Genomic DNA, 94307 nt, shown 5'->3' with positions numbered 1-94307 from the left:
CAGGTCGCTGACGGCCAGGTTGACGAAGAGCATGGTGGGCATCGGTGCGCCGTTCCTCTCGGGGTGCCGGCGGCGCGCCGCCGCCGATCGTCCCTGAATGATGATGAGGCGCCCGAGACGGTGTCAAGGGACGGAGACGAGTAGTGCGGCCCCGGAACTCGAGGCCACGACGCCTATCGCGCCACGACGTCCTTCCCTACTGTGAGACCGACCACGGGCCCGCGACGGTGCAGGCCGGGAGGTGCGCACGGCGCGCGCGTCGTGGCGACGGTGAGGAGCTGGCTGATGAGACGGTCGATCGAGGCGCTGGTCGTGGCGTGCATCGCGGTGATCGCGATGGTGTCGGCACCCCTCGCGGCGAACGCGGCTCCCGCGGATCCGATCGAGTTCACGACGACTCCTCCGGAGTCCTACCACTACTGGCACTTCGGCAGCTCCGACGAGCGTCTGTCCGTCGACAGTGGAGTGCGCACCTTCGTCGCCGATCTCGGTCTGCCCATCGACGAGACGGTCCGCTGCTGGTCCTCGACCTCGCAGCAGGAGTACGTCGAGCAGACCAGGACCGAGGCGGAGTGGGCGGCGTCGCCGACCATCACTCTCCCCGACGACTTCACCGTCGATCCCGGCGACCTCGTCGAGGTGACCTGCACGACGGGCCAGGAGGAGTACTACTCGGGCTTCTACATCCGCTGGAGTCTCACGGCGGTCGCCGGCGGGAGCGCGACGAAGACGCTGCCGAACGATCCGTCGACGGCCTGGTCGCGCCACTCGTACGACTACGTCAGCCCGGAGCAGCCGACCGTGGTGCCGGCCCGTCTCGGGGACGCGGTCCGCGTGACGGGGCCGGTGGGCACGTTCCTCCCGGATCAGACCCTGAAGGGCGCGTTCGGGCTCGGCGACCCGCGGATCGGATTCGACTACCTCTACTTCTCGGAGGATGCGGTGGTCTCGGCCGACGGATCCACGCTGACCTTCACCCTGCCCACCGAGGTGTACCCCCTCTTCAACGACGAGATCCTCTACGCGCGCTTCGCGACCGGACCGACGACGGACGAGTTCCCGGACGGGGAGACGAGCGACCGGACGGTGTGGTGGGGAGGCTTCGACGTCAGCGACGACGCGCCCCTCGCGGACTCCTCGACGCGGATCGGGCTGGCGCTGAGCACCGCCCTCTCGGTGCAGCGGGTCCGCGCGACCGCTGTCGTCACCGTGCCGGACGCGTCCTCCCCGGCAGGGCCGGTGACCTTCCTCGTCGACGGGGAAGTGGTCGCGACGGCGGCGGTCGGGACCGATACGCGGAGTCGCGCCTCGGTGCTGCTGCCGCGGCTGCCGCGAGGGAGGCACCTCGTCACGGTCGAGTACGGCGGGAGCAGTTCCGTCTCGCCCTCGGTGAGCGCTCCCGCACGGCTGCGCATCCTGTTCTGAGCCGGGCCGACCGGTCTCAGGCGAGGTCGGGATAGGTGAGGAAGTCCAGGTCCGGCAGGTCGGTCATCTCCTCGTTCCAGGAGGGCCGTGACGGCTGCATCCGTCGGGTCTCCTGCTCGATGTGGGCGATGGCCTCCGCGTCGACCGGCTCCTCACCGTGGCTGTTCTCGACCGGCGTCGACCACAGCTGGCTCGCCGGTCCGATGGGCAGGTGCGCCGTGGCGCTGCTCCCGCCCTCGGTGATCACCGGGACGGAGATCACGTCGGACTTGCCGACGTCGGCCAGGGCGCGGGCGTAGCGGAGGACCGCCTTGCAGGTGACATCGGCGACGAGCATGGTCCCGCTGGAGTAGTGCAGCTTCCTCATGACGACCACGGTGCCTAAGCCGCGCGCGGATCGGGAGGGGATTGCGAGCCGCCGCCCCCTCCTCTACCGCGTCCTCAGAACTGGCGCGCGGCGACGTCCGCCCGGTGCGAGGAGGCGATGATCTCGCGGAGCCGGGCCGCGGTCACGGGCGCACCCGGGTCGGAGAGGTAGTCCTTCGCGAGGCCCTCGAGGTCGGCGGCGTAGACGGGCGTGTACGCGCCGGATTCGGGCTCGGTGCGCCACGACTCGGCGAGCGTGCCCGCGTCGACCGGCTCGAAGCCGAGGTCATCGACCAGCGCCGAGACGGCGGCCTTGGCCTGCTCGTCGTCGCCGGAGACCGCGAGCGCGGTGCGCGGGGTCGAGTGGGCGAGGTTCGGGATGTGGTGCCACAGGATGTTGTTGAAGGCCTTCACGATCGCGGCGCCGGGCAGGAGCTCCTGCTCGAGCTCGGCGGTCGTCAGCTCGAGGGCGTCGAGTCGGGCGATCCGTCCGTCGCGGTGGGGGTAGTAGTTGCCGGTCGAGAGCACGGTGCGGCCGTCGAGGGCGCCCTCGGGCAGGCCCGGGTAGGCGCCCAGCGGCACAGCGAGGACCGTGATGTCGCCGAACTCCGCGGCCTCGAGCGCGTCGCCGGCCCGCGCCTGCGGACCGAGTTCCTCGATCAGGTCGCGGAGCGACTCCGGACCGCGCGAGTTCGCGAGGAGCACCTCGTGGCCTGCGGCGATCGCCAGGCGGGCGATGCCGCTCCCGATGTCTCCGCTGCCGATGATCCCGATGCGCGTCATGTCTGTCTCCTTCGTGAGGGGGTGGTCGTTGGGGTGGTCGTGGTGGGGGTCAGCCCCGGCCGGGGCCGGGGGACGTCTCCCAGCCGCTGCGGGTGAGCGCGGCGAGAGCCGTGCCGGACGTGGGGTCCGCCAGGGCGGCGCCGCGCACCCAGCTCTGCGCGAGCGCGGCGAGGAACAGGTCGCGCGCCCGGACGTCGCTCCGTGCTCGGCCGTCGCGCTGCGCGGCCTCGAGGAACTCGGCCGTGGTGGTGACGAACCCCTCGCAGGTGGTCGCGAGCGGGGACGAGTCGGCGTTCGTCGCGGCGCGGAGCGGATCGGGGAGGCCCTCGTAGGCCCCCGCCCAGTCGACGACCGCCCGGAGCCAGCCGTCGAGCGCCTCCGCCGGGTCGACCGAGCCGTCGCGGAGCGACTCGCGCCGAGCGACGAGCGCGTCGTCGCGGTCGGCCAGCAGTGCCGCCAGGAGCGCCTCGCGGGTCGGGAAGTGCCGGTAGAGGGTTCCGGCACCGATGCCGGCCCTCTTCGCGATCGCGTCGAGCGAGCCGCGGACGCCGTGCTCGGCGAAGTGCTGCTCGGCGGTGTCGAGGATCAGGTCCCGGTTGCGCTGGGCGTCCGCCCGGGGCGCCCGGCTGCGCGTCGTCTCGGTGGGAGGCACGGCCGCTCCTCTCGTTCTTATCGGAGACTGTCTCCGTATCACCACGAGCATACGCCCGCCGACCCCGATCCGGGGAGGGTCGATCCTCGGACGACCGGTCTCTGCCTCGCTGCGTCGGACAGGCCTAGCGTCGCTCGAGCCGCCCGACCAGGGGCGGAACGACGAAGGAGCTCCACCGCATGAACCTCACCGGGAACACGATCCTCATCACCGGCGGCACCTCGGGCATCGGCCTCGCGCTCGCCCTCCGCCTGCACGACGCCGGGAACACGGTCGTCGTCGCGGGGCGGCGCCGGTCGCTCCTGGACGCCATCACGACCGAGCACCCCGGACTCCACGCGATCGAGCTCGACATCGCCGATCCGGAATCGATCGCCCGGGCCCGCGCGAGCCTCGAGGTCACCCACCCGGACCTGAACGTCCTCGTGAACAACGCCGGGATCATGCTCATGGAGGACCTGCTCGACCCGTCCGACGTCGGCATCGCCGAGCAGCACGTGCAGACCAACCTCCTCGGCACGATCCGGATGGTCTACGCGTTCGCTCCGATCCTCTCCGGCCGGGACGGGGCTGCGATCCTGACCGTCTCCTCCGCGCTCGCCTTCGTTCCGTGGGCGGCGACCCCGACGTACGGCGCGACGAAGGCCGCGCTCCACTCGTTCACCGAGAGCGCCCGCATCTCGCTCGCCGGAGCGGGTGTGCAGGTCGTCGAGATCGTGCCGCCCGCGGTCCGGACGGCTCTGCTCGGTCAGGAGGACAGCGAGCAGGCCATGCCGCTCGACGAGTACGTGTCCGAGGTGCTGGCGCTGCTGCGCGAGAACCCGGACGCCCGCGAGCTGGTCGTCGAGAACGCCCGCTGGGCGCGCGACGCCGCGGCGAACGGCACCTACGCCGGCCTCGTGAGCTCGCTCAGCAGCCTCTGACGGGGCCTGAGCCGGGGAGCGGGGGATCGCCGATCCCTGGCTCCGCTCCGGCTCCGGGCCCATCATGAGCGGATGGACAGAAGATTGCTCGCCGAATTCCTCCGCTCGCGCCGCGAACTGCTGCGCCCGCGCGACGTCGGGCTGTCGGAGGGGCCGCGGCGGCGCGCCCCGGGACTGCGCCGCGAGGAGGTCGCGCAGCTCGCGGGCATGTCCACCGACTACTACGCCCGTCTCGAGCAGCAGCGCGCCCCCGTCCCGTCGACGCAGATCGCCGCGGCGCTCGCCCGGGCGCTGCGCCTGACACTCGACGAGCGCGACCACCTGTTCGCCCTCATCGGGCACAACGCGCCGGGCAGGTCGGTCCACTCCGACCACGTGAGCCCGGCACTGATGAGCGTGCTCGACGGGCTGACCGACGTGCCCTGCCTCGTGCAGAACGACCTCCACGACACCCTCGCGATGAATCCGCTCGCCATCGCGCTGATCGGCGACGAGACGAGGTTCACCGGCGCGGACCGCAGCGGCTTCCACCGCTGGTTCACGGATCCCGACGAGCGCCGCCTCTACCCCGCCGACGCGCAGGAGGAGCACGGCAGGTTCCTCGTCGCCCGCCTGCGGATGGCCACGACGTCGGGCAGCGACACCGCCCGGGCCGTGAAGCTCGCGGCCGAGCTCTCGAAGCGCAGTGCCGAGTTCGCCCGCCTCTGGCAGCTGCACGAGGTCGCGCGCAGCTACGACGACTGCAGGATCCTCCTGCACCCCGAGCTGGGAACGATCGAGATCGACGCGCAGATGCTCTTCACCGAGGACCGCTCGCAGACGCTCCTCCTGCTCAACCCGGGCGGCAGCGGTGAGAGCCGCAGCAAGCTCGACCTGCTGAAGGTCATCGGCCGCCAGAGCCTCGGTCCCCGCGTCGCGGCGGACTGACACCCCCACCCCACGAGAAGGACGAGACCATGCACATCCCCGCCAGCAGCGCCCGAGAGATCACGACCCCCGAGGGGACCATCCGGAAGTACCAGGTCCTGCCCGAGGCGGGCCTCGCCCACCAGACCATCACGACGAGCAGCCCGGCCTCCGGGAGCCACCTCAACAAGGAGGTCCACGAGATCTACTTCGTCATCGCGGGGACCGCCGTCTTCACGGTGGGCGAGGACCGGTTCGAGGTGGGCGAGAAGGACGTCGTCGTCGTGGAGCCGATGGTTCCCCACTCCATCCAGACCGAGGGGCTCACCTACATCACCGTCACCCGGCCGGACTGGTTCTTCGAGCAGTACGAGCACGTCCAGGGCTGAGCCCCGAGCCGCTCGCGGCCGGACTCCTCATCCGGCCGCGAGGTCGTGCAGATCGACCGCCAGCGCCGGAGCGATCCCGAGATCCGCTGCGACGCTGCCCGGACCCGTGGGCAGCGTCCGCGGATCGATCCCGGTCAGGGTGGCGACCAGGACGGCGGCGGCGAGGTAGCTGCCCACGGCGCTCGCGTGCCGCTCGTCCTGGGCGCTCCAGAGCCGGGCGGTGCCCGGTGCGATGCCGTCGCCGGGCACGCCGTCGGCGATGCCCTCCGTCACCGCCCGGAGGAACGCGTCGCCCACAGGAGCCGACTCCGAGAAGCCCAGTGCCGAGGCGGCGGAGGAGAACTCCGCGTCCAGATCGGCCTGCATGGCGCTCAGCCCCGCGACTCCGCTCGGGTATCCCTGCGACACGATCGCCGAGGGCGAGGCCCAGGTCTCGTAGAGCACCGACTCCGCCTGGGCGTTGCCCGAGGCGACAAGAGCCAGCACGTCCTCGGCGGCCTCCCGGAACACGGCGGGCTGCCCGCCGTGCGCGGTCGGAAGGGGCAGCGTGCTCTGCTCCTGCAGGACGACCGTGTCCCAGCGCTCGCCGAGGACGACCCCGCGCGTGTCCCGGTGCCAGGCGAGCGTCTGCCCGCTCGCGGCCTCGACCTCGACGTCCAGCTGCAGGCCGGCCCGCGTCGTCATCGCGTCGAAGATCCCGGGGACTCCGCCGACACCGCCGCCGTTGCGGTCGTCGATCGCCGCGCTGTTGTAGGACAGGGCGGGGTCCTCGAAGCCGTGGGTGAAGCTGTTCCCCACGAAGAGCACTCGCCCGCCGCCCCCGCCGGGAGCATCCGCGACGCCGCGGAGCGCGTCGATCCAGAGCGACCCGGAGGAGGCGCCGTCGAGCGCGCCCCACCGGTCCACCACGATGCTCAGCCGGGTGAGCGGTCCGTGCCACACCCCGTCGGCCGCGCCGTTCCACGACGAGTACCCGGTGCCGGAGTCAAAGGAGTCGATGCGGACGTGCTGCCAGCCGGGTGCGGAGGGGTCCAGCGCGATCCGCTGCTGGTGCACCTGACCCGTGCCGTCGAACGCGCGGACGGCGATCGTGTCGATGTCGGTGCTCCGGACGTCGAACTCGATCGCGACCGACGGGGTGTCGACCAGGTCGGACACGAGTTCGGCCGTTCCCGCGCCGGGCGCCGAGACGTCGAACCGGCCGGAGGAGCCTCCGCTCGTCGAACGCGTCGTGTCGACCGAGAACGCGGCGGTCGCTCCGCCACGGCCGATCGCCTGCCAGGCGGCGGGGTCGGAGAACTCGCTGAGCGCGAGGCCCGGCGCCGGGACCGTCGTCGCGTCGGCGGGGGACACGGTGCCGAACGCGAGGGCCGCCGTCACCGCGACGGCGGCGCAGAGGCGGGCGGGATGCGGGGAACGGGCTCGGACAGTCATGCGGTCTCCTCGTCGAGTCGGCAGGTGCACAAGCGCTTTCGCAGATGCGGTGCCACTGTGGCCGATCGTCCGCGACTCGTCAAGAACTGCAGCTTTTAAGGACGGGTGCTCTTGACCGGGACGCGGCCCTCGGTGATGCTGTCCGCAAGTGCGAAACCGCTTGAACACGATTCTCGATGAGGAGAACCCCATGCACCTTCTTCCCCCGGGCCGGAGACTCCGTCTCCTGGCCGGACTCGCCGCGGCCGTCGTCGCCGTCCCCCTGCTCCAGGCGGTGAGCGCCGCACCGGCGTCCGCTCTGGAGTACGCGCCCACCCCCGTCGTCCTCAGCGACTTCAAGGACCCCGCCCAGTGGCGCACGGCCGTCTCGGGCGGCGCCTCCGCCACCTTCACCATCGATCCGTCCGTGGCCGTCACCGGCGACAGCTCCGGACGTCTGGACGCGTCGATCCCGACGGGCACCGTCGAGGTCTACACCGACGTGACTCCGGTCGACGCCGCGGCCTTCGAGGTCTCGATGCGCTCGAGCGACGTCGACACCGTCGCGGTGCGCCTGACCGATTCCACGGGCCAGGTGCACCAGCAGCTGGCCGAGCTGGACACCGCCGCGCCCGGGTGGCAGACGGTCCGCCTCGAGGACTTCGACTCCGGACCCGGATACGTGTCGTGGGGAGGAGCCGACGACGACGTCTGGCACGGCCCGATCACCCGGGTCGGCTTCGTGATCGACCCGTACGGCCTGCTCGACGGGGCGACGACCGGCACCATCCGGTTCGACGCCGCGCACGCGCTGCTCCCGATCCCGGCGCTCGGGATCGTGCCGAGCACCGTCGGGAACGCCTTCGACGCGGGGGAGCCGGTCGCACTCGGCTTCGTGACCACGGCGCAGTCGCTCTCCTGGACGGTCCGGGACGCGGACGGGACCGAGGTCGAGTCCGGATCCGGATCGGCGGCCTCGCTCGACGGCTCGATCCCGCTCGGCACGACGACCCCGGGCTGGTACCAGGTCGACATCACCGCGATCGACGCCGACGGCACCGAGCACACCGGCGGCACCGACTTCTCGATCACCGAGCCCTTCGACTTCACGGGCTCCGACGAGAACCGTCTCGCCGCCTCCTCCCACTTCGGCGGAGCGTGGCCTCTGGACTCCGCGCCGCTGCTCGCCCGGGCCGGGTTCTCCGCCTCGCGCGACGAGGCGCAGTGGGCCGCCACCGAGACCGTGCCCGGGCAGTTCGTCTGGCAGGAGCAGGTGAACGCGTACCAGGCGGAGCTCGAATCGCTCGAGGTCGACCAGGTGCAGATCCTCGACTACGGCAACCAGCTCTACTTCCCGGACGAGGCGCCGAGCACCCCCGCCGACCGGCAGGCCTTCGCGCGCTACGCCCTGGCCTCGGTCGACAAGTTCGGCACCGATGACACTGTCTACGAGGTCTGGAACGAGTGGAACTGGCGCGACCTCGACGGCGCCGCCGGCGGCTCCGCGAGCCAGTACGTCGAGCTGCTCAAGGTGGTGGACGAGGTCGTCCGCGCCGAGCACCCCGACGTCACTCTGATCGGCCCGGCCCTCGCTCCCATGAACGACTGGGTCGGCTGGTTCCGCGAGTTCGCCGAGCTCGGCGGACTGGAGTACGTCGACGCCGTGTCGACGCACCCCTACACGTTCCCGACGGCTCCGGAGGGATCCGACCGCTTCGAGGGCCACATCGACACCCTGCAGGGGATCATGGCGGAGTTCGGCCAGGTGAGGCCGCTGTACCTCACCGAGTCCGGCTGGCCGACCGGGCAGAACCCGCAGTCGGTCAGTGAGTCCGCGCAGGCGCGGTACCTCACCCGCGCGCAGCTCCTCGCCCTCGCCGACGGAGTCGAGCAGTTCACGATCTACGACTTCGTGAACGACGGACTCGACCCGCTCGAGATCGAGCAGAACTTCGGCATCGTGCGCAACTGGGCCGACCCCCGCGGCGCCTACGCCCCCAAGCCCGCCTACGTCAGCAACGCGGTCCTCGCCCGGCAGATCCACGACCGTCCGGTGGAGCGCACGGAGGACCTCGGCGCAGGGCTGCACGACGTCGTGCTCGACGCCGGCTCCGGCGACGAGGTGCACGCCGTGTGGTCCTCGGCTGCGGCGAGCGTGCTCGCTTTCGACACCGCGGGCCCGGTGACGGTGACCGATCTCTACGGAGCGCGGACCACCCTCTCGCCCGACACGGCCGGTCGCGTCTACACGTCCGTCGGTCAGGATCCGGTCTACGTCGAGGGCCCGATCGCGGGCGTCGCGACGAGCAGTGCGTTCCAGCTCGCGGTGGACGCGGAGATCGCGGGCGACCCCGCGACCGGATCCGTCTCCGTCGACCCGTCGGCGGGCGCTCCCGCCGCCGACTTCGAGGTCGAGGCGGGAGGCGCGACGACGACCGGATCCGCCGAGGACGGCACGGGCAGCGCTCCCGTCGCCTACCCCGCCCAGGGCTCGGTGGGCGATCGCCGGTACTCGGCGACGGTCTCGATCGGCGGCAGCGCCGTGGCACTCCTCTCGACGAGCGGAGTCGCCACCTCGCCGCTGACCCTCACGGGCGGTCATGCGCTCGCCGCCGACGGATCGGAGGCGCTGCGCCTGCGCGTGACGAACTCCTCGACGCGTGCAGTCACCGTGGACGGCATCGACTGGGCCGCCGGCGAGGCGTCCGGCACGGTGCTGGCCGGCGCGGTCGTCCCGGTCGGCGGCACCGCGTCCGCCGACGTCCCTGTCGCGGTCGTGGAGCCCCTGGACTGGACAGCGACTCTGCGCCGGGGAGAGGCTCTGCCCCAGCGGTCGTCGGGGGAGCTCCTGCCCCTCGTCGATCCCACCGCGGCGACCGCCCATCCGGTCGTCCTGGACGGCGTGGTCGACTCCGCCCTCGAGAGCCTCGCCGCCGAGGACTTCCTCGCCGAGGGATCCCCGCCGCCCACCGGCTGGAGCGGCCCGGCGGACCTCTCGGGATCGGCCTGGATCACGCACGACGCCGAGAACGTCTACCTCACCGCCCGCATCACCGACGACGTGCACGCTCAGCCCGCGACGGGCGGCGACACCTGGCAGGGCGACGGCGTGCAGTGGGGGATCACCGCCGGCGCCACCGGGGAGAGCACACGGGTCACCGAGCTCGGTGCCGCACTGACGGCGGGCGGGACGGTGGACGTCCACCGCTGGTCGCCCACGGACGTCTCCTCTGTCCCCGAGGGGATGGTCGCCGAGGTGCGGAGGGACGAGGCCGCGAAGACCACGACGTACGAGATCGCGGTGCCGTGGACGACCCTCCGCGTCGATCCGGGCACCCGCCTGCTCGCCACGACGATCGCCGTGAACGAGAACGACGGCGCCGGTCGCGCCGGCTGGCTCAGCTGGGGCCTCGGAGTCGCGGAGTCGAAGAACGCCGCGCTCTTCCGCACGGTGACCCTCGAGCCCGCCGCGCCGGAGCCCGCTCCGACCGTGGACGTGGCCGTCACGACCCGCACCTTCTGCCTCGGGAAGAAGCCCCGGCTCGCCGTGACCGCGACCAACCACGAGGCCGCAGCGGTGTCCCTCCGCTATTCCACGCCGATCGGCGACCGGAGCACGACGTCGCTGCGTCCCGGCAAGGCGACCGCGGTGGTCCTCACGGCGCCGAAGAAGCCCCTCGCCGCCGGCGTCGTCGCCGTCACCGCCCGCACGACCCGGGACGGAGTCGCCGTGACCCAGCGGATCGACGTCCCCTACCGAGCGGTCACCTGCCGCTGAACCGCTGACGAGGAGCCCCGTCCCGGGAGGGGCGGGGCTCCTCGTCGCCCTTCCCTCCACCCCCACCACGACAGGAGCCGCATGCCCCCCGAGATGATGACCACCACCGCCCCCGGCGCCGCGACCGCGACCGCCCCCGATGAGCCGGTCCGACTGGAGTGGGGCACCGGCGCCTTCACCCTCGTCCTGGTCGCCGACGGAGGCCCCGTCCGGATCGCCGCCTTCGACGCCGGGACCGCCCCCGCCGAGCTGCCCGCCTCCGCCGCCCTCGTCGAGGTCTTCCACGCCGGGGACGCGCACGGGCGGACCAACCTCGCCTGGCAGACGTCCGCCGTCGGCGAGCGGATGCGCCTGGTCGCGCACACGATCTCGCCCGACCGCCTGACCGTCACGGTCCGCGATCCCGACTCCGGCCTCGAGGCCGAGTGGACGGCGACGACCTGGCCCGGCGTCCCCGGATTCCGGGCGGTGACGACGGTCCGCAACGGGGGTGACGCCGCAGTCCGCCTCGAGGCGGTGACCTCGCTGTCGGCCTCGCTCGTCAGCGCCTCCGACCGCGCGTCGCTCGACCTGCACTGGGCCCGCAACGAATGGCTCGCCGAGTACCGCTGGACCAGCGAGCCGGTGGCGGAGCGGCTCCTCATGGACATCGACCGGGATCTGCACGGGCAGGATCCGCGGGGCCGGCTCGCGATCACGGGGCGCGGCAGCTGGTCGACGGGAGAGTTCCTGCCGCAGGGCGTGCTGCACGACCGCGAGGGAGGCAGGGCCGTCGCCTGGCAGGTCGAGAGCTCCGGCGCCTGGTCGTGGGAGGTGACCGAGCGCTTCGGAGCGATCGGCGTGGCGCTCACCGGTCCGACCGACCACGAGTCGTCCTGGAGCGTCGTCCTGCGGCCGGGAGAGGAGTTCACCTCCGTCCCGGCGGCCCTGGTGGTCAGTGCGGACGGAGTGGACGGCGCGTTCGCCGCGCTCACCCGCTACCGCCGCGCGCTGCGCCGCCCGCATCCCTCCTCCGCGACCCTGCCCGTCGTCTACAACACGTGGATGAACACGGTCGGCCCGCACGTGTCGGAGGAGGTGCTGCTCCCGCTCATCGACGCCGCGGCGGAGGCGGGCGTCGAGGTGTTCTGCATCGACGCCGGCTGGTACGACAACCGCGGCGACGAGCACGACAACCTCGGCGAGTGGCGGGAGTCGCGCGACCGGTTCGAGCACGGACTGGCCGCGGTGATCGACCGGATCCACGAGCGCGGGATGATCTCGGGACTCTGGCTCGAGCCCGAGGTCGTCGGAATCGGCACCGCACCCGCGCGGGAGCTGCCCGACTCCGCGTTCTTCTCCCGCGGCGGCGTGCGCCTGAAGGACTGGGGCCGCTACCACCTCGATCTGCGGCACCCCGCGGCCCGCTCGGCCCTCGACGCCGACCTCGACGCCCTGATCCGGCGCTACGGGATCGGCTACACCAAGCTCGACTACAACGCCGACATCGGCAGCGGCACCGACGTCGGCGGCGTCTCCGCGGGAGCGGGAGCACTCGAGCACCAGCGCGCGCTGCACGACTGGCTCGAGGGGGTGCTCGAGCGCCATCCCGACTTCGTCATCGAGAGCTGCAGCTCGGGCGCGATGCGCACCGACTACGGCCTGCTGCAGCACTCGCAGCTGCAGTCCACGTCCGATCAGCAGAGCGAGCTGCACTCCGTCCCGATCGCCGCGGCGAGCCCGAGCGCGATCGTGCCCGAGCAGGCGGCGAACTGGGCGTACCCGCAGCCGGAGATGTCCGAGGAGCGCTCGATCCTCGCGCTCAGCAACGGCCTCCTGACCCGGCTGTACCTGTCCGGCTGGCTGGACCGGATGAGCCCGCAGCAGAGACGGACCGTGGCGGAGGCGGTCGCGGCGCACCGGGCGATCCGGCACGAGATCGCCGGTTCGCTCCCGCACTGGCCGCTCGGCCTCCCGGCGTGGACCGACGAGTGGATCGCGCTCGCCGTCGGCGACCTGGTGACGGTCTGGCACCGGGGCGGGAACGGCGGTTCCGTCGCGCTCCCGTGGCCGGCCGCGAGCACCGTCGAGGAGGTCTTCCCCGTGGGACGTCCGGGGTGGAGCGCGCAGTGGTCGGACGGCGCGCTGCACCTCGAGTCGCGCGTCGGGGAGCCGAGCGCGCGGACCTACCGGCTCTCGGCCACGAGGTAGCTCGGACTGGCGACCGGGGTCGGGCGCCCGAGGGGACTCGGGCGCCCGTCGACCCCGAGCCGGAACGAGGCGACACCGCTCGAGCGGAGGTTCGCCACGTGGAGGAGGGGGCCGTCGACGACGAGGTGACGCGGTCCCGACCCGTTCGACGGCACCCAGCCCACCGCGCGCGGCGCACCCCCGGCCGGGAGCTCGACGACGGCGATCCGGTCGCTGCCCCGCAGTGCCGTGTAGAGGAACCGCCCTCCCGCACCCAGCGCCAGCCCGGCGGCGTGGTCGCCCGGCTCCGCCCCCGGCAGCGGGACGACGGCCGTCACCACGCCGTCCTCGAGCACGAGGAGCTCGCAGGACAGCTCTCCGAGGACGAGCAGGGCTCCGCCGGGGTGCCGGAGGAGGTCGCGCGGACCGGTGCCGGCGGGCAGGCGCACGGAGCCGGTCCGGCTCACGTCGATCCCGGACCGCTCGTGGACGTGCACCCGGTCGGCGCCGAGGTCGAGGGAGAGCATGGTCGCCGCGTCGAGCGGGAGCACGGCGTGCGCGTGCGGTCCGTCCTGCCCTGGGCCGGGCCCCGAGCCCTCGCCGGGGAGCACCTGCCGAAGCCGGCCGTCCGCCACGATCCCGAGCGCGCCGTCGCCGTAGTCCGCCACGGCGAGCACCGGACCCCAGCGGGCGAGAGCGCACGGGGCGGTTCCGCCCGAGGACGCGCTCCAGAGCGGACGCAGTCCACCGCGCGGACCGCGGGAGAAGGCGTCGACCGTCCCCCGACCCTCCGCCACCGCGACCACGGCCTCGCCGTCGACGAGCAGGAAGGAGGGGGAGGGCGTCTCCACGAGGAGCGCCTCCACCGCCAGGGTGCCGTCCGGCTCCGTGCGCAGCCGCACGATGCCGCGGGAGTCCCCGCCGCCGTCGGGTCCGTAGCCGCCGACGAGCCAGGAGCGGCTCGGGGTCGTCATCGCCCTCACTCCGCCATCAGGCGCGCGAGCGCGTCGACCTCCGCAGGGTCCTCGAGGGCGGAGCCGAGCGCGACTCCGGCGGCGCCCGCCGCCAGGAAGCCGGGCGCCGACCGGGCCGAGAGGCCGCCCGACGCGAACAGCCGGACGCCGGGGAAAGGACCTCGCATCGCGCCGAACCAGTCCGTGCCGAGCGCCGACGCGGGGAACACCTTCACCCATGTGCAGCCGAGGCCCACGGCCCGCTGGATCTCGCTCGCGGTCGCCACTCCGGCCAGGTGGGGGATCCCGAGCTCGACGCTCCGGCGCACCACCGCCGCGTCCAGCCCGGGGGCGACCGTGTAGGCCACGCCGAGGCCGGCGCACAGGTCGACCTGCTCGACGGTGGTGATCGTGCCGGCGCCGACCCCGACGCCCCGCTCCGCGGCCGTGCGCAGTGCGGCCTCGAGCGAGGGGATCGCGTCCGGCGTCTGGAGGGGCACCTCGATCAGGGACACCCCGAGGTCGAGCGCGACGCCGGTCAGGGCGACGGTGTCGGCCACCGTCCGGTTGCGCAGCACCGCCATGACGCGACGGCCGCCGAAGAAGGCGTCACCGCCGGACGGGTCGACGGGAGGGAGGGCGGGTGCGGTCATCGGGTCTCCAGAGGGATGCGGTCGGAGGGGCCGCCGCCTCGAGCGAGGTCGGCGACGAGGTCGGGGTCGAGCCGGCGCGGGAGGTCGCCGACCGTGCGGAGGGCGGATCCGGCCATGCGGTGCCCGGCGGTCAGGGCGCGTCTTGCGCCGGCGCCGGCGAGCAGCGCCGCCAGGAATCCCGCCGCGAAGGCGTCGCCCGCCCCGGTCGCCTCGACGACCTCCACGCGCGGCGCGGGGACGGAGACGACCGTGTCGACTCCCGCCGTGCGGACGAAGGCGGTCGCCTCGACGTCGGCGTCCTTGACGACGAGGAGGCGCGGTCGGGCGAGGAGCGCTCGGATCGCCGCCGCATCCGCCGTCCCCCAGAGCTCCTCGGCCTCGTCGCGGCCGACCAGCACGAGATCCGCGGCGTCGGCGAGGTGACGGAGCCGGTCCGCGGCGGTCGCACGGTCCGGCCAGAGGGCCGGGCGGTGGTTCACGTCGAAGGCGACCAGGCGGCCGGGTCGGGGCGGCAGGTCGACGAGCAGTCCGACGAGCGCGTCGGCGGAGGGGGAGATCGCCGCGGTGATCCCGCTGAGGTGGATCACCCGGCGCTCGTCCACGCGCAGCCGGCCCTGATCATCCGGCGCCATCGCCGAGGCCGCCGATCCGCGCCGGTAGTAGTGCACGCGCGTGCCGCCTCCGCTCGGGTCCTTCAGGTACAGGCCGGTCGGGGCGTCCTGATCGGTCACGACCGCCGAGCAGTCGATGCCGCGGCCGACGAGCTCTGCGAGGACGCGCGCGCCGAGGGGATCGGCGCCGACCCGCGACCACCACTCGACCTCGACTCCGAGCGCGGCGAGCCCCGCCGCGACATTCGCCTCCGCTCCTGCGACGTGCAGCGAGACGGAGGCGGTTCCGGCGAGGCCGGCGCCGTCCGTCGGCACCCCGAGCACCATCGCCTCGCCGACGCAGAGCACCTCGGCCGCGGCGCCGGTGGTCATCGCCGCCCCCGTCGTCGGCTCGGAGATCGTCGTGTCGCGGTCCGGGAGTTCAAGCGCTTTCGCATGGTGCCACAGTCTGGAGGTGGGGGTGGGAGCTGTCAACGGCGGGCCCGGGCGAGCCGCGGCTATGCTCGGGACATGAGCAAGAACGCGACAGTGCGCCTCAGTGACGTCGCGTCCGTCGCGGGGGTCTCCCTGTCGACCGCGTCGAAAGCGCTGAACGGGAGCACCCGCATCTCGGCCGAGACGCGTCGCCGGGTCAAGGAGGCGGCCGATCGGCTCGACTTCCGCCCCAACGCCCTGGCCCTCTCCTTCGTCTCGGGCCGCAGCCGGACCATCGGACTGCTGACGCACCGGGCGGCCAACACCTTCACCCGCCCGGTCGTCATCGGCGCGGTGCTGGCTCTGGGCGAGCAGCAGCAGGCGGTCCTGATGCTCGACGGCGACGTCGGCGCGCACCGCGCGATGGGGGAGAGCATCCGGCAGCTCCGCGACCGGCGCATCGACGGGGTCCTGGTGATCGGCGACGGTCACGAGCACATCTCGCCGTCGCTCACCCACCACTTCGACGTCCCCGTCGCCTACGCGTTCACCGCCTCGGACAGCGCCGAGGACGTCGTGTACCTGCCCGACAACCTCGGGGCGGGGCGGCTCGCGGCGCAGCACCTCCTCGACACGGGCCGTCGCCGGATCGCGCACATCACCGCCGAGCCGGGCAGCCTGGCCGTGCAGCTGCGCGAGAAGGGCTTCCGCGAGGTCCTCTCCGCGGCGGGCCTCGAGCCCGCCGGCCCCGTGCGCTACGGCGCCTGGTCGAGGGAGTGGGGTGCGTCGGCGATGGCGGCGCTCCTCGAGTCGGACGAGCGCCCGGACGCCGTGTTCTGCGGCAACGACCACATCGCGCTCGGGGCGCTCGACGTGTGCACCGCGCGCGGCATCGGCGTCCCCGGCGACCTCGCGTTGATCGGAGTCGACAACTGGGAGGGCGTCGTCGTCGATCAGGACGTGCGGCGGGTCACGACGATCGACCTCGAGCTGATGACGCTGGGTCGCGAGGCCGCTGCCAGCCTTCTCGGCCCGGCCGGGGAGCCCGGCGAGCACACCGTCCCGGCGACCCTGGTCCTCGGCCCCTCCACCTGACGTCCCGAGCGGACGGGAGCACTCGAAGCTCCCTTCCGACGGCACTCGCCGCTCCCGTCGGGCGGCACTCGCCGCTCGCCCCCGACGGCATCCGCCGGCACGCTCCTGTTGACACCCGAGCGCCCGTGTGCTTCTCTACGTGTGAAAACAGTTTCGCACGGACGGCAAGGGAGCCCACGTGGATCACAGCACCCCCCGCTCAGGGATCGCGCCCGGCAGCCGCGTGCTCGTCACCGGCGCCGACGGCCGCATCGGCCGCGCCCTGACCGAGCAGCTGCTGCAGTCGGGCTTCGCGGTCACGGCGCTCTCCCGGATCTGGTCGGCCCCGAGCCCGGCCGACCGCGTCCTCGCCGGCGACGCGGGGGACGAGTCGCTCGTCGCCGACGCGCTCTCGGGGGTCGCGGCGGTGGCGCACCTCGCGGCGATCCCCCACCCGAGCATCGACACCCCGCGGGCCGTCTTCGTCGGCAACACCGCCGCCACGTTCACCGTGCTCGACCAGGCGGGGGAGGCGGGGCTCGAGCGAGCCGTGATCGCGAGCTCGATCAACGCGTTCGGCGTGCCGATGAACCACCACGACGTCGCTCCCGCCTACTACCCGCTCGACGAGCAGTCGCCGGTCGCCCACGACGACGCCTACTCCCTCTCGAAGTGGGTCGACGAGCAGTCGGCGCGCTGGGCGCACAGCCGCTACGGCATCGACGTCGTCGCCCTCCGGCTGCCCCTGGTCCGCGATCTCGACACCGTCCGCGTCTTCGCGGCGGAGGCGGAGCGCGACCCGTCCGAGTTCGCCCGGCTCTCCCGAGAAGGATGGGCCTACCTCGACCTCGCCGACGCCGTCGACGCCTTCCTCCGCGCCCTCACCGCTCCGCTCTCGGGCGCGCACACGCTCCTGGTCGCGGCGTCCGACACGCTCTCGCGCGAGGGCACGGAGGACCTCCTCGACCGCTACGCGCCGTCCGTCCCCCGCCTCCGCCGCTTCGAGGGCGGCGAGGGACTCGTCGACACGTCGAACGCCCGCCGGGTCCTCGGCTGGTCGCCCGCGGGATCGATCCACGAGCCCGCAGCGGTCTCCGCAGGAGAGACGGCATGACCGCGACGGCGGAGATCCTCGCCGCCTCCGCAGGAGAGACGGCATGACCGCGACGGCGGAGATCCTCGCCGCCTCCGACCCGACCCGCCACGCCTTCGCCCCGCCGTGGGAGGCTCCCGACGACGTGCGGATCACCGGCGTCCGCGCCGTCGTCACCGCACCCGAGGGGATCCCGCTCGTCGTGGTCAAGGTGACGACGTCGGACGACGGCCTGCACGGCCTCGGCTGCGCGACCTACACCCAGCGCTGGCGATCGGTGGTCGTCTACATCCAGGAGCACCTCGCGCGCCTGGTCGTCGGGCGCTACCCGGGCGACATCGAGGACCTCGGGCGGCTCGCCCGCTTCGCTCCGTACTGGCGCGAGGGGCCGATCGGCAACAACGCCCTCTCAGGACTCGACGAGGCCCTGTGGGACATCGCGGGCAAGCGCGCAGGACGTCCCGTCCACGAGCTGCTCGGCGGCAGGGTCCGCGCGGCGGCCGACACCTATCTCCACGCGGGCGGCCGCACCGTCGAGGAGACGCTCGATCAGGCCGAGGAGCTGCGCGACGCCGGGCTCCGCCACATCCGGCTCCAGGTCGGGCAGTCGGGGCGCGGGCACTACGGCACCCCGCCGACGAGCACCGTCACCGACCCCACCGCGCCCTACCCCGAGGGCTGGCGCGTCGGCGAGTACCTGCGGCGCACTCCTGAGCTCTTCGCCGCCGCCCGCGACCGGCTCGGCGACGACATCGAGCTGCTCCACGACGCCCACTCCCGGCTCACCCCCAAGCAGGCGGTGGTGCTGGCCCGGGCGCTCGAGCCCCACCGGCTCTTCTTCCTCGAGGACGTCCTCGCTCCCGAGCACTGGGACCGCCTCCCCGAGGTGCGCGCCGCGTCGCCCGTCCCCCTGGCCGTCGGCGAGCTGGCCACGTCCTTCACCGACGCGGCCCGACTGGTCCTGGGCGGGGGAGTGGACTACATCCGCTCGCACGTCTCGGACATCGGAGGCGTCACCGCCGCCCGCAAGATCGCCGTCGCGGCCGAGCTGACCGGCGTGCGGACCGCCTGGCACGGGCCGGGCGACACCTCGCCGATCGGCGCCGCGGCGAACGTCGCCCTCGACGTGTCGAGCGCGGCGTTCGGGATCCAGGAGGGCCACGTGTACCCGGAGTCGGTGCACGAGGTGTTCCCGGGCACGCTCCGCATCCGCGACGGCTGGCTGCGGCCCAACGAAGCGCCCGGGTGGGGGATCGAGCTCGACGAGGTCGCCGCCGCCCGGTACCCGGCCGGCCTCTCGTCCCACGACGCGTGGGCCGCCGGAGTCCGAGGGCTCGACGGCGCGCTGCTCGCCCCGTGACTCCGCCTCCGCTCACCACCCCGACCACCACCCGAATCCTGTCCAGCACGAAGAAGTACTGAGGAGACCCCACCATGAAGACCTTCCGTCGACTCGCCCCAGCGGCTCTCGCCGTCGCGGGCCTGATGCTCATCACCGGCTGCAGCACCGGCTCGGACGAGTCCGCCGACGGCTCCGTCACGATCGTCGTGAACGGCAAGCCCACCGGCGAGCGGCCCGAGGAGCTGGCCGCGTTCGAGCGCAACGTCGCCGCCTTCGAGAAGGCCCACCCGACCGTCACCGTCGAGGGCGACGAGTCGCAGTTCGATCCGTCCACGTTCCAGGCCCTGCTCGCCGGCGGTCAGCTGCCGACCCTCTACTACGTGCCCTTCACCGAGATGCAGGGGCTGATCGAGCGCCAGCAGGTCGCCGACATCAGCGACGCCCTCGCCGAGAACGACGTGCTCTCGTCGATCAACCCGGCGATCATGGAGGTCGTGCAGGACGACTCCGGGGCGGCCTTCGGCGTTCCGACGATCGCCTACAGCATGGGTCTGCTCTACAACCGCGGCCTCTTCGAGCAGGCCGGTCTCGATCCGGACGCGCCCCCGCAGGACTGGGACGAGGTCCGCGAGGCCGCCGCCGCGATCTCGGAGGCGACCGATGCCCAGGGCTTCGCCACCATGACGGCCGAGAACACCGGCGGCTGGATCCTGACGACCACGTCGTACGGCATGGGCGGGACCCTCGTCTCGGAGGACGGGGCGACGGCCACGATCGACAACGACGCGACCCGCGAGGTCCTCGAGCGCTACCGGGAGATGCGGTGGGAGGACGACTCGATGGGCTCCAACTTCCTGCTCGGCTACGGTGACGCGATGAACGCGTTCGCCGCGGGCTCGATCGGCATGTTCGTGCAGGGCGCCGACGCCTACAACCCCGTCGTCATCAACAGCGGCATGCCCTCGGAGGACTTCGGCCTCGCTCCGCTCCCGCAGGGCCCGGGCGGCATCGGGACGCTGGGAGGAGGGACCGCGGCGATCATCGATCCCGCCGCCACCCCCGCCGAGACGCAGGCGGCGCTCGACTGGATCGAGTTCGTCACCTACGACCGGTTCACGAGCGAGGAGGCGGCTCTCAGTGCCGCCGACGCCGCGGTCGCGGACGGGCTGGCCGTCGGAGCACCGGCGCTCCCGCTGCTGGACGCGGAGGCGGACGCCCGCTACCTCGAGTGGATCGCCGACGAGATCAACGTGCCCCGCGAGAACTACACGGGCTACTTCGAGACCGCCGAGACCCTGCCGCTCGTCCCCGAGCCGGCGACGAAGGCCCAGGAGATCTACGCGCTGCTCGACTCGGTGGTCCAGGCGGCGCTCACCCGCGAGGACGCCGACATCGACAGCCTCCTCGAGGAGGCCGACGCCTCCGCTCAGGCGATCCTCGACGCGGCCTGACGCCGCCCCACCTCGTCCGCCGCGTCCTCACCCCCTGGGGCGCGGCGGGCCCCTCCCGACTCGAAGGCGAGTGACCATGACCAGCGTGATGACGCAGACAGAGCCGGCGGCGCGGATCCCGTCCGCGCGGGACGGCGACCCGGGGCGGCGACGACCGGCGCCCAGGCGCAGGATCGGGCCCGTCGCCTGGGTCAGGGGCGGGGGGCTCTCGGTTCTCGTCTTCTTCCTCCCGATGCTCCTGTGCTTCGGGTTCTTCTCCTGGTGGCCGATCCTCCGCTCGCTCCCGCTGAGTCTGCAGAAGACCAACTTCCTGTCGGCGGAGTGGGTGGGCCTGGACAACTTCGCGCGGGTGCTGCAGGACCCCCTGCTCGCGACCGCGACGGCGAACACCGTCCTGTTCACGGTCCTCGGGCTCGCGATCGGATTCCCGGTGCCGATCCTGCTGGCCGTGTTCATCGCGGAGCTGCGCCGGGCGAGGTCGATCGCCTCGGTGCTCGTCTACCTGCCGGTGATCTTCCCTCCGGTGGCTGGCGCCCTGCTCTTCAAGACCTTCTACGACCCGTCCGAGAACGGTCTGCTCAACCGGATCCTCGGTGCCGTCGGCATCGCTCCGCTGAGCTGGCTCAACGACGGCGACCTCGCGATCCCCGCGATCGTCGTGCAGATGACCTGGGCGTCGTTCGGGACGGCGACGATCATCTACCTCGCCACCCTCATGAGCATCCAGACCGACCTCTACGAGGCGGCCGAGTCGGACGGGGCCGGGATCCTCCGCCGCTTCTGGCACATCACGCTGCCGCAGATGCGCGGGGTGATCCTCGTGCTGCTGCTCCTGCAGGTCATCGCGACCTTTCAGGTCTTCACCGAGCCGTACATCATGACCGGGGGCGGACCCGAGAACCGCTCGGTGACGATCCTGATGATGATCTACCGCTACGCGTTCGTGTCCGGGGACTACGGGCGAGCGACGGCGCTGAGCCTCCTGCTCGCCGTGGCGCTCGGACTCCTCTCCGCCCTCTACCTCTGGCTCACCCGCCGTTGGAGCACCTCGTGACCGCCGCCCCGCCCCTCCTGTCCGCACTCCGCCGCCGTCGCAGCGAGCCCGAGACCGAGCGGAGCATCATCTCGCCGCTCGACCGCCGGAAGCGCTCCGTGCGGATCGCCGTCTCGCTCGTCGGCGCCCTGCTGCTCGTCGTGCTGGCGATCGCGAGCGCCGGTCCGATCCTGTGGCTCTTCAAGGCGGCGACGTCCACCTCGACCGAGACGCTCTCGGACTCCCTCGCGCTGTGGCCCTCGGGTCTGCACGGCGAGAACTTCGCCTCGGTCTGGACCCAGGTGGAGTTCGGGACCTACTTCCTCAACACCCTGTGGGTGATGGGCGGGTCGCTGTTCTTCGGGATCCTCGTGGCGACCACCGGCGGCTACGGACTCGCGGTGCTCAAGCCGCGGTACGCGAAGGCGGTCTCGGCGGCGGTCCTCGCGACGCTCTTCATCCCGGGCGTGATCTCGTTGGTGTCGTTGTACCTGACCGTCGTCGATCTGCCGATCTTCGGGGTCAACCTCCTCAACACCTTCTGGGCCGTCTGGCTGCCGTCGGCGGCGAGCGCCGTGAACGTGCTCCTGATGCAGCGGTTCTTCGCGGCGATCCCGCCCGAGATGTTCGAGGCGGCCCGGATCGACGGGGCCGGCCCGTTCCGCGTCTTCACCGCCATCGTCCTGCCGATGTCGCGCCCGATCCTCGGAGTCGTCAGCCTGCTCACCCTCGTCGCCGCCTACAAGGAGTTCCTCTGGCCGATGCTGGTGCTGCCGAGGCCGCAGGACCAGCCGATCTCGGTGGTCCTGCCGCGGCTGGAGGGGCAGATCGAGTACTCGCAGTTCCTCGCGGCCCTGTTCATCTCGGTGGTGCTGCCCGTCGTGCTGTTCCTCCTGTTCCAGAAGCAGTTCCTCAAGGCGGCGGGCAACGCGGGGGCGCTGAAGGGGTGACGGCACGCGGGGAGTCACCCCCGGCGCGAGCGGACGCCGTCGCTCAGAAGAGGGCGCGACCGAGTCGGACGAGGTACTCGCCGTCGACGGCGTCCCCGGCGGCGCGACGCTCGTCGAGGACGGCGATCATCAGGTCCCGCCGGCGCGGCGCCGAGTCGGCATCGGCGGCGGCGAGGGCGCGCGACAGCTCGGCGGGGTCCAGGTCGGTGCAGTAGGCGGGGGAGCCGGGCTGCTGGCGCCACGATTCCCGCAGCGGGCCGGCGTCGAGCCCCGTGAACCCGGTCTCCTCGACGAGGCGCCGCCCGATCGCGCCCTCCGTCGGGTCGTCCGCGGCGACGGGGATCGCGAGGCGCTGCGGATCGCCTGCTCCGGTGGCCCGGTCGCGGAACGACTGCGAGGTGATGGCGTTCCACGCCTTCACGACGCGGCGATCCAGGATCTCGCAGACGCGGACGCTCTCCGGCACCTCGCCGTCCAGTCCGGCGATGACTCCGTCGCGGTGCGGGAAGTAGTTCGACGTGTCGATGAGCACGGCGGAGTCCGCCGCGGTCCGCACGACCGGTGCCACGTCGGGGAGTCGGCCGAAGGGGACCGAGACGATCAGCACCTCCGCACCCTCCGGAGCGGCTGCGACGTCGACGGCTCGCGCTCCGGTGCTCAGGGCCTCGGGATCGACGGTCCGCGGGCCGCGCGAGTTGGCGATGGCCACCTCGTGTCCGGCGGCCGCCAGTCGTCGTCCGAGCGTCGCGCCGATCGTGCCGGCGCCGATGATCCCGATCCTCATCGAGGGTCCTCTCCGGTCGGTGGTGCGTGAGCGACTCCGTCCGCGCAGAGCCTCGCCGGGCGGCCGGTGCTGCCGGCCGCCCGATCGCGTCGTGCCCTAGTGGACCGCGTACCCTCCGTCGATCACGAGCTCCTCGCCCGTGACGAAGCGCGACTCCTCGGAGGCCAGGTAGAGGATCCCGTAGGCGATGTCGGAGGCCTCGCCGATGTGCGGCGGCAGGATCGAGTTGACCGGGTCGGCCGCCTGCTCCTTCGTGATGCCGTAGTTCTTGATGAGGTTCGTGTAGATCGGCCCGGGGTGGACCGAGTTCACGCGGATGCCGTCGGCGGCGAAGTAGTTGGCGGCGTGCTTGGTGAGGGACCGCACGGCGCCCTTCGAGGCGGAGTAGGCGGCGCCGCCGCCGTCCGCCGGGCCCGAGATGATGGCCGCGAGGGACGAGACGTTCACGATCGAGCCTCCGCCGGCCGACTGCAGGACGGGGATCACCGTCTTCATCCCGAGCCAGGTGCCCGTCGCGTTGATCGCGAGGACCCTGTTCCACTCGTCGAGCCCAGTCTCGAGGATGCCCCGGGGGAGCGCGATCCCCGCGTTGTTCACCAGGACGTCGATCGTGCCGAAGGCGGCGACGGCGTCGTCGACCACCCGCGTCCAGTCCTCGGGCGAGCTCACGTCGAGCGGGCGGGCGATCGCCTCGACCCCCTCGCCGGAGATCGACTCGAGGGCCTCGGCGAGTGCGGGCTCCGAGACGTCGGTGAGGACGACCCGCGCCCCTTCCGCCGCGAAGAGCTGCGCGGTGCCGAGTCCGATTCCGCTGGCGGCTCCGGTGATGAGGGCGACCTTGCCTGTGAGACGTGCCATGTCGTGAGTCCTTCCTGAACGAGGGGCGATGGCCGCGGGTCCGGCGGGCCCTCGGTCCGGTGCGTCGAGTCTCTTGACAGAGCGGAGACGCTCTCCGTATCGTCCTTGCAAGAGGAGACTATCTCCACTTAGCGCCGAGGTCCACCGCCCGGACCGCGGCGGAGAGAGGACATCGGCATGGACAGACGGATGCTCATCGGACTGCATCTCGGCAACGGCTACGGCAACCTGCCGGGCGCCTGGCGCGACCCCGCCACCGACCCTCGGAGCTACACGAGCTTCGACGCGAAGGTGCGCCACGCTCAGGCGGCGGAGCGCGGCAAGCTGCAGTTCCTCTTCCTGCCCGACGGGCCGACCCACGTCGGCGACATCGCGAACGAGCCGCCGAACTTCAACCTCGACGTCATGGTGACCCTGGCGGCGGTGGCGCGGGAGACGAGCAGGATCGGCCTGGTCGCGACCGGCTCGACCACCTTCACCGAGCCGTTCAACCTCGCCCGGCAGTTCAAGGCGCTCGACGTCCTGAGTCACGGACGCACCGGCTGGAACGCCGTCACCTCCAGCGGCGAGGACGTGGCGGCGAACTACGGCGCCCGGATCCCCTCCGGCCCCGAGCGCTACGGACGGGCGCACGAGACCGTGCAGCTGATCCAGGCGCTCTGGGGGAGCTGGGGCGTGGACGCCTGGGTGCACGACCAGGAGACCGGGCAGTACGCCCGCCCCGAGCAGATCGCCCCGATCAACCTGGGCGGCGAGTACGTCGCCTCCCGCGGGCCTCTGTACATCCCGCCGTCCGAGCAGGGCCAGCCCGTCGTCTTCCACGCGGGAGGCAGCGCCAATGCGCACGAGTTCGCCGGTCGCTGGGCGAGCGCGGTGATCGGAGTCGCCTTCACCATCGACGACGCACGCGCGCAGCGCGCGGCCTTCCGCGAGGCGGCGGAGCGCGCCGGGAGGGATCCGGACGACATCCGGTTCTTCGCCGGCCTGATGACGTCCCTCGCGAGCGACGAGCGCGAAGGGCTGGACCGCCGGATCGCCCTGAGTGGCCGGACCTTCCCTCAGCGCGCGTCCTACCTCGGCCGCATGCTCGGTCTGCACCTCGACGCGTCGCAGCTGGACCAGCCGCTCACGCGCGACCAGCTCCTGCAGGCGCGGCCCTCGCCCGGCGACCCGCGCTCGACCCGTGCGCTCGAGGTCGCCCGCGAGGGCTGGACGCTGCGCGACATCCTCGCCCACGGTGTCATCGACTACCACCCGGTCGTCGTCGGACCGCCCGTCGCCGCCGCCGACCACATGCAGGAGTGGTTCGAGGCCGAGGCCGTCGACGGCTTCTGGGTCTCTCCGGACGTCTACGAAGGCGGAGTCGACGCGTTCGTCGACGGGGTCGTGCCGATCCTCCAGGAGCGCGGGCTCTTCCACCGCGACTACGAGGGGTCCACGCTGCGCGAGCACCTGGGCGCCCGACCGCAGTACGGGGTCGATCCGCGGGTCGCGAGATAATCGGAACAGCCGATCGGGACCGGCACCGAGGCGCTGGTCCCGATCGGCGGCGTCGACCGCCGGGCTCATTCGCCCGCGAGCCGGCCTCCGTCGACCGGGAGGGCGATGCCCGAGACCGTCCTCGACTCCTCCGAGCAGAGCCGGACGCCTGCCGCCGCCTGATCGCGGGGGTCGACGAGCGCGCGCATCGGGATCGACTGCAGGATGCTCTCCTTGAACTCCGGCGTGTTCTGCTCGAACGCGTTCATCATCATCGGAGTCGCCGTCGATCCGGGCGCGAGTGCGTCGACGCGGATCCCGTGCCGCCCGCAGTCCATGGCGGCGTTCCGGGTCGGGCCCACCACTCCGAACTTCGACGCGTTGTCAGGGGCGTTGTCGACGACGCCGACCAGGCCGGAGGCACGCAGGGTGCGAGCCTCGCGGGCGTGCTCGGCGTCCCCCACGTCACGACCGGGGAGCTCCTGCGCGAGGAGGTCGCCCGGGGCGCGGCGCTCGGACTCGAGGTCGCCGACGTCCTCGCCTCGGGCGGCTACGTCGACGACGCGCTGATGACGGAGCTCCTGCGCGACCGTCTCGGCGCAGCAGGGGGGTCCGAGGGGTTCGTGCTCGACGGCTACCCGAGGACGACGGCGCAGGTCGGTCCTTCCGACGGGATGCTCGGGGCGCGCGGCGCCGCGATCGACGCCGTCGTCCTGCTCGAGGTGGACGAGGCCGTCCTGCTGGCCCGGCTCGCAGGGCGTCGGAGGGGCCGGGACGACGACCGGCCCCAGGTCGTCCGCGAGCGCCTCCGGCGGTACGCGGCGGCGGAGCGTTCCCCGTCGGCCTCGTGGCGGAGGCGGTCGCCGAGGCGGCCCGGGCGCATCGGCACTCCGTTGCGACGCACGTCGTACTGCTGCGCTGAGGACGCTCGCCGGGCGTCCGACCGCCGGTCGGTCGGTCGTGGCTGTCGGCGGTCGCCGACTCGTATCCGCGTGCCGTCTTCCCGACGTCAGGAGACCGCCGTCACGCCGGCGGGTCGGCCGAGAACCTCCACCAGGAGGTCGGTGAAGCGCTCGGCGTCGGCGTCGAGTGCGAGGAACGTGCCGCTGCCGAGGGCCGAGGGGCCGGCGGCGGTCACGAGCGTCTGTCCGAAGGAGCGGTAGCCGGACGTCTCCACCTGGATGGAGCACGGCTGGAGGGTGAGCACGTCGGGGTCGAGGAGGTAGGCGACGCAGAGCGCGTCGTGCACCGGCGCCGCGTCGGGCACGGGGAGGTGCTGCGTGGCCGCGTAGCCCTGGATCCGGTGGTCGAGGAGCTGCGCGACGCTGCGGGCGTGGGGCTGCCGAGTGGCCTCCAGGCGAGCGACGTCGGCGCGGCTGACGAGGGCGCGGTGAGTGGCGTCCAGGCCGACCATCACCAGTCGGCGGAATCCGGCGTGGAAGACCACGTCGGCGGCGTAGGGGTCGTGCCAGATGTTCGCCTCCGCGACAGGGGTGACGTTCCCCGACGCCCGAGCACCGCCCATCATGACCACTTCGTCGATGCTGTCGACGATGCGGGGATCGATGGTGATCGCGGCGGCGATGTTGGTCAGCGGCGCCAGAGGGACGAGTGTGACGGGGTCGGTGACCGCGCGCAGAGTCTCGACCAGCCACTCGACGGCATGGGCGCCCGTCTCGGGGCGATCGGTGGAGGGGACGGGGAACTCGGCCGGGTGGACCGCCTTGCGAGTGTCCTCGAGGTGCTCGGCGAAGAGGAACGGGACGGGTACGAACGGCGAGGCGGAACCGCGGTGCACGGGAACGTCGGCACGCTGCACGTGGTCAAGCACCCTCAGTGTGTTGCTCGTCGTCGTCACGACGTCGTGATTGCCCCAGACGGTCGTGCACCCCAGCAGGGACAAGGACGGCGCGAGCGCGGCCATCATGACGGCGATGGCGTCGTCGCTCCCGGTGTCGACGTCGAGGATCACGGTACGTGGCGGCATGAGGTTCTCCTTCTTCAGCGGGGGTTCAGTCGACCGGCGCTGCGTGCTCGCGCAGCAGGTCGGCCCAGGTGGGGTACGACGGCTGCGCTCCGCTGATGGTCGCCGCTCGGGCCGCGACCATCGCGGCGATCCGAGCGCTGGCGACGAGCGTCCAGCCCGACGACAGGCCCGCCAGCAGAGCGCCGAGGAACGCGTCCCCGCACCCGGTGGTGTCGACGGCGTCGACCTCGACCGACGGCACGCGGGTGGTCGTGATGCCGCCCGAGGAGGTGCGCTGCACCACGTCCGCGCCGTCGGGCCCGCGGGTGACGACGAGGGCCTCGAGCCCGGCGAGCTCATCGGTCCGCAGGGCGCGTGCCGCGTCGGTGCTGTCGCCGACGACCGCCTGCAACTCGTGCTGATTGACGACGAGCACGCTCACGCAGTCGGCGAGCTCAGCGGTGAGCGGTCGCACCGGTGAGGGGTTCAGCACGACGATCGCCCCGGCGTCGCGAGCGATGCGTGCCGCAGTGGTCAAGGGTGCGTCGGCGACCTCGAAGGATAGGCCGACGGCTTGAGCGGAGCGCAGGGACTCAGCGTGTGCCGAGACGTGGGTGCTGTCCAGGGCGCGATTGGCGCCTCCGACGACCAGGATCCGATTCTCTCCGCCGGGCTCGACGAGGATGACCGCGACGCCGCTGTCCACTCCCTGGAGCGTCGTGACGCCCGAGACGTCGACACCGGCGGCGAGAGCGGCGTCCATCAGGGCGCGGCCGTTCTCGTCCGAACCCACCGCGCCGATCAGGCTCACCGTCGCGCCGAGGCGCGCCGCGGCGACGGCCTGATTGGCGGATTTACCTCCGGGAGCCCGATGGAGCGCGGTGGCGTACACGGTCCGTCCCGCCTGCGGCACCTCGTCCGTGGTGAGGAGGAGATCGGCGTTGAGAGAGCCGACCGCGACGACCCGACCGTGAGGACGAGGCCGGTCGACGGGGACCGTCCCGGTCTGCAAGCCCGTGGACTCTCGATCGGCACTGGTCATCAGGTCGGCTCCCTCGTGGTGGTCGTGCTGGTCCGCGGCGCCGATCGACTTCCACGGCCTCGGCGGTGATCAAGGTGTGCGCAATCGATTGCGCACAGTGAGGACGACACTACGCACGAGGAGCACGGAGGTCAATCGCCGCGTCGCGCGCCACTGCCGACACTCGACGGACCCGCTCTGGGACGCGACGCCCGCGCGCTCAGCGGTGGGTGGGAGTCGTGGACTCTCTGATCACGAGCCGAGGCGGGAGGAGCACGGCTTCCGGCTCGGCGCCCACGCCGTGGATCCGCGCGGTGAGCATGTCGACCGCCGTCCGGGCCAGGAGCTCCAGGGGCTGTGCGATCGAGGTCACCGACGGGTGCATCAGCTCGGCGAACCGGGTGTCGTCGAACCCGGTGACGAGGACGTCGTCGGGCACCGCGGCACCGCGTCTTCGCAGCTCCTTCAGGGCGCCGAGCGCGATCAGGTCGTCGCCGCAGATGATCGCCTCGGGAAGCTCCGTCGGCACCGCCCGCACGCCCTCCGCCCCGGTGTCCGACTCGAAGCTGTGGCGGTGGACCGACTCGATGCGCACACCGAGCTCGTCCGCGGCGGTGATCGCCGCGGCATGGCGTTCGCGCCCGGTCATCGTGGCGTCGTCGGAGCCGATGTAGGCCGCACTCCTCACGCCTCGGGAGTGCAGGTGCTCGAGCACGAGTCGCATCGCGGCCGTGTTGTCGACTCCGACGGAATCCGCGATGTCGGCGCTGACCCGGCGGTCCACCTGGACGGTCGGCACTGCGGACTCCGCCTCGATCAGGGCCTGCTCGGATCCTTCCGCGAACGCCGGCACGAGGAGCAGGCCGTCGACGCGGCGCGCGAGCAGCATCCGCAGGCGAGCGAGCTCGGTGCCGGTGTCGGCGTGGGAGTCGGAGATGAGGAGCTGGTACCCGTCCTCCTGCAGGGCGGCTTCGACAGCGTGGACGAGGGTGGCGTAGAAGGGATTGTGGAGGCCGGGGAGGATCATGCCGATGGACGCGGAGCTGCCTCGACGCAGGGCCTGGCCGAGGAGATTCGGCTGGTAGCCGAGTCGGAGCGCTGCACCCCTCACACGATCCACCGTGGCGGGCGCCACTCGGCCTGTTCCGGTCATCGCTCGAGAGGCGGTTCCGAGCGACACGCCCGCCGCGACTGCCACGTCCTGCAGTGTCACGGCCCTCGTCATGCTGCTCCTGATCGTGGTTCGCCGCGCGCTCATCGGAGAGCTCGAGGCGGCGACCAGTCTGACGCATCCGACGACCGGCGGTCAGATCCCTCCCGGAGGAGCGGCGGGCGAGTCGTGGCGCCACCGGCGCCGTCGCGCGGCGAGGACGCCCCACAGGATCACCAGCGCGATCGTCAGGAGGACGCCGAGAGAGCCGATGTCGATGCCGGTGATCGGTCGCAGGAGCGGACCCGACGAGGGGTACCACTCCAACAGCAGGTCCGCCAGTTGCGCGCCGGCGATCACGAAGGCGACGATCGCCGAGCCGATGGTGATGACGATCCGGTATCCGCGAGCGCGGCGCTGCACCTGCTCCGCACCGCTGTAGGCGCGGGCGGCGACGGCTCCCTGCAGCGTGTCGAAGAGCGACATCCCGGAGGCGAAGACGATCGGCAGCGAGAGCGTGACCCACCAGGGGGTGCTGGTGGTCGCGGCGGAGGATCCGGCGAGAGCGAGCAGTCCGATCTCCGTGGCCGTGTCGAAACCGAGCCCGAACAGCAACCCCACGGTGTACATCCGACCGGGGCGGTCGACCGTCACGTGGAGCCGGCGCAGGAGGAGCATGACCGGTCCGCCGGACGCGGGGCGCCTCTCCCGGAGAGATCGCAGGTTGACGACCGCTATCAGGACCAGGAACACGCTGGAGACCACGGGCCCCGCGACTCCGGTGACGGTCTGCAGTGCGGAGCCCTCATCGGCGAGATCGGCGCCGAGTCCGTCGATGCCCAGGACGAGGAGGAGGCAGAGGAAGGCGACGACGGTGGAGTGCCCCAGGGAGAACCAGAGCCCCACCCGATGGGCGGGGCGTCCCGTCGAGGTGAACCGGCGCGTGGTGTTGTCGATGGCCGCGATGTGATCGGGATCGAACGCGTGCCGCACCCCCAGGAGATAGGCGATCAGGGCGGTGCCGACGGTGATGCCGTGCGGCGCTGCGTCACCGGACAGACCGAGAGTCGCCGCGATCGTCCCCCAGCCGACGAGATGCAGGCCGGCGATGGTGGCCCAGGAAACGGGATCGGATCGTCGCGTCATGCGCTCCTCCGTTCCTGCGCGGACAGCTCGCCGGACGCGGTGGTGTCCCAGACGTCCGCGAGGTCCGCATCGTGCGTGCTCGCGCCGAAGGCGCGGAAGACGGCACCGCCGGTGTCGAGGGTCGTCCGCGTCGCGTTCTCCGGCCGTGCCTCCGGCCACTCCGGGGCGGGCCGGCCGAGCAGCGTCACCGTGTCCAGCACCCGGTGCCGGCCCAGCACTCCCGGCTCCGGCGAGCGACCGTCCACCGCGAGGGTCTCGTGCAGGACGGGCCCCGCCGGGTCCTCGATGATCGTCGTCGTCCGCATCCGGCCGCCGCGCTCGCCGCTGCGCCCGAGCACGAGGGTGTCGCGGAGACTCAGGCCGGCTCCCGCCTCCATGCGGGCGTGACAGCGCCGGACGACGTCGGCACCGTCGGCGACGACGAACGGAAGGGTGTGCCACCGGAGCCGCCCGCCGACGCCGATCGCGAGATCGACGTTCCACGTCGAGGTGGCACCGCGTCCGTCGTAGGTGACCGTGCCGCCGATGTCGGAGAGCTCCAGAGCGCATCCGGGACCGACGTCCACGACGATGTCGACCCGATCCCCGCCGAGGAGCAGCGCGCCGTTCGCGACGAGAGCCACGTGCGCTCCCGTCGCCGTCCGACTCACGATCCGCGGAGAGAGGAGACCCTGCTCGGCGACGACGTGCACGGAGCCGCGGGTCTTCCGGAGGGCGATGCGCGTGATCGTCACGGCGTGTGCGGATGCGGCTCGTCGTGGACGTGCTGGAAGCCGCCGGTCTCGTCGGCGTGGAAGTGGGGAGCCATCGGGCCGGGATCCTGCGGCCGGTGCGAGCCGTTCCGGTGAGCCTCCAGGACCGACAGGATCCACTCCTTGAGCAGCGCGATCGACTCGTCGTCGGTGCGGGAGAGTGCGAGCACCGCCCGACCGTCGCGGGCGACCGCTGCATCGGCGAGCATCTGCGGCACGTCGACGCCGACGTAGGGCGCGAGGTCGGTCTTGTTGACCACGAGCAGGTCCGCCCGTCCGATACCGGGCCCTCCCTTCCGGGCGACGTCCCCGCCGCCGGCGACATCCAGTACGAAGATCTGGGCGTCGGCCAGAGCCGGGGAGAAAGTGGCAGTGAGGTTGTCGCCCCCGGACTCGATGATCACCACGTCCAGCGGTGCGAAGTCCTGCTCGAGGTCCTCGACCGCGAGCAGGTTGGCGGTCACGTCGTCACGGATCGCCGTGTGCGGGCACGCTCCCGTCTCCACGGCACGGATGCGGTCGGGGTCGAGGACGCCCGCTGATCGCAGCATCCGCGCGTCCTCGTCGGTGTAGATGTCGTTCGTGATCACCCCGAGCCGGATGTCGTCGGCGAGGGCGCGGCACGCGGTGGCGATCAGGGAGGACTTCCCGACCCCGACGGGGCCGGCGACGCCGAGTCGGAGTGCTCGGATGGTGGTGTCAGGCATGGAACAACCTCTGCGATCGGGAGGCGTGCGCTTCGGCCCACGCCTCGTTCAGCGGTCCGCCGAGGGCGGGGATGCCCTCGGGGTCGGTCAGGTCGGCGACGTCCGCGACCAGTGGAAGCACCGCGGTGACGGCGGCGAGGACCCAGCGCACAGCGTCGACCGGGTCCGTGGGATGCAGCTTCACCATCGCCGTCGCCGCCGATTGCGCTTCGTCGTAGACGATCACGCGGGCCAGATCCTCGGCCGCCATCCCGGTGGCGGCGGCGACCGCTCCCAGGACGACGCAGCGCGGCGGTGAGCTCAGCCGGCGGCAGGTCAGGACCGCCGCGTGCTCGCCCCAGATGCTCAGAGCGAGCCGTTGAACGCCGCGGCCGAGGGTGCGGGAGGCCGCGCGCTGGGCCGCGCTCGGTGTGCGGGCCGCCCAGGCGCCGACGACCCGCTGGAGCGCGGCGGCGTCGGCGCCCAGGAGGCTGAGGTGCCGGCTGACGACCGCGGCTCCGGCGTCGGTCAGCGCCGTCGTCCGCAGTCGCACCGCGATCCACTCGGGGACGTCCTCTGGCGCCAGTCCGCCCAGGAGTGCGGGTTCGAGACCGGCCGACTGCGTGTGGCCGCCCGTGGGGAGACGGGAATCGGCGAACAGCATCGCCATCACGGCGGAGGACGACCTCTGCGCATCGCTCACGATCGTCATCAGAAGAGGGTGTACAGCTGCGCGAGCGGGAGACGCTCGGCGGGCGCGGGCACGACCGGCTCACCGTCGATCGTGATGGCGAAGGTCTCCGGGTCGATGTCGATCTGCGGCAGGGCGTCGTTGTTGCGGAGGTCGCGCTTGGTCACGCCCCTGGTGTCTCGGACAGGTGCGAGGCGGCGCCGGAGTCCCAGCTCCTCGGCGAGCCCGCCGGCGAGCGCGGCAGGGGCGACGAAGGAGACCGAGAGATCGGCCGCGGTCGCGTGGCGGAACGCGGGGCGCATCAGGACGGGCTGTGGCGTCGGGATCGAGGCGTTGGGGTCGCCGAGCGCCGCCCAGACCACGGCGCCGCCCTTGATGACGGCATCCGGCCGGACGCCGAAGAACCGCGGATCCCAGAGGACCAGGTCGGCGAGCTTGCCCGGTTCGACGGAGCCGACCTCGTGGTCGATGCCGTGGCCGATGGCCGGATTGATCGTGTACTTCGCGACGTAGCGCCGAGCCCGCTCGTTGTCGGCGGGCAGCGTCTCGGAGAGGCGCCCGCGCCGGTGCTTCATCACGTGCGCCACCTGCCAGGTGCGAGTGATGACCTCGCCGATGCGGCCCATCGCCTGCGCGTCCGAGGAGGTGATCGACAGCGCACCGAGGTCGTGGAGGATGTCCTCGGCAGCGATCGTCGTCGCGCGGATGCGGGATTCGGCGAAGGCGAGATCCTCCGGCACGGAGGGGTTCAGATGGTGGCAGACCATCAGCATGTCCAGATGCTCCGCGACGGTGTTCACGGTGTGGGGGAGCGTCGGGTTCGTGGAGCCGGGGATGACGTTCGGCAGTCCGGCGATCGAGAGGATGTCGGGAGCGTGCCCGCCTCCGGCTCCTTCGACGTGGAACGCGTGGATCCCGCGACCGCCGATCGCGTCGATGGTCGACTGCACGTACCCGGTCTCGTTCAGCGAGTCGGAGTGCAGCGCCACCTGGAGTCCCCACTCCCCGGCGGCGGTGAGGGCGGCGTCGATGGCCGCGGGGGTCGCTCCCCAGTCCTCGTGGATCTTGTACCCCGCGGCGCCCGCGAGGGCCTGCTCCGCGAGGGCTTCGGACGAGACGGTGTTGCCTTTGCCGAGCAGCAGCACGTTCACGGGCGAGGAGTCCAGCGCGCGGTGCATGCCCGCGAGGTGCCAGGCGCCCGGCGTCACGGTGGTCGCCTTCGAGCCCTCGGAGGGCCCTGTGCCGCCGCCGACGACGGTGGTGATGCCCGTGGCGGCCGCTTCGTCGATCTGCGAGGGGGAGAGCAGGTGCACGTGGGAGTCGATGCCGCCCGCGGTGAGGATGCGTCCCTCACCGGAGACGACGTCGGTGGAGGGTCCGATCACGAGCCCGGGGTGGACGCCGTCGGCGATGTCCGGGTTGCCGGAGCGGCCGAGTGCGACGATCCGGCCGTCCCGGATGCCCACGTCGGCTCGGACGACGCCCCACCAGTCGAGGACGACGGCGTTGGTGATGACCGTGTCGAGGGCACCCTCGCGCCGGGTCCGAGTGGACTGCGCCATCGACTCGCGGATCGACTTGCCGCCGCCGAAGACCGCCTCCTCTCCGCCGACGGTGCGGTCCTCCTCGATCTCGATCCAGAGGTCGGTGTCTCCAAGCCGGATCTGATCGCCGGCGGTGGGTCCGAAGAGCGCCGCATAGCGGGTGCGGTCGATGCGCATCAGACCGCTCCGTCGTCGAGGCCGGGGTGAGCCAGGTTGCGGCGCTGCAGGCCGGGGACCTGCCTCGCGCCTCGGAGTGCGACGATGTCGAGCAACCGTGACGCACCGGGCTCGAAGCGCTGGGAGGTTCCGGAGGGGATGTCGAGGCGGAAGCCGTGAGCGCGGAGGCGGTCGAACTCCAGGCTCTCGTTGGCATCCGGCAGGTGGAGGTGCGAGCCGATCTGGACGGGTCGGTCGCCGACGTTGAGGAACACCATGCGCGCGCGCTCCTCACTCGATCTGCCGGCATTCAGCTCGATGTCCCCGGGTCTGATGCGGAAGGCACCGGGCCCGTTCGTGCGCAGTTCGGTCATGGTGTCGCCTCCTGGACGGGGTGGTGCACGGTGACGAGCTTGCGCCCGTCGGGGAAGGTCGCCTCGACCTGGACCTCGGTGAGCATCGCGACGACGTCGGGGAGGACCTGGTCGCTCGTGAGGACCCGCCTGCCCTCGCGCATCAGCGTGGCGACATCGGCTCCGTCGCGCGCCTGCTCGACGACCCAGGTGGAGAGGTAGGCGACGGTCTCGGGGTAGTTGAGGCGCACCCCTCGTCCGAGCCGGTCGCGCGCGATCATCCCTGCCACGGCGAGCAGGAGCTTCTCCGTCTCGGAGGGCGTCAGGTGCACAGGAGACTCCTCGCGGGCTCTCGTCGTTCATCGGTCGGTGTCATGGGGAAGCGTCCTCTCTCGACGTCGGCCTCGGGATCGGCGACGACGGGTCAGTCGATGGGCATGCGGACGGTCAGTCCGCCGTCGACGGTGACGTGCTGGCCGGTGACGTACGACGCCTCCGGCGAGGTGAGGAAGCGCAGCACGTTCGCGACCTCGCGGGGCTGTCCGACTCGGCCGGCGGGGATCCTCTGTCCGGCTCGGGCGAGCCCGTCAGGGCCGAAGGAGTTCGCCGCGTCCTCGGTCTGCGGGCTCTGGATCACTCCGGGGATCACCGCGTTGACGCGGATGCCGCGCCCCGCGAGCTCGACGGCGAGGCCTCGCACCAGCCCGAGCACGCCGGCCTTGGCCGCGGAGTAGTGCGCGTGGTCCGCCCAGCCGTACACGCCGCCGGAGATGGACGACACGGCGGCCAGAGCACCACCGTCGGGCATCCGGCCAGCGGCGCTGCGGAACAGCCGGACGACACCGGTGAGATCCACCGACAGGAGATCGTTCCAGGCCTTGTCCGTGAGGTCCTCGAGGCGGTGCAGGCGCACGATGCCCGCGTTGGCCACGGCGATGTCGAGGCGGCCCCACTCGTCGACGGCGCGCTGGGCGAGTCCGTCGACACTCTCGGCGTCCCGGACGTCCACCTCGTGGACGACGGCCTCTCCGCCGGCGGCTTCGACCAGACGCAGGGTCTCGTGCGGATCGTGGGGATCTCCGGGAAACGTGCCGATGACGCTGCGGACGCCGTGCTCGGCGTAGGCGACGGCGAGCTGCCGGCCGATCCCGCTGGCGGCTCCGGTGATGACGGCGACGCGATCAGGCGACATGGGGTGTCCTCTCGGGGGGTGACGGGGGTGAGACCGATGGGGTGGTGTGCAGCAGGGCCGGCACGTCGACGAGTGCCCGCGCGCCCTCCTCGGTGACGAGGGCGGTGCTCGCGGCGGCGACGGTGATCCCTCCGGGCAGCTGTGCGGACGGGTGGACGCAGAGCAGGTCTCCCACGGCGAAGGCGGCCTCGGAGTCGGGTCGGAGCGCCTCGGCCACCTCGTCGATGCCGCTGAGGTGACCGATGCCGATGCTCGGCGGGCCGAGGTGCGTCGTGGCCTCTGCCAGTCGTCGTGCGGTGTCCGCCAGCCGGCCTCCTGCCCTGACCTCGGGTGGTCGCGCTGCGGCGTCGGTGATCTCGGACATCGCTCGACGCAGCTCGACGGGTACTGCTCCGATCGCCAACGGACCTCCGGCCTCGATCCACCAGCCGTCGATGCCGGCGGCCTCCACGAAGACGGTGACGACGTCCCCCTCGGCGAGGACGGTGCCGGTCGGATGCCGAGCGTGGAAGCCGTTGGCCTCCACCTGCACGATGACGGTCACGGCTCCTGCGGCGACGAGCGCCGCGTGCGCGGCTGCCGCGACCCCCCGCTCCGTCGCGCCGGGCCGTGCGGCGTCGCGAGCTGCGAGGAGCCCGTCGCGGACCCGGGCGGCGGCCTCGTCCAGGGCGAGCTCGTCCGGCGGACCGAGCACTCGTCGCAGCGACCGCAGGTCCGGGCCGTCGACGACACTCAGGTCGGGCGGGAGCGCGGCGGTCACCTCGGAGACCAGGCGGTGCGCCGCCCGGTCTCCGAGCACGGCGACACGACCCACGGGAACGGAGAGGAGCTCGGAGACCACGATCGTCGGCAGCGGGTCCACGCCGGCGGAGACGATCCTGTAGCCGCCTGCACGGTCCGCGGCCCGCAGGACGCGCGCGTCCTGCTCCGAGGTCGTGACGACGACCGGCCGGCCGGTCCGTCGGACGACCGACAGGGCGCCTTTGCCCGGCGGGAGCAGCCCGGTGGCGACGAGGAAATCGCCGTAGCCGCCGAGCGGCTCCGCGCCGAAGACCAGGAGCGCGTCGAGGTCGTGGGCGGTCATCAGGTCCCTGAGCCGGGACCGTCGGGCGTCCGCGGCCGGCTGTGAGGCGACGGCGCTCACGGCGCACCGAAGTCGTTCAGCCGCGGGAACGACTCGTGGTGCTCCGTCCACCAGTCGGCGATGTCGCCTCGGCGGGCGAACCAGACCCCGCCACGCTGCTGGGCGTGGTCGAGGAAGCGTCGCAGCGCGTTCGTGCGCGCGGCCTGGCCTGCGAGGCGGGGATGCAGCCCGATCGACATCATCTTCGGCGCCCCCGCGGCGCCCTCCTCCCAGAGCTCGTCGAAGGCGCGAGTGATGTAGTCGAAGAACTCGGCGGGGTTCTTCGACCCCTGCGAGTCGTTGTAGGTCTGCGAGTACGGGATCACGAGGTGCTGCGTGCCGCCGACCTCGGTGAAGTAGGGGAGATCGTCGTTGTACGCGTCGCAGTCGAACGCGAAGCCGCCCTCCTCCACGACGAGCTCGCGGGTGTGGACGCTCGGTCCGTAGCGGCAGTACCAGCCGCGCGGCCGCTCGCCCCACGTTCGCTCGAACGACTCGACGGCGAGGCGGATGTGCTCCCGCTCCTCGTCGCGGCTCAGACGCCAGTGCTCCTCCCACCGCCAGCCGTGCGAGACGAGATCGTGGCCCTCGGCCCGCGCGACCCGGGCGACCTCGGGGTTCTGCTCGAAGGCGACCGCGCAGCCGAAGAACGTCACGGGGACGTCCCTGTCGCGGAACAGCCGCAGGAGGCGCCAGACCCCGACGCGACTGCCGTACTCGTACATCGACTCCTGGGCGAGATCGCGGATGCCGGCGGGGAACCGGTACCCGGAGTCGCCGAGTACGTCGTTCTCCGCGTCTCCGAGGGCCCAGCTGTACTCCGAGCCCTCCTCGTAGTTGACGACGATGTTCACCGCGACGTTGGCCCCGCCGGGCCAGGTCACCTGAGGCGAGGAGGCGCCGTACCCGACGAGGTCCCGCGCGGGCCGCAGGGCCGGATTCCCGATCATCACGAGGCCATCCATCCGCCGTCGACGAGGAGGTTGTGACCGCTGATGAAGGTGCAGTCGTCGGAGGACAGGAAGAGGGCGGCACCCGCGATGTCCTCCGGCCGTCCCAGCCGGTAGAAGGGCGTGCGGGAGCGGGAGTACTCCAGCACCGGATCGCTCATGTCGATCTCGCCCGGATGCGTGCCGGTGATGATGCGGCCGGGTGCGATGCCGTTGACGAGGATGCCGTGCTTCCCGTAGTCGACAGCGAGCTGGCGGGTCATCTGGACCATGCCGCCCTTGCTCACCGCGTACGCGAAGTAGTCGGGCGGCCCCATGAAGCCCTGCTGCGACGTGATGTTGACGATGCGGCCCCGAATCTCCGCCACAGGGTCCTGCGCCATCATCGCGCCGACGGCGGCTCGGCAGCACAGGAACTGACCCCGGAGGTTCACCGCCATCAGCCGGTCCCAGTCCTCCTCGGTCGTGTCGAGCACCGAGTCGGAGAACACCAGCCCGGCGTTGTTCACCATCACGTCCAGCCGGCCGAACTCGTCGATGGCGCGGCGCACGAGAGCGTCGACGTCCTCCGCGCGGGAGACGTCTGCCCGCTGGTACACCGCGGTCCCTCCGGCCTCCGTGATCACAGCGGCCGTCGGAGCGGCCTCCGCTCCGTTCCAGATCGGCTCCTCGCGGATGTCGCTGACCACGACCCGGGCGCCCTCGGCGGCGAGTCTGACCGCGATCGCCCGTCCGATCCCCGAGGCCGCGCCGGTGACGACGGCGACCCGTCCTTCGATCCTCATCGTGCTGTCCCTTCCGACGGGGTGAGGGTTCCTGTGCTGCCGACGCTCATCGCTCGTCGGCGCTGAGGCGTTCGATCGCGTCGACGACGAGGTCCCAGAAGCCGTCGAAGTCGAGCTTCGTGGCGGCGAGGTTGGTCTTCGGCTTCCCGAGTGCGCCGAGGAAGTCGGTCACCGTCTCGCCGTAGGTCCACTGACCCTTGGTCTCGACGGTGATGAACGCCTCTTCAGCGTGCACGATGTCGTGCGAGATCACGCGGGCGACGGCGCAGGGGTCGTGCACCGGCGCGTGCGGCATCTTCCACACCGAGTCGTAGTTGCCGCCGAAGAAGGCGAGCCAGTCGACGACGACCTGGGACAGGGGAGTGCCGATGCTGCGGATCCGCTCGACGACCTCGGGGGTCGCCAGCGCCTGGTGGGTCAGGTCGAGACCGACCATCGTCACCGTCCACGCCGCGTCGAAGACCGCAGCGGCGGCCTCCGCGTCCGCGATGATGTTGAACTCAGCGGACGGCGTGACGTTGCCCACGCTGTAGCCGCCGCCCATGAGGACGACCTCGGCGACACGGTCGATGATCTTCGGCTCGAGCCTCATCGCCAGGGCGATGTTGGTCAGCGGACCGGTGGGGACGAGGGTGATCTCCTTCGGCCCGTGCTGCATCACGAGGTCCACGATCAGCTGCGCCGCATGCCGCGGATCGAGGGCCATGGCCGGCTCCGGCAGGGCCGGACCGTCGAGGCCGCTCGTCCCGTGGACGGATCCGGCGATGGTGTCGGCGTCGGTGATCTGCTCGCGCACCAGGGGGAATTCGGCACCGGCGGCGATCGGGATACCGGTGGCCCCGACGAGGGTCGCCACGCGCTGCGTGTTGTAGACGACCTTCTCGAGCACCTGGTTGCCGGCGACGGCGGTGATGGCGATGAGGTCGATCTCGGGATTGCCCTGCGCGAGCAGGATGGCGATCGCGTCGTCGTGGCCGGGGTCGACGTCGAGGATGATCTTGCTGGGCATGGTGTGCCTGCCTTTCATGGTGGGGATCTGCTATTTCATGCCCGTGCGTGCGAGGCCCGGGATGAAGAGTCGCTGGAGGACGAGGAAGAGGATGATCAGGGGGATCGTCGCGATGGAGGCCCCGGCGAAGGAGAGGCCCCAGTTGGGCAGGTCTCCGGGGGAGACGGACTGCGCGATGACGACCTGCACGAGCTGCTTGTCCGTGCTCTGGATCGCGACGAGCGGCCACAGGAACCCGTTCCAGGAGAACAGGAAGATCATCAGCACGAACGTGACGAGGTCGGCTCGCACGACGGGGAGGATCACCGAGAAGAAGGTCCGGAAGTGCCCGGCGCCGTCCAGGCGGGCGGCCTCGTCCAGCTCGAACGGCACGCCTTCGAACGCCTGCCTAAGCAGGAACAGACCGAACGCGCTCGCGACCCAGGGGATCGCGACTCCGAGGAGGGTGTCCTGCATGCCGAGGCCGGAGATCAGCTGGAACAGCGGCACCACGAGGGCCTCGCTCGGCAGCATGAAGGTCGCGAGGATGATCGCGAAGACGACGCCGCGGCCGCGGAACGGGATCCGGGTCAGCGCATAGGCCGCGAGCGTGCAGACGATGAGGGACCCGACGACCTGGATCGACGCCACGATGAACGAGTTCACGAGCGCCTGACCGACTCCGCGGACCACGAACAGGTCGCGGACGTTCGCCCAGGTGGGCTCCACCGGAACGAAAGTGCGCCAGCTGATCGGGGCGACATCGCTGAAGATGCTGTTCTGCGTCTTCAGACCCGAGACCACCATCCAGAGGAACGGCCCGAGGAACACCGCGACGATGACGAGGATGACCAGCGCCGACCCGAGGACGCGCGGCCAGTGAGCGCTGGAGCGGCGCTTCTCGACGGTGCGCAGCGCCGGTGGCCGAGCGGGAGTGCGGAGGTGCTGCGTCGTGGTCACGTCAGTAGTCCCATCGGGTCTTGAGGAGCCGGTTCTGCACGAGCGCGATCGTGATCGCGATGAGCAGGAGGATCAGCGAGACCGCCGAGGCGAAACCGGGCTGCTGGAGGTTGAAGGCCATCTTGTAGATCTGGTAGACGAGGGTGTTCGTGGTCCCCTCCGGCGCGCCCTGGGTCATGATGTACGCCGGTGCGAAGGACTGCAGCGCGAAGACCGTGACGACCACGACCACGAGCACCGTCGTGCGGGACATCAGCGGGACCGTGATGTAGAGAAGGCGCTGGAATCCGGTCGCCCCGTCGATCCCCGCCGCCTCCATCACCTCGCCGGGAAGGGACTGCAGACCCCCGAGGTAGAGGACCGCGGCGAGACCCACCTGCTGCCACACCGTCATGACGATCAGGGCAGGCAGTGCCTGCTGGCCGCTCGTCAGGAAGGGCTGCGACTCGATCCCGACCACGTGCAGCGCGGAGTTGACCAGCCCGTTCTGATTGAGCAGGAACGTCCACAGAGTGGCGACCACGACCGACGACGTGACGACCGGGAGGAAGATCATCGTGCGGATCAGGGGCCGCGCCGGCAGTCGAGTGTTGAGGTAGAGCCCGAGCAGGAAAGCCAGCGGTACGGTGAGCACGCCGACGCCGAGGGCGAAGAGCAGTGTCACCCCCAGCGACTGCAGTGTCGAGGGATCGGTGAAGACGGAGACGAAGTTGTCGAGACCGACGAACTCCTTCACCCCGGGCGAGATCAGCGTGTAGCTGAAGAAGCTGTCGCGGAGCATGATCCCCAGCGGCACGTACTGGAAGACGATGAGCAGGATCAGGAACGGGGCCAGGAAGGCCGAGGCGGCGAGGAGGTTGCGCCGCGACGGGTTCGGCCTGCTCCGCCCTCGTGTGCGGAGGGATGCGGTGGACACCGGGTGTCCTATCGGGCGAGGATCGGGTCGAGTTGGTCGACGGCCTGATCCAGCTGGGTCCGGGCATCGGAGCCGTAGGCGATGTTCTTGAGCGCGGTGGCGACGATGGTGTTGTACTGACCGAAGGCAGGCGTGAGGGGACGCGGCTCTCCCCACTGCTGCAGCTCCTCGAAGAGCATGTCGTAGGGCGCCTCCTGGTACTGGGCGTTGTCGGCGGCGACGTCGGTGAGAGCGGGGAGTCGGCCGTTGGCGGTGGTGTACTCGGTGGCCATGGAGCTCTCGCTGAGCGCGGCGACGACCTTCCCGGCGATCTCCGGGGTCGTCGTCGCGGCGGTGGCGCCGATCGTGACGGCTCCGGTGTGGATGATGGGGGTCGTGATGTAGGGCATGGGCGAGTTCCCCCACTCGAAGTCCGCGTCCGTGAGGGCCGCGGTCTGCGCGCTGGGGAAGAGGTCGAAGCACGCCTTGCCGTCGATGAACGCGTTCGGCCGACCCGTCTTGCTCGACACGGCCTCGTCGCCGTTGAACAGCGACTGGAAGAAGGTGGCAGCCTCGATCGCTTCCGGGCTGTTGAGGTAGCCGTCGACGCTCGTGCCGTCCGGGGACAGTGCGGCGTAGGTCTTGTAGGCCGAGGACGACTCGTCTGCGGTCGGGTCCCCCGCGCTGCGGAGGATCAGGAGATCCGCGTAGACGTTCCCTGGTGTGCCGTCGCCGAGCTGGGTCGGTGCGAGTCCGTAGATCGACGGGTCGCCCGGGGTGCCCTGCTGGCAGGCCAGCATCGCCTCCCGGGCCTCCTCCCACGTCCACGCCTCGCCGAGCGTCGTGGGGACGGTGATCCCGGCGGCGTCGGTGAGGTCCTTGTTGAAGTAGAGGCTCAGGGCGTCCTGCTGGACGTCGGCCGCGTAGAGCTTGCCGTCGTAGGTGTCGGCCTTGAGCGTCGCGGGAAGGGCGTTCTCCTTCCACTCGGCCGAGACGTATTCGTCCAGGGGCAGCAGGAGGCCCTTCGAGGCGTAGTCGGTCATGCTCGGCGAGTCGAAGCCGATGATGTCGGGAACGTTGCTCGAGGAGGCGAGGACGTTGATCTTCGCGTCCAGTTGACCGAACGGGACTTCGTTGACGGCGAACTCCACGCAGCCGTCGACGGAGTCCGAGTACGCCGAGAGCTGCTCGTCGGTGGGGACCTGGGTCGCGGCGCGGAGGACGTCGAGCGTGGTGACGCCGTCCGGGCACTGCTCCGTCGCCGCGCTCGTGTTCGAGTCCGAGCCCGAGCAGCCGGTGAGGGCGAGCGCGGTGGCGGCAGCGAGGGTGAGGATGCCGGCAGAGGTGGTCCTGCGGCGAGGGGTCGTGATGCGCATTCGAGTCTCCTGAGAGGGGGGCCTGGGGCCATCGAGGTGGAAGGGGGATTCCGCTGCCCGGGAACGAGGGATGGTCGTTCGCGGACGCGGGTGGTGCGGTGCGGTGCGGTCGGCCGGCGGAGTGGTCACGGGAGGGCGCCGACCGGGCGGGCGTCGACGGCCTCGGCGAGCGAGAGGCGGCGCGTTCCCTCGAGGCGAGCCCGGGCGGGGATCCGGCGCCCGACGGCGCCCGGATCGTGGAACCCGGTCTCGTCGACGACGATCCGGCCCCCGGCCACGACAGCGAGGATCCGTCCTTCGGCGACGCGACCCTCGAAGGGCGTGTAGTCGGAGGCCGTGTGCTGCGAGGCGGCGGTGATCGTCGTCCGCCCTCCGGGATCGAGGACGACGAGATCGGCATCGGCTCCTGGAGCGATCCGTCCCTTGCCCTGCAGACCGTTGAGCTCCGCCGGAGCGGTCGACGTCATGCTCACCAGGTCCTCGACTCTCATGCCGTTCCGGACGACGAGGTGGTCGTAGGCCACGACGAGGCGGTGCTCGACGCCGGGGAATCCGTTCGGCATCCTGGTCGCGTCGTCCGCGTACCGGCGCTTCTGCTCGGTCGAGTAGCAGTTGTGGTCGGAGCCGATGGTGTCGATGTCACCGGCCTGCGCCCGCCGGGTGAGGGCCGCCGTCTGCTCCGAGGAGCGCAGCGGGGGACAGCAGACGTAGAGCTCGGGGTGCGGCCCGTCGTAGAGCGAGTCGTCCAGGGTGAGGTAGTGCGGACAGGTCTCGGAGTACGCGCGGATCCCGCGTGCGCGGGCATCGGCGACGAGGGCGACCGCGGAGTCGGTGGTCTGGTGGACGAAGTAGACGGAGCATCCGGCAGCCTCTGCCAGCTCGAGCGCCTGCATGACGGCTGCGAGCTCGGCCTCCTCGGGTCGTGTCTCGGCATGGAACCGCGCGTGTGAGCGTCCGGAGGCGGAGGCGTGATCGAGAGACGCCTCCACGAGGTGGTTCGCCTCAGCGTGGATGAGAGCCATGCCCCCGAGGCGGCCCAGCTCCGCCATCACCTTCGCGATGGTGCTCGGGTCGGCCATCACGCCGTCCCGGTAGGTGGTGAACATCTTCACCGTCAGCACGCCGAGCTCGGACATCGCCTGCAGCTGTGTCGCGGTCGTGGAGTCCCAGGCGAGGACGGCGCCGTGAAGGGCGACATCGCACCGCGCGGAGTCGACGAGCCGCAGCTTGCCGTGCAGCGCCTCGAGGGGTGGCTGCCGGGGTTCGGGGATCGCGAAGTCGATGATCGTCGTCGTGCCGCCCCAGAGCGCGGCGATCGTCGCCTGCTCGTACCCGTCGAGCATCGAGAACTCGCCCAGCACCTGACCGACGTGGCAGTGCGGGTCGACGCCGCCGGGCAGGAGCAGCTGCCCTGTCGCGTCGAGGACCCGGCTCGCTGCCGGGACCTCGGCCGAGGGATCGAGCACCGCCGCGATGAGGCCCTCGCGGATCACCACCGTCGCCGCCCGTCGCCCCGCTGCGTTGACGACCGTTCCCCCGACGAGGACGAGGTCCGCGGTGCTCATGCGGAGGTTCCCGGGCGCTGGTGGCTCGGATCGAAGATGGACGTGTTCAGCTCGTCGAGGTGCTGGTGCATCGCGGCTCGGGCGCGATCGGCGTCCCGCGCCCGGATCGCGTCGAGGACGGCTCGGTGCTGCCGGACCTGCTCCTCCCGAGACTCCACGGTGGGAAGCCCCCGCTGGTTGACCAGCTCCCAGAGCGGGTGACGGCCGACGCTGACCAGCTGGTCGATGATGTCGCCGAAGAGCCGGTTGCCGCAGGCCGGCGCGAGGTCGGTGTGGAACTGCAGTCCGAGGGAGACGAAGCGCGCCACCTGGTCGCGCTCGGCGACGAGCTCGGCCTGCTCGTCGACGTTCCGGGTGAGCAGAGCCAACCGGTCGTCGTCGATGCGGTGCGCCGCGAGGCCGGCTGCGATCGGCTCGAGGTGGAGCCGTGTCTCGATCAGCTCCCGCGGCGGGCTGTCCAGGGGTGATCCGTGGGCGCCGCCGACCGATGCCGCCGGGAGGCTGACGAACGTGCCGTCGCCGTGCCGGACGTCGATGGCGCCGATGAGCTCCAGTGCCAGGAAAGCCTCTCGTGCGGTGGCGCGGGAGACGCCTGCTTCTGCGGCGATCTCGGTGTGCGCCGGCAGCCGCTCGCCCGGGCGGTAGTCGCCGCGGTTGATGGCGGCGAGCAGCCGTTGCGCGAGGGCGAGGTAGCGGCGGTTGCCGACTCCTTCAGAGGTCGATGACATGCTCACACGGTACACATCTGACTTCTCGAGTACAAGAGATCTGATGAGTCGACCGGTCGATCCGCGAGCGTGCCGAAGCGCCGGTGATCCTTCGTGGCGCGCAAGAGCTCGAGTGGCCGTGGATCGACCCTGGGCAGTCGGGGGTCGTCGGCTGACCGAGCCGTCACCGGCAGCGATGGAGGCGTCTCGGCTGGCGACACCGACGCGAGACGGGGTGCTCAGCCTCGACGCAGGGACATCCGCGGAGGCCGGTCGGTGATGGGGGCGGGTCTGTCGGTGATCGGGTGGGTCTGTCGGAGTGTCAGCTCATCGACGCGGGCGCGGTCCGCGTGGCGGCCTCCGCCTCGAGCATGAGGTCCATCAGGCCCGGGAAGCGCCGGTCGAGCTCCTGCTCCTCGGGCATGGGTGGAATCGGACCCGGACCGGCTGATCCTCGTGATTCGGCCCCGTGCGGCGGCCCTCCGAGTGGAATCGAGGACGGCGGCGACCGCGCGCAGCGGTCAGCCCGGCAGGAGTCCGGTCCTCGAGACTGCCCCGATGCCCCCTCCTCGCCGTCTCACGCAGATGAACCCTCCCGCGTCGTCGGATGGACCTGAGCGGAGACGGTGCGGACGCTCAGAGGCCGCTGAACATCGTCAGGAACTGCGAGTAGGCGCCGGTGGCGACCGCGTCGCGGATCGGCTTCGCGTTCTCGACGACGAGCTCCTGCGCGTCGGGGTTCTCGCGCAGCAGGGTGACCAGCTCGTCGAGGAAGGCGTCCACGGGCATGGCCATCGGGTTGTCCTGGTTGCCCAGGAGTGTGGTGGCGACGGCCGGCGGGACGATCTCGACGACCTGCACTCCGGAGTCGGCGAGCTGCACGCGCAGGCCCTCGAGGAACGAGTGCACGGCGGCCTTGGTCGCGCTGTACGTGGGCGTCGCCGGGAACGGCACGAAGGCGAGCGCCGAGCTCGTGCTGAGGATCGCGGCGTCCTGCTGCGTCACCAGCTGGGGGAGGAACGCGTAGATCGTCCGGATCGTGCCGAGCAGGTTCGTGGCCACCTGCTCCTCGGCGATGCGGACGTCCTCGGGGTGGAGGACGTTCTCGAGCAGCTGGATGCCGGCGTTGGCGACCAGGACGTTGAGGTCCGGGTGGCTGACTGCCAGGCTCGCCGCAGCCCGGGCGATCGAGTCGGGGTCGGCGACGTCGAGCTCGACCGAGGCGAGGTCGGGGTGCTCGGCCGTGATCGAGTCCAGGAGCACCCTGCGGCGTCCGGCGATGATGACGGTGTTGCCGGCTTCCTGGAGGCGGAGGGCCAGGCCCAGGCCGATACCCGAGGTGCTGCCGGTGAGGAGGATCGTGTTGCCGGAGATCTTCATGGGGTCGTGCTCCTTCGTCGATCGCGGTCCCGGTGCGGGCCGCTGCTGCGACGGTAGGCGCCTGCCGGAGCGCCAGGCAGAGTCCTCCTGTCCCTGGATCGGTGGTCCCGGGATCACGGGGACCGGGTCGTGGACGAGGCCCGGGGGGCGCGAGGACCGTCGGCGCCGACGGGGCGGGACGGGGGCGGCGCGTCGCCGCTCCCCGTCCCTCCGCCCGTCAGCTGCCGGGACCGGCCAGCTCGGGGTCCATCCCCTCCGACTCGAGGATCTCCCCGATGGTGCCGTCGGCGGTGAGGGTCTCGAGGTCGGCGTTGATCGCCTCGACGAGACCGGTGTTGTCCCGGGTGACGCCGATCACGACGTTCGAGAGCTCCTGCGACGTCGGGATCTCGGGCGAGGAGGCGAACGCCTCGGCCGTGAGACCGCTGTCGCTCGACACGCGGAAGGCGGCTTCGGCCGAGGTCAGGACGACCGCGTCGATCCGTCCGGCGTCCAGGTCGCTCATCATGCTCGACGAGTCCTGGTACTGGGTCACGGAGTCGGTTCCGAGGGCGCTCGCGAGCGCGTCGTTCCAGAGGTACCCCTGGATCACTCCGACGCCCTTGCCCGAGAGGTCCTCGAGCGAGGAATACCCGTCGTTCGACACGATCGACATGCCGTCGCGGTACATCGGGTCGCTCAGGCCGATGGCCTCCGCTCGCTCCGCCGTGTAGTAGAGGCCCGAGATGAGCGCGTCGGCCCGATTCGACTGGACGCTGGACACGGCGGCCGCCGAGGCCACGTTCGTGGGAGCGATGGCGAGGCACTCCATGTCGGCGATCGCCTGGATGATCTTCCCGTCGACTCCGCCGAGCTCGCCGTCCGTGGACAGCGTCGTGTAGGGCTCGGTCGTGTAGACGGACAGCGAGAGCGTTCCGGGGGTCAGGGTGGTGATGCCGTCGTGGACGGGGTCGCAGTCGGAGGAGGCCGAGACGGCGGCGGGCGTCGCCGCGCATCCGGAGAGCGCGAGGAGTGCCGCGCTGAGCGTGGTGGCGAGGAGAAGGCGGTTCCGGTTCATGCGAGTATCCGTTTCCTGGGGTTCGGGTCAGCTCACGAGGCGCAAGTTGGTCTGGTAGGAGGGGTCGACGAGTGCGGGGCGGGAGGCGCGGAAGAAGTCGATGTCGTGCGCGGAGGTCCCGGTCATCGAGACGTCGGCCATGATCTCCCCGATGAGACCGGCGAACTTCGCCGCGTGGCCGGCACCGATCCCGAGGGAGACCCGGGGGTGGGAGGGCACGCGGTCGAGGATGAAGTTGCGGTCGGGGGTCATGTCGTACACGCAGGTCTTGCTGAGGATCTCCGGCCCGACCGAGCCGGGCAGGTGCTCCTCGAGGAACGAGCGGATCAGCGCCGTCTCCTCGGCCAGCGGCTCGTGGCTGCGGGTCGCCTGGGTGATGTAGCGCTCGCTGTTGTCGCGCGCCGCCTTCGTGCCGACTTCGCCGTAGACCGGGAATCCGTAGAACAGCGGGTAGTCGTGCCAGATCCAGATGGGGAACTCGTCGACCGAGAAGTCCTTGAGGTTCGGAGTGCCGAAGTAGGTGACCTGCTCCTGCGTCAGCGTCCACGGGAAGTCGAGCCCGAGCGTGGGGAGGAGCTCCTCGGTCCAGGACGCCGTGCAGATCACGATCTTGTCCGCGGTGATCTCCCCGTTCGAGGTGCGGACGACCACGCCGTCCGCGTTCGGCAGGATCTCGAGGACCCGGGTGTTCTCCTCGAAGTGGACGCCGCGTCCACGGGCCAGCGCGACGTGGGTGGCGTTGGCGTGCCGGATGTCGAGGATGCCGCCGTCCTCCTGGTACACGGCGACGACGGAGTCGTCGATGTTCCACTGCGGGTAGTGCGCGCGGATCTCGGCGGCGTTCCAGTACTCGTACTCGTGCCCGGTCGCCTCGAGGGTCGAGCGGAAGTTCCTGATCTCCTCCATACCGGCGGTGCCCTCGACGCCGAGGTCGAGCCCGCCGGTCTTGACGACGAGACGCTGCCCGCTCGCGTCCTCGAGTCGGGCCCAGTTGTCGTAGGCCGGCTGGGTGAGGTCGCCGTAGGCGGTGTTGTGGTACGAGTGCCGGATGATGCGCGAGTGGTCCTCGGAGGCGCCGAAGGTGTGTCCCAGTGTGAACTGCTCGAGCACGAGGACGTCGGTCTCGCCCTTCTCGGCGAGCCAGTACGCCGTGGCGGTGCCGATGGCGCCCGCTCCGATGACGATCGTCTGATGCTGATTCCTGCCCATGACACTCCTCCGTCTGCGTTGCGGCTCAGTCAAGGGCACGCGCGGGAGCGCCTCCACCGTCAGCGCACGCAATATCGCGGTGAGGATTGCTACGATCTTCGAAATCAGGGCGCTGCCCGAGTGTCCTGTCTTCGACAGAGAAGGTCGATCAGATGGACTCCATCCAGGAGATCGTGGACGACCTGGCGCGGACGATCTCGCGGTCGGTCGCCGTCGACGACCAGGACCTGAACCTGCTCGCGGCCAGCAGTCACTACGACGACGCGGACCCGGCGCGGATCGAAGCGCTCATCGGACGCGTGGTCAGCCCCGAGCGAGCGAGGTGGGCACGGGAGCAGGGCGTCTTCCGGGCGATCGAGCCGATGCGCCTGCTCGGCAGCCCCGAGCTCGGCATCAAGCCCCGGCTGGTCGTCCCGGTCCGGGTCGACCGCGAGCTCGTCGCGCTCCTGTGGATCATCGACGACGGGCGGATCACGGCGGACGAGCTCGCGGCGGTGACGGCCGCGGCCGGCCGGATCCGCCTCGTCCTCGACCGACGCGCCCGAGCGCGGGAGGAGGAGTGGGCGGAGGTCCGCGCTCTCGCGCTGGAGCTGCTCTCGGACCGCCCGCTCGAGGGCGACGAGATCGCGGCGGAGCTCGCCGCAGCCGGGTACTTCACGGGCTCGGTCCACTTCCGCGTGCTGCTCGTCTCGCCGACGGCGCGGGAGAGACTCGACACGGGGGAGCACGCCGCGGTCGAGCGCGCCCTCCGGAGTGCGCTGCACTTCCTGAGCCGGCACTCCTGGCTGACGACGCAGGTCGACGGACTGGTCGTCGGCATCGTCGGCTCGCTCGCGCCGCTGACGGCGGATCGGCAGACGGCGATCGCCGAGACGGTCGCACGGGAGTCGTCGGCGACCCTGGAGGTGGCCTTCGGCGGGTCCGTCGCCGACCTCGGTCTCGTGCACCGCTCGTACGAGCAGTCGCTGATCGTGCGGACCGTGCGGCGGCGTCGCCCGGATCGATCACCCCTCTGGGACGACGGATCAGCCGAGGATCTCCTGGTGGGGATCGCGGCGGCCCCGATCCCGCGCCACCTCTTCCCGGGAGCGCTCGATGACGTGCTGTCGAAGGAGTCGCCGAAGTCGCTCGACGTCCTCCGGTCGTTCCTCGACCACGGCGGCAACGTCTCGCAGGTCCATCTCGAGCTGGGAGTGCACCGCACGACGATCTACTACCGGCTCGACCGGTTCCGGGACCGGACCGGGCTGGACCTCGACGACGGGAGGACCCGTCTGCTCGTCCAGCTCTGGCTGCTGGCCGCGGATCTCGGGCTGATCGGGTCGGCGGAGTCCTAGCCGCAGGCCCGCTCCCGCGTGCCTGCGGCCGTTCGACCGTCCGGGCTACTCCCGAGTCACATCCAGGACGCGATCGAGAAGCTGCCGCCCGCGGGCCGGTCGGCCGTGCGGGTCAGCTCCCTCACACGGTCCACGGACGTCGGGACTCCGGGGGCCCGGTAGATCCAGTCCATCGCCTTGTCCGCGCTCACGTCCGCGGGCACCACTCCGAAGTACGGCTTGCAGTAGACGGGCGTGCCCGGTTCGCTCCGCCAGCTGTCGGCGAGCGTGCCGATGTCGACCGCGTCGTAGCCGAGGAGGTCGAGCAGCTCCACGACCTCCGCCTTGGCGGCCTCGTCGTCGCCGGCGATCGGCATGGCGCTGCGGTCGGCCGCGCCCGAGGGGCGCACCAGGGCGGCGAGCTGGGTCGCGACGATGTTGCTGGCCGCCTTGACCACGCGCGCACCGGTCAGGTGGCGCTGCAGCAGCTCGCTGGACGTCAGCTCGTTCGCATCCAGCTCGGCGATGTGCCCGTCGCGCGCCGTGTAGTAGTTGAGGGTGTCGATCACGATCTTGCCCACCAGGGGCTCCACCGGGAGCGACTGGTAGGCGTTCATCGGGACGGACACCACCACCAGGTCGCCGGCCTCGGCCGCCTCGACCGGCGTGGCCGCCCGGGCGCGGGGCCCGAGCTCGGCGACCAGACCGGCCAGCGACTCGGGTCCGCGGGAGTTGCTCAGGACGACGTCCAGGCCGGCGGCGACCGCCTGGCGGGCCAGGATGCTGCCGATGGCGCCGCTGCCGATGATGCCGAGTGTCTTGTTCATGGGGCTCTGTTCTCCGAAGGGATGAGGGGGACATGGCCGAGACGGAGGCGCCTGCTAGGCGGACCGACTGGTCATGTTAGGAACCCTACACCTAAGGTGACCCGCCGGTCAGGTTAAGCGCACTCCGATCGCGGATTCGGGAGCAGATGCTCCTCACCCGCGCAGCCGATGCCGACGGAGCGGAGCAGTGCGGTGCGACGCGGCTCAGGCGCGGACCCGCCTCCCGACGAGGAGGGCGGGGGAGAGCCGGCGGACCGGGCGGTCGCGGCGCGCCGAGCCGATCCGGAGCAGCACGAGCACGGTGAGGGAGATGCTCGCGTACATCACGCCGGCCAGGACCAGCGACGAGGCGAACTGGTAGCTGAGCGAGGCGGCCGTGTAGGCGCGGCTGAGCAGCTCCGGGACGCTGACGGCGTAGGCCAGCGACGTGCCCTGGTAGAGCAGGATGGCGTAGCCGATCAGCGGAGGGACCACGCGGCGGACCGCCTGCGGCAGGACGATGAGGCGCATCCGCTGAGCGTGGGTGAGGGAGAGCGCCTCGCCCGCCTCCACCTGGCCCCGGTCGACCGACCTGATCCCGGCCCGCAGGATCTCGCTCATGTAGGCCGCGCTCGTGTAGCCGAACGCGACGACGCAGGCCGCGAACGCCGGCAGGGTCACGTTCAGCTGGGGCAGGCCGAAGTAGACGATGTAGAGCGTGATCAGGCCGGGGACTCCGCGGCCGATCTCGATCACCGCGATCGCGGTCCACCGCGCACTCCGGCGCGGCGACGAGGCCCAGACGGCGAAGACGACGGCGAGGGCGAGCCCGACGACGAGGGAGAGGACGGTGAGCTCGATCGTGACGAGCAGGCCGGGGAGGAACTGGGGGAAGTAGTCCGGCCACGGGGCGAAGAAGTCGGTCATGCGAGGAGTCTCCGTTCGAGCCAGGACCCGCCGGCCCGCGCGGCGACCGCGATCGGGAGACTGAGGACCAGGTAGAGGGCGGCCGCGAGCAGGAAGATGACGAGTCCGTCGTTCGAGACCCGGGACTGCTGGTAGGCGAAGAAGGTGATGTCGGTGGCGCCGATGATCGACGCCAGGGCGCTGTCCTTCAACAGTCCGATGGCGTAGGTGGCGGCAGGAGGGACGGTCAGTGTCAGCGCCTGAGGCGCCAGCACTCTCACGAGGGTCGTCGTGCGGCGCAGCCCGAGGGCGTCGGCCCCCTCCGTCTGACCCGGCGGCACCGCTGCCAGGGCCGCTCGGTAGATCTCGGCGAGGTAGGCGGCGGAGACGACGCCGAGCCCGACGATCGCGGCCGAGAGCGTGTCGAATCGGATCATCCCGATGCTGACGCCGTAGTAGGTGAGGAACAGCCAGACCACGGGGGGCACCGAGCGGACGACCTCGATGACGGCCGCGCCGATCAGACGGAGCGGCCGGTGCTCGGAGCGGCGGAGGAGGGCGAGCGGGACCCCGAGCACGGCGCCGAGGGCGAACGCTCCGACGGTGATCTGGAGGGTCGTCAGCACGCCGCCCAGCAGGGCGGTCAGGATGCCGGTCATCGGCCGATGACCGCGTGCAGGAACTGCCGGGTCCGAGGAGCGCGCGGGTCGCGGATGACCTGCTGCGCGGGGCCCTCCTCGACGATGCGCCCGTCGGCCATGAAGACGACGCGATCGGCGACGGTCTCGGCGAAGTGCATCTCGTGCGTCACCACGAGCATGGTCATGCCCTCCTCGGCGAGCCGCCGCATCGTCGCGAGCACCTCCATGCCGCGCTCCGGATCCAGGGCCGAGGTGGGCTCGTCGAACAGCATCACCTTGGGGTCCATGGCCAGCGCCCGGGCGATCGCCACCCGCTGCTGCTGGCCTCCGCTGAGCTTGGCCGGCTTGCGGTCCGCGAACTCGGCGAGTCCCACGTGGGCGAGCTCCTCGAGCGCGCGGGCACGCGCCTGGGCGATCGGGCGCTTGAGCGCGTGGGTCTGAGCGAGGACGACGTTCTCGGCGGCGCTGAGATGGGGGAACAGGTTGAAGTTCTGGAAGACCATGCCCACGTCGCGGCGGAGCTCCACGAGCGCCTCCGCCGAGACGGCGATCGCCGCATCGACCTCGTGGTCGGCGACGCGGATGGTGCCGGCCGACGGGCGCTCGAGGTAGTTGACGGCCCGGATGAGACTGCTCTTGCCTGCTCCCGAGGGTCCGATGAGAGCGACGACCTGCCCCTCCTGGACGGTCAGGTCGATGTCGTGCACGACCCGATGGGCGTTGTAGTCGATGCAGACTCCGTGGAGTTCGATCAGTGCGGGAGCATCACTCATGCCTGTCATCCAAGCTGTCCCTCCCTCTCGGGGGATAGAGGAATCGAGCGAGGAGCGCGCGCCCGCTTTTCGACGATCGTCGGAAGAGACCGGATCCCGTTACGGTCACGTTTCGCGTCCGTTGCTGGTCCGCGTCGCGGAGGGAGACCCGTCGGCGGCGGTTAGGGTGACACGACAGCACCGCCGGGAGACCGTGTCGAGAAGGAGCGTGATCATGCCGCCCGAAGGCCGGGAGTTCTCGCCCGAACCCCTCCAGAGCATCGTCGAGCGCCTCGCCGAGGTGATCGGCCGCTCCGTCGCCGTCGACGACGCCGAGCTCCGTCTCCTCGCGCACAGCACGCACTTCGGCGACGCGGATCCGGCGCGCGTGGAGTCCCTGGTCGGACGCTCCGTCACCCCGGAGCGCACGGAGTGGGCGCGACAGGCCGGAGTGCTGCGCGCCACCTCCGCCTTCTTCACCGATGCGGCTCCGGAGCTGGGACTGCGGCGGCGCTACGTCGCCCCGGTGCGGGTGGACCGGGAGCTGGCCGCGCTGATCTGGATCATCGACGACGAGACGCTGACCCCCGCCGACCTCGACGCGGTGGCGCGGGCGGCGGAGGACATGCGCACGGTCCTCGTCCGACGGGCGATGACCTTCGACGACGGCCTCCGCCAGGTGGAGGCGCAGGTCCTCGCCCTGCTCTCGGATCGTGCCGACGACCGCCTCGACGCCGCCGAGGAGATCGCCGCTGCCGGGATCCTGCGCGGATGCGCCGTCTTCCAGGCGCTCAGCCTGGCGCTCCCCAAGGGCGACGGCGACCGCACCGTCGACGCTCCCGTCCGGATCATCGCGAGGGCGCTCGCTCAGCACAGCACCGGCTCGGCCGTCGCGCGGACCGACCAGGGGGTCGTGGTGCTGGTCGGCTACGCCGTGGCGCCCGCGGACGATCGGGTCGACGCGCTCGTGCAGTCGCTGCACCGGGCGCTGGACGCGGCGGGGATCGCAGCGACGGTGGGCGTCGGATCCGTCGTCGGGGACCTGGGCGAGGTGCTGGTCTCGCACGAGCAGGCCGACTGCGCCGCACGGGTCGCCGGTGCCGGGCGGGCGGAGGCGGTCCGCTGGGACCGGTCCGGGCTCGACGGGATGCTGGCCGCCCTGCTGCCCGACGCCCTCCCCGTGCACCTCATCCCGCGGGAACTGGAGCGCGCGATGCAGGAGCAGTCCGAGGACAACATCCTCGCGGTCAGGACCTACCTCGCCAACGCGGGCAACGTGGTGCAGACCGGAGCGGATCTGCATCTGCACCGCACCACCGTCTACTACCGGCTCGGCCGGTTCTCGGAGACCACCGGGCTCGACCTGGCCGACGGCGACACGAGGCTGATGCTGCAGCTCTGGTTCCGCATGGCTGCGTACGTCCGGATCGACGGGAGCTGACCCTCCGACAGCCGTCGAGTGCGGAGCGCCCACCCTTCGACACAGGGGCCTGCCCGCGCGAGCGGAGGTCTGCCTACCATCGGGCATGCCTACGAATCCTGGACCCGTCTGCGTCGTCGGCGCGGGCATCATCGGCGCCTCCGCGGCCCTGCACCTCGTCGAGCTCGGCGCTCGCGACGTCACCGTCGTCGACGCCGGAGCGCCGCTCAGCGGCACCACGCCCGCCGGCGCGGGGTTCGTCGCCCGCTACGGCGCCGACAGCAACCGCCGCATCGGCGAGCACGCGATCCCGCTCGAGGAGTACGGACTGTCGTTCTACCGGGGCCTGCACGAGGACGGCGTCGAGATCGAGTACGCGCACAACGGCAACCTCGCCCTCGCGCGCACCGAGCGCACCCTCTCGATGCTGGTCGACGGCATCGTCCGGCACCCCCTCGCCTCCCCGGGGACCCGCGCTCTCGACGCGGACGAGGTGGCCGACCTGACCTACGGGGCCGTCGATCCGGCGAGCATCGTCGGCGGCGCGATGCTGCCCGAGGGGATCCAGGTCACGACCGGCCTCGCCCTGCAAGAGGTCCTCCGGCGCTGCGAGGCGCTGGGCGTGCGGTTCTCGTGGAGCACCGAGGCGACCGGGATCCGGCTCGACGGCGACCGGGTCACCGGAGTGGAGACGACGGAGGGCGTCGTGGACGCCGCGACGGTGGTGCTCGCCGCCGGCTACTGGACTCCCGCCCTTCTGCGCACCGTCGGCCGCTCATTGCCTCTCATCCCGACCGTCGCCACCCGCTTCGTCTCGGAGCAGGCCGGTCTCTCGCCGCTCATGCCCACGATCCAGGCCCTCGACCTCGGCCTGTGGCTGCGCGAGCTCCGCGGCGCCTTCTCGTGGGGCGGCGGCTTCGGCTACCGCCGCGTCTCGCTGCTCGAGCGCGAGGAGGGACTGACGCGGGCGTTCGGTCGTCCCGTCTCGCCGCAGCTCATCCGGGTCCAGGAGGAGTTCCAGGCGGAGGTGGCGGAGGTCTTCCCCGCTCTCGCCGGCCTGGGCACCGCCGAGATCATCCAGGGTGTGCCGGTGTACACGGTCGACGGCGGTCTCTACGCCGGATCGGTCCCCGGACTCGACGGCCTCTGGGCGCTCGCGGGGGACAACGAGTCCGGCGTGACGCACGGCCCGGGCATGGGGCGTCTGGTCGCCGAGATGATCACGGAGACGGTGCCGTTCGCCGACCCGGAGCGCTTCCGCCTCGACCGCGTCGACCCCGCCCTCTACCCCGACGAGGACTCGATGGTCGCCGCGATGGCCGGAGACAGGGTGGCCGCGGCCCTGCGCTGATCCGCGCGGGCGCCGTCCGCGGAGTCGACCCCGGTCGGACCCGGGCCTCGCCGTGCGTCAGTCCCGGGCCACGGCGAGGGCGTCGAGGATCGCGGTCTCGGCCGCGACGGCGCGGTCGAGCTCGCGCAGGTCGACGTTCTCGTCCGGCCCGTGGACGCGCGAGTCGGCGTCCGCGATCGCGGTGATGCAGACGACCGAGTCCGGGAACGCCGCAGCGAGGGCGCTGACGACGGGGATGCCGCCTCCGCCACCGAGCAGGTCGGGCACCCGGCCCCACGCGTCCCGCAGAGCCGAGACCACGATGCCGGAGATCCTCGCGTCGCTCCACGGCTCGCTCCGGCTCACCTCCTCGACCCTGACGTGCGCGCCGAACGGCCGCCGGGCGAGCAGATGAGCCCGCAGGGCGCTCGCCGCGTCGTCCGCGGCGAGGCCGGGCGGGATCCGCAGCGACAGGCGCGCGCGCACGCGGGGGAGCAGCACGTTCGCCGACTCCGCGATGCCCGGGGCGTCGATCCCGAGCACGGAGAGGGCCGGAGACGACCACAGGGCGGTCGCGAGGTCGTCGGCGACGTGCACACCCTCGAGCAGGCCGAGCCGTGCTCGGAACGCATCCGCGTCCACGCGAGTGCTCGACGGTCCGCCGACGTGCAGTCCCGGGACGGCCACCTCGCCGCGCTCGTCGTGCAGGGACGCGGCCAGGTGGCTGAACGCCGTGAGGGCGTCGATCGCGCCGCCGCCGTTGATCCCGCTGTGAGCCGGCTCGAGCATCACCGCGACCTCGACGTCGACGTCGAGCAGCCCCCGGAGCGACCGCGTCAGCGACGGGGTGCCCCTCGCCGCGTTGACGCCGTCGTTCACGAGGACGAGCGCGGGTGCCTCCTCGAGGGCGAGGCTCGCCAGCATCGCCGGGACACTCGGCGACCCGACCTCCTCCCCGCCGTCCAGGAGCACGACGAGACCGAGGTCCGCGTCCGGCGCGAGCGCGTCGATCGCCGCGAGGTGCGCGACGGCGCCCGCCTTGTTGTCGGCGCTGCCCCGCCCGATCACGAGGTCATCGCGGAGCAACGGGACGAAGGGGTCCGACGTCCAGCCCGCGCCCGCCGGCTGCACGTCGTGGTGCGCGTAGAGCAGGGCGGAGGGGATCCCCGGGCGCAGTCCTCTGGTCGCGACGACGGACGGGCGGCCGTCGTCGTCCTCGACGAGCCGGGCGGCGAAGCCCCGGTCGCGCAGCTCGTCGGCGAGCAGCCCGGCGCTGCGGTGCAGGTCGCCGAGCCGCGACGGATCGGCGGAGACGGTCGGGAGCTCGACGAGTCGGCAGAGCAGGCGCGCCCGCTCCCGGCGGTCCACTAGGCCACCGCTCGGACGAGGGCGCCCCGCGCGGCGTCCTCCGCAGCGACCTCGGCGAGGGCCGCGGAGAGAGCGTCGACCGCGGTGCGCGGGACCCCGGCCAGGTTGATCCGACCCGAGGGGAGCCCGTAGACGCCGAACTCGCGCTGGAGCCGGTGCATGGCCGTCGGCGACAGCGGGAGGGAGAGGAACAGGCCCCGCTGATCGCGGAGGGCGGCGAACTCCGCCGGAGCACCGGCCGAGAGCGCGCCGGTGACGAGGCGGTCCCGGAGCAGGGTGACCCGGTTCCGCATCCGATCGAGCTCGCCCCGCCACGCGTGCTCGAGCTCCTCGTCCTGGAGGATCGTCGCGACGATCGCCGCTCCGTGGTGCGGGGGCTGCGAGTAGGCGGTCCGTGCGATGCCCTCGAGGGTGTGCATCGCGCCGGCGGCGCCGGAGGGGTCGAGGAGGAGGAGGGCGCAGCCCACCCGCTCGCTGTACAGGCTGAACGCCTTGGAGCAGCTGACCGAGATCACGGCCTCGGGCACCCGCGCGAGCAGGCGGCGCATACCGGTGAGATCCTCCTCGAGGCCGTCGCCGAGCCCGTAGTACGCCTGGTCGAGGAACGGGACGACGCCGGCGCGGACGATCTCGTCCGTCAGCCTGTCCCACATCGCGCTCGTCAGCGAGGCTCCGGTCGGGTTGTGGCAGTTGCCCTGCAGGAGCACCGCGTCACCCGGGCGGGCGGAGCGCAGCGCGTCGATCGTGGGCTCCAGCCACGGCAGTCCGGCCTCGTCCACGAAGGGCACCGAGTGGATCTCCAGACCCGCGGCGCGGAGCACGGGAGCGTGGTTGACGTAGGAGGGCGCGCCCAGGATCACCCGGCGCCCCGGCTCGAAGTGCGCCAGGAACTCGGCCAGCAGCCGCAGCGCACCGGTCCCGGCGACGGTCTGCACGCCGATGGCCCGCTCGGCCAGCTCCTCGCCGAGCAGGAGGGTGCTCATCCGCGCGGTGAAGCCGGGGTGGCCTCTCGGGCCCCGGTACTGCTTCGACTCGCGCCGGTCGAGCAGGATCTGCTCGGCGGCGTGGACGGCGTCCATGACCGGAGCCCGCAGGTCGTCGTCGCGGTAGACGCCGAGAGTGAGGTCCAGGCGCGAGGGGCGCGGGTCGGCGGCGTAGCGGCGGGTGAGCTCCCAGACCGGGTCGGGGGCGAGGCTGTTCGCAGTGACGATCATCGGTGACTCCTGGTCGGTGAAGGGCGGAGGGGACGGGCGGGGAGGAGGTCGGCGACGGTCCGGGGCGGGCCGGTGCGCGGCGGAGCGTTCGCGACGACCACGCCGAGGACGACGAGGGCGAGTCCGACGATCTCGCTCGGCGGCAGGGCCTCGCCGAACAGCGGGAGCGCGATGAGAGCCGTGACGACGGGGCTCAGCGAGCCGAAGGCCGCCGCGCGACCCGAGCCGAGGTGCCGGACCGCCACCGTGTAGGCGAGCGCGGCGACGACCCCGACTCCGATCCCCTGGACGAGAGCGAAGGAGGCGACCGCGCCGGGATCGGCGGATCCCGTGAACAGGGTGGTGGGCAGTGCGCCGGTGACCGTCGCGAGGAGGCTGAGGAGGAACGACGGGGCGCAGACCGCGACGACCACTGCGACGGGGGTCAGGCGCGTCCGCCGCAGCCCGAGCGTGTAGACGGCCCAGAGGACACCGGCGGCGAGCAGGATCGCGATCCCGAGGGCGATGGAGGTCGCGGCCGTGAAGGCCACGATGACGCCGACGCCGACGACGACGGCAGCGAGTCCCACCAGGCGGGCACCGCTCGGGCGCTCCCGCATCAGCACCAGCGACAGCAGCGCCACGAAGACCGGGACGGAGCCGGGGATCACCAGACCCACGAGGGCCGCGCTGGTGAGGCTCCCGCCTGCGGCCGCGGTGGCGAAGTAGGGCAGTCCCGCCCCGAGCGCGAGGCAGGCGAGGGTCAGGGGCGACTCCCGGCGGATCGACCGCAGAGCCCGCGGGATCGCCGGTGCCAGCACCAGGAGCGGGAGGCCGAAGCGCAGCAGCGCGACGTCCGTCGTGGTGAGTCCCGACCCGCCGATCCCGCGGATGCTCAGGGCGAACCCGGCCCAGGTGGCGACCGTCGCGATCATCGCGATCGTCCCGGTGAGCGGGGATCTGGTCATGGTGGTCCTCTCGGGGCCGTCCGATGCGGCTCCTCCGAGGCTAGGTCGGAGGCCGAGGCGCACGATTGCCGGTTCCTGCGCGATGGTCGCCTTTTCTGGCAGGATCTGCCACAGTCTGTCGAATGGACGACATCGATGCGCGCATTCTCGAGGAGCTCCAGCGGGACGGCCGGCTCAGCAACCAGGACCTCGCCGACCGGGTGGGACTGTCCCCCTCGCCCTGTCTCCGCCGCGTGCGCCGGCTCGAGGAAGACGGCGTCCTCACCGGGTACCGCGCGGTCGTCGATCCCCGTGCCGTGGGCCTGGCGATCACCGCTTTCGTGCGCCTGCGTCTCGAGAGCCACAGCCCGGAGATCGTCGCGCGGGTCGAGACGGCCATCCGCGAGATCCCGCACGTCACCGAGGCGTACCTCATGGCCGGCGACAGCGACTTCCTGCTCAAGGTCGCGGTGGAGGACCTCGAGAGCTACGAGACGCTGGTGCGCACGAGGATCCGGATGATCCCCGCGCTCGCCTCGATCGAGACCTCCTTCGCCTACGGAGTGACCAAGCCGCAGTCGCCCCTCCCCGCGCACGGCTGAGCGGGACGGCCGGCTTTCAGACAGGTGTCGGAACGACCGTCCCGAGAACGCGAATCCTGACGGTGAGGACCGCGGGGACCGCTGCCTAGCGTGGGACGAGCCGGATCCGCCGGCGCTTCCGGAAGGAGCACCGTGTCCGTCTCCCCGCCCCTCGTCGCCCCCGGGCGTCGCGGCGTGACGAGCGCCTCGAATCCGCTCCTGCGCTATCTCGTGCTCCGGTTCCTGCTCATCGTCCCGACGGTGCTCATCCTCGTCACGATGGTCTTCTTCCTCATGCGCCTGACCGGGGATCCGATCACCGCCGCGCTCGGCGGACGCCTGTCGGGCGCCGATCTCGCCGCCCGGGTGGCCGCCGCCGGCTACGACCGTCCCGTCGTGGTGCAGTACGTCGAGTACCTCGGCGGCGTGCTGCGCGGCGACTTCGGGACGACCCTCAGCGACAACCGCCCGGTGACCGAGGTCCTCGCGGTCTACGGGTCCGCCACCTTCGAACTCGCCGCCTACGCGCTCTTCGTCGCCCTGATCGTCGGAGTGCCGCTCGGCGCCGTCGCCGCCCGCACGCGCGACCGGACGCCCGACATCGTCCTCCGCGTCCTCGCGATCCTGAGCTACGCGACCCCCGTCTTCTTCGCCGGGCTGCTGCTCAAGCTGGTCTTCGGCGTCGTCCTCGAGGTCGTGCCCACGGCGGGCCGGTCGAGCACGGGCACCGAGCTCTTCCTCTCGACGATGCAGCAGCCGACCGGGCTGCTCCTGGTCGACGCGCTGCGCACCGGCGACGGGTCGGCGGTGGCCGACGTTCTCGCCCACGCCGTCCTCCCGGGACTCACGCTGGGCCTGCTCACCGCCGGTACGTTCCTCCGTCTGGTGCGGACCAACATGATCGGCACCCTGCAGGCCGGCTACGTCGAGGCGGGCCGCTCCCGGGGCGTGTCCGAGGGGAGGCTCGTGTCGCGGCACGCGTTCCGACCCGCCCTGATCCCGATCATCACGGTCATCGGCATGCAGATCGCGATGCTCCTCGGCGGAGCGGTCCTGACCGAGACGACCTTCGAGTGGCGCGGGCTGGGCTTCATGCTCGGGCAGTACCTCGCCGCGCGCGATTTCGTGGCGGTGCAGGGCATCGTCGCCGTGCTGGCGATCATCGTCGCGGTCACGAACTTCCTCGTCGACGTCCTCGCCGCCCTGATCGACCCCCGAGTGAGGTACTGACATGACCACCGCCGTCGCCCCTCAGCGCCTCTGGCGCGATCGTCTCCCCGTCGTGTCCCACGTGCGCAGCAGTGCGGGCTCCCAGCGCGCGATGCTGCTGATCGGACTCTCCCTCGTCGCCGTCCTCGTGATCGTCGCCGCCTGCGCGCCGCTGCTCGCACCGTTCGGGTACGACCAGCTCGCCGCTGACGGACGCAACTTCGGCGCGCAGCTGGCCCCGGGCGGTCAGCACCTCCTGGGCACCACGGTCGGCGGCTACGACGTGCTCTCGCGCACCCTCTGGGGAGCGCGCACCGCCGTGCAGGTGATCCTGCTGTCGCTGCTGACCTCGGTCGTGGCGGGGGTGCTGCTCGGCGCGGTGTCGGGCTACGTCGGCGGCCGGCTCGACAAGATCCTCGTGGTCCTCGCCGACGCCGTCTACGCCTTCCCGAGCCTCCTGCTCGCCATCGTGCTGTCGATCGTGATCTCGGGCGGGCAGTCGAGCCTGTGGGGAGGAGTGGTCGCCGCCGCGATGTCGATCACCGTCGTGTTCGTGCCTCAGTACTTCCGAGTGGTCCGGGCCGAGGTGCTCCGCGTCGTCTCGGAGTCGTTCGTGGAGTCGGCGCGCGTCATGGGCGCGCGGGACCGCCGCATCCTGATGCGCCACGTGCTGCGGAACTCCACCCGGACGCTCCCGGTCATCATCACGCTGAACGCCTCCGAGGCGATCATGACGCTCGCGGGGCTCGGGTTCCTCGGCTTCGGCATCGAGCCCACGTCGGCCGCCGAGTGGGGCTACGACCTCAACCGCTCCGTGCAGGACGTTACGAGCGGGATCTGGTGGACGTGCGTCGCTCCGGGCGTCGCCATCATGCTCGTCGTGCTCGGCATCACCCTCGTCGGCGAGAGTCTGAACGATCTCTCCGACCCCCGCCTGCGCGTCCGCCGCCGCAGCCAGAGAAAGGCCGGCCGATGAGCTCCGTTCTGACCATCCGCGACCTGCGCGTCGTCTTCGACACCGATCACGGCCCCGTCCGGGCGCTCGAGGGCGTGAACCTCGACGTCGGGCCGGGCGAGATCGTCGCCCTCGTCGGCGAGTCGGGCTCGGGCAAGACCGTGACCGGCAAGGCGGTCCTCGGGCTGCTGCCCGAGTCGGCCGTCGTCTCGGGCAGCATCCGGGTCCGTCACGGCGACGAGGACGTCGAGATCGTGGGAGCTCCCGAGAAGACGCTGCGGCGCCTGCGCGGCAAGGCGGTGGCGATGGTGTTCCAGGAGCCGTCGACGGCGCTGAACCCGGTCTTCACGGTCGGCTGGCAGATCGTCGAGGGTCTGCGCGCGCACACCTCGCTCGGCCGCAGGGCTGCGCGGGCCGAGGCCGTCCGCATCCTCCGCACCGTCGGGATCCCCGACCCCGGACGGCGGATCGACGACTACCCGCACCAGTTCTCCGGGGGTCAGAAGCAGCGCATCGTCATCGCGATGGCACTGATCCAGGGCGCGCCGCTCATCGTCGCCGACGAGCCGACGACCGCGCTCGACGTGACCGTGCAGGCCGAGATCCTCCAGCTGCTGCGCACGCTCCGGCACGATCTCGGCGGGTCCCTGCTGCTGATCACGCACAACATGGGCGTGGTCGCCGATCTGGCCGATCGGGTGATCGTCATGAACGGCGGCCGGATCGTCGAGAGCGCCGACGTGCAGTCGCTGTTCTCCGCTCCGGAGCACGAGTACACGCGCTCGCTGCTCGCGGCGGTCCCGCGCATCGGCGCGGCGGGCCCCGCGCTGCCGGAGCCGACGAGCGGCCACGAGCCGCTCGTCGTGGCCCACCGGCTCGAGATCTGCTACCCGGGGCGACTGGGGCGCCCGTCGTTCACGGCGATCGAGGACCTGTCGGTGACGCTCGCCCCCGGCGAGGTGCTGGGCCTGGTCGGCGAGTCCGGCTCGGGCAAGACGACCCTCGCGCGCGCCATCGCCGGGCTGGTCCCGGCCACCGGCGGCTCGCTGAGCGTCCTCGGCGCGGAGCTCGTCGGCCGCCGCGCCCGTCTCGGTGCCGCGGCGCGCGAGGACCTCGGCTTCGTCTTCCAGGACCCGGCGACCAGCTTCAATCCGTTCCTCACGATCGGCGAGTGCCTCGCCGAGCCCTTCGTCATCCACGGTCGGGCCGACTCGGCGTCCGGCGTGCGCGCCGAGGTGCTCGAGCTGCTCGACGCCGTGCGCCTGCCGCGCTCCTTCGCCGATCGCTTCCCCCACGAGCTGTCCGGCGGCCAGCGCCAGCGCGCCTCCCTCGCCCGGGCGATCGCCCTGCGCCCGCGCCTGCTGATCGCCGACGAGCCCACCAGCGCGCTCGACGTCTCGGTGCAGGCGACGGTGCTCGACCTGTTCGCCGAGCTGCAGAGCGCCCTGGGCTTCGGCTGCCTCTTCGTCAGTCACGACCTCGCCGTCGTCGACCGGGTGGCCGGGAGGGTCGTGGTGCTGCGGCAGGGCGCGATCGTGGAGCAGGGGCTCACGCGCGACGTGCTCCGCTCTCCCCGTGAGGCGTACACGCAGAAGCTCCTCGCGTCGCTCCCCGTGCCGGATCCGGTGCTGCAGCGCGCGGCCAGGGAGGCGCTCGCGTCTGCCGCCGGCTGACGCCGGCGCGGTCGCGCCCAGCGACTAGCGGACGGTCCCCGTCTGCAGCGCGGCCGAGGCCGCGGCGAAGCGGCGCGGGGCCGGAACGCCCTCCACCAGATCCGCCAGGACGCGGCCGATCGCCGGAGTGAACTTGAACCCGTGCCCCGAGAAGCCCGCGCCCACCACGATCGGGCCCGTGCGGTCGAGGATGAAGTCCTCGTTCCCGGTCATCGTGTACGTGCAGCTGATGACGTCGCAGACCTCGGCGTCGGCGCCGGGGATCCACTCGGCGACGTACCGGCGGAGGGCGGCGAGATGCTCCGGGATCGGGAGCCGCGGGCGGCGGTCCGGGTCGACGCTCGCCCCTACGCCGTGCCAGCCGACCTTCAGACCCTCGCCCGGAGTGAGCATGCCGTAGACGGGGCTCAGGAAGTAGGAGTCGGCGGAGCGGTCGGGGTCGGGAGCGTGGTTGAAGCTCGGCCAGACGCTCTCGGAGCTGCGGACGCGGAAGTGCGCGGGATGCTCCTCCGAGACCCGCATCGGCCGCAGCGGCACGAGCCCGGAGAGCAGGGGCTGCGTCCAGGCGCCGACGGTGACGACGACCCGGCGGGCGCGGTACTCGACGTCGTCGGTCGTGATGACGACCGCATCGGTGCCGACGACCTCGATGCCGCGCACGGGAGTGTCGTAGCGGAACCGGGCTCCGCGCCGTTCGGCACCCGAGCGCAGCGCGGTCAGGGCGTCGGCCGCGCGGACGCGACCGCTGCTGGGGATGTGCAGCACCTCGCTCTCGAAGCGGAGGGCGGGCCAGCGGTCGCGGGCCTCCGCGGCCGGGAGGAACTCGCTCACGATGCCGCGGGCGCGGTGCGAGCGGTGCACGGCGCGCAGCGGCTCCACCGGTCCGTGGTTGACCAGGCCGACCCGGTCCAGGAGCGTCACGCCCTCCTCGGTGCCGAGCCGCTGCCAGAGGTCGGAGGCCTCGAGGAGGAGGTCGAGGTAGTCGTCGGTGCCGTACGCCTCGTTGAAGTTGCGGGTGCGGCCGTGGGAGGCGCCGTTCGCGTGCGCGGCGCCGAACTGCTCGAGCAGGACGACGTCCGTGCCGCGCCGCGCGAGCTGCCAGGCGGCAGCCGAGCCCATGGCTCCTCCTCCGATGACGACCGTGTCGACGTTCTCGCGCACCGCGACCTCTCTCTCCTGGACCGACGTGCGCGGAACGAGGAGGCTTCCACTCTCTCCTCCGGTGCTGCCGTCGACCATGGACAGGTGGCGAGCGGTGGAGCCGGTGCCCTCAGCAGACGTCGAACAGGCGCGACCGCGGTCGGGAGCGGGCGTGGAGTGCCGTGCGACAGATGCAGGAAGGACGCCCGCGGAACCTCGACGGCTACTCGACGCCGGGTGCACGCGGCGTCGTCAGCATGGATCCAGCGCCCTCGGCGTCACATCCTCATCCCGCCGCTCCGGCCGACCCCGCAAGGAGTTCTCCATGAAACGTCGCCTACTGGCACCCCTCGTCGCTGGTGCGGCCGTGGCCGTGGCCCTCTCGGCCTGCTCACCCGGAGGGGGAGGAGCGGAAGCGCCGTCCGGGATCCTGCTCGGCACCACCGACAAGGTCACCGCTCTGGACCCGGTCGGCTCCTGGGACCTCGGATCGGCGACGCTGCAGAACCAGGTCTTCTCCTGGCTGCTGACGTCCGCTCCCGGATCCACCGAGCCGGTGCCGGACCTGGCCGCCTCCGCCGCGTTCACCGACCCGACCCACTACCGGGTCGTGCTGCGCGAGGACGCGACCTTCGCCAACGGGAACCCGCTCACAGCGTCCGACGTCGTCTTCTCGTTCGAGCGCCAGGTCGCCATCGCCGACGTCGACGGGCCGTACACGCTCCTCTCGGACATGGTCTCGGTCGAGGCGGAGGACGACTCCACCGTTGTCTTCACCCTGGCCACGCCGGACAACGCCCTCTGGCCGCAGATCCTCACGAGCCCCGCCGCCGCGATCGTCGACGAGGAGGTCTTCTCGGCCGACGCCGTCACCACGGACGACGAGATCGTCGCGGGCGACGCGTTCAGCGGCCAGTACTCCATCACGAGCTACGAGCTCAACTCGCTCGTGCAGCTCACGCGCAACGACCTCTACGGCGGGCTCCTCGGCGAGGCCGCCAACGAGTCGGTCGTCGTCCGCTACTACGCGGACGAGAGCAACCTCAAGCTCGACATCCAGCGCGGTGAGATCGCGGTCGCGTACCGCACTCTGAACGCGACCGACATCGAGGACCTCCGCGGCGACGAGGACCTCACCGTGCACTCCGGCCCCGGTTCCGAGATGCGCTACCTGGCGTTCAACCCCGAGACGATGCCCTTCGGATCGGCGACTCCGGAGGCGGATCCCGCTCGCGCCCTCGCCGTCCGGACCGCGGTCGCCCACCTGATCGACCGCGACGAGCTGTCGGAGCAGGTCTACCGGGGCACCTACGCCCCGGTCTACTCCGTGATGCCGAGCGCGCTCGTCGGGTACACCCCCGCCTACGAGGAGCTCTTCGGGGACGGGACCGGCGCCCCGAGCGCCGAGGAGGCGGCGGCGGTCCTCCAGGCGGCCGGCATCACCGAGCCCGTCGACCTCAAGCTGCAGTACAACACCGATCACTACGGGTCGAGCACGTCGGACGAGTACGCGCTCATCAAGAACCAGCTCGAGCGCAGCGGTCTGTTCACGGTCGACCTGCAGTCGACCGAGTGGACGCAGTACGTCAAGGAGAAGACGACGTCCTACCCCGTCTACCAGCAGGGCTGGTTCGCCGACTACCCGGATTCGGACAACTACCTCAACCTGTTCTACGGCACCGACGACGCGCCCTCGAACCTCGGCGCCGCGGTGAAGGACGACGCCTTCAACGACGTCGTCGTGCGCGAGCGGAGCCTGCAGCCCGGCGACGAGCGCACCGCGGCCATCGAGGAGGCGCAGCGCCTGGCGGCCGAGAAGGTGTTCACGGTCCCGCTCCTGGAGGGGACCGAGACCGTCATCGCCTCGTCGACCATCGGCGGGATCGAGGACACCCTCGACGGCTCGGGGCGGTTCCGCTTCGGGCTCCTGCGGAGCGAGTGACCGTTCCCCGCGACGAGCCGGACGCTCCTGCTCCGTCCGCGTGCGAAGCTCGGACCCACGAGAAGGCAGGACCGATGGACACCGACGCACCAGGCCTCGCCGACCGGCTCGCTCCCGCCCTCCGGCCGCGCCGCCCGTGACGGCGGCGGCGGCCGGGGGCGGCGCCGGGGCTCCGGAGGCGCGCCGCATCTCGATCGGGATGTTCGCGGCGGGGTTCGCCGTGTTCGCCCAGATCTTCGGGATGCAGGCCATGCTGCCCGCCGTCAGCCGGGACTTCGGCATCGGGGCGTCGACGGCGGCGCTGACGGTCTCCGCCGCGACCCTGGGCGTCGCCGTCTCCGTGCTCCCGTGGGCGTGGGTGGCCGACAGGATCGGCCGTGTCGAGGTGATGAGGATCAGCCTCGTCGCGGCGACCGTCGTCGCGTTCGCCTCCCCGGCGATGCCGACCTTCGAGACGGTGGTCGCGGCGCGAGCCGCGCTCGGACTGGCACTGGGGGCCGTCCCCGCGGTCAGCGTCGCGTTCCTCGCCGACGAGCTGGCCGCGAACCGGGTCGCGGTGGCCGCGGGCGTCCTCGTCGCCGGCAACACCTTCGGGGGCATCTGCGGCCGGATGCTCGGGGGGCCTCTGGCCGAGATCGCGGGCTGGCGCTGGGCCCTGATCGTCGTGGCCGGAACGGCGGCGGCGGCGACCGTCGCCTTCCTCCTGATCGTGCCGCCCGCCCGGGGCTTCCACCCCGGGGCGACCAGCGGGTACCCGCTGCGCACTCGGATCGCCCTCCAGCTGCGCGACCCCGTGATGCTGGGGCTCTACGCGCAGGGGCTCCTGCTGATGGGCGCCTTCGGAGCCGTCTACAACCTCCTCGGCTTCCACCTCCTCGCGCCCCCGTTCTCGGTGCCGGCGCCGCTCGTCGGACTCCTCTTCGCCGCGTACGTCTTCGGGACGCTCGCGAGCCGCGTGTCCGGCGTGCTGGCGACGCGGTGGGGCGTCCTGCCCACGGTGCTCGCCGGGATCGCCCTCATGATCCTCGGGCTCGGCCTGCTGCTGATCCCCGCTCTCGTCGGCGTCGTCGGCGGTCTCGTCGTCTTCACGATCGGCTGCTTCACCGCGCATCCCGTCGCGAGCGGGCAGTCCGGGATCCGCGCTCGCCTCGGCCGCGCGCAGGCCACCGCGCTCTACCAGCTCTCGTGGCTCAGCGGGACCGCTCTCTTCGGCTGGGCGGGCGCCGCGGTGCTCGATGCCGCCGGCTGGACGGCGACCGTCGGCTTCCTCGCGGTGCTCTGCGCGCTCGCGGCGGTGCTGGCCGTGCTCGGCCTGCGAGTGCTCGGCGATCGCCGGCCGGCACTCCCTCCGCCGCGGGAGTGAGGATCAGGTCCAGGCGTCGATCGAGAGGCTCCCGCCCGCGCGGCCGCGGACGGCTGCCACGGTCAACTCCCTCACCCGGTCGGCGGGCACCGGGGAGCCGGGGGTCGAGAAGATCCATCCCATCGTCTCGTCGTCGCTCAGGCCCGCGGGCACCTCTCCGTAGTAGGCCTTGCCGTAGACGGGGGTGCCCGGTTCGCTGCGCCAGCTGTCGGCGAGCGTGCCGATGTCCACGGCGTCGTAGCCGAGGTCGTCGAGCAGTGCGGCGACCTCGGCCTTGGCGGAGGCGTCGTCGCCCGCGATCGGCATGCCGCTGCGGTCCGGCGCTCCCGACGGGCGGGCCAGGGCGGCGAGCTGGCTCGAGACGATGTTGCCGGCCGCCTTCACGACCCTCGAGCCGGCCAGGTGGCGCTGCAGCAGCTCGCTGGAGGTCAGCTCGTTGCCGTCGAGCTCGGCGATGCGCCCGTCACGCTCGGGGTAGTAGTTCAGCGTGTCGATCACGGTCCTGCCGGCCAGCTGCGCCGTCGGGAGCGTCTCGTACGCGCCGAACGGGATGCTCACCACCACGAGGTCCCCGGCCTCGGCGGCCTCTGCGGGAGTGGCTGCTCGGGCGCGGGGCCCGAGTTCCGCGACGAGGTCGGCGAGCGATCCGGGGCCGCGGGAATTGCTCAGGACGACGTCGATGCCTGCTGCGACGGCGTGGCGGGCCAGGATCCCGCCGATGGTGCCGCTGCCGATGAAGCCGAGTGTCGTGATCATGGGGTCTCCTCGTGTCTGTGGGGAAGCGGGCCGATCGCGACGAGACATCACAACCGGACCGCTGGGTCAGGTTAGCAACCGTAGCAGCAAGATGACCGGTCGGTCATGTTGCGTAGACTGGTCCCATGAGCAGTGGACCCTCCGCGACCGCGCCACCCCGTCCGATGCGAGCCGATGCCGTGCGGACCCGCGCGGCTCTGCTGAAGGCCGCCTCGGACGTGTTCGCCGATCGCGGCGCGGACGGCTCCATCGCCGAGATCGCGGCGCGGGCGGGCATCGGGAAGGGCACCGTCTTCCGCCACTTCCCGACGAAGGAGGACCTGCTCGCCGCGATCATCGGCGAGGAGATGGAGGAGCTCGCGGAGGTCGGTCGTCGACAGGCGGAGAACGCCGATCCCGACGCCGCCCTGCTGCAGTTCATGAGCGCCGGCGTGGACCTCTACGCGACCAGGTCGCGAGCCTTCGTGCAGGCTCTGGGCACGATGCCCGATCGTCAGCACCCGGAGACGCGACCCCGGTGGGAGCGGCTGATCGGGGCGGCGGAGGCGCTCGTGCGTCGAGCTCAGCGGGAGGGGTCGCTCCGCCCCGACCTGAACGGCGAGGACGTCATGCTGCTGATCTGCGGCGTGTACTACACCGCGGCGCCCCTGCTCGACTCCGATCCGTCGGCCTGGCGGCGGTACCTGCAGCTCGCCTTCGACGGGATGTGCGCCCGGGAGGCCGGGCCGTTGCGCCCCGTGGGCAGCGAGGGAGAGGACCTCTCATGACCACCCTCCCCACCCTCGCCGTGACGGGCGTCACCGGCGTCCTCGGCGGCTCCGTCGCGCGCGCGCACGCCGCCGACGGCGTCGCCCAGCGGCTGCTCGCCCGCACCCCCGCGAAGGCCCCGCGGCTGTCCGGCAGCACCGTGCATCCCTTCAGCTACAGCGACCGGCCCGCCTCGATCGAGGCCCTCACCGGCGTCGAGACCCTCTTCATGGTGTCCGCGTCCGAGAGCGCCGACCGCCTCGACCAGCACCGCACCTTCGTCGACGCCGCGGCCGCCGCCGGTGTCCGGCACATCGTCTACACGTCGTTCATCGCCGCCGCCCCCGACGCGGTCTTCACCCTCGCGCGCGATCACGGGGCGACGGAGGAGCACATCCGGGCGTCCGGCATGGCGTGGACGTTCCTGCGCGACAGTTTCTACATCGACTTCATGGAGGCGCTGGTGGGCGAGGACGGAGTGATCCGCGGCCCAGGAGGCGGCGGCCGCGTCGCGATCGTGACCCGCGCCGACGTGGCCCGCACCGCGGTCGCCGTGCTGCGCGACCCCTCCGCGCACGCCGGACGGACCTACGACCTCACCGGTCCGGAGGCCCTGAGCTTCGCCGAGATCGCGGCGACGATCGCCCGGGTCCGCGGCCGCGAGGTCTCGTTCCACGACGAGAGCCTCGAGGAGGCCTACGCCTCGCGCGCCGTCTACGGCGCCCCCGACTGGCAGGTCGACGCCTGGGTGAGCACCTACACCGCCGTCGCGAGCGGCGGCATGGCCGCCGTCAGCGACGCCGTCGAGACCGTGACCGGAGCCGCCCCGCAGTCGCTCGAGGCATTCCTGGCGTCGACGGCGCGCTGATCCGATCGGTTCGCGTCACCGCACGTCCCTCCCACCGTCCGGGTCACCCCGCGGGAAGCACTCCGGCGAATCGGACGAGGAACGCGCGGATCGTGTCCAGACTGTCGTCGTCGTAGTCGTCGAGCGCCTCCTCGAGCCTGCTCGCGGAGCTCGCCAGGAACGGTTCGAGGCGACGGTGGGCGTCGTCCGTCGCCCGGACCGTCACGAGTCGGCGATCGCTGCTCTCGCGGGTGCGGGCGACGAGCCCGCGACCCTCCAGCCGGGTCAGGAGGGCGTTGGCGGCTCCGGTCGTCAGGCCGATGCGCTCCGACAGCCGGGTCGGGGAGAGGGGCGCCCCCGCGCTCTCGGCCCAGACGATCTCGCCCAGCGCGGTCCCGTCGATGGTGGGCAGCTCCATCCAGCCGGCGAGTCGGTGGGCCGACTCCTGGTAGCGGACGGCGTACAGGTGCAGGGCCTCGAGCACCTCGGTCCTCGGTGACGGCACGGGAGATCCTCTCAGCGGAGCAGGAAGCGGGCGGGCGTCGATCGTCACGCGCGCAGCGTGGGGTAGTCGGCGAGACGCGGGACGTTCTTCTCGCTCGTCAGCAGGTTCGACGAGAAGAACCGGCGCACGGGACCGGAGGCGGCCAGGCGGTGCGCGGCGCGCACGGCGCGGACCCCTGTCGTCGACGTCGGGTGCAGCAGTCGTGCGCCGCCGCGGGGGAGGCCCTGCGCACTGTCCGCGTAGCGCCGCAGGAGCCGCTCGTAGCGGCCGAACGCCTGGGCGTGGTCTCGCGGATGCGCGGCCAGCTCGCCGGCCAGGACGTGCGCGCCGACGAGGGAGAGCGTGGTCCCCATCCCCGTCGGCCCCGATCCCCACGCCGCGTCGCCGACCAGGGCGATCCGGCCTCTGCTCCAGGTCGACATCACGACCTGCTCCATCCGCTGCGTGTAGAACTCGTCGGGTCGCGCCGCGAATCCGGCGAGGATCCGCTGGGTCCGCCAGCCGGCTCCGCGGAACCGCTCCCGGAGGATCGACAGCTGGACGTCGGTGGGCAGGCTCTCGAACCCGAACGGCTCGGATTCGAAGGACATGCTCGCGCGGATGGTCCCTTCGTTGTCGGGCCGGACGGACGCCACGCGACCTCGGTCCGCCGTGTACCAGTCCCACGTGTCGACGTCGTCCGAGTGACGGTCGAGGGTTCCGTAGGTGATGCTCACGCCGAAATCGCGCAGTCGCGTCTCGTCGGCGAAGAGGAGCCGCCGAGTGCGGGAGCTGCGGCCCTCGGCCACGAGCATCAGGTCGAACCGCTCGCGTGCTCCGCTCTCGAAGGCGACGTCCACTCCCTCGGCGTCCTGATCGGCGCCCGTGACGAAGTCGCCGTAGCGGAGCTCCACCTCCGCCGGCACGGCGTCGACGAGGATCGCGGCGAACCGGCCGCGGAGGATCTCGACCTCCGCGGTCGGACCGTCCCGACCTTCCTCCTTCGGGAAGACCGCGTAGGCGCGGCCCGACTCGTCGACGAACCGGGTGCCCTCTTCACCGGTGGTGCTCCGCAGGACGACGTCCTCGAGCTCCATCCGGCGCAGGACGTCCCGGCCCAGCCCGCGCACGTCGATGTTCTGCCCCGTCTCGCGGGGCTCGCTCGAGCGCTCGAGGAGCACGACGTCGAAGCCGGATCGGGCGAGCCCCCAGGCGAGCGTCGGGCCGGCGATGCTGGCGCCGGTGACGAGGACGCGAGGAGGGCGGTGAGCAGGAGCGGGCATGGTGGGCCTTCCGGAGCGGGAGCGGAGCGGGCGGGCCTCCTCGTCCGACACTAGCTTCACCCTGATACGACTTCACTGTGAAGTGACCGCGAGCCGACGCAGGTCGTCGCTCGTCAGGGAGTCAGGCCATCACCCCTGCTCCTGAGCGTGCTCACCAGTCGGCGCAGCTCCGCGTCGTGCGTCCGCTTCCACTCCGAGACCTCAGGAGCCGCGAGCGGGTCGCCGTGTGCGCCCGCCGAGACGTACTGCAGCAGGGCGATGTCGACGAGGGTCGCGAACACGTCGTCATCCGCCTCCGTGGAGCGGCCGACGACTCCGATCGTCGCGGAGCAGTCGATGTCCGGACCGGACAGGGTGAGGGACCACAGCTGGATCGGCCCCGCGGCCGTCCGTCTCGCGTGATCGGTCGTCCTGTGAGTGACGGTGATGACGACCCCGCCGACTGTCCGCTGCATGTGCCGCTCCTCTCTTCTCCGGGCTCACACGGAGTGAGGTGTCCACGCTCTCTGTGCCGGAACGGCTCGTTCTCGAGAGCGGAGGGGCGGGAGCCCGAGCCGAACCTAGGGTGGACGGCATGGACACGACCCCGCCGCCCTCCGACGAGGCGCGCGCCCAGGCGGAGCGCGCGCTGCGCGCCATCCGGAACGTGGACGACGGAGCCGACCCGGGAGCCGAGGCCTTCGCCCTCTCGAACGACTTCACCGATCGGCAGCTGGAGCGGCTGCGCGCACTCTGGCGCCGCCGGGGTCGTCGCGGGACGAGCTGAGCGAGCACGCGGGCCGGGCGCCCGCCTCGCGTCACTCCTCCGGATCGACCACGAGTCCCGTGCCGCCACCGCGACGCTCCGGTTCGGCGACCGCGGTCATGCGGCCGGAGGAGTCGACCTCGATCGCGGCCACGGCTCCGATCTCGGCGGCCGAGGTGAACGAGTCGCCCGAGGGGGTCAACTGCTGGCCGAAGGGTGCGAGGTCGTCGGCGTAGGCCTCGATGAAGCCGGGCTCGGCCGTGGTCGCCGCCGCGTTGCGCTGCGAGGCCCGGGGAGCGGCCACCGCCTCCGGGAGCGTCATGCCGAGGTCGATGCGGTTGACCAGCGTCTGGAGCACGGTCGTGATGATCGTCGATCCGCCCGGCGAGCCGACGACGAACTTCACCCTGCCGTCGTCGAGCACGATGGTCGGCGACATCGACGAGCGCGGGCGCTTGCCCGGCTCGATCCGGTTCGGGTCGCCGTCGACGAAGACGGGGGAGAAGTCGGTGAGCTCGTTGTTGAGGAGGAAGCCGCGTCCGGGGACCGTCATGGCCGAGCCGCCGGTCTGCTCGATCGTCAGCGTGTAGGAGGCGGCGTTGCCCCACTTGTCGACGACGGAGAGGTGGGTGGTCGAGATGTTCTCGGTGTCGGCCTGCTCCTCGGAGACGGCGGTCGCGCATCCGGACCCGTCGAGCGCGCCGGGAGCGACCGGGCGGACGGAGGCCGTCGTCGGGTCGATCGTGCAGTCGCGGGCGTCCGCGAACTCCTGGCTGAGCAGCGTGTCGGTCGGCACGTCGGTGAAGGCGGGGTCGCCGACGTAGGCGCCGCGATCGGCGAACGCGCGGGCCGACGCCTCGAGGTAGAGGTGCAGGGCGCCGCCGGTGCTCTCGGCGCCGAGGTCGTGGTTCTCGAGGATGTTCAGCGCCTCGCCGACCGCGATGCCGCCGGAGGAGGAGGGCGCCATGCCGTAGACGTCGAGTCCGCGGTAGGAGACGCGGGTGGGCGCCTGCTCGAGGACGGAGTAGGCGGCGAGGTCGGCCGCGGTGAGCGAACCGGCCGGAGCGGGCAGGGCGGAGTCCGGGGCGACGCGGGGGTTCTGGACCGTGTCGGCGATCTCCGCGGCCAGCGGTCCCTCGTAGAACGCGCTCGGACCCTGCGCCGCGATGCGCGTCAACGTCTTCGCGAGGTCGAGGTTGCGGAAGGTGCTGCCGACCTTCGGGGCGTCGCCGCCGGGGAGGAACAGCTCCGCCGTGTCGGGGAACGCCTGGAACCGCTCGAGGTTGTCGAGCGTCTGGTTGCGGAAGGTCTCGTCGACCGGGAAGCCCTTGGCGGCCAGCGCGATGGACGGCGCGAGCACGACCGGGAGCGGCAGGGTGCCGAACCGGTCGACCGCGGTGTCCCACGTCGCGACCGTTCCCGGGACTCCGACCGCGACGCCCGACGAGACGAGGTCGGGCGTGAACGTGTAGGGCGCACCCGTCGCCGGGTCGAGGAAGGCATCGGGCGTGATGCCCGCCGGCGCGGTCTCGCGCCCGTCGATCGTGCTCACCTCGCCGGAGGCGGCGTCGAAGTAGACGAAGTAGCCGCCGCCGCCGATGCCGGCGCTGTAGGGCTCGGTCACGCCGAGGGCGGAGGCGGTCGCGACCGCGGCGTCGGCGGCGTTCCCGCCGCGCTTGAGCACCTCGAGTCCCGCGCGGCTCGCGCGGGCGTCGACGGACGAGACGGCGCCGCCGTACCCGACCGAGGTCGAGGGCGAGACGACCGGCCCGCCGAGGGCGTCGCGGACGTCCCCGAGCGATGGCAGTCCGTCCCGCGGGAAGACCGGCCTGTCCAGAGCGGACGCCGGAGCGGCACCCGCCGCTGTGAGCGAGACGACCGCGACCAGCGCGAGCGCGATCCGGCGGAGACGGGGTGTCGTGTCCATGGCGTTCCTCCGGTGGAACTCGGTGGTGCGTGGCGGGTTCCCCCAACCTAGGGGGGTACGGGCGCACGGGCTAGGGGCTGTCGGGTCCTCGACGCGGTGGCTCGCAGGTTCCCGCCGGAATCGACGCGTCCAGCCTCACGTCTGCAGGCCGGACCGTTCGCAACCGAGGCGGAGACGGGCCGAGCGCGCCTTCTCGGCGTCCGCGCCGCCTCCCGACCTCGGTTGCAGACGCCCCCAGCGCATCGATCGCGGTCCTCGACGCGGAACGGCACGGGAGGCCCCGAGGAGGGGCGCATCCCGTGCCGTTCCGCAGTGATCAGCGGTTGCGGATCCTCGTGATCAGCGGTCGCGGATCCTGTCGAGCAGATCGCCGGCGATGCCCTCGGCCCGGTCCCTGATCGACGTGTCGCTCTGCGAGGGTGCGGTCACGGTGAACGGGAGGGTGACGGCCTTGCCGGTCTGGTCGCCGGTGACGGTCACCGAGTAGTCGCCGGGGGTGCTCGGTGCCTTCCCGGTGTAGGTCAGGCCGCCGTCGATCAGCTCGCGCGTCTTCGTCCGATCGGTGAACAGCGGAGCCGATCCGATCAGCTGGGTGTCGCCCCGGAAGCCTTCCGCGGTCAGGACGATCTCGGCTCCGGGTGCGAACGAGCTGCCCGACAGCTCGGCGGTGGCGCCGAAGCTCATCGAGCGGATGTCGCGGTCCAGGCCCAGTGCGTTCGAGATCGTGAAGAACGTGTCGGTCTGATCGGTGAGACCGGCCACGTTCGCCGCGCCCGGTCCGTACGCCGCGATGCGCAGCTGCGAGCCGGTGTGCTGCTGGGAGCCGCCCTCGGCCGCGGTGCCGTAGGACACCTTCATGGTGCTGCCGTCGGCGGTCGTCAGCGCGGTGCTGAGCGAGGTCGGAGGGGTGGAGTCGACGATCTGGCTCGAGTGGGCGTGATCGGCGGTCACGATGACGAGCGTGTTCCCGTCGGCCTTCGCGAACGCGAGCGCGGCCTGGACGGCCTCGTCGAGGTCGACGGTCTCGCCGATCTGGCCGCACGCGTTGGCGGCGTGGTCCTGCTTGTCGATGCTCGCGCCCTCGACCTGGAGGAAGAAGCCGGCGTCCGACGTGTCGAGCAGGTCGATCGCCTTCTCGGTCATCGCGCGGAGCGTGGGCTGCTCGGCGGGGCGGTCCGGATTGACCGCGCACGTCTGCGGGGCGGCGTCGGCGCCTCCGACGGTCGCGGGGGTCGGCGCGTACCGCACGGGCAGGTTGCCGGAGTTGAACAGGCCCAGCACGGGCGCGTCCTGATCGGCGACCGTGAGCGCGTCGAGCTGACCGGCGGTGCCGGCGGTCGTGGCGTCGCCCAGCACCTGGTAGCCGCGGTCGGCCGCCTGCTCGAAGAGGGTCTCGCCGGCCCAGTCGCCCGCCTTCGCGGACTGCGCGAAGCTCGCGGACCCTCCGCCGAGGGTCAGGTCGGCGCGGGTGTCGAGGATCTGCTCGCTGATCGAGCCGAGCCCGCCGTTCTCGAGCGCGTCGTTCCCGCAGCTGACGCTGTCGGGTCCGTAGCAGCTGCGGGCGTCGACGTGCGCCGCCTGGACGGCGGGGGTGGCGTCCTGGATCTCGGCAGTGGTGACGTTGCCGGTCTTCAGGCCGTTCGCCTTGGCGACCTCGAGGAGGGTGTCCTTGCGGTTCTGGTCGATGTCGACCGAGATCGCGTTGTCGTACGTCTTGGTCCCGGTGGCCCAGGCGCTGCCGGTGGCGGCCGAGTCGGGGACGTAGTCCGGCGCGCCCTTGACGGCTCCGGTCGCGGGGTCGTCCGCGCGGTAGAGCGAGTACGTCGTGTACTGGCCCGTGATCGGCAGAGCGTCGATGCCGGGGAAGCGGCCCGCAGCGCCGTACTGGTAGTTGCGGGCGACGGTGATCTCGGAGTCGCCCATGCCGTCGCCGATGAGGAGGATGACGTTCTTCGCGTCCTGAGCCTCCACCTCCGCGCGGAGGGTGTCCGAGAGGTCGGCGTCGACCGGCGAGATCCGTGCGGCGCCGCCCGTGGCGCTGAGATCGGGGGTGCCCGCCGCGGTGGCGATGCTCGGAGCGGCGAGTGCCGCTCCGCAGATCAGTGCGGCGGCCGAGAGGGCCAGCGCGGAGCGTCCGCGGGTCGCGGAGCGGAGCAGTCGTGTCACGTCGTGGTCTCCTTGAAGGGTGAGGGGGCCCCAAGAAGGGGCACGCCCTCAGCAGACTCCTGTCGGAGGTCCGAGTGGGTGAACGACGATGCAGGGCCGGGTGAACTCTTCGGTCCGCTCGCAACGCTCGCCGATCCCGACCCGTTGCCGTCGGCGCCGCCCTCCGTCACCCTGGACGCATGCAGCCGAGCGACCCGGTCCAGCCGTTCCGCCTCTCGATCCCCGACGCCGAGATCGCCGATCTCCGCGCCCGCCTGACCTCCCGTCGGCCCCCGTCGCCGCTCCCCGGCGACGACTGGGCGACAGGCGTGCCCGAGTCCGTGCTCGCCTCGATGCTCGAGCACTGGCGCCGGTTCGACTGGCGCGCCTACGAGGCGGACCTGAACGCGCTGCCGCAGTTCACGACCGTGATCGACGGGCAGACCCTCCACTTCATCCACGTCGTCTCCCCGGTCGAGGGCGCCCTGCCGGTGCTCCTGCTGCACGGATGGCCGGGCTCGTTCCTGGAGTTCCGCGCGCTGATCGAGCCGCTCACCGACCCGGAGCGGCACGGCGGGGACCGCGACGACGCGGTGAGCGTCGTCGTCCCGAGCCTGCCCGGCTTCGGGTTCTCGACACCGCTGGTCGGCTCGGACTGGGGCGCGACGAGGATCGCCGAGGTCCTCGCCGAGCTGATGGACCGCCTGGGCTACGACCGGTTCGCGGTGCAGGGCGGCGACGTGGGCGCGGGAGTCGCTCCGGAGCTCGGCCGCGTCGCGCCGGACCGCGTGGTGGGTGTGCACGTCAACGGCGCCGTCGACTTCGCCACGGGGCTCGACGAGGACGCCGTCGCAGCCCTCTCTCCGCTCGAGCGCGACCGCGTGGCGCGCATCGAGCGGTTCCTGCGGGACGAGGCGGGATACATCGCGATCCAGTCCACCCGGCCGGGCCTGATCGGTGCGGCGCTCGCCGACTCGCCCGCAGGGCTGATGGCGTGGATCCTCGACAAGCTCACGGCCTGGTCGGTGCCGCAGGAGGCCTCGGCCGCGGACGTCCTCGGTCTCGACTTCGTCCTGGCCGACGTCTCCCTCTACTGGTACACCCGCTCGGCAGGCTCCTCCGCCTTCGTCGGCTACGCGCAGGGCGGGGGCTGGGGAGTGACGCCCGAGAACTCCGGTGTGCCGACCGCGTCGCTCCAGTTCCAGCACGACATCGGGATCCGCAGCGTCGACGAGCGGTCGAACACGATCGTCCGCTGGACGGATGTCGAGGATCGCGGGGGCCACTTCGCGGCGCTCGAGGAACCGGAGCTCCTCATCGAGGACCTCCGGGCGTTCCTGCGCACGGTGCGCGGGACGGTCGCGCGGCCCTGATCCGCCCGCGCTCTCAAGGGCGAGGGGACAGGGGGAAGGGAGGGCGCGTTCACCGCGCGCCCTCCCTTCCACGTCGTCCCGGAAAGCCGATCGAGCCGGATGTCCGACCGATTCATCGGCATCGATCCAGAAGCCCGACTATCTCGTGCAGTCGGAATTGCTCACCGGGTCCTTGCCGGAATTCGAGCACGAGGCTGTATTGCCCCAGGTCGACCAGTCCGAAGGATTGTGCAGATAGACCGGATAGGCGGGGGAATTCGCGACGTGATTCGCCGTGACGAGGTTCTTGTTGCCCGATCCGTCTTCACGCGTGATCACCTGAATTCCGTACATCCGCGGGTTGGACAGGGTGTTCCCGGCGGCCGTCCATCCGTTGCCGGAGACCATCGTCAGCGACAGCACGTCGGTCGAGATCCGCGAGCCGCGGGCGACGACGTTGCCGATGATGTGACCGTCCCACGTCCCCTCCTTCGCCTCGATGGGCTCGGCGCCCGTGTCGCGGATGACGTTGTCGATCACCAGGTTGCGGTTCGACTTGTCCGGGGCGCAGCCGTTGTACTCGCACCAGTTGCGGTCGGAGGTGCCGACGTAGACGCCCTCGCCGTACTTCGCGGTGACGAGTCCCGTGCGGCTGATCGTCGAGCCCACGATGAGCGAGTCCACGGTCTGGTTGCGGAAGTGCACACCCTCGTAGCCGATCTCGGAGACCGTCAGATCCGCGATCCGGACCTCCGAGCTCGCGAGCACGTGGACGCCCTGGAACGCGTTGCGCACCGAGAAGCCGACGAGGTGCACGTTGTGAACGTCCTTGAGGGTCAGGGCGATGCCGGAGCCCGTGCTGCCGGTGGAGAGCACCGCGTTCGGGGAGCCGCACAGCCAGACCCCCGCGGCGCTGTCGGGGATCGAGCGCAGGTTGAAGGCGCCGGTGTACAGACCGTCCGCCATGCGGATGACCTGCCCGGGGCGGGCGCCGACGAGGGCGCTGTTCAGCTCCGAGGCGGTGCGCACGGTCTTCGTCGGAGTCGGGCAGTCCGAGGCGGCCTGCAGCGCGGCCCGCGTGCTCATCTGCTCACCGGTGACAGTGGTCGGCGCGGTGACCGTGGACCTGCGGCCGTCGCTGTCGCGGGCGGTGATCCAGTAGGAGTGGGCCACGCCGAGGGCCGCGTCCTCGTCGCGGTACTGACGGACCGGATCGGCGACCGTCGCGATCGTCTCGTCGCCGGAGCCGGAGGAGCGGTGCACGTCGTAGGAGACGACGTCGGAGGAGAACGGCGCGTTCCAGCCGAGGACGTAGCCGTCCACGAGGGGGAACGCCTGCACTCCACCGACGGCCAGGCCGTCGCCGGCCAGCTCGAACGCGTCGATGATCAGGTTCTTGTCGCTGGACGCCCAGTTCTTCCGCCCGGTGTAGGCGATCTTGACCGTGTGGACCGTGTCGGCCAGGTCCGAGCGCTCGAACACCGGCACCTGGTACTTCGTGGTGGAGCTGTAGCGGTCGACGGAGGCGACGACCTTGCCGTCGATGGACACGTCCGCGATCCCGGAGGTGGGGGTGGTGCGGCTGAGCCAGCGGAACGAGGTCCCGGCGAAGGTGAACTGCACATTGCCGGCGCCGTTCAGGTACTCGATCGTCCCTCCGCTGTCACCGCCGGTCATGGTGCGCCAGTCTCCGGAGTAGTCGAGCTTCCAGTGGCTGCCCTCGACTCGCAGCGGGTCGGTGCCGCTGGGCGCGAAGTCGGCCGTGGGGGTCGGAGTGGGCGGCGCCGTCGGAGTCGAGGTCGGGCGCGGAGTGGCGGTCGGAGTCGCCGTCGGCGTGGCCGTCGCGGTCGGCGTGGGGGAGGGGCTCGGCTCCGTGGACGAGGCCTCCCGGCCGAGCTCGAACGCGTCGATGATCAGATTCGCATCGGTCGCCGCAGGGTTCTTCTCGCCGGTGTAGGCGATCTTCACGGTGTGCACCTGGTCCGGGAGCCCGATCCTGGTGAGGACCGGCACCTGGTACTGCGTCGACGACGAGTAGCGGTCGACCTCGGTCAGGAGCTTGCCGTCGAGGTAGACGTTCGCGATCCCCGAGGTCACTCCGGTGCGGCTGATCCAGCGGAACGCGGTGCCGGTGAATTTGAACTGCACCCAGCCCTCGCTGTTGAGATAGGCGATACCGCCGCCGCTGTCACCGCCCGACATATCGCGCCAGGAACCCGAATAGGTGAGATCGGCACTGCTTTCCTGCACCCTTATCGGGGTGGTCGGAGTGGGTTGGAGAATTGCTGCGGAAGCCGGTTGCGCCATCCCGCCGACGGCCAGAAGAGAGACCAGTGCGACGGCGAGAGCGCCGAATCGGAATCGGTGTGAGGAGGACGCGGCAGTGGGGGCTGCGCGCGCAGAGAACGAGAAAGGCAAGAGAACTCCGCAGGATCTCGAGGAAAGGGGATTGCCTCGAATCTACGTAGCCTTTATCGTCCTCTTTCCGATCGGAGCATTAATCGGGTTGGGCCTCCCCCAGACGGGCCGCACCATCGGCGGAGGCTCCCACCGCTCAGGAAGCACGCGTCCCCCTCCCGGGGCGCACGGCTATCGTGCGGGGATGCCCACGAGCGACGAGACCTGGACCCTGGCCGACCACGACGTCCCGCTGTACCGCAGCGGGGAGGGCGAGCGGGCCCTCATCCTGATCCACGAGGTGTGGGGAGTGGACGGGCACATCCGCTCGGTCGCCGACCGCTACGCGGCCGAGGGGTTCCGCGTCGTCGCCCCCGAGCTGCTCGCCGACAGCGGGCTGCTCGAGCAGCTCGACACCGAGCAGCGGGCCGACTACGACCACCCCGTGCGGCGGCTGCCGCGGCAGGTCGAGCTGCGCACCTTCTTCGCGCCGGTGTTCACTCCCGAGCACGCGGCACGGAGCGTCGCGATCCTCCGCGCGCTCGTCACCCGCCTGCTGAGCGAGGACGGAGTGACGAGCGTCTCGGTCACCGGCTTCTGCTACGGCGGCACGTTCAGCTGGGCGCTGGCGCTCGCCGAGCGGCGACTCGCGGCGGCCGTCCCCTTCTACGGGCACGTCACGGCGTCCGACGAGGAGCTCGCGGCCCTCGAGGTGGGCGTGCTGGCCTTCGTCGGCGATCAGGATGCGCCGCTCGTCGCCCAGGTGCCCCGGATCCGCGAGGCGACGGCCGGGGAGGACGTCGAGGTGATCGTCTACCCGGGGGCGGGCCACGCCTTCTTCAACGACTCGAACGAGGGCACCTACGTCCCGGAGGCGGCGGCCGACTCGTGGACGCGGGCACTCGCGTTCCTCCGGGCCCGCGCGATCTGACACGCGCCTCCGCCGAACGGAGCATCGGCTGAGAACGGCCCTCGGCGACCATCGTGTCCGACGACCGCTCTCAGCCGACGTTCCGTTCACGCCGCCTCGGTCACCCGGCCCCCCTTCAGGTGCAGCCGACGCTGAGCGCGGCGGGCCACGGCGGAGTCGTGCGTCACGATCACGAGCGTCAGCCCGCGCTCGGTCCAGAGCGTCTCGAGCAGGGTCATGATGTCGTCGCGGGTGTCCTCGTCGAGGGCGCCGGTCGGCTCGTCGGCGAGCAGCACCCGGGGCCTCTTGACCAGGGCGCGGGCGATCGCGACCCGCTGCTGCTGCCCGCCCGACAGCTGGGCCGGGAGGTGCTCGCCGCGGTCGGCGAGTCCGACGGAGGCGAGGGCCTCGCGGGAGCGCTCCGTCCGCTCGGCGGCGGGCATCCGCTGCGGTGCGAGGGCCGTCTCGACGTTCTCGAGGGCGGTGAGCGTCGGGATCAGGTTGAAGCTCTGGAACACGATCCCCACCTCGGTCGCCCGCACCGCGGCGAGCCGGCGATCGCGGACGGAGGAGATCTCGTGCTCGCCGAGGACGACCGTGCCCGAGGTGGGCCGGTCGAGCGCGCCGAGCATCTGGAGCAGCGTCGACTTGCCGCCGCCCGTCGGCCCCTGGATCGCGACCATCTGGCCGTCCGGGATGGTGAGGGTGACGTCCTTCAGCGCGGTGACCGCGGTCTTCGCGCCGGAGTAGCTCTTGGTGACGTTCGTGAGGGTGTACATGTCGTCCTTCTGGTGGGAGAGATCGGAGGGGATGCTCGGTCAGCCGACCGAGCGGAGCGCCGCGGCGGGGCGCAGGCGCGCGGCCCGCCAGCCGCCGATCGTGCCGGCGAGCAGTCCGCCGAGGACCGCGAGGCCGACGGCGAGGAGGATCACCGGGATCGTGACCGGGAGCGAGAGCGCGACCTCCGTGGCCGCCACCGGTGCTCCCGGGCCGAACCCTCCTCCGGGGCCGCCCGCGGACGTCGAGGCGGAGGTGCCCGACAGGGTGGGCGCGACGGCGTTCACGATCGTGATGCCGAGGAGGCCGATCGCGATGCCGGCGGCGCCTCCGATCAGGCCCTGCACGACCGATTCGCCCGCGACCTGGCGCACGACGCGGCCGTTCGACCAGCCGATCGCCTTCAGGGTGCCGAACTCGCGGGTGCGGCGGGTGACGCCCGAGATCGTGAAGAGCGTCGCGATCAGGAACGCGGCGGCCAGGACCAGCAGCGAGAGCCAGGTGCCGAGGTCCGCGACGAGGTCGCCGGCCGTCGACAGCGAGCCCGAGACGGAGGAGGCGAGGTCGGCCTGCGTTGAGACGGTGCTGTCGGGCAGCGCGGCCTCGAGATCGGCCTTAATCCCCGCGATGTCCTCGGAGGACGCGGCCTGGACGTAGACCGAGGAGATCATCCCGGTCTCGCCCGAGAGCGTCTGCGCGACGTCGAGCGGGACGTAGGTGTCGTAGGCGGTGCTCGCGTCGGGGGAGTCGGTCGTGACGACGCCGATCACGGTGAACGCGGTGCCGCCGATCTCGAGGGTCGAGCCGACCGACAGGGCCGCCGCGGTGGCGTAGGAGGAGTCGAGCACGACGACGTCCTGCCCCGCGTCCGCGGCGGTGAAGGTGCGCCCATCGGTGAGGACGACGTCGGCGAGCGGGCCGATCGCACTGCCCGTGGGGTCGAGGCCGAGCACCGAGAACGAGTCGACGCCGAAGGAGGAGCCGCCTGCGCCCCCGGTCGGAGCCTCGCCGGGCGCCGCGGTCTGCGACCGGTCCGGCATCTCGCCGCTGAACGTGGTGCTCGTGAGCGAGAGCACGCCGATCGCCGTCTGCACGCCGTCGACCCCGAGGGCCGTGTCGAGGGCCGAGGCGTCGAACGCGGTGGTCCCGCGGTCGACCTCCAGGCGCGACCGGCTGACCGAGGTGGTGCCGCCGTCGGTGGTGCCGTCGTCCCCGCCGAAGTCGAAGCGCTGGCCGCCGGCCCCGCCCTCGGCCGGCGCGGTCGCGGCCTGCGTGACGGTGATGTCGGTGCCGACCCCGTAGACGGAGCCGAGGACGGACGCCTGCGCGGTCCGCACCCCCGCGGCGAACGAGGTGACGAGGATCACGAGGGCGATGGCGAGCGCGAGACCCGCGGCGACGACGACCGTCTGCCGTCGCCGGTTCGTGAACTCCCTGCGGAGGTAGGTGGTGAACATCGTGTCCTTCTGGTCGAGGTGGAATGCCCCGGGACGGGGCGCGCAGCGGAGTCGTCCGCTCGATGCCCGACCGTAGGGACGGCGGTTCTGCGCGGCGTCTCGACCGGCTGTGCCACGGCTATGAGCCGGTGATCGCCCCGGAGGGTCGTGCGCGAAGCGGGATTCCGCGCCACTTCTCGACGCACGCGGCCCGTCGATCGAGGGAGCGAGCGGGGAGTGAGTCGGGTCGCACACGACGTCCCGCGCCGCTGCACCGGCTCCTCCGTGCGTGTGGGCGCCGCAGGATAGCCCCACCGAGGCTCCCTCACGATCTGGCGCGGGACGTCGCCTGCGTCTCCGCCGCTCCTACTTTTCCGGGAGACGCGTCGTCGACGCCGCCACCCCGTCCCGCCCCCGTCGAAAGGCAGCCCGTGCCCGAGAACACCCTGTCCCGCCGCTTCCTCGCCACCTCCGCTCTCTGGAGCGTCCCGGTCGTCGCCGTGGCCGTCGCCACTCCGGCGGCCGCCGCGTCGGCACCCCCGTTCGACCTCGTCGTGACCGTGACCTGCCTCTCCGGCAAGGTCCCGCGGTTCACGATCACAGAGGCGAACGGCGGAGTGATCCTCGCCGGCACCGTCCTGACGATCACCGGCAGCGCCCTCCCCCTCGTCACGCTGAGCACCACGGGCGCCGTCATCGGCCGCCTCGGCCCCGGTCGCGCGTCCCGTCCGCTGACGGTCTCAGCCGACACCCCCGTCCTGACGATCGATCTCTGGAAGGTGTCGGGGATCTTCGCGGAGTCGGACTTCACCGTGGCCGTGACGAGCCTGCCCGCCGGATACACCGACTCCGCTGCCGCGAACGACTCCGCCTCGATCGGGATGTCCGGCGTGGTCGCCTCCGGTGGCCTCTTCGTCGGGATCTGCGCCTAGCTCCTCGCCCTTCCCCCGCGCGCCGTCGCGGTCCTAGGCTCGCGCTCAACCGGAACGAGCCGACGGAGGCGCCGATCATGACTGCGACACGCGAGAGCACGACCGCACCGCCGGAGCTGAAGCGGGTCCTCGGACCCAAGCTCCTCCTCCTGTTCGTCGTCGGGGACATCCTCGGCACCGGCATCTACGCCCTCACCGGTCAGGTCGCCGCCGAGGTGGGCGGAGCGGCCTGGCTGCCGTTCCTGATCGCCTTCGTCGTCGCCACCCTCACCGCCTGCTCGTACCTCGAGCTCGTGACGAAGTTCCCGCAGGCGGCGGGAGCCGCGCTCTACGCCCACAAGGCGTTCGGCATCCACTTCGTCACCTTCCTGGTCTGCTTCACGGTGATGGCGAGCGGCATCACCTCGGCGTCGGCCGCCTCCGGAGCGTTCGCGAGCAACTTCGCCATCGGCTTCGGCCTGGGGGAGGGGGCCGGCGTCAAGATCACGATCGCGCTGGTCTTCATGGTGCTGATCGCGCTCGTGAACCTCCGCGGCGTGGCCGAGAGCGTGGGCCTGAACGTGGTCCTGACCCTCATCGAGCTCTCGGGCCTGCTGCTCGTGATCTTCGTCTGCTTCTTCGCCGTGTTCGGCGGGCAGGCCGACTTCTCCCGGGTCGTCGCGTTCGAGACGTCGGGCGACAAGTCGCTGCTGCTCGCGGTGAGCACGGCCACCTCGCTCGCGTTCTTCGCGATGGTCGGCTTCGAGGACTCGGTGAACATGGCCGAGGAGACCAAGGAGCCCAGCCGCATCTTCCCGAAGGTCATGCTCACCGGGCTCGGCATCACCGCGGTGGTCTACATCCTCGTCTCGACCCTCGCGGTCGCGATCGTGCCGGTGGGCGAGCTGGCCGGCAACGACACTCCGCTCGTCACGGTCGTCGAGACCGCCGCGCCCGACTTCCCGATCTCGACCCTGCTGCCGTTCATCTCGCTGTTCGCGGTCGCCAACAGCGCCCTGATCAACATGATGATGGCGAGCCGCCTGCTCTACGGCATGAGCAAGCAGGGCGTGCTGCCGCCGTTCCTGAAGAACGTGCTCCCGGGGCGCCGGACCCCGTGGGCGGCGATCCTGTTCACCACGGTCATCGCGCTGCTGCTCACCGCGTACGTGTCGCGCGACCCGCAGAACCCGATCGCGGTCCTGCTCGGCGGCACCACGTCGCTCCTGCTCCTCGCGGTCTTCGCCGTGGTGAACGTCTCGGTCCTCGTGCTGCGGCGGCAGCCGGTGGACCACCAGCACTTCCGGACGCCCACGGTGCTGCCGGTGCTCGGCGCGATCGCCTGCGTCTACCTGGTGCTGCCGATCACCTCCGGGCGCGACATCGCGCAGTACGAGATCGCGGCGGTGCTCCTCGTGATCGGCGTGCTGCTGTGGTTCGCGACCTTCGTCGACCGCCGGGTCCGCGGCTACGCCCGCTCGGCAGCGGTGGAGGAGCCCGAGCAGCCGGCGGATGCGCACAGCGACCGCATCGACCGCCCATAGCGTCCTCATAGGCTTCTCCCGATACTGGGAGTCATGCCCGCCCCCTCGAAGCACCTCGCCCCCGCGCAGCGCACCCGCCTCACGCGCGCCGACGGATCCCCGATCCGCGTCCTCGTCGTCGATGACGAGAGCACCCTCACCGACCTGCTCCAGATGGCGCTGCGCTACGAGGGCTGGGAGGTGCGCACCGCGGCCGAGGGCCGCTCGGCGATCACGATCGCCCGCGAGTTCCGCCCCGACGTGATCGTGCTCGACGTGATGCTGCCCGACATCGACGGACTGCAGGTGCTGCAGCGGGTGCGCGCCGACGGCAGCCAGACGCCCGTGCTCTTCCTCACCGCGAAGGACGCGCTCGACGACCGCATCGCCGGTCTCACCGCCGGCGGCGACGACTACGTCACCAAGCCGTTCTCGCTCGAGGAGCTCGTGGCCCGGATGCGCGGCCTCATCCGCCGCAGCACCCTGCTCGCGAACGACGTCGACGACCCGCGCGTGATCGTGGGCGACCTGGTGCTCGACGAGGACAGCCACGAGGTGCGCCGCGGGGACACCGAGATCGAGCTCACCGCCACCGAGTTCGAGCTGCTGCGCTTCCTGATGCGGAACCCGCGCCGGGTGCTGAGCAAGGCGCAGATCCTCGACCGGGTCTGGTCGTACGACTTCGGCGGCAAGTCGAGCGTGGTCGAGATCTACATCTCCTACCTCCGCAAGAAGATCGACGCCGGACGCGCGCCGATGATCCACACGGTGCGCGGCGCCGGCTACCTGCTGAAGCCCGCCGACTAGTGGCCCGCCCCGGCTTCGGCGACTTCGCGACCCGCTCGGCCCTGCGCGGCTCCCGATCGCGGCGCTCCGGCGGGCGTGCGCCGTGGACGCTGCGGCGCCGGATGGTCCTCGCCGTCGTCCTGATGGTCGCGATCACCGCGGGGGTCGTCGGCGCGGTCAGCGTGCTGTCGCTCCGGGGGATCCTCTACGAGAGCACCGACGCGCAGCTCTCCCAGTCCCTGACGCGGCTGCAGGAGTTCGACGGCCCCGGGCAGTTCGCCGGGCCCTCGGCCATCGAACGCGCCACGACCTGCCCGAGCGGCTCGTTCGGCGGCCCGAACCAGAACCTCAGCACCATCACGGCCGTGCAGAACGCCGACGGCTCGTTCGTCGGCGCCTACATCGACGCGGACGGGGACTGCCGCGAGTTCGCGGAGCAGCCGGACTCGGTGCTCGCGCAGTCCATCGCCGCAGGCGGGGCCGAGACGACGGTCGATCTGGGCGGGGTCCTCGGGGAGTACCGCACGCAGGCGGCCGTCGTGGACGGCTCCGTGGTCGTCGTCGGTGTGCCGCTGGGCGAGACGACGGAGGTGCTGAGCTCGCTGACCGGAGTGGTGGTCGCGATCACGCTGCTCGCGATGCTGCTCGTCGCGCTGATCGCGACCGCGATCATCCGGGTCGCGCTGCGGCCGCTGGACCGGGTGGAGGCGACCGCCACGCGCGTCGCCGAGCTGCCGCTCGAGCGCGGCCAGGTCGAGCTGGTCGAGCGGGTCCCGGAGGAGGACGCCGACACCCGCACCGAGGTCGGCCGGGTGGGCGCCGCCTTCAACCGGATGCTCGACCACGTCACCGGGGCGCTGCAGGCCCGCGAGGCGAGCGAGAACAAGGTGCGGCAGTTCGTCGCCGACGCCTCGCACGAGCTGCGCACGCCCCTCGCCGCGATCCGCGGCTACGCCGAGCTGCCCCGCCGCTCCGGATCGGAGCTGCCCGAGACGGCCGCCCACTCCCTCGACCGCATCGAGTCGGCCGCCACCCGCATGACCTCGCTCGTCGAGGACCTCCTTCTCCTCGCGCGGCTCGACGAGGGCCGCGACCTCGAGAAGGAGCCGGTGGACCTGACGATGCTGCTGATCGAGGCGGTCTCGGACGCGCACGTCGCCGGCCCGGACCACGACTGGGACCTCGACCTGCCGGAGGAGCCGGTCGAGATCCGCGGCGACGGCTTCCGACTGCACCAGGTGGTCGCGAACCTGCTGCGGAACGCGTCGGTGCACACGCCCGCCGGCACACGGGTGGTGGCGGCGCTCGCCGAGGAGCGCGACCCGGCCGGCCGGCCGATCGCGGTCGTCACGGTCACCGACTCCGGCCCGGGCATCGCTCCGGAGCTCGTGCCCGTGCTGTTCGAGCGCTTCGCGCGCGGCGACTCGTCGCGCGCCCGGACGACCGGCTCGACCGGCCTCGGCCTCGCGATCGTGGCCGCGGTCGTCGACGCCCACGGCGGACGCGTGCTCGTCGACGCGGAGCCCGGCCGCACCGCGTTCCGCGTCGAGTTGCCGGCCGACTGACGCCCGCCTAGACCGACACCCCGATGCGGCGCCGGGCGTCGTCGAGCGTCCGCACGACCTGCACGACCTCGTCGAGCGGGTGCAGCGGCGACTCCGTACGTCCCTCGGCCAGGTAGGTCGCCAGGTGCACGGCCTCCCAGGCCAGACCCTCGCCGTCGCGCAGCGGCGACTCGTCGAGCCAGGTGCCGGAGTCGTCCCCGCGCGTGAGCGTCACTCCGCCCGGTCGCCAGAAGGCCGGGTGCACGTCGATCCGGCCCTCGCTGCCCGCGACGCTCGCGGCCTGCAGGGTGTCGGCCAGCACGGTCGAGGTCGCGAGCGACTGCACGCCGCCCGCGTGGCGGCCGACGATCGTGGCGGTCGCGTCGACTCCGGTCTCGGTCAGCCCTCCCGACACGACGGTGCTCTGCGGGGTGCCGGCGACCATCGAGACGAACGAGGACGCGTAGACGCCGACGTCGAGCAGTCCGCCGCCCGCCAGCGCGGGGTCGAAGATGCGGCTCGTCGGGTCGAACGGGAACGCCGCGCCGAAGTCGGCCGAGACCAGGGCGGGCGCGCCGACCGCGCCGTCCTCCATCAGGCGGCGCACGACGTCCATGTGCGGGAGGTAGCGCATCCACATCGCCTCCATGGCGAAGACGCCGGCGTCGCGCGCGGCGTGCACGATCATCTCGGCCTCGCCCGGAGTCGGCGCGAACGGCTTCTCGACCAGGATGTGCTTGCCCGCGGCGATGGCGAGCAGCGCCTGCCGCGCGTGCTCCGAGTGCGGGGAGGCGATGTAGACGACGTCGACCTCGGGGTCGTTCACGACCGCCTCGTAGCCGGCCCAGGCCCGGGCGATGCCGAAGCGGGTCGCGAACTCCTGCGCGCGCTCGAGTGAGCGCGACCCGACCGCCACGACCTCCTGGCGCGTGTGCTTCCGCAGCGCGGTGACGAAGCTCGTGGCGATGCCGCCCGGGGCCAGGATCCCCCACTTCAGAACGGGGGAGTCGAGGAGGGAGGGGAGCCGGGGTTCCGGGAGCGTCAGTGCCATCCCTCCACGCTAGGGCCCGGGTGCGGGCGTGCGCGAGGGGTCGACGACGGAGGGGTCAGCGCTGGGGTCAGCGCCCGCGCCGCAGCACGCGCTGCAGCAGCGGCACCGGCTCCCGCTCCGTCGGCTCCTCCACCTCCAGCCCGTAGAAGCGGCCGATGTCGCCGACGAACGCCGCACGCCGGGCCCTGTCGTAGGCGCGCAGCTCGCGGCCGAACGCGATCACCGTCGCGACGCACATCAGGATCATCACCACGCTGAACGGCAGCGCCGACAGGATCGCCGCCGTCTGCAGCGCGTCGAGGCCGCCCGCGATCAGCAGCGCGATCGCGAGCAGCGCCGTCGCCAGGGCGAAGAAGACGCGGATCGGGTTCTTCGGCTCGACGGAGCCGCCGGTCGCGATCATGGCCATCACCAGGGCGCCGGAGTCGGCCGAGGTGACGAAGAAGACGCCGATCAGGAGGATCGCGCCGAACGTCACGACGACGCCTCCCGGCAGGTCCGCCAGCATCTGGAAGAGCGCGAGGTTCGAGTCGACGGAGCCGTCCGCTCCGACCAGCCCGCCCGAGCCGTACAGCTCGCGGTACAGGGCCGTGCCGCCGAGCACGCTGAACCAGAGGAACGTCATGATCGTCGGCACCAGGAGTACCCCGGCGACGAATTCGCGCACCGTGCGGCCCTTCGAGACGCGGGCGATGAAGATGCCGACGAACGGCGCCCACGACATCCACCAGCCCCAGTAGAACGTGGTCCAGGTGCCCTGCCAGGCCTCGCCGTCCGCTCCCGCGAAGGCGCTGACGGTGAAGGAGAGGCCGAGGAAGTTCTGCAGGTAGTTGCCGATCGACTGCACGAACTCGCGCAGGAGGAACTGGGTCGGGCCGGCGAACAGCACGAACAGCAGCAGGGCGCCCGCGAGGATCAGATTCCCGGTCGAGAGCCACTTCATGCCGCGCCCGACGCCGGAGACGAGCGAGAGGATCGTGAGGCCGATGACCACGGCGATCACGACGAGCTGGACGGTGAGCGAGGACTCGACGATCCCCACCGCCTCGAGCCCGGCCGAGATCTGCGTGACGCCGAGGCCGAGCGAGGTCGCGACTCCGAAGACCGTGCCGATCAGCGCGACCACGTCGATCGCGTTGCCCCAGCCTCCGCGCACGCGACGGCCCAGCAGCGGCTCGAGCGCCCAGCGGATCGAGACGGGGCGCCCTCGGCGGTGGATCGCGTAGGCGAGGGCGAGGCCGACCACGACGTAGATCGACCAGGCGTGCACGCCCCAGTGCAGGTAGGTCTGCGACAGGGCGCTCTGCGCGAGCTGCTGCTCGGTGCCCGTCACTCCGGGCCGCGGGTTCGAGAAGTGGTTCAGCGGCTCGGCGACTCCGTAGAAGACGAGGCCGATGCCCATGCCGGCGGCGAAGAGGAGGGAGATCCACGCGAGCATCGAGAACTCGGGCTCGTCGTCGTCCTTGCCGAGCTTGATGTCGCCGAAGCGGCTGACGCCCATCCAGATCGCGAAGGCCACGAACGCGGCGGCGAGGAGCACGTAGTACCAGCTGAAGGTGTCGACCACCGTGGTCTGGAGGGAGGAGAACACCGCCGTCGCGGTGCCGGGTGCGAGCAGAGCGAAGGCGACGATCGCGAGGATCAGTGCGGCGGCGGGCCAGAAGACCCAGGGCGCCAGGCGCTCCGTGGGCCGGGCGGAGCCGGTCGTGACCGGTGACTCGGACATGGTGGAACCCTCTCGTCGAAACGGACAAGGGTACACGGCGCCCTCCGGGGCCCCTCTAGGCTCGGCCCGTGACCTCCACCGCTCCTGCACCCCGCCGCCGCAACGTCCCCGGCGTGATCGCCTTCGTCCTCGCCGTGCTGCTGACCGTCACGCAGATCGTCCAGGTGTGCCTGACGACGATCGTGCCGGTGCTCGCCTACCGCAACGGGCTCGGTGCCACCGACATCGGAGCGGTGTTCGTGGTGATCGGGATCGGGCAGCTGATCCTCGCGGCCCTCACCGCGATCCTGGGCGTCGTCGGCGTCTCGCGCCGCGGACTCCCGAAGGTGCTGGCCGCGATCGCCCTCGGGGCCGGGGCCAACGGGGTGATCGTGCAGCTGTCGGCGCTGATCCTGCCTCCGCTGATCGGCGTCGGCCTGTCCTGACGACTCGCGCCCGGGCTCAGCGCCCGGCGTCGTAGTGGTTCTGGATCTGGGCCTGCGTGAGGACCGTCGAGTAGACGGCGGCGTACCGCAGGCTGCCGGTGAAGTAGGCGGCACCGACGTTCGTCCAGGAGCCGCCGAGCGTGTCGCCGCCGATCTTCCAGTAGCCGGTGGTGTTCTCCGGGTTCCGGAAGGCCGTGTTCGAGGCGACGCGCTGGCCGTCGAGCCAGAGGCTCAGCCCGGTCGTGGGGGACAGGGTCGAGACCACGTGGTGCCAGGCTCCGTCGTTGACGACGCCGGGGCTCGTGATCGCTTCGACGCCGTTGTTGTAGATGCCGAACATCAGCTTGCCGTTGGCGCCGATGTAGGTGTGCCGGTCGTACTGGCTGCCGCCGGCCGTCTGCGAGGCGCCGAAGGAGAACAGCTTCCCGCCGGCGACGGTGGTCTTGAACCAGATCTCGGTGCTGAACGTGGTGGGGTTGGTGATCTGCAGCGGCGTGGTCATGTGCTGGCTGCTCGAGGCGGCGAGCTGCCACGAGCCGCCGGGGTCGCGCGGGCACGCCTTGGGCGTCGTGGGTGAGCTGACCATGCCGTTGCGGTAGGTGCCGGCGCGGTTGGCGGTGCCGGTGACGACATCGGGGGCGGTCGCCGAGTTGGAGGCCTGCCCGAGGGTGTAGGCGAAGAGGGCGCTGCTCCTGTCGGCCGCGAAGGCCGAGTCGCAGGTGAAGAACGCGGCGGAGCTGCCGACCGTGTTGGTCGAGTTGAGGATCGACGCGGTGTAGGCGCCGGAGGTGGCGGGGGTGAGCAGCAGCGCCCCGGCGAGCGCGGCGGCGGCGACGGCCGCGGTGGCCTTCCGCGGCTGCGCGAGGGCGGCGCGGAGGCGCGCGAGCAGCGGGATCCGGGCGACGCGGTGGCGGCTCATCGGGCCGCCTCCTTCCCGGCGGCGCGGCGACCGTGCTCCCCGGTGCGCTCGGTCGCCGCGGGCAGACCGATCACGAGCGTGTAGATCAGGGGCAGCGCGCAGAGCAGTGCGAACACGACCCAGCCCCAGAACGGCAGGTGCAGAGCGGAGGAGACGCTGTACCAGTCCTGCTCGTTCGCCGGGACGCGGAGCCGGCCGACCTCGCCCGAGACGAGATCGAGCGGAGCGGCTCCCTCGGCGCTGACGCGGATCGGGAGGAGGCCGGTCGAGACCAGCGTGGCGTCGGTGTACCCGTTCTCGACGGTGGCCTCGAGGACCACCAGGCCGACGAACGGGCGGAGGAGGAACACGGTGATCGAGGCGACGAGCGACAGTCCGAGCATCCGCATCGCCGCGCGGTGCGTGGGCGAGGGCAGCAGGCGGGTGAGCAGCTGCACCAGGACGGCGCCGGCGAGCAGGAGCGGGAGCCCCTTCGCGAGCCAGCCGAGGCCGGGGAGCGACGTGGTGACGGCTCCGATCAGCTGGTCGGGGCCGGTGGCCCACGGGTCGACCGCTCCGTTGATGTCGCCCTGGGTGACCAGCGTGCCGTCGGCGGCCAGGTCGACCACGCGGTGGGTGTAGGTCTCGTCCGGGGTCGTGGAGGGGTGGAAGCTGACGACGTCGCCGACCCGGACGTCCTCGATCGCGGTGGGGGCGGTGAGGACGAGCGTGCCGACCGGGGCGAAGGTGCCCATCGAGGGCGTCTGCACGATGAACCAGCGTCCGCCGGCGGAGTGGAAGAGGAGGGCGAGGGCGACCAGGCCGACGAGGACGGCGGAGGCGGTCCAGATCGCGGCGGTGCGCAGGGCGCTCGAGCGGCGCGACGGGGCGGGGGTGTCGGAGGCAGTGGGGGTGTCGGAGGGGGCGGAGGCGACGGGGGCGGT

86 protein-coding genes and 1 pseudogene are annotated in these 94307 nt (G+C 71.9%); 33 read left to right on the top strand and 54 right to left on the bottom strand.

The window, feature by feature from the left end; genetic code table 11:
* Nucleotides 1-285 precede the first annotated feature (285 nt).
* On the top strand, nucleotides 286-1425 hold the full coding sequence (locus tag ASF46_RS13165; protein ID WP_056868001.1) for an Ig-like domain-containing protein: 1140 nt from the start codon (nucleotides 286-288) through the stop codon (nucleotides 1423-1425).
* Nucleotides 1426-1441: 16 nt separating this feature from the next.
* On the opposite strand, the gene ASF46_RS13160 is transcribed toward ASF46_RS13165, so the two are convergent.
* The 3 genes from ASF46_RS13160 to ASF46_RS13150 all read right to left on the bottom strand — a co-directional run bounded on the left by ASF46_RS13160 (nucleotide 1442) and on the right by ASF46_RS13150 (nucleotide 3226).
* Nucleotides 1442-1792 carry a hypothetical protein gene (locus ASF46_RS13160; protein ID WP_157602511.1) on the bottom strand — a complete coding sequence of 117 codons (351 nt, stop codon included), beginning with the start codon at nucleotides 1790-1792 and terminating at the stop codon, nucleotides 1442-1444.
* A gap of 74 nt (nucleotides 1793-1866) precedes the next feature.
* Nucleotides 1867-2574: an NADPH-dependent F420 reductase gene (locus tag ASF46_RS13155; protein ID WP_056867999.1), complete on the bottom strand. Its 708-nt coding sequence runs from the start codon at nucleotides 2572-2574 to the stop codon at nucleotides 1867-1869.
* 49 nt (nucleotides 2575-2623) lie between these two features.
* A complete protein-coding gene (locus ASF46_RS13150) occupies nucleotides 2624-3226 on the bottom strand; it encodes a TetR/AcrR family transcriptional regulator (protein ID WP_235576951.1) in 603 nt (200 codons plus the stop codon).
* A gap of 179 nt (nucleotides 3227-3405) precedes the next feature.
* Between ASF46_RS13150 and ASF46_RS13145 the strand changes: the two genes are divergently transcribed.
* The 3 genes from ASF46_RS13145 (at nucleotide 3406) to ASF46_RS13135 (ending at nucleotide 5444) form a co-directional block, all read left to right on the top strand.
* Nucleotides 3406-4149 carry an SDR family oxidoreductase gene (locus ASF46_RS13145; RefSeq protein ID WP_056867997.1) on the top strand — a complete coding sequence of 248 codons (744 nt, stop codon included), beginning with the start codon at nucleotides 3406-3408 and terminating at the stop codon, nucleotides 4147-4149.
* Nucleotides 4150-4221: 72 nt separating this feature from the next.
* Nucleotides 4222-5076: a helix-turn-helix transcriptional regulator gene (locus ASF46_RS13140; RefSeq protein ID WP_056867996.1), complete on the top strand. Its 855-nt coding sequence runs from the start codon at nucleotides 4222-4224 to the stop codon at nucleotides 5074-5076.
* A gap of 29 nt (nucleotides 5077-5105) precedes the next feature.
* Nucleotides 5106-5444: a cupin domain-containing protein gene (locus ASF46_RS13135; protein WP_056867995.1), complete on the top strand. Its 339-nt coding sequence runs from the start codon at nucleotides 5106-5108 to the stop codon at nucleotides 5442-5444.
* Between the two features lie 27 nt (nucleotides 5445-5471).
* On the opposite strand, the gene ASF46_RS13130 is transcribed toward ASF46_RS13135, so the two are convergent.
* Entirely contained in the window at nucleotides 5472-6878 is a 1407-nt protein-coding gene (locus tag ASF46_RS13130) for a hypothetical protein (RefSeq protein ID WP_056867994.1), read from the bottom strand.
* A gap of 190 nt (nucleotides 6879-7068) precedes the next feature.
* Between ASF46_RS13130 and ASF46_RS13125 the strand changes: the two genes are divergently transcribed.
* Entirely contained in the window at nucleotides 7069-10635 is a 3567-nt protein-coding gene (locus ASF46_RS13125; protein ID WP_056867993.1) for a sugar-binding protein, read from the top strand.
* 81 nt (nucleotides 10636-10716) lie between these two features.
* The gene (locus ASF46_RS13120; protein ID WP_056867992.1) at nucleotides 10717-12825 is read left to right on the top strand and encodes a glycoside hydrolase family 36 protein; all 2109 of its coding nucleotides are present in this window, start codon (nucleotides 10717-10719) and stop codon (nucleotides 12823-12825) included.
* Here the strand turns inward: ASF46_RS13120 and ASF46_RS13115 are convergent.
* The 3 genes from ASF46_RS13115 to ASF46_RS13105 are packed head-to-tail and all read right to left on the bottom strand — an operon-like array spanning nucleotide 12801 to nucleotide 15393.
* Nucleotides 12801-13778, bottom strand: a complete 978-nt coding sequence (locus tag ASF46_RS13115) for a lactonase family protein (RefSeq protein WP_056867991.1) — start codon at nucleotides 13776-13778, stop codon at nucleotides 12801-12803. The two genes, ASF46_RS13120 and ASF46_RS13115, sit on opposite strands and share 25 nt — an antisense overlap.
* A gap of 5 nt (nucleotides 13779-13783) precedes the next feature.
* The gene (locus ASF46_RS13110) at nucleotides 13784-14410 is read right to left on the bottom strand and encodes a bifunctional 4-hydroxy-2-oxoglutarate aldolase/2-dehydro-3-deoxy-phosphogluconate aldolase (RefSeq protein ID WP_056867990.1); all 627 of its coding nucleotides are present in this window, start codon (nucleotides 14408-14410) and stop codon (nucleotides 13784-13786) included.
* Complete coding sequence (locus tag ASF46_RS13105) at nucleotides 14407-15393, bottom strand: sugar kinase (protein WP_082485484.1); 987 nt, start codon at nucleotides 15391-15393, stop codon at nucleotides 14407-14409. Before ASF46_RS13105 ends, ASF46_RS13110 begins: the two co-directional genes overlap by 4 nt.
* Nucleotides 15394-15531: 138 nt before the next feature.
* Between ASF46_RS13105 and ASF46_RS13100 the strand changes: the two genes are divergently transcribed.
* The 6 genes from ASF46_RS13100 to ASF46_RS13075 all read left to right on the top strand — a co-directional run bounded on the left by ASF46_RS13100 (nucleotide 15532) and on the right by ASF46_RS13075 (nucleotide 22378).
* A complete protein-coding gene (locus ASF46_RS13100; RefSeq protein WP_056867989.1) occupies nucleotides 15532-16530 on the top strand; it encodes a LacI family DNA-binding transcriptional regulator in 999 nt (332 codons plus the stop codon).
* Between the two features lie 178 nt (nucleotides 16531-16708).
* Nucleotides 16709-17623: an NAD-dependent epimerase/dehydratase family protein gene (locus ASF46_RS13095; protein WP_200919714.1), complete on the top strand. Its 915-nt coding sequence runs from the start codon at nucleotides 16709-16711 to the stop codon at nucleotides 17621-17623.
* 43 nt (nucleotides 17624-17666) lie between these two features.
* A complete protein-coding gene (locus ASF46_RS13090) occupies nucleotides 17667-18962 on the top strand; it encodes an enolase C-terminal domain-like protein (protein ID WP_056867988.1) in 1296 nt (431 codons plus the stop codon).
* 74 nt (nucleotides 18963-19036) lie between these two features.
* Nucleotides 19037-20395 carry an ABC transporter substrate-binding protein gene (locus ASF46_RS13085; protein WP_056867987.1) on the top strand — a complete coding sequence of 453 codons (1359 nt, stop codon included), beginning with the start codon at nucleotides 19037-19039 and terminating at the stop codon, nucleotides 20393-20395.
* A 232-nt stretch (nucleotides 20396-20627) separates the two neighbouring features.
* On the top strand, nucleotides 20628-21449 hold the full coding sequence (locus tag ASF46_RS13080; RefSeq protein ID WP_235576950.1) for a carbohydrate ABC transporter permease: 822 nt from the start codon (nucleotides 20628-20630) through the stop codon (nucleotides 21447-21449).
* Nucleotides 21446-22378: a carbohydrate ABC transporter permease gene (locus tag ASF46_RS13075; protein WP_235576949.1), complete on the top strand. Its 933-nt coding sequence runs from the start codon at nucleotides 21446-21448 to the stop codon at nucleotides 22376-22378. Before ASF46_RS13080 ends, ASF46_RS13075 begins: the two co-directional genes overlap by 4 nt.
* 43 nt (nucleotides 22379-22421) lie before the next feature.
* Here ASF46_RS13075 and ASF46_RS13070 read toward each other — a convergent pair whose 3' ends face one another.
* Both ASF46_RS13070 and ASF46_RS13065 read right to left on the bottom strand, forming a co-directional pair.
* Nucleotides 22422-23210, bottom strand: a complete 789-nt coding sequence (locus ASF46_RS13070) for an NADPH-dependent F420 reductase (RefSeq protein ID WP_268788656.1) — start codon at nucleotides 23208-23210, stop codon at nucleotides 22422-22424.
* Nucleotides 23211-23258: 48 nt separating this feature from the next.
* Nucleotides 23259-24020, bottom strand: a complete 762-nt coding sequence (locus tag ASF46_RS13065; protein WP_056867984.1) for an SDR family NAD(P)-dependent oxidoreductase — start codon at nucleotides 24018-24020, stop codon at nucleotides 23259-23261.
* Between the two features lie 177 nt (nucleotides 24021-24197).
* Between ASF46_RS13065 and ASF46_RS13060 the strand changes: the two genes are divergently transcribed.
* Nucleotides 24198-25520, top strand: coding sequence for an NtaA/DmoA family FMN-dependent monooxygenase (locus ASF46_RS13060; RefSeq protein ID WP_056867983.1), 1323 nt, complete (start codon nucleotides 24198-24200; stop codon nucleotides 25518-25520).
* A gap of 65 nt (nucleotides 25521-25585) precedes the next feature.
* On the opposite strand, the gene ASF46_RS13055 is transcribed toward ASF46_RS13060, so the two are convergent.
* The gene (locus tag ASF46_RS13055; protein ID WP_056867982.1) at nucleotides 25586-25963 is read right to left on the bottom strand and encodes an SDR family NAD(P)-dependent oxidoreductase; all 378 of its coding nucleotides are present in this window, start codon (nucleotides 25961-25963) and stop codon (nucleotides 25586-25588) included.
* Between ASF46_RS13055 and ASF46_RS19925 the strand changes: the two are divergent.
* A pseudogene (locus ASF46_RS19925) lies at nucleotides 25946-26266 on the top strand (adenylate kinase family protein); the annotation flags it as partial. The gene ASF46_RS13055 and the pseudogene ASF46_RS19925 overlap by 18 nt on opposite strands.
* A gap of 242 nt (nucleotides 26267-26508) precedes the next feature.
* Here ASF46_RS19925 and ASF46_RS13045 read toward each other — a convergent pair.
* The 23 genes from ASF46_RS13045 to solA form a co-directional block, all read right to left on the bottom strand.
* Nucleotides 26509-27486 carry a nucleoside hydrolase gene (locus ASF46_RS13045; RefSeq protein ID WP_082485483.1) on the bottom strand — a complete coding sequence of 326 codons (978 nt, stop codon included), beginning with the start codon at nucleotides 27484-27486 and terminating at the stop codon, nucleotides 26509-26511.
* A gap of 25 nt (nucleotides 27487-27511) precedes the next feature.
* On the bottom strand, nucleotides 27512-28477 hold the full coding sequence (locus tag ASF46_RS13040) for a ribokinase (RefSeq protein WP_056867979.1): 966 nt from the start codon (nucleotides 28475-28477) through the stop codon (nucleotides 27512-27514).
* 229 nt (nucleotides 28478-28706) lie between these two features.
* Nucleotides 28707-29711: a LacI family DNA-binding transcriptional regulator gene (locus ASF46_RS13035; protein ID WP_162240179.1), complete on the bottom strand. Its 1005-nt coding sequence runs from the start codon at nucleotides 29709-29711 to the stop codon at nucleotides 28707-28709.
* Between the two features lie 81 nt (nucleotides 29712-29792).
* Nucleotides 29793-30782 (bottom strand): HoxN/HupN/NixA family nickel/cobalt transporter, encoded by a 990-nt coding sequence (locus ASF46_RS13030; protein WP_056867977.1) that lies wholly within the window; start codon nucleotides 30780-30782, stop codon nucleotides 29793-29795.
* The gene (locus ASF46_RS13025; protein WP_056867976.1) at nucleotides 30779-31516 is read right to left on the bottom strand and encodes an urease accessory protein UreD; all 738 of its coding nucleotides are present in this window, start codon (nucleotides 31514-31516) and stop codon (nucleotides 30779-30781) included. The genes ASF46_RS13030 and ASF46_RS13025 overlap by 4 nt, the downstream gene beginning before the upstream one ends.
* Nucleotides 31513-32241: an urease accessory protein UreG gene (ureG, locus tag ASF46_RS13020; RefSeq protein WP_056867975.1), complete on the bottom strand. Its 729-nt coding sequence runs from the start codon at nucleotides 32239-32241 to the stop codon at nucleotides 31513-31515. The genes ASF46_RS13025 and ureG overlap by 4 nt, the downstream gene beginning before the upstream one ends.
* Nucleotides 32234-32932 (bottom strand): urease accessory protein UreF, encoded by a 699-nt coding sequence (locus ASF46_RS13015; protein WP_056867974.1) that lies wholly within the window; start codon nucleotides 32930-32932, stop codon nucleotides 32234-32236. The genes ureG and ASF46_RS13015 overlap by 8 nt, the downstream gene beginning before the upstream one ends.
* On the bottom strand, nucleotides 32932-34632 hold the full coding sequence (locus ASF46_RS13010; protein WP_056867973.1) for an urease subunit alpha: 1701 nt from the start codon (nucleotides 34630-34632) through the stop codon (nucleotides 32932-32934). Before ASF46_RS13010 ends, ASF46_RS13015 begins: the two co-directional genes overlap by 1 nt.
* Nucleotides 34632-34985: an urease subunit beta gene (gene ureB / locus ASF46_RS13005; RefSeq protein WP_056867972.1), complete on the bottom strand. Its 354-nt coding sequence runs from the start codon at nucleotides 34983-34985 to the stop codon at nucleotides 34632-34634. Before ureB ends, ASF46_RS13010 begins: the two co-directional genes overlap by 1 nt.
* Nucleotides 34982-35296, bottom strand: coding sequence for an urease subunit gamma (locus ASF46_RS13000; protein WP_056867971.1), 315 nt, complete (start codon nucleotides 35294-35296; stop codon nucleotides 34982-34984). Before ASF46_RS13000 ends, ureB begins: the two co-directional genes overlap by 4 nt.
* 92 nt (nucleotides 35297-35388) lie before the next feature.
* Nucleotides 35389-36156 (bottom strand): SDR family NAD(P)-dependent oxidoreductase, encoded by a 768-nt coding sequence (locus ASF46_RS12995; protein WP_056867970.1) that lies wholly within the window; start codon nucleotides 36154-36156, stop codon nucleotides 35389-35391.
* A complete protein-coding gene (locus ASF46_RS12990) occupies nucleotides 36146-37240 on the bottom strand; it encodes a M24 family metallopeptidase (protein WP_056867969.1) in 1095 nt (364 codons plus the stop codon). The genes ASF46_RS12995 and ASF46_RS12990 overlap by 11 nt, the downstream gene beginning before the upstream one ends.
* A gap of 56 nt (nucleotides 37241-37296) precedes the next feature.
* Nucleotides 37297-38229, bottom strand: coding sequence for a polysaccharide deacetylase family protein (locus ASF46_RS12985; protein WP_056867968.1), 933 nt, complete (start codon nucleotides 38227-38229; stop codon nucleotides 37297-37299).
* A complete protein-coding gene (locus ASF46_RS12980) occupies nucleotides 38229-39014 on the bottom strand; it encodes an SDR family NAD(P)-dependent oxidoreductase (RefSeq protein ID WP_056867967.1) in 786 nt (261 codons plus the stop codon). Before ASF46_RS12980 ends, ASF46_RS12985 begins: the two co-directional genes overlap by 1 nt.
* A 46-nt stretch (nucleotides 39015-39060) precedes the next feature.
* On the bottom strand, nucleotides 39061-40023 hold the full coding sequence (locus ASF46_RS12975; RefSeq protein WP_056867966.1) for a nucleoside hydrolase: 963 nt from the start codon (nucleotides 40021-40023) through the stop codon (nucleotides 39061-39063).
* 30 nt (nucleotides 40024-40053) lie between these two features.
* Nucleotides 40054-40962, bottom strand: coding sequence for a carbohydrate ABC transporter permease (locus ASF46_RS12970; RefSeq protein ID WP_056867965.1), 909 nt, complete (start codon nucleotides 40960-40962; stop codon nucleotides 40054-40056).
* A 1-nt stretch (nucleotide 40963) separates the two neighbouring features.
* Nucleotides 40964-41878, bottom strand: a complete 915-nt coding sequence (locus ASF46_RS12965) for a carbohydrate ABC transporter permease (RefSeq protein ID WP_056867964.1) — start codon at nucleotides 41876-41878, stop codon at nucleotides 40964-40966.
* An 8-nt stretch (nucleotides 41879-41886) separates the two neighbouring features.
* Entirely contained in the window at nucleotides 41887-43233 is a 1347-nt protein-coding gene (locus tag ASF46_RS12960) for an ABC transporter substrate-binding protein (protein ID WP_056867963.1), read from the bottom strand.
* A 125-nt stretch (nucleotides 43234-43358) separates the two neighbouring features.
* Nucleotides 43359-44798, bottom strand: a complete 1440-nt coding sequence (locus ASF46_RS12955; RefSeq protein WP_056867962.1) for an amidohydrolase family protein — start codon at nucleotides 44796-44798, stop codon at nucleotides 43359-43361.
* Nucleotides 44795-45526 (bottom strand): FadR/GntR family transcriptional regulator, encoded by a 732-nt coding sequence (locus ASF46_RS12950; protein ID WP_157602505.1) that lies wholly within the window; start codon nucleotides 45524-45526, stop codon nucleotides 44795-44797. Before ASF46_RS12950 ends, ASF46_RS12955 begins: the two co-directional genes overlap by 4 nt.
* A gap of 615 nt (nucleotides 45527-46141) precedes the next feature.
* Nucleotides 46142-46885, bottom strand: a complete 744-nt coding sequence (locus ASF46_RS12945) for an SDR family oxidoreductase (RefSeq protein WP_056867960.1) — start codon at nucleotides 46883-46885, stop codon at nucleotides 46142-46144.
* Between the two features lie 217 nt (nucleotides 46886-47102).
* Nucleotides 47103-47942, bottom strand: coding sequence for a substrate-binding periplasmic protein (locus ASF46_RS12940; protein ID WP_056867959.1), 840 nt, complete (start codon nucleotides 47940-47942; stop codon nucleotides 47103-47105).
* Nucleotides 47943-47969: 27 nt separating this feature from the next.
* Complete coding sequence (gene solA / locus ASF46_RS12935) at nucleotides 47970-49151, bottom strand: N-methyl-L-tryptophan oxidase (protein ID WP_056867958.1); 1182 nt, start codon at nucleotides 49149-49151, stop codon at nucleotides 47970-47972.
* Between the two features lie 152 nt (nucleotides 49152-49303).
* On the opposite strand from solA, the gene ASF46_RS12930 reads away from it, so the two are divergent.
* Complete coding sequence (locus tag ASF46_RS12930; RefSeq protein WP_056867957.1) at nucleotides 49304-50488, top strand: PucR family transcriptional regulator; 1185 nt, start codon at nucleotides 49304-49306, stop codon at nucleotides 50486-50488.
* A 56-nt stretch (nucleotides 50489-50544) separates the two neighbouring features.
* Here ASF46_RS12930 and ASF46_RS12925 read toward each other — a convergent pair whose 3' ends face one another.
* From ASF46_RS12925 to ASF46_RS12910, 4 genes are all read right to left on the bottom strand, one after another.
* Nucleotides 50545-51294 carry an NADPH-dependent F420 reductase gene (locus tag ASF46_RS12925; RefSeq protein WP_056867956.1) on the bottom strand — a complete coding sequence of 250 codons (750 nt, stop codon included), beginning with the start codon at nucleotides 51292-51294 and terminating at the stop codon, nucleotides 50545-50547.
* A 204-nt stretch (nucleotides 51295-51498) separates the two neighbouring features.
* A complete protein-coding gene (locus tag ASF46_RS12920; RefSeq protein WP_056867955.1) occupies nucleotides 51499-52200 on the bottom strand; it encodes an amino acid ABC transporter permease in 702 nt (233 codons plus the stop codon).
* Complete coding sequence (locus tag ASF46_RS12915; RefSeq protein ID WP_056867954.1) at nucleotides 52197-52838, bottom strand: amino acid ABC transporter permease; 642 nt, start codon at nucleotides 52836-52838, stop codon at nucleotides 52197-52199. The genes ASF46_RS12920 and ASF46_RS12915 overlap by 4 nt, the downstream gene beginning before the upstream one ends.
* On the bottom strand, nucleotides 52835-53602 hold the full coding sequence (locus ASF46_RS12910) for an amino acid ABC transporter ATP-binding protein (protein WP_416351492.1): 768 nt from the start codon (nucleotides 53600-53602) through the stop codon (nucleotides 52835-52837). Before ASF46_RS12910 ends, ASF46_RS12915 begins: the two co-directional genes overlap by 4 nt.
* Nucleotides 53603-53807: 205 nt before the next feature.
* Here ASF46_RS12910 and ASF46_RS12905 point away from each other — a divergent pair, with 205 nt between their 5' ends.
* Both ASF46_RS12905 and ASF46_RS12900 read left to right on the top strand, forming a co-directional pair.
* The gene (locus tag ASF46_RS12905; protein ID WP_056867952.1) at nucleotides 53808-55013 is read left to right on the top strand and encodes a PucR family transcriptional regulator; all 1206 of its coding nucleotides are present in this window, start codon (nucleotides 53808-53810) and stop codon (nucleotides 55011-55013) included.
* Nucleotides 55014-55098: 85 nt separating this feature from the next.
* Entirely contained in the window at nucleotides 55099-56343 is a 1245-nt protein-coding gene (locus ASF46_RS12900) for an NAD(P)/FAD-dependent oxidoreductase (RefSeq protein WP_056867951.1), read from the top strand.
* Nucleotides 56344-56400: 57 nt separating this feature from the next.
* On the opposite strand, the gene ASF46_RS12895 is transcribed toward ASF46_RS12900, so the two are convergent.
* Genes ASF46_RS12895 through ASF46_RS12885 form a run of 3 tightly spaced genes read right to left on the bottom strand, consistent with a single transcriptional unit; the run spans nucleotide 56401 to nucleotide 59851 of the window.
* Nucleotides 56401-57690 (bottom strand): M20/M25/M40 family metallo-hydrolase, encoded by a 1290-nt coding sequence (locus ASF46_RS12895; RefSeq protein WP_056867950.1) that lies wholly within the window; start codon nucleotides 57688-57690, stop codon nucleotides 56401-56403.
* The gene (locus ASF46_RS12890; protein WP_056867949.1) at nucleotides 57690-58904 is read right to left on the bottom strand and encodes an aromatic amino acid transaminase; all 1215 of its coding nucleotides are present in this window, start codon (nucleotides 58902-58904) and stop codon (nucleotides 57690-57692) included. The genes ASF46_RS12895 and ASF46_RS12890 overlap by 1 nt, the downstream gene beginning before the upstream one ends.
* Complete coding sequence (locus ASF46_RS12885; protein ID WP_056867948.1) at nucleotides 58901-59851, bottom strand: DMT family transporter; 951 nt, start codon at nucleotides 59849-59851, stop codon at nucleotides 58901-58903. Before ASF46_RS12885 ends, ASF46_RS12890 begins: the two co-directional genes overlap by 4 nt.
* Before the next feature lie 122 nt (nucleotides 59852-59973).
* Between ASF46_RS12885 and ASF46_RS12880 the strand changes: the two genes are divergently transcribed.
* The 4 genes from ASF46_RS12880 (at nucleotide 59974) to ASF46_RS12865 (ending at nucleotide 64248) form a co-directional block, all read left to right on the top strand.
* Nucleotides 59974-60432, top strand: a complete 459-nt coding sequence (locus ASF46_RS12880) for an Lrp/AsnC family transcriptional regulator (protein ID WP_056867947.1) — start codon at nucleotides 59974-59976, stop codon at nucleotides 60430-60432.
* Between the two features lie 132 nt (nucleotides 60433-60564).
* The gene (locus ASF46_RS12875) at nucleotides 60565-61641 is read left to right on the top strand and encodes an ABC transporter permease (protein ID WP_056867946.1); all 1077 of its coding nucleotides are present in this window, start codon (nucleotides 60565-60567) and stop codon (nucleotides 61639-61641) included.
* A gap of 1 nt (nucleotide 61642) precedes the next feature.
* Entirely contained in the window at nucleotides 61643-62596 is a 954-nt protein-coding gene (locus ASF46_RS12870; protein ID WP_082485480.1) for an ABC transporter permease, read from the top strand.
* Nucleotides 62593-64248: a dipeptide ABC transporter ATP-binding protein gene (locus ASF46_RS12865; protein ID WP_056868588.1), complete on the top strand. Its 1656-nt coding sequence runs from the start codon at nucleotides 62593-62595 to the stop codon at nucleotides 64246-64248. The genes ASF46_RS12870 and ASF46_RS12865 overlap by 4 nt, the downstream gene beginning before the upstream one ends.
* A 24-nt stretch (nucleotides 64249-64272) precedes the next feature.
* On the opposite strand, the gene ASF46_RS12860 is transcribed toward ASF46_RS12865, so the two are convergent.
* Nucleotides 64273-65409: an FAD-dependent oxidoreductase gene (locus ASF46_RS12860; RefSeq protein ID WP_235576948.1), complete on the bottom strand. Its 1137-nt coding sequence runs from the start codon at nucleotides 65407-65409 to the stop codon at nucleotides 64273-64275.
* 304 nt (nucleotides 65410-65713) lie between these two features.
* On the opposite strand from ASF46_RS12860, the gene ASF46_RS12855 reads away from it, so the two are divergent.
* A complete protein-coding gene (locus tag ASF46_RS12855; protein WP_056867945.1) occupies nucleotides 65714-67330 on the top strand; it encodes an ABC transporter substrate-binding protein in 1617 nt (538 codons plus the stop codon).
* Nucleotides 67331-67466: 136 nt separating this feature from the next.
* The gene (locus ASF46_RS12850; RefSeq protein ID WP_056867944.1) at nucleotides 67467-68693 is read left to right on the top strand and encodes an MFS transporter; all 1227 of its coding nucleotides are present in this window, start codon (nucleotides 67467-67469) and stop codon (nucleotides 68691-68693) included.
* A gap of 3 nt (nucleotides 68694-68696) precedes the next feature.
* On the opposite strand, the gene ASF46_RS12845 is transcribed toward ASF46_RS12850, so the two are convergent.
* Complete coding sequence (locus ASF46_RS12845; protein ID WP_056867943.1) at nucleotides 68697-69449, bottom strand: NADPH-dependent F420 reductase; 753 nt, start codon at nucleotides 69447-69449, stop codon at nucleotides 68697-68699.
* A gap of 125 nt (nucleotides 69450-69574) precedes the next feature.
* Between ASF46_RS12845 and ASF46_RS12840 the strand changes: the two genes are divergently transcribed.
* Complete coding sequence (locus ASF46_RS12840; RefSeq protein ID WP_056867942.1) at nucleotides 69575-70216, top strand: TetR/AcrR family transcriptional regulator; 642 nt, start codon at nucleotides 69575-69577, stop codon at nucleotides 70214-70216.
* On the top strand, nucleotides 70213-71064 hold the full coding sequence (locus ASF46_RS12835) for an SDR family oxidoreductase (RefSeq protein ID WP_056867941.1): 852 nt from the start codon (nucleotides 70213-70215) through the stop codon (nucleotides 71062-71064). Before ASF46_RS12840 ends, ASF46_RS12835 begins: the two co-directional genes overlap by 4 nt.
* A gap of 43 nt (nucleotides 71065-71107) precedes the next feature.
* Here ASF46_RS12835 and ASF46_RS12830 read toward each other — a convergent pair whose 3' ends face one another.
* From ASF46_RS12830 to ASF46_RS12820, 3 genes are all read right to left on the bottom strand, one after another.
* Complete coding sequence (locus ASF46_RS12830) at nucleotides 71108-71548, bottom strand: MarR family transcriptional regulator (RefSeq protein WP_056867940.1); 441 nt, start codon at nucleotides 71546-71548, stop codon at nucleotides 71108-71110.
* Between the two features lie 44 nt (nucleotides 71549-71592).
* Nucleotides 71593-72810, bottom strand: coding sequence for an FAD-dependent monooxygenase (locus tag ASF46_RS12825; protein ID WP_056867939.1), 1218 nt, complete (start codon nucleotides 72808-72810; stop codon nucleotides 71593-71595).
* A 113-nt stretch (nucleotides 72811-72923) separates the two neighbouring features.
* On the bottom strand, nucleotides 72924-73265 hold the full coding sequence (locus ASF46_RS12820) for a hypothetical protein (protein ID WP_056867938.1): 342 nt from the start codon (nucleotides 73263-73265) through the stop codon (nucleotides 72924-72926).
* 119 nt (nucleotides 73266-73384) lie between these two features.
* On the opposite strand from ASF46_RS12820, the gene ASF46_RS12815 reads away from it, so the two are divergent.
* Entirely contained in the window at nucleotides 73385-73576 is a 192-nt protein-coding gene (locus ASF46_RS12815) for a hypothetical protein (RefSeq protein ID WP_157602502.1), read from the top strand.
* A 31-nt stretch (nucleotides 73577-73607) separates the two neighbouring features.
* Here ASF46_RS12815 and ggt read toward each other — a convergent pair whose 3' ends face one another.
* Nucleotides 73608-75482 carry a gamma-glutamyltransferase gene (gene ggt / locus ASF46_RS12810; RefSeq protein ID WP_056867936.1) on the bottom strand — a complete coding sequence of 625 codons (1875 nt, stop codon included), beginning with the start codon at nucleotides 75480-75482 and terminating at the stop codon, nucleotides 73608-73610.
* Between the two features lie 339 nt (nucleotides 75483-75821).
* On the bottom strand, nucleotides 75822-77648 hold the full coding sequence (gene phoA, locus ASF46_RS12805; RefSeq protein ID WP_235576947.1) for an alkaline phosphatase: 1827 nt from the start codon (nucleotides 77646-77648) through the stop codon (nucleotides 75822-75824).
* Nucleotides 77649-77827: 179 nt separating this feature from the next.
* Between phoA and ASF46_RS12800 the strand changes: the two genes are divergently transcribed.
* The gene (locus ASF46_RS12800) at nucleotides 77828-79000 is read left to right on the top strand and encodes an epoxide hydrolase family protein (protein ID WP_056867935.1); all 1173 of its coding nucleotides are present in this window, start codon (nucleotides 77828-77830) and stop codon (nucleotides 78998-79000) included.
* 138 nt (nucleotides 79001-79138) lie between these two features.
* On the opposite strand, the gene ASF46_RS12795 is transcribed toward ASF46_RS12800, so the two are convergent.
* Nucleotides 79139-81229, bottom strand: a complete 2091-nt coding sequence (locus ASF46_RS12795; RefSeq protein WP_157602499.1) for a right-handed parallel beta-helix repeat-containing protein — start codon at nucleotides 81227-81229, stop codon at nucleotides 79139-79141.
* A gap of 352 nt (nucleotides 81230-81581) precedes the next feature.
* On the opposite strand from ASF46_RS12795, the gene ASF46_RS12790 reads away from it, so the two are divergent.
* Complete coding sequence (locus tag ASF46_RS12790) at nucleotides 81582-82307, top strand: dienelactone hydrolase family protein (protein WP_056867933.1); 726 nt, start codon at nucleotides 81582-81584, stop codon at nucleotides 82305-82307.
* A gap of 86 nt (nucleotides 82308-82393) precedes the next feature.
* Here ASF46_RS12790 and ASF46_RS12785 read toward each other — a convergent pair whose 3' ends face one another.
* Together ASF46_RS12785 and ASF46_RS12780 are read right to left on the bottom strand one after the other, a co-directional pair.
* The gene (locus tag ASF46_RS12785) at nucleotides 82394-83065 is read right to left on the bottom strand and encodes an ABC transporter ATP-binding protein (protein WP_056867932.1); all 672 of its coding nucleotides are present in this window, start codon (nucleotides 83063-83065) and stop codon (nucleotides 82394-82396) included.
* 39 nt (nucleotides 83066-83104) lie between these two features.
* Entirely contained in the window at nucleotides 83105-84520 is a 1416-nt protein-coding gene (locus ASF46_RS12780) for an ABC transporter permease (RefSeq protein WP_056867931.1), read from the bottom strand.
* A gap of 410 nt (nucleotides 84521-84930) precedes the next feature.
* Between ASF46_RS12780 and ASF46_RS12775 the strand changes: the two genes are divergently transcribed.
* The 4 genes from ASF46_RS12775 to ASF46_RS12760 all read left to right on the top strand — a co-directional run bounded on the left by ASF46_RS12775 (nucleotide 84931) and on the right by ASF46_RS12760 (nucleotide 89284).
* Nucleotides 84931-85431 carry a hypothetical protein gene (locus ASF46_RS12775; protein WP_056867930.1) on the top strand — a complete coding sequence of 167 codons (501 nt, stop codon included), beginning with the start codon at nucleotides 84931-84933 and terminating at the stop codon, nucleotides 85429-85431.
* A 77-nt stretch (nucleotides 85432-85508) separates the two neighbouring features.
* A complete protein-coding gene (locus ASF46_RS12770) occupies nucleotides 85509-86954 on the top strand; it encodes an APC family permease (protein WP_056867929.1) in 1446 nt (481 codons plus the stop codon).
* A gap of 33 nt (nucleotides 86955-86987) precedes the next feature.
* Nucleotides 86988-87740, top strand: a complete 753-nt coding sequence (locus ASF46_RS12765; protein ID WP_055790884.1) for a response regulator transcription factor — start codon at nucleotides 86988-86990, stop codon at nucleotides 87738-87740.
* Nucleotides 87740-89284, top strand: coding sequence for a sensor histidine kinase (locus ASF46_RS12760; RefSeq protein ID WP_235576946.1), 1545 nt, complete (start codon nucleotides 87740-87742; stop codon nucleotides 89282-89284). The genes ASF46_RS12765 and ASF46_RS12760 overlap by 1 nt, the downstream gene beginning before the upstream one ends.
* 7 nt (nucleotides 89285-89291) lie before the next feature.
* Here ASF46_RS12760 and ASF46_RS12755 read toward each other — a convergent pair whose 3' ends face one another.
* Nucleotides 89292-90314, bottom strand: coding sequence for a Gfo/Idh/MocA family protein (locus tag ASF46_RS12755; protein ID WP_056867928.1), 1023 nt, complete (start codon nucleotides 90312-90314; stop codon nucleotides 89292-89294).
* Between the two features lie 67 nt (nucleotides 90315-90381).
* A complete protein-coding gene (locus tag ASF46_RS12750) occupies nucleotides 90382-92040 on the bottom strand; it encodes a BCCT family transporter (protein ID WP_056867927.1) in 1659 nt (552 codons plus the stop codon).
* Nucleotides 92041-92108: 68 nt separating this feature from the next.
* Here ASF46_RS12750 and ASF46_RS12745 point away from each other — a divergent pair, with 68 nt between their 5' ends.
* Entirely contained in the window at nucleotides 92109-92465 is a 357-nt protein-coding gene (locus tag ASF46_RS12745; RefSeq protein ID WP_055790893.1) for a hypothetical protein, read from the top strand.
* Between the two features lie 16 nt (nucleotides 92466-92481).
* Here ASF46_RS12745 and ASF46_RS12740 read toward each other — a convergent pair whose 3' ends face one another.
* Nucleotides 92482-93384 (bottom strand): LamG domain-containing protein, encoded by a 903-nt coding sequence (locus ASF46_RS12740; RefSeq protein WP_082485476.1) that lies wholly within the window; start codon nucleotides 93382-93384, stop codon nucleotides 92482-92484.
* Nucleotides 93381-94307, bottom strand: a 927-nt coding sequence (locus ASF46_RS12735) for a S26 family signal peptidase (protein ID WP_056867925.1), incomplete at its 5' end; no start/stop codon positions are given. The genes ASF46_RS12735 and ASF46_RS12740, both read right to left, overlap by 4 nt.

The organism is Rathayibacter sp. Leaf296, assembly GCF_001423045.1.
GTDB lineage: Bacteria > Actinomycetota > Actinomycetes > Actinomycetales > Microbacteriaceae > Rathayibacter > Rathayibacter caricis.
Note: the sequence above shows the minus strand (reverse complement) of the source record. Positions and strands in the feature narration are given on the sequence as shown.

Excerpts from the sequence above, each read along its gene's own strand:
- ASF46_RS13155 (WP_056867999.1), bottom strand. The coding sequence starts at position 2,574 with ATGACGCGCATCGGGATCATCGGCAGCGGAGACATCGGGAGCGGCATC.
- ASF46_RS13110 (WP_056867990.1), bottom strand. The coding sequence starts at position 14,410 with ATGACCGCACCCGCCCTCCCTCCCGTCGACCCGTCCGGCGGTGACGCC.
- ASF46_RS13010 (WP_056867973.1), bottom strand. The coding sequence starts at position 34,632 with ATGCGCATCGACCGCACCCGCTATGCGGCGCTCTTCGGACCCACCGCC.
- ASF46_RS13115 (WP_056867991.1), bottom strand. The coding sequence starts at position 13,778 with ATGACGACCCCGAGCCGCTCCTGGCTCGTCGGCGGCTACGGACCCGAC.
- ASF46_RS13120 (WP_056867992.1), top strand. The coding sequence starts at position 10,717 with ATGCCCCCCGAGATGATGACCACCACCGCCCCCGGCGCCGCGACCGCG.
- ASF46_RS12865 (WP_056868588.1), top strand. The coding sequence starts at position 62,593 with ATGAGCTCCGTTCTGACCATCCGCGACCTGCGCGTCGTCTTCGACACC.
- ASF46_RS12940 (WP_056867959.1), bottom strand. The coding sequence starts at position 47,942 with ATGAACCGGAACCGCCTTCTCCTCGCCACCACGCTCAGCGCGGCACTC.
- ASF46_RS12800 (WP_056867935.1), top strand. The coding sequence starts at position 77,828 with ATGCAGCCGAGCGACCCGGTCCAGCCGTTCCGCCTCTCGATCCCCGAC.
- ASF46_RS13060 (WP_056867983.1), top strand. The coding sequence starts at position 24,198 with ATGGACAGACGGATGCTCATCGGACTGCATCTCGGCAACGGCTACGGC.
- ASF46_RS12765 (WP_055790884.1), top strand. The coding sequence starts at position 86,988 with ATGCCCGCCCCCTCGAAGCACCTCGCCCCCGCGCAGCGCACCCGCCTC.
- ASF46_RS12770 (WP_056867929.1), top strand. The coding sequence starts at position 85,509 with ATGACTGCGACACGCGAGAGCACGACCGCACCGCCGGAGCTGAAGCGG.
- ASF46_RS13165 (WP_056868001.1), top strand. The coding sequence starts at position 286 with ATGAGACGGTCGATCGAGGCGCTGGTCGTGGCGTGCATCGCGGTGATC.
- ASF46_RS12835 (WP_056867941.1), top strand. The coding sequence starts at position 70,213 with ATGACCACCCTCCCCACCCTCGCCGTGACGGGCGTCACCGGCGTCCTC.
- ASF46_RS12790 (WP_056867933.1), top strand. The coding sequence starts at position 81,582 with ATGCCCACGAGCGACGAGACCTGGACCCTGGCCGACCACGACGTCCCG.
- ASF46_RS13080 (WP_235576950.1), top strand. The coding sequence starts at position 20,628 with ATGCTCCTGTGCTTCGGGTTCTTCTCCTGGTGGCCGATCCTCCGCTCG.
- ureB (WP_056867972.1), bottom strand. The coding sequence starts at position 34,985 with ATGACCGAACTGCGCACGAACGGGCCCGGTGCCTTCCGCATCAGACCC.
- ASF46_RS12960 (WP_056867963.1), bottom strand. The coding sequence starts at position 43,233 with ATGCGCATCACGACCCCTCGCCGCAGGACCACCTCTGCCGGCATCCTC.
- ASF46_RS12905 (WP_056867952.1), top strand. The coding sequence starts at position 53,808 with ATGCCGCCCGAAGGCCGGGAGTTCTCGCCCGAACCCCTCCAGAGCATC.
- ASF46_RS12925 (WP_056867956.1), bottom strand. The coding sequence starts at position 51,294 with ATGAACAAGACACTCGGCATCATCGGCAGCGGCGCCATCGGCAGCATC.
- ASF46_RS13065 (WP_056867984.1), bottom strand. The coding sequence starts at position 24,020 with ATGGCACGTCTCACAGGCAAGGTCGCCCTCATCACCGGAGCCGCCAGC.
- ASF46_RS13090 (WP_056867988.1), top strand. The coding sequence starts at position 17,667 with ATGACCGCGACGGCGGAGATCCTCGCCGCCTCCGACCCGACCCGCCAC.
- ASF46_RS12995 (WP_056867970.1), bottom strand. The coding sequence starts at position 36,156 with ATGTCGCCTGATCGCGTCGCCGTCATCACCGGAGCCGCCAGCGGGATC.
- ASF46_RS12915 (WP_056867954.1), bottom strand. The coding sequence starts at position 52,838 with ATGACCGGCATCCTGACCGCCCTGCTGGGCGGCGTGCTGACGACCCTC.
- ASF46_RS12980 (WP_056867967.1), bottom strand. The coding sequence starts at position 39,014 with ATGAGGATCGAAGGACGGGTCGCCGTCGTCACCGGCGCGGCCTCGGGG.
- ASF46_RS12840 (WP_056867942.1), top strand. The coding sequence starts at position 69,575 with ATGAGCAGTGGACCCTCCGCGACCGCGCCACCCCGTCCGATGCGAGCC.
- ASF46_RS12950 (WP_157602505.1), bottom strand. The coding sequence starts at position 45,526 with ATGTCATCGACCTCTGAAGGAGTCGGCAACCGCCGCTACCTCGCCCTC.
- ASF46_RS12975 (WP_056867966.1), bottom strand. The coding sequence starts at position 40,023 with ATGCCCAGCAAGATCATCCTCGACGTCGACCCCGGCCACGACGACGCG.
- ASF46_RS13135 (WP_056867995.1), top strand. The coding sequence starts at position 5,106 with ATGCACATCCCCGCCAGCAGCGCCCGAGAGATCACGACCCCCGAGGGG.
- ggt (WP_056867936.1), bottom strand. The coding sequence starts at position 75,482 with ATGGACACGACACCCCGTCTCCGCCGGATCGCGCTCGCGCTGGTCGCG.
- ASF46_RS12825 (WP_056867939.1), bottom strand. The coding sequence starts at position 72,810 with ATGCCCGCTCCTGCTCACCGCCCTCCTCGCGTCCTCGTCACCGGCGCC.
- ASF46_RS12750 (WP_056867927.1), bottom strand. The coding sequence starts at position 92,040 with ATGTCCGAGTCACCGGTCACGACCGGCTCCGCCCGGCCCACGGAGCGC.
- ASF46_RS13035 (WP_162240179.1), bottom strand. The coding sequence starts at position 29,711 with ATGACGAGGGCCGTGACACTGCAGGACGTGGCAGTCGCGGCGGGCGTG.
- ASF46_RS12920 (WP_056867955.1), bottom strand. The coding sequence starts at position 52,200 with ATGACCGACTTCTTCGCCCCGTGGCCGGACTACTTCCCCCAGTTCCTC.
- ASF46_RS12955 (WP_056867962.1), bottom strand. The coding sequence starts at position 44,798 with ATGAGCACCGCGGACCTCGTCCTCGTCGGGGGAACGGTCGTCAACGCA.
- ASF46_RS12870 (WP_082485480.1), top strand. The coding sequence starts at position 61,643 with ATGACCACCGCCGTCGCCCCTCAGCGCCTCTGGCGCGATCGTCTCCCC.
- solA (WP_056867958.1), bottom strand. The coding sequence starts at position 49,151 with ATGGGCAGGAATCAGCATCAGACGATCGTCATCGGAGCGGGCGCCATC.
- ASF46_RS12820 (WP_056867938.1), bottom strand. The coding sequence starts at position 73,265 with ATGCAGCGGACAGTCGGCGGGGTCGTCATCACCGTCACTCACAGGACG.
- ASF46_RS12855 (WP_056867945.1), top strand. The coding sequence starts at position 65,714 with ATGAAACGTCGCCTACTGGCACCCCTCGTCGCTGGTGCGGCCGTGGCC.
- ASF46_RS13125 (WP_056867993.1), top strand. The coding sequence starts at position 7,069 with ATGCACCTTCTTCCCCCGGGCCGGAGACTCCGTCTCCTGGCCGGACTC.
- ASF46_RS12900 (WP_056867951.1), top strand. The coding sequence starts at position 55,099 with ATGCCTACGAATCCTGGACCCGTCTGCGTCGTCGGCGCGGGCATCATC.
- ASF46_RS13015 (WP_056867974.1), bottom strand. The coding sequence starts at position 32,932 with ATGACGATCGTGAGCGATGCGCAGAGGTCGTCCTCCGCCGTGATGGCG.
- ASF46_RS12785 (WP_056867932.1), bottom strand. The coding sequence starts at position 83,065 with ATGTACACCCTCACGAACGTCACCAAGAGCTACTCCGGCGCGAAGACC.
- ASF46_RS13130 (WP_056867994.1), bottom strand. The coding sequence starts at position 6,878 with ATGACTGTCCGAGCCCGTTCCCCGCATCCCGCCCGCCTCTGCGCCGCC.
- ASF46_RS13145 (WP_056867997.1), top strand. The coding sequence starts at position 3,406 with ATGAACCTCACCGGGAACACGATCCTCATCACCGGCGGCACCTCGGGC.
- ureG (WP_056867975.1), bottom strand. The coding sequence starts at position 32,241 with ATGCCTGACACCACCATCCGAGCACTCCGACTCGGCGTCGCCGGCCCC.
- ASF46_RS12930 (WP_056867957.1), top strand. The coding sequence starts at position 49,304 with ATGGACTCCATCCAGGAGATCGTGGACGACCTGGCGCGGACGATCTCG.
- ASF46_RS12945 (WP_056867960.1), bottom strand. The coding sequence starts at position 46,885 with ATGAAGATCTCCGGCAACACGATCCTCCTCACCGGCAGCACCTCGGGT.
- ASF46_RS13045 (WP_082485483.1), bottom strand. The coding sequence starts at position 27,486 with ATGCCGCCACGTACCGTGATCCTCGACGTCGACACCGGGAGCGACGAC.
- ASF46_RS13160 (WP_157602511.1), bottom strand. The coding sequence starts at position 1,792 with ATGAGGAAGCTGCACTACTCCAGCGGGACCATGCTCGTCGCCGATGTC.
- ASF46_RS12985 (WP_056867968.1), bottom strand. The coding sequence starts at position 38,229 with ATGATCGGGAATCCGGCCCTGCGGCCCGCGCGGGACCTCGTCGGGTAC.
- ASF46_RS12910 (WP_416351492.1), bottom strand. The coding sequence starts at position 53,602 with ATGACAGGCATGAGTGATGCTCCCGCACTGATCGAACTCCACGGAGTC.
- ASF46_RS13085 (WP_056867987.1), top strand. The coding sequence starts at position 19,037 with ATGAAGACCTTCCGTCGACTCGCCCCAGCGGCTCTCGCCGTCGCGGGC.
- ASF46_RS12740 (WP_082485476.1), bottom strand. The coding sequence starts at position 93,384 with ATGAGCCGCCACCGCGTCGCCCGGATCCCGCTGCTCGCGCGCCTCCGC.
- ASF46_RS12815 (WP_157602502.1), top strand. The coding sequence starts at position 73,385 with ATGGACACGACCCCGCCGCCCTCCGACGAGGCGCGCGCCCAGGCGGAG.
- ASF46_RS12780 (WP_056867931.1), bottom strand. The coding sequence starts at position 84,520 with ATGTTCACCACCTACCTCCGCAGGGAGTTCACGAACCGGCGACGGCAG.
- ASF46_RS13030 (WP_056867977.1), bottom strand. The coding sequence starts at position 30,782 with ATGACGCGACGATCCGATCCCGTTTCCTGGGCCACCATCGCCGGCCTG.
- ASF46_RS12990 (WP_056867969.1), bottom strand. The coding sequence starts at position 37,240 with ATGACCGCCCACGACCTCGACGCGCTCCTGGTCTTCGGCGCGGAGCCG.
- ASF46_RS12880 (WP_056867947.1), top strand. The coding sequence starts at position 59,974 with ATGGACGACATCGATGCGCGCATTCTCGAGGAGCTCCAGCGGGACGGC.
- ASF46_RS12890 (WP_056867949.1), bottom strand. The coding sequence starts at position 58,904 with ATGATCGTCACTGCGAACAGCCTCGCCCCCGACCCGGTCTGGGAGCTC.
- ASF46_RS12755 (WP_056867928.1), bottom strand. The coding sequence starts at position 90,314 with ATGGCACTGACGCTCCCGGAACCCCGGCTCCCCTCCCTCCTCGACTCC.
- ASF46_RS12885 (WP_056867948.1), bottom strand. The coding sequence starts at position 59,851 with ATGACCAGATCCCCGCTCACCGGGACGATCGCGATGATCGCGACGGTC.
- ASF46_RS13105 (WP_082485484.1), bottom strand. The coding sequence starts at position 15,393 with ATGACCACCGGCGCCGCGGCCGAGGTGCTCTGCGTCGGCGAGGCGATG.
- ASF46_RS12845 (WP_056867943.1), bottom strand. The coding sequence starts at position 69,449 with ATGATCACGACACTCGGCTTCATCGGCAGCGGCACCATCGGCGGGATC.
- ASF46_RS13140 (WP_056867996.1), top strand. The coding sequence starts at position 4,222 with ATGGACAGAAGATTGCTCGCCGAATTCCTCCGCTCGCGCCGCGAACTG.
- ASF46_RS13100 (WP_056867989.1), top strand. The coding sequence starts at position 15,532 with ATGAGCAAGAACGCGACAGTGCGCCTCAGTGACGTCGCGTCCGTCGCG.